The following is a 111,352-nucleotide window of genomic DNA, read 5'->3' as shown; positions in this document are numbered from 1 at the left end:
GAGCGTGTTGAAGGTGTGGAGGGGTGAAACCCAGTAGGCCACGCCCAGTGCGAGAGCAGCCAGCACGACGACGGCGAGAACCAGTTTCATGGCGGGTGGGACCGATCAGCTCTGCGGGGCGTGTCCGGCGCGCCAGGCGCTGGGTGTCACGCCGAACCGCTTGCGGAACAACCGGGTGAAATAGCCGGGATCGAGGAAGCCGTTGCGAAAGGCGATGTCGGCCACCGGCAGGCCCGCCGCGCGCGGATCGGCCAGCATGTCGCTCGCCCGGTCCAGCCGCATGGCGTTCAGCTCCTGCACGAAACTGGTGCCGCTGCCCGCCAGCAGGGTTTGCAGGTAGCGCTTGGAAATGCCGCAATCTTCCGCCACCCGCTCGGGCGAGAGGGACGAGTCCGCATAGTCGCTTTCGATCCGGCGCAGGATGCGCCGCGCCAGTTGCCCGCGGTGGCGGGTTCCGGCAGCCGCTTCCTCTACACCCGTCGCCAGTGACAGCAGCGTGCCGACCTGCTCTGCGATGAGGGGGCGGGGCAGGGGGGCATGGTCGATCCCGTCCAGCATGGTTTCCAGCAAGGCGCCCAGCGGCCTGCCCCAGCCTTCGCGGGTTTCTATCGGCCGCGCCAGCAGCGCGCCGGGATCGGGCAGGTGCTTCTCCAGCCAGCCCTGCGGCATCATCAGGTCCAGGCACTCGTGCTCGGTATCCATTTCCATCTGGTAGAAACGGGTGTTGTCCAGGAGCACGAACTGCCCCGGTTCGATGGTGAAGCTCTTGCCACCCATCAGCGTCTTCATCGCGCCCTGGCGTGAATAGACGAGCTGGATGGACGGTGCGGCACGGCCCGCGCTGCCTTCGGTGCCGGTGTGCGTCACGCGCTGCGCAGGGGCATAGAGGTGCAGCAGGCGAAGCTGGCCGATGCCGTGGCTGATCCACCTCGCGGCAAAGCTGTCCGCATCGAACACTTCCACCTCGATAGGGGCGATGGTGCTGGCGGCCCATTCGCGCCATTCGCGCAGCGCCTCTGGCCGGGCGAGACCGGCCGAGGTCCAGCTTTCAGGCTCGCTGGCGGCGTGATCGGATGGCTTGCGCGATGCCATGGAGACAATCCTGCGCGCAAAAATCCGATTTGGCAAACGTGACGAAATCCCTAGTCTTGCCCAAATCTTGATAGTTCAACGGGAGAGGAGAGACCCATGGGAAAGAAGTGCCGCCTAATCGCCTGCGAGGAAGCCTGGACGATTCCCGAGGTTGCCGATGAACTGAAGAAGGTGGCGCGCAGCCCCAGTCAGAGCCTCGACAAACTATTGGTGGCAGGCATCTACGATGCGGAGGAGGATACCAGCGGCTATGGCAAGATGAACTTCCTGCAGGGCCTGCTGGACGTGGAGGAGCAGCGCCTGCCACAGATGGACGAGCACGGCGTGGACATGCACCTCCTTACGCTGACAGCGCCGGGCGTGCAGATGTTCGATGCCGATACCGCCACCGACCTTGCGGCGCTCAGCAACGATCGCCTTGCCGAAATCTGCGCCAATCGCCCGGATCGCTTTGCCGGCCTCGGCAGCTTCGCCCCGCAAAGCCCCAAGCGGGCCGCGAAGGAGGTGGAGCGGGTGATGACCGAGTTGAAGCTCAATGGCCTCGTCGTCAACAGCCACACCAACGGCGACTATTTCGACGACTATCGCTTCTGGCCGATCCTGGAAGCGGCAGAGGCGCATGATGCGACGATCTACATCCATCCCCGCGCGCCGTCGGACAGCCTGAAGGGCCCTTTGCAAGACTACGCGATGGATTCGGCCATGTGGGGCTACGGCGTGGAAGTGGGCACGATGATGCTGCGCATGATGGCGAGCGGCGTGTTCGACAGGTTCCCGAACCTGAAGGTCTGCGTCGGCCACATGGGCGAAATGGTGCCGTTCTTCATCTGGCGCATCAATTTCATGAACAGCCGCGCGCAGAAGGTCGGCCGCGCCCCGAAGACGCAGCGCAGCATGGAAGAGTATTTCCGCGACAATTTCGTCTTCACCACCAGCGGCGTGGAGGACCACATGGCGCTGCGTTACGCGATTGATCGCATGGGTATCGATAACGTCATCTGGGCCATCGACTACCCCTACCAGCCGATGAAACCGGCGGTGGATTTCATCGAAAGCTTCGAATGCACCGAGGCGGAAATGCATGCGCTGTGCCACGGCAATGCGGAGCGCGTGTTCCATATTCCGCCGGAGAGCTGAGACGGGCGTTTACGTTGTTAGGGACTGCGCGTAGGCGGGGCGGATGAGCGAAACATCATCCAATGCCCCGCTGGCCGGTATCAAGGTCGTCGAACTCGCGCGCATCCTGGCGGGTCCGTGGGCGGGACAGGTGCTGGCAGACCTTGGTGCGGAAGTCATCAAGGTGGAAAGCCCCGAAGGCGACGATACGCGTCAGTGGGGCCCGCCCTTTATAGACCGGCCCGATGGCACGAAGGATGCTGCCTATTTCCACGCCGCCAATCGCGGCAAGGACAACCTGGTTGCCGATTTCAATCGCGCGGGCGACCTGAACAAGGTGAAGGCCCTGATCGCCGAAGCCGACGTGGTGATCGAGAACTTCAGGGTGGGCAGCCTCGCCAAGTTCGGGCTGGACTACAAGAGCCTCGTCGCGAACCATCCCGGCCTCGTCTACTGCTCGATCACCGGGTTCGGCCACGATGGCCCATACGCGGGCCGGGCGGGGTACGATTTCATCATCCAGGGCATGAGCGGTATCATGGACCTGACCGGTTTCCCCGACGGTGCGCCGACGAAGATCGGTGTGGCCTATGCCGACATCATGACCGGCCTTTACGCCGTGATCGGCATCCAGGCGGCGCTGCGCCAGCGCGAGGCGACCGGGCGCGGGCAGCTTGTCGACATGGCGCTGTTCGACGTGATGGTGGGCACGCTGGGCAACCAGGCGATGAACTACCTCGTCTCCGGCCGTAGTCCGAAGCGGATGGGCAACGCCCACCCCAATATCGCACCTTACGAAGCGTTCGAGGCCAAGGACGGCTGGCTGATCGTGGCCGTGGGCAACGACCGCCAGTACAGGCGTTTTGCCGAGGCGATAGACCTGCCCGCGCGCGAGGAGTGGACGACCAACGCCCGCCGCGTGAAGAACCGCACTTCGCTGTCCGCCGCCATCGCCATGCGCGTGAAGGAAATGAAGCGCGACGACCTGCTGCTGAAGCTGGAGAACAGGAGCATCCCCGCCGGCCCGATCAACAACGTGAAGCAGGCGCTGACCGATCCGCAGATCGTCGCCCGCGGCATGGTGGTGGACCTGGGCGAGACGGGCCTGAAGGGCCTGCGCACGCCCATCCGTTTCTCCGATGCGGACCTCGCGCTGGGCAAGCCGTCACCGGCGTTGCCCAGGCAGGAGGACTGAAGCGGCGATCAGGCGGCCATGTGCTGGTAGACGGCGCGGTGGTGGCTGAATTCCCTGAAGCCGAAGTAGCCGTGATAGCTGCCCATGCCGCTGCCGTTCACGCCGCCGAAGGGCAGCCGGTTTTCGAGGTAATGCGAGAACACGCCGTTCAGCGTGGTGCCGCCCGAACTGGTGCGCTTCAGCACCTTGTCCATGTTCTCCTCGCTGGGTGAGAACATGTAGAGCGCCAGCGGCTTGTCGCGCGCCTCGATGTAGTCGATCACCTGGTCGAGGCTGTCGTAGGTCATCACCGGCAGGACGGGCGCGAAGATTTCCTCCTGCAAGATCTTCATCTGCGGGGTGACGTCGGTGAGCATGGTGGGGTGGATGGTAAGGTCTTCTGCATCCATCTCGCCGCCCACGGCCACGGTCGCGCCTTTCTCGACGGCATCGTCCACCATGGACTTCACGCGCTTGAAGTTCGCCTCGTTCACGATCTGCGCGATGGCGGACTTGTCGATTTCGCCGCTGCCGTAGAGATTCTTCTGCACGTTTGCGCGGAAGCCCTCGACCAGTTCGTCCTGCTTGTCTTCCGGCACGAAGACATAGTCCGGACAGATGCACGCCTGCCCGCCGTTGAACTGCTTGGCTCCTGCCAGCGCGGCGGCGATGGGAGCAACGTCCGCGCCCTTGTCGATGATGACCGGGCTCTTGCCGCCCAGCTCCAGCGTGACGGTGGAAAGGTGCTTGGCAGCGGCGGCCATCACGATCTTGCCCACCCGCGTGGAGCCGGTGAAGAAGATGTGGTTGAACGGCAGTTCCAGCAGCGCCTCGGCCACCGAGACATCGCCTTCGAACACGGCGACCTCGTTCTCGTCGAAGCATTCCTCGACGATGGTCTTGGCGATCTTGGCAACGTTGGGGCACAGGTCCGTCAGCTTCACCATGCAGGTGTTGCCAGCAGCCACGGCAGCGGCGACCGGGCCGAAAGTGAGACCGAGCGGGAAGTTCCACGGGCCGAGGATAAGGCACACGCCGCGCGCTTCGGGCACGATCATGGCCTTGTCGTCCGGGTTGTTGGTGGGAGTGACCGCGGTGGGCTGCATCCATTCTTCGACATTGTCGATGTTGAGCTGGATATTGCCGACGATGTTCATCACCTCGGTCACGCGGATCTCGCCCTCGGGCTTGCGCGTATCCTTCAGCACGGCGGCGACGATATCGTCCGCGTGGCTTTCCACCGCGTCCTTCAGCTTCTGCAGCTTCGCCTTGCGCGTGGCGGCATCGCTGGCCTTCACGTTCCACTGGTTTGCCTGCTGCGCCTCGAAGACGCGCTTGATATCGGCGGACAGGTCGGCGGCGGTGGGTTGGTCGGTCATGTCAGGCTCCCCGGCTCATGTGCGTAGGCGTGTTTTCAACCGCTAGATCGTAACTCGCCCGGACATTGTCAATCAGAAGAGGACGGTGACTGGCTAGCTCTTGGTCTCGTAGACGACGTGCCCCACTGCGGTATTGCTGGCCGGCACGCGGTAGAAGCGGTGCTTCTCCTCCACGCCGTAACCCAGCGCGGCGCGCATGATCAGCCACATGATCAGCTCGATCCCCTCGGTGCCCGCTTCGCGCAGGTATTCGAGGCGGGTGATGTACTTCAGCTCCTCCGGCTCGTGCGCCAGCAGCTCCAGGAAGCGGCGGTCGAACTCCTCGTTGATCAGCCCTGCGCGCGTGCCCTGCAACTGGTGGCTCATGCCGCCCGTGCCCCAGACCTGCACGTTCAGGTCCTCGGGGAAGGTCTTCACCGCGTTACGGATCGCTTCGCCCAGCTTCCAGCAGCGTTCGCCGCTGGGGGTGGGGAACTGCGTGACGTTGACGGCGATGGGGATCACCTTGCACGGCCATTCCTCCACTTTCCCGAACACGAGGGAGAGCGGCACGGTGCAGCCGTGGTCCACGTCCATCTCGTTGATCAGCGTCAGGTCGAATTCGTCGATAACCAGCTGTTCCGCCACGTGGGCGGCCAGATCGAGGTGGTTCTTCACCACCGGCACCGGGCGGCGGCCCCACCCTTCGTCGGCGCTTTCGAATTCCTCGGCAAAGCCCATCGCGAAAGTCGGCACGATGTCCAGCATCAGCGAGCTTGCGTGATCGTTGTAGATCAGGATCACCACGTCGGGCGTGTTACCCTTGATCCATTCCTTCACGTACTCGTAGCCTTCGAAGATCGGCTTCCAGTAATCTTCCTCGGTCTTGCCGAGATCGAATGCCGCGCCGATCGCGGGCACGTGGCTGGTGGCGATACCGCCGGAAATTCGGGCCATCAGTTCTTGTTCCTTATCGAGCGCAGGCCTTCGGGCGAGCGGCCGCCCGCCAGCATCATCTGCGCATATTCCTCCGCGCTCATCCCGCTCATGGAACTGACCGCCTTCTGCGCGCTCCACCCATCGGTGCTGGCGATCTTCACGAGGAAGTACATGTTGCCGCCAAGCTGGATCAGCTTGGTCAGGTTGCGTTCCAGCACGGCTTCCTTCTGCTCTTCCGACATGTCGTACCGATCGAGGTATCCGCGCTCGTCTGCCTTGAACGCCTCGCGGTTCTCCGCCTTCATCAGGCTCATGCAGAACTTGTGCAGGTGATAGGCTTGGCGGCTTTCGCGCGCCCGGAACACCTTGGTTCCGGGAATGTCGTCAAGCTCGTCGAGCGAATAGAGGCGTGTGCGTGGCATTGTCGGGTCCTGTTGCTTGGCGCGGCGGGCGCACCGTTTCGATAGCTTTATTGATCGCCGTTATCCACGACCCATAGCGCATTGAGCGCAGGGAGAAGGTGGTCACGGTGCCGGGCGGGCACGCGAGAGAGCAGTTCGGCCTCGAACGTCTCTATCACGTGGAGCGCCTTGTCTCGCATTTTCCGGCCTTGCGCGGTCAGCACGAGGCCCTGCGATTTTCCGTCGATGGCATGGCGCTCGATCAAGCCTTCGCTCTCCAGCCGTTTCAGCAGGGGAACCATGTTGGCACGCTGGATATCCAGCTGTCGGCCAAGCGCGCTGGCGGTGATATCCGGGTGGGTGCCGATCAGCAGCATGGCGGAGGCATCGGCCTGTCGCAGCCCCAGTTCCGCCAGTCGCCCGGCGAGTTCGGCGCCGGTGGCATTGGCAGCCCGTCGCAGCGAATAGCCGGGAAAGCGGATCAACGGATCGTCCATGCAGGGCACCTTAGCGATTGTTGTTGCGTATAGCAATCCATATAGCTATTGGGGATAACAATTAATGCAACGGCGCGAGTCGCGCCACCAGAGGAGAGCCCCCATGGCAAAAGGCCCGTCGCAACCCGATCCCCGCCCGCAGGAAGAAACCGTCAAGTACGAGATCGTCGACGGCGTGGCATGGGTATCGTTCAACCGTCCGGACAAGCGCAACTGCATGAGCCCCAAGCTCAACAAGCAGATGCTGATCGTGCTGGAAGAACTGGAATTCCGGGACGACGTACAGGTGCTGGTGCTGACCGGGGAGGGCACGTCGTGGTCCGCCGGCATGGACCTGCTGGAATACTTCCGCGAGGCAGAAGTGCAGGGCCTGCACAAGGTCCGCGAACACCAGCGCCAGGCCTATGGCTGGTGGGAACGCCTGCGCTGGTACGAAAAGCCGACCGTCGCGATGATCAACGGCTGGTGCTTCGGCGGTGCCTACGGCCCGCTGTTCGCCTGCGACCTGGCTTTCTGCTCCGACGATGCGCAGTTCGGCCTGTCCGAAATCAACTGGGCCATCCTGCCCGGTGGCGGCGCTTCGAAGGTAGCGGCAGAGCTGCTCAACTTCCGCGATGCCATGTACCACGCGATGATGGGTGAGAACCTGACCGGCCCCGAAGCCGCGGCAAAGGGCATGGTCAACGAATCGCTGCCTGCCGACAAGCTGAAGGACCGGGTGCAGGAGGTGGTCGACGTGCTGAAGAAGAAGGACAGCCAGGCCCTTCGCGCCACCAAGTGGGCCGTGCGCCGCGTGCGCGAGATGACCTACGACAATGCCGAGGACTACCTGATCCGCGCGCAGGAAGCGCTGAACGACTTCGGCGGCTGGGAAACCCGCAAGGAAGCCACCAAGCAGTTCCTCGACGAGAAGACCTTCAAGCCCGGCCTTGGCGCATTCGACAAGACCAAGGTCAGCAAGGACTGATTTCAATATCGACGTATTCGCTCACCCCGGCCATTGGTCGGGGTGACGCTTATGGTGCTGCGAGCTAGGTACGCAGCAAGAATTGTCAGGGAAGAGGATCGCCCGATGAGCACCCGTCGCTTCACCAACGAACAGATCGATCGCCTTCTGCGCCCGAAATCGGTCGCCGTCGTCGGCGCATCCGACCGCCACGGTGCGCTCGGCTGCACACTGCTCAACAATCTCGTGCAGTACGAGTTCGATGGCGATGTCTACCCGGTGAACCCGAAGCGTGAGGAGTTGCAGGGCCTCAAGGTCTACAAGGATGTGAAGGAACTGCCCCACGGCGTCGACTGCGCGGTGCTGGCGATCCCACGCCCCTTCGTGGTGCAGACGGTGCGCGACCTGGCCGAAAACGGCTGCGGCGCGGTGGTGATCTACGCTGCCGGTTTCTCCGAAGCCGGTGAAGAGGGCGCGAAGGACCAGGCCGAACTGGCCGCTATTGCCGAGAAGCACGGCATCATCATCGAAGGCCCGAACTGCCTCGGCTGCACGAACTATGTCGAGCGTATCCCGCTCACCTTCGTGGAAACCAACATGCAGACGCCGCCCGAGGGCGCGCGCGCCGTGGGCGTTGCCAGCCAGTCGGGCGCACTTGCCGCCGTGCTGGCCACCACACTGCACCCGCGCGGCTGCTATGTTTCCACTTCGGTTTCCACCGGGAACGAGGCGGCATCGGGCGTCGAGGACTACGTGGAGTGGCTGGTGGACGATCCCGCCACGCACGTTATCGCCATGTATGTCGAGAATTTCCGCCGACCGCAGGCGTTCATCGCCGTCGCCCGCCGCGCGCGTGCTGCCGGCAAGCCCATTGTCCTGCTGCATCCGGGCAAGAGCGACAAGGCGCAGGAATCCGCCGCCACCCATACAGGCGCGATGGCCGGCAACTACGCGCTGATGAAGGCCAAGCTCACCCGCGAAGGCGTGATCTTCGCCGATACTCTGGAGGAGTTGGCCGATATCGCCACCATCGCCGTCACCTGCGAAAGCCTGCCGGGCGCGAACATGGTGGTGCTGGGCGAAAGCGGCGCGCTGCGCGGCCTCGCCTTCGACCTGGCCGAGGACATCGGGCTGGACCTGCTGCACCTCGACGATGAGAACAGCCCCAAGCTGCGCGAAGTGCTGCCCGATTTCGTGCCGGTATCGAACCCGACGGACATTACTGCCGTGGGCCTCAGCGAACCGGAGATCTACACCAACCTGCTGACCGCGCTGCTGGAAGACGACCGCGTCGGTTCCGTCGTGGCCAGCATCATCCAGTCCGACCCGATCACCAGCGAGATCAAGTTCCCGGCCATCCAGAAGGTGCTCGACGGGCGCGAGATGGACAAGCCGCTGGTCTTCGCAGGGGTCGACGAAGGCGCGAACGTGCCGCAGAAATACATCGACGGGCTGGCGGAAGTGGGTATCCCCTACTTCCCCTCCACCGAGCGCGCATACCGCGCGATTGCCCGCCTTGCGGACCTTGCCAAGCGCGACCTCGAAAGCCGTTCGGGCGAACCGCTGGCGATGCCGGGTATCGGAGATGAAAGCGGTGTCATTCCCGAATACCGCGCGAAGGAACTGCTGCGCCCGCTGGGCGTGCCGTTTCCCGAAAGCACCTTTGCCGCCTCCGCCGACGATGCCGCGAAGGCGGCCGATGCGTTGGGCTATCCGGTGGTAATGAAGGCGCAGGCCGCCGCGCTTGGTCACAAGAGCGATGCCGGCGGCGTGATCCTGGGTCTCAAGTCGGCAGACGAGGTGCGCAAGGCGTTCGACCGGATGCACGGCAACGTGGCGAACTACGATTCCTCCATCACGCTGGACGGCGTGCTGGTGGAAAAGATGGGCGCCATGGGCACCGAGATGATCGTGGGCGCCAAGCACGATCCGCAGTGGGGCCCGGTCGTGCTGGCGGGCTTCGGCGGCGTGACGGCAGAGATCCTGAAGGATGTGAAGCTGTTCACTCCCGACCTGGGCGTGGAGCAGGTCAAGGAAGGTCTGCTCAAGCTGAAACAGGCTCCGCTGCTGATGGGCTGGCGCGGTTCGCCCGCGCTGGACGTGGACGCGCTGGCCGAGATGATCGTGACCATGGGCCGCATCATGGAAGGCAACCCTTCGATCCGCGAAGTCGATCTCAATCCCGTGATTGTCTATCCGGAAGGGCAGGGCGTGATCGCGCTCGACGCCCTGATGCTGGTCGGATGACGGGGTGTCAGCCGCCGCGCCGCAGTGCGCTGGTGTAATTGATCCGGATCCTTACCCAGCTGCCGACCTGGTACTGCCCGCCAAGGCGCGGCGGGCGGACCTTGAATTGCCATGCGGCGGCCTGAACCGCTCGCGCGATGCCCGAATTCTGCGGATATTCGCTGACGATCTCGCAATCCTCGACGCGCCAGTCCTGCGCGGTACGGCAGGCGATCATGCCCCAGCCGGGGCCGCTGGCGGCCGAGAGGTAGCCTGAAAGCTGGTCCGGCTCCGGCTCCCTGTACCAGGCCGCGGCGTAAAGCGGGGAACCATCGGGCGCAGTGCCGACCCTTTCGCTGTCCGGCCCGCCGCGATTGCCGGTGTCTGCCGGCCCGAAATTCCGGTCCGACCTGACGACCGCGCCGATCCGCCCGCGCGGCGCGGCGGTAGGTGTAGGCGCCGGTTCGGGTGCGGGCTGCGGCGGGACGTTCACCGTCGGAACGGGCAGGGCAGAGGGCAGCGGCATGACGGACGGCGTCGCAGGCTGCGGTTCATCGCGTTGCTGCGGCGTGGTTTCGACCGGCGTGGCGGCGCTTTCCGGCTCGCTTGGCGCCGGCTCGTCCTGCGGAGCCTCGGCCTTGCTTACGTCGAAACTGGTAACGGGCACGAATTCGCGCTGTTCCTCCCGGCTGCCGAGGCCCAACGAGAGCAGCAGCAGCACGATCAGCAACTCGATGCCAAGTGCAAGGGCGAACCCGGCACCACGTCGCGAGGCATCGGCGCGCAGCCGGGCATAGGCGCTGCGCCACCACGGACCCTCGATGACTTCTGGCTCGTAGGCGTAAATGGAAGGGGTATCCCGCGAGTGTGAAAAGCCGCGCACTAGCCGCGCGTGACTGAACATGCACTGTCAGGGACGCTCGCCGTTTTCAACCGTTGGCGATGCGGGGCTTCAGATGCTCTCCGCTGTTAGGCCAAACAAAAAGGGCCGGGATTGCTCCCGGCCCTTTTCGTATGTGTCGGTGTGAAACCGCTTACATGCCCGAGCCCGGACCGTAAGTGATTTCCACGCGGCGGTTCTGCAGTTCGCGCACGCCGTCGGCGGTGGGCACGCGGGGCATGCTTTCGCCGAATGCTTCGCTGGAGATGCGACCGCCCGGGATGCCGCGACCGGTGAGGTATTCGCGGACGGAGGCGTTACGACGCTCTGCCAGACCCATGTTGTATTCCACCGAGCCGGAACGGTCGGTGTGGCCGGCCAGCATGATGGCTGCGGTGCCGCAATCGCCGTAGGCGGTGATGGCGGAGTTGAGCACGGTGGCTGCTTCCGGAGTGATGGTGGACTCGTCCCAATCGAAGAACACGATGTAGGGGCCCTGCTCGCAGACCGGAGCCGGCGGCGGAGGCGGCGGCGGCGGAGGCGGCGGGGGCGGAGGAGGCGGCGGCGGGGGCGGCGGCGGCGGGGGAGGCGGCGGCGGCGCTTCTTCGCCACCCAGCAGGAACCGCAGGCCCATCGTGCCCGTGTGCTGGTTGTAATCGGTCGTCATGTTGATCGGCAGCGTCGGAGCGAAGCGGTAGCTCGGCTCGTCGAAGAGGCCGCGATACTTGTATTCGGCAAACAGCTGCACGTTGTCGGACAGGTTGCCCGAGACACCGACGATGCCCTGGTAGGCGAAAGCTGCGTCCGAACCCTTCACTACCAGCGTGTCGCTGGGGATGTAGTTCAGGTCCGTGACAATCGCACCGGCGCCGACACCGAGGTAGGGTTCAACCGCACCAAGCTGGAAGTCGTACAGTGCGTTCAGGAAGAAGCTGTAGGTTTCCACGTCGCCCTGGCCGTCGGCCAGGAAAGCGCCGACCGAGGTGTTCGTCGGTTCGGTACGCAGAAGCGCACGGCCGAGGTCGCTGTCGTCGAGCAACGTGCCACCGACGACGAGACCCTTGTGATAGTCGATGTCCATCTTGGCGTAGCTGCCGTCGAGTTCGAGGCGGAAGCCGTTGTCGAATGCGTAACCAAGCTGCAGGCCGGCGGTCCAGCCAAGGTCGACATTCGTTTCGAATTCGTAGTTCGTGCCCGCAGGAACAGCGGGGAACGCACCGGACGGCGGGAGAGCATCGATGAACTCACCTTCGTTCTGGGCATTTTCATTGGTGACTACGCCACCACTGACACCGATATAGGCCTGCGCGTGGGCGGTTGCCGGAAGGGCAAGCGCGGCCACCGAGGCGCCGATCAATAGCTTCTTCATAGTTGTCCTCATTACGATCAACGAGATACGTCCCGTATCCCTTGGTCAATCGCAGGCTTACACCATTGTTCCACGCATGGGAACAAATCCATCAAAGCCCGCAAAACTGTTGCGCAAAATCCACATTTACCGAACCGACGGTTGCGCCCGCCATCGGAACGAATTCCTAGAAAGCCGAAAGCCCGGTGATCGCGCGCCCGAGAATGAGCGCGTGGACATCGTGCGTGCCCTCGTAAGTGTTGACCGTTTCCAGGTTCAGCATGTGACGCATGACCTTATATTCCTCGGAAATTCCGTTGCCGCCATGCATGTCGCGCGCGGCCCGCGCGATATCCAGCGCCTTGCCCACGTTGTTCCGCTTCACGATGGAGATCATTTCCGGCGCGAACCGGCCCTCGTCCATCAAGCGGCCGACGCGCAGGGAACCCTGCAGTCCAAGGGCGATCTCGGTCGCCATGTCGGCGAGCTTCAGCTGGTAGAGCTGCTTCGAAGCGAGAGGCACGCCGAACTGGTGGCGGTCGAGCCCGTACTGGCGCGCCGCGTGGTAGCAGAATTCGGCCGCACCCATGCTGCCCCACGAAATGCCGTAGCGGGCACGGTTGAGGCAGCCGAACGGCCCCTTGATGCCCTCGACATTCGGCAGGAGGGCGTCCGCGGACAGTTTCACCTCGTCCATCTGGATCATGCCGGTGGTGCTGGCGCGCAGCGAAAGCTTGCCCTGGATCTTGGGCGCTTCCAGCCCCTTCATGCCCTTTTCCAGAACAAATCCGCGCACCTTGTCGCCGTGCGCCTCGCTCTTGGCCCAGACCACGAACACGTCGGCGAAGGGCGAATTGGAAATCCAGGTCTTCGCGCCCGACAGCGAATAGCCGTCGCCGTCCTTCTTGGCGTAGGTCCGCATTCCTGCCGGATCGGAGCCTGCATCGGGTTCGGTAAGGCCGAAGCAGCCGATCAGTTCACCCGAGGCGAGGCCGGGCAAGTACTTCGCGTGCTGCTCTGCCGAGCCGTAGGCGTGGATCGGGTACATCACCAGCGAGGACTGCACGCTCGCCATGGAACGATAGCCGCTGTCCACCCGCTCTATCTCTCGCGCGACAAGCCCGTAGGCGACATAGCTGGCGCCCGCGCCGCCGAATTCTTCCGGAATGGTGACGCCCAGCATGCCGGCCTGGCCCATCAGCGGGAACAGCTCGCTGGCGTCTGCCTCTTTCGCGAAATCGTCGATCACGCGGGTCTGCAGCGTGCCTTGCGCGAAACCGTGGGCGGCGTCGCGCACCATGCGCTCGTCCTCGGTCAGCTGATCGTCGATGTTGAAGGGATCGGCCCAGTCGAAAGGCACCATATCGGCCATGGCAAATAGTCTCCTTTGAAACCGCCCTACTTAGTCGTGCGGAGCGGGGCAAGGAGCCTTGCGTTCAATGCGCCCTTTTGTTTGCTTCGGACATCATCTGGATCAGCTTGTCCGGCGGGCAGGGCTTGCACGCTGTCAGTGCGTTTGGATAGCGCTTGGCAATCTCGCATTCCGAGATGTGGCCGGAATGAAAGATGATCGGCACGCCTGCCTCGGTCAGCGCATCTGCCAGCGGGAAAACCTCGCCGTCGGCGGTCATCACGTCGAGGATGGCGAAATCCGGCATTTCCTGGTCTATCGCGATGAAGGCATGCCCCTTGTTGGCGTAGGGCCCTTCCACACGGTAGCCCATGTCGCGCACGGTTTCGGACAGATCGAGTGCGATAATCACCTCGTCTTCCACCACCAGTACGGTGGGCTGATCAGTTGCTGCCTGGCTCGCCATACACATAACCTTTCCCTCGCGTCAGATCGTGACGCGGCTTGGAAACTACGCGGCAAGGGAGCGGGGGTTCCCGTTCAGGACGTCGCGCCGAACCTCGCTTCGTAGGCGGCGATGTCGCCCGACTGGAGCAACTTTGCCTGTTCCACCCAGTTGTCGCGCCTGATCCGGCCCTGGAACCTGCCGAGTTTCGCATCGATCCGGTCGATATCGGCATCGGACCAGCCGGCGATCTGCGCAAAGCTGGTCACGCCGAGCTCGGCCAGCAGGTTGGCGAGCTTCGGGCCGACGCCCTTGATACGCCGAAGGTCGTCGCCCGAAGCGCGATCGGGCGCTGCGGACGGTGCGGGAGCGGGTGAGGGTGGCACCTCCTTCATGGCCTCGCGCATCGGCACCCCGTCGCCGGTTTCGGCATCTGTGCCCAGCGGCGCCGCCGCGGTCGTATCCGCGTTGGCGGCAGCCGAAGTCGGACCCGGAGAAGCATCGCTGCGGGCGGCTCCCACGTCCTGAACATCGCTGGCGGCGGGCGTGACGGACGGCTCGGGCGGACCGGTGTCGCGCTGTGCGGCGGGCGGCGCGTCGATCAGCGCCTGGTTGCGCCGTGCGGCCTTGCTCTCGCTTTCGTCCTTTTCCTCGATTTCCACCTTGGTGCGGCGGGAAGCGACGAAGATCCACCAGGCCACCAGCAGCCCGATCACCAGGGCGATGACGATCAGGATCCAGTTTGCCTGCAACAATTCAGCCATGTGCATTTCTCCGATTAATCACGTGTCCCGGCCCCAGACGGCCCAGCCAAGGCCCAGCCCGATCGCATAGGCGAACAGCATCAGCACCAGTACTTCCATCCAGATCGGCATGCGGTTCCTTTGCAGCAGGTGGGACGATTCGGGCAAATCACCCGGTCGTGGTTATCGTAAAAAGCCTAACGCGGACCGGGCGTATCGACCGGGGTGGGAAGCAGCGGCTGGGTGGAAACCACTGCGAATTCGATACGACGGTTGGCGGGGTCGGTCGGTTCCAGCCCCTCGACCGGAACGGCAGATCCTTCGCCCGTCACCCGCACCTCTTCCGCAGGGATGCCACGCCTCACCAGCGCCTGCTTCACCGCCTGGGCGCGCTCTCGCGAGAGCACGATGTTCCGTTCCTCCGGACCGGAACGGTCGGTGTGACCGCTCACTTCGATCACCGCGCCGAGACAGGGACGAAGGGCGCCGGCGACTTCGTCGATCAGGGACTGGCTGCCTGCATCGATCTGTGCCGAGCCTTCCTCGAACCGGATGGTGCGCGCGCGCAGCAGGGCTTGCACGTCCTCCTGGCAGTGGAGCGGGCTGAAGTGCTGTTCCACCATCACGTCCCCATCGGACCAGCTGATGCCGCCCACGCCGGGTAGCCCGGCGACGGCGTGAGCAATGTCGTTGCGCGTGGCCTCGTCGAGGCCCTCTGCGCCGGTGAGGACGACGTGGCGACTGGGAAAACCGTTGGGAGTGCGGAAATGCGCCTCCACCTTGCCGCCGCCGCCTGCCTCGGCGATGGCATCGGCGGCGGGTGCGGAAATCCGCTCCACCACGGTGGGCGCATTGGCGCTGCCGATGGTTACGGCGAGGACGAAGCAGGCCAGCAGGCCGATGGATATGGCAACGTAGGGCTTGCGCAGGAAATTCATGCGCAAGCCTTAGCGCGAGTTATCGGCGCGCGTCGAGGGCCTGAGCCAAACGTCGAGGACGCATCTGGATTGCGGGAAAACAAAGCCGGGCGCGCCGCTACGGGCTTCCTCGAGAGGAAATTTCCTAGAGCGGTGGCCTGTCGACCGGCGCCTCGTGCGCAGGAGTGGGCTTGGGGGCCTTGCTGAACAGCACGCGGTCTTCGGGTCCGAAACCACGTGTCCAGATGATGAAGCCATAGACGGCGAGGATCGCCGGGATACCGAAGGCCAGCTCTGCCCATTCGGGTAGCAGGATCGCCACCTGGCCCACCAGGACTGCTGCCGCCGCCGCCCAAACCAGCGCCCAGCGCCAGTTGTTGATCGAATGGCCCAGGATCCGGCTCAGCATGACGGCTTTAACGATGGAGGCCACGCCCAGCGACACCATCAGCGCACCGGCAGCCGCCGCTGCGCGATAGAAATCGGCGCGTTCGGGGCTGGAGAACTCGAGCGTATCGATCACCAGCATCGCCGCCACGGTAAGGAGTGCCTGCAAGGCAATCGTGCCGATGGAGACCCACAGGTTGCGGACCCGCGCCACATAGATCAGCGCCGCTTCGGAAACGACCGCAGTTGCCGCCACCACTTCCGCTGCCAGCAGGAAGGCGAGGGCAGCGGTGCCGGGAACGAATTCGCCGTCGTCGCCCATCAGGCCCATCAGCGCCTCTCCCGGAATGCCCAGCGCCAGCGCGATGCCCGCCTGCGCGGCGACGATCCAGAAGCCGACCTGGCAGACTTGCTTCGCAATGGCGGCGTAATCCTTCACTTTCAGCTTGGCGGTGATGACGGGGCCGAGGATCGGCTCGAAACTGGTCTTGAGCTTCTGCGGCAGGCTGGCGACCTGCTGCGCCATCCAGTAGATGCCCAGCGCCACAGGGCCGGCAAACCAGCCAAGGATCAGCAGGTCCACGCGCCGCGTGCCCCATTCGATCGCGTCCGTCACGGCCAGCGGCAGGGCGCGCGCCACCATGGGGCCGAGACGGGCAGGGTGGGGCGACCAGCCCCTGGGCAGGCCGTATGTGCGGAAGAACGGCACCAGCGCCGTTGCAAGCCCCGCAAAGATCGAGGCGAGATAGGCCAGCGTGAGGCCTGCATTCCCGATAGCGGGTACGAACCAGAACGCGCCTGCAAGAATGGAGATCGTCCACGGCTCCACCACGGCGCGGGCGCGCACGGTGGTGCCGATGTCGTACTTGTAGGCCTGGGCTGCCAGCACGATCTCCGTCAGCGCGTAGCCGGGGATGGCCAGCACGATCCAGCGGTCGAGATCGTTCGACATGCCGTTGGGAAACAGCGGCGTGGGCCAGACGAAGAAAACTGCGGCCATGATGCCGGAAAAGACCAGCGCCACCAGCATGGAATCGGCGATGAGGCCCGTTTCGCTTTCCTTGTCTTCCCCGTCACGCAGGCGCTGCGCCAAGCCGCGCTTTTCGCCGATGGAGCAGACCAGCGCGGTCAGTTCCACCACCAGCAAGGCGTAGGCATAGATGCCCAGCGCCTCCGCGCCGTAAAGCTGTCCGGCAATGAAAAGGAACGGCAGGCGCGCCAGCAGGCGCAGCACGAAGCCGAAGAAATTGGTGCGCCCGCCCTTGGCAAGCGCTGCAATATCGCCGCCCGGTTCCTCGGCCGCTTCGACTTTCGCTTTCGACGTGCTCAAGCGTCGTGCCCTTCGGCCTTCAGCGGCCGTGCGAGCAGCGCCTGCACCACGTCACGCGCCGCTTCGCCTTCCAGCAGGGCGTTGACTGCTTCGGTGATCGGCATGGACACGCCGTGCTTTTCGGCAAGATCGCGCAGTACCGGCGCGGTGTGCGCGCCTTCTGCCACGGTGCGCTTGTCGGCCAGCGCTTCGATAGCGCTCATCCCTTCGCCCAGCGCCTTGCCGAGAGAGAAATTGCGGCTGGAGGTGGACGAACAGGTGAGCACGAGGTCGCCGAGCCCGCACAGGCCATTCAGCGTTTCGGGCTTCCCGCCCAGAGCCACGCCGAAGCGCAGCATCTCGGCAAAACCGCGCGTGATCAGGGCGTTGCGGGCGTTCTGCCCGAGTTGCAGCCCTTCCACCACCCCGCAGGCGATGGCGAGCACGTTCTTTACCGCTCCGCCGATCTCGGCGCCGGTCACATCGTCCGAATAGTAAGGCCGGAAATTGGCCCGTGCGATTTGCGGGGAGAGGCGTTCCCACTGGGCATCGCCGCCGCCGCAGGCCAGCGTCACGGCTGCCGGAAGCCCGGCAGCAACCTCGTGCGCGAACGTGGGGCCGGACAGCACGGCGATCTCGGCCTCTGGCGCGGCTTCCTTCGCCACGTCGTTCATCATGCGGCCCGTGCTCTGCTCGATACCCTTGGAACACAGCACGAGATCGCGGGGGAAGGACTGCATCTTGCCCAGCACGCTGCCCAGGTGCTGCGCGGGTGTGACCATCAGCAGGGTGTCGCACTGTGCCATGTCGGCCAGATCGTTCGTTGCGCGGATCGAGTGCGCAAGTTCGGCAGAGGGCAGGAACAGCTCGTTGCGGTGCTGCGCGTTGATGGCATCGGCAAGGCCATCTTCCAGCGCCCAGAGCAGCACCTCGCGCCCGTCGCTGCCAAGCATCTGTGCAAGGGCCGTTCCCCACGCGCCTGCTCCGACCACACCAATCATGCTTTCACTCCTGCGCCTCTTGCGGGCTCTGCATCGGGATCAAGTGGCCAGCGCGGCCGGGCTTTCAAGTCAAGCGGATCGGCTTCGCCGCCGGTTGCAAGACGTTCCACGCCCGCCCAGGCGATCATCGCGGCATTGTCCGTACACAGGGCGAGTGGCGGGGCGGTAAACGGCAGGTCGAATTCGCCGGCCAGCCCTTCCAGACCGCTGCGGATCGTCTGGTTCGCGGCAACACCGCCTGCCACCACCAGCGCGTTGACCGGCTTCATCGCAGAAAGCGCGCGGCGCGTGCGGTCCAGGATACAATCGAGCGCGGCCTGCTGGAAGCTGGCAGCAATGTCGGCATCGGCATGCTCGCCAGCATCGTGGGCCCTCAGAACTGCGCTTTTCAGACCGGCGAAACTGAAGTGCGGTTCCTTGCTGTGGACCAGCGGGCGGGGGAGGGGCACGGCCTGCGGATTTCCTTCGCGCGCCAGCCTTTCGACGGCAGGACCGCCGGGATAGCCCAGGCCGAGGATCTTGGCCGTCTTGTCGAACGCCTCGCCAAGCGCATCGTCGATTGTGGTGGCCAGGCGCTGGTACTTGCCCACGCCTTCCACCCGCAGGATCTGGCAATGCCCGCCGCTCACCAGCAGCAGGGCATAGGGAAATTCGAGGCTCGCATCGGCGAGGCGCGGCGAGAGCGCGTGGCCTTCGAGGTGGTTGATCGCCAGCAGCGGCTTGTCGCTCGCCATGGCCAGTGCCTTTGCGGTGACAAGACCCACCATCACGCCGCCGATCAGGCCCGGCCCGGCGGTGGCGGCGATCGCAACGCAATCGTCCAGCGTCTTTCCGGCCTCGGCCAGTACCTTCTCGATCAGCGGGGCGAGCCGCTCCGCATGGGCACGCGCGGCGATTTCGGGCACCACCCCGCCATAAGGCGAATGCTCGGCTTCCTGGCTGGCGATGGCCTGCGCCAGGATAGCGCGATCACCCGTCACCAGCGCCGCTGCCGTTTCGTCGCAGCTGCTTTCGATCCCGAGAACCAGTGTCATCCCGCTTCCCCTTAGACTTTCGCGCCGCTAGGGCAAGCGAAGGCATGACACAGCAACCACTCCTAAAGCTCGGAACGCGGCGCTCTCCGCTGGCATTGGCACAGGCTGAAGAGGCGCGGGCACGATTGTGCGCGGCCCACGGCTGGGACAGCAACGCGGTGGAACTCGTGCCGGTGGAGGCCAGCGGCGACAAGGTGCAGGACCGCCCGCTTGCGGAGATCGGCGGCAAGGCGCTGTGGACGAAGGAACTCGACGTCTGGCTGGGCGAAGGCGATATCGATGCCTCGGTCCACTCGCTGAAAGACGTGGAGACGATCCGCCCCGATGCCTTCACGCTCATCGCCATCCTGCCGCGCGCGGACAAGCGGGACCGCCTGATCGGCGCCGCAAGCATGGCCGACCTGCCGAAAGGCGCGGTGATCGGCACCAGCGCCCCGCGCCGGGCGGCGCAGGCTTTGCACCAGCGGCCCGATTGCCGCGTCGTCACCTTTCGCGGCAATGTCGCCACGCGGCTGGGCAAGCTGGAAGCGGGCGAAGCCGATGCGACTTTCCTCGCCGCCGCCGGACTTTCGCGGCTGGGGCAGGACGATGTGGGCACGCCGCTCGATCCCGAGGACTGGCTGCCAGCACCCGCGCAAGGTGCCATCGCCATCGAATGCCGCGCCGATGACGGGCGGGCGCGCGAACTGCTGTCCGTGCTGAACCACGCGCCGAGCCAGGCCGAAGTCATGGCGGAGCGCGCGCTGCTGCTCGCGCTGGGCGGCACCTGCCATTCGCCCATCGCCGTTCGCTGCACCTACAACGCCGGCCAACTATCGATGCGCGCCGCGCTGTTCAGTCCTGCCGGGCAGGAACGCGTGGAGGGAGAGGCCACTTTCCCCGCAGGCGATGCCGACGCACCCGCGCGCCTTGCCGCCGAACTGCTTGGCAAGGCAACGTCCGGCATTACCGCCGTGTTCGACGGGCCGCCGGAATGATCGGCGCATGATTTTCGTCATCCGGCCCGAACCCGGCCTGCAATCCACCCTGCAATCCGCACGCGACATGGGCCTTGCCGCCATCGGCCTGCCCCTGTTTGAAGTCATGCCCCTGCAATGGGATGCGCCTTCGCTAGACGATTTCGATGCCTTGCTGATCGGCAGCGCCAACGCCATGCGCCACGCGGGCAAGGCGCTGGAGCAATACGTCGATCTCCCCGTTCACGCCGTTGGCAAGGCCACCGCCGACGCCGCCGAAGAGGCCGGCTTTTCCGTGGAGCGCGTGGGCGAGGGCGGGCTGCAATCGGTGCTCGATGGCAACGCCGAGGCAACGCGCTACCTGCGGCTTGGCGGAGTCGAGAAAGTCGCGCTGGACCCCGGCAAGCATACGATCACCGCCCGCAATGTTTACGAAGTGCGGCCCTTGCCCATCACCGGCAGCGCGCAGGTCGGCCTGCGCACGGGAAAGCCCTGCGTGCTCGTTCACAGTGCGGCCGCTGCCCGCCATTTCGGCAACGAAATCAACCGCATCGGGCTGGACCGGCAGGCGATCCATCTCGCCTGCATCGGCCCCCGGGTAGCCGTAGCGGCGGGCGAGGGGTGGGGCGCGGTCGAATCTGCTCCACAGCCCAATGACGACGCCCTGTTGGCCTTGGCGCGCGACATGTGCCATTAAGGCAACATCTCCGACAGGACGGGCCGTGCGAAGCCCGCGACGGGGCGCCAAAGGACACGATGGACCAAAGTTACGAATTGCCCGGCGCAGAGGCGCAGCGGCGCAGCATCCCCCTGCGACCGGCACTGATCGGTCTCGCGCTTGCCTTCCTGCTGGGCATCCTCATCACGCTATGGCTCGCCCGCGATGGCGATCTGGGCCTCGGCGGTATCCTCAGCGTCCGCAGTGAAGAGCCTTCGTCGCCTGCCGCGACGGACGATCCCGCGACACTTGCCGCTGAAGGCGTTGCCGCGCCGCAGCCTACGCCCAGCGCCTCCGCCAGCGCAGAGGCCGTGGCGGAAGAGGCGCGCGAGGCAGTGCAGCGGGTGGAGCAGGTGGTGGAGCAGCAAGGCGGGCTCGACAGCCGGGTTGCCGCGATGGAGCAGCGCCTGACGCGCCTCGATCTGCAGTCGCAGGCCGCCGCCGGCAATGCCGCGCGGGCGGAGGGGCTGCTGATCGCTTTCGCCAGTCGCCGCGCCATCGAACGCGGCGCGCCGCTCGGCTACCTCGCCGATCAGTTGCGCCTCCGTTTTGGCGAGGCGCGGCCCAATGCTGTGCAGACCGTGATCGACGCGGCGCAGGATCCCGTCACGCTGGACCGGCTGGTCGCCCGGCTGGAAGGTCTCGCCCCGATCCTGAACGATGCGCCCGCCGACGAAGGCGTCTTCACCCGCATTGGACGCGAACTGTCCTCGCTATTCGTCGTGCGACGGGAGAATACGCCATCGCCCGTAGCAGAGCGCCGTCTCGAACGCGCGCGCATGTTCCTCGATAGCGGACGCATCGAGGCTGCCGTGCAGGAAGTGCGCAGCCTGCCCAACGCGGTGGAGGCCGAGGGCTGGATCGCCGATGCGGAACGTTTCGCAGCCGCCCAGCGCGCGCTCGAAACGCTGGAAACCGCAGCCGTGCTGGACCCGCGCGGCCTGCGCGACAGCGAGGGCGAGACAGTGCAGCAATTAAGCCCGGTGCTGCCGGGGCGCGAGGGCGTGAACTAGCCTTTCAGCAGTTCGGGCCTAACCTTTGAGTAATTCGGGAAGGTCGCCGCTCATGCCGCGGGCTTCGTCCATGAACCAGTCCTTCAGCACCGGCGTTCGCTGCACGCCTGCCATGCCGAACCGGCGCACGGCGCTCGCCAACTTGCCGGGAATGCCGAACAGGCGGGTGAGTGTGTCTGTCGCACCCATCACCATCAGCGAATCCATCGCCCGCCATTTCTCGTACTTTGCCAGCATCTGCGCATCGCCCGGCTCCAGGCCGAGGCGCATTCCTTCGGTCAGCACGTCAACCAGCGCGCCGACGTCGCGCAGCCCGAGGTTGAGGCCCTGCCCGGCGATCGGGTGCATCCCGTGCGCCGCATCGCCCACCAGCGCGAGGCGATGATCGATGATTTTCGCGGTATGCTGAAAGCCCAGCGGGTAGGAGGAACGCTGGCCCACAATCTCGATCTCGCCGAAAATGCCGTGCATCCGCTTGGCGATCTCGTGCTTGAACGCCCGCTCGCCCAGCGCAAGCACACCGGCGGCGTCCTTCTCGTCCACGGTCCAGACCAGCGCGGAGCGGTGGCGACCCTGTTCGTCATCCAGCAGCGGCAGCAGGGCGAAGGGGCCGTCGGGATAGAAGATTTCCCACGCGACGCCGTCGTGCGGCTTCTCGTGCGTCAGCCCGATAATGATCGCGCGGTGGCTGTAATCCCACTGGGCCATCGTGAAGCCCGCTTCCTCGCGCGTTGGCGATCCGCGGCCTTCGGCGGCGCACATCAGGCTGGCATCCAGCACGGTGCCGTCTTCCAGCGTGGCGGAAACGCCATGTTCGCCGCGCTGGCGATCGACGACATTGGCTTTCGAGTGCCAGGCAATAAGCGGTTCGTCCTTCGCCGCCTCGAACAGCGACAGGCGCAGCTGGCGATTGGGGAACATGCGGCCCAGCGTGCCTTCGTGCGGCTCCGGCTGGAAATCGATGCGGCCCGGTTTCATTCCATCGGTCACGGCGATGGAGGCGATGGGGCAGCCGTAAGGCTCCAGCGCGTCGGCGATGCCGATGTTGGTGAACAGGTTCCAGCTCGCCGTGGAAATGGCCGAAGCGCGGCCGTCGAACCCTTCTGCCGTCAATTCCGCCGGGTCCGCCCGGTCCACCACGTGGCTGGAAATGCCCTTCTTCGCGGCTGCGAGCGCCAGCGTCATGCCGACAAGGCCGCCGCCGAGGATGAGGAGATCGCGCCTTGGATTCAACTTGTCGCTCATGCCTTCCGTCACTAGTTGTCGCGCACTATGCAGGCAAGCACGCCGTCCCCCTTCATGGCCTTTTTCCGGTATCTCGCCAGTCTCTGCGTCCTGATCGGCGCGCTGGTGGCGCTGCCCGTGGCGGCGCAGGAGACGCAGCGCGAGTGCCCGCGCGGGCCGGACCTGATGGACAGGGGAAGCGCGCGGCTGGTGGCGGGCGAGACAATCGCTCCGGGTGAAAGCGGCCAGCTTGCGCTCGATTTCCTGCCGAACGAGGGCTGGCACGGCTACTGGCGCAATCCGGGCGATGCCGGGCAGGGCATGTGCATCGATTGGGACCTGCCCGAAGACTGGCAGGCGGAAGAGCCGCTTTATCCCGTGCCGCAAACCTACATCACGCAGGGTCTGATGAACCACATATACGAGGGCGAGCACGCCGTGTTGCTCCCTTTGATGGTGCCTGAGGGGACTGCACCGGGGGCCTACGAAGTTGGCCTTTATGCCGACTGGCTGACGTGTAGCGACACCCTGTGCGTGCCGCAGCGGGCGAGCCTTTCGACGACGGTGCAGGTGGGCGAAGGCGGCGCGGTGCACCCACGCTTCGCCGAGTGGAGCGCCGCGATCCCTCCGCTGATCGATTCCACGGCCCGGTTCGAGCTGACAGGCAGCGCGCTGCGTATTGCGATCCCGCTGCCAGCCAGCCTCGAAATCGGTGATCCGCACGTCTTCATCGAGCAGCGGGACGTCGTCGGCTACGCCGAGGCACAAACCTTCTACCGCGACGGCGACATGCTTGTGGCCGAGATACCGCGCGGCGGCCTGCGGGCCGAGCCGGGGGAATTGCGCGGCCTGCTGGCGTTCAACGACGAAGGCGAGGGCGTCCAGTTCGAAGCGGTGCCGGGGAATGTGCCCACCGGCGGCACGCGTATCGGGCTGGGAGGTGTCGAGACGCCGCTCGCCCTGCTGCTGGGCGGGGCGCTGCTTGGCGGATTTTTGCTCAACTTGATGCCGTGCGTGTTCCCCATCCTCAGCCTGAAGGCGCTGACACTGGCGCGCGCCGGGGGCGAGGAGCGGCAGGCGAAGATCGAGGGGCTGGCCTACACCGCAGGTGTGGTAATTGCCTGCCTCGCGCTTGGCGGATTGATGCTGCTGCTGCGCGCGGGCGGGGCGCAGATCGGCTGGGCGTTCCAGTTGCAGGAACCGCTGGTGGTGGCCGCGCTGCTGGTGGTGGCGACGCTGATCACCGCCAATTTCCTTGGCCTGTTCGAGATACCCAGCCTGCCGATCCGCACCCGCGGAGAGGGCGGAGCGTTTGCGACTGGCCTGCTCGCCGCCGTAGTCGCGACGCCCTGCACAGGACCGTTCATGGCTGCCGCATTAGGCGCGGCGCTGCTGCTCCCCGCGCCGCAGGCCTTGCTGCTGTTCGCGGCGCTGGGTTTGGGGCTGGCGCTGCCGTTCCTGCTCTTGGGCTTCGTACCCGCGCTGCGCCGCATGTTGCCGAAACCGGGCGCTTGGATGCTGACCTTCCGCCGAGTGCTGGCCGTGCCGATGGGACTTACCGCGCTGGCGCTGGTGTGGCTGGCCTTCCGGCTGGGCGGCACCAGCTTCGCCTTTGCCGCGCTGGCGCTGGCGATCCTGCCGGTCGTCGCGCTGACTGCGAGGCGCAACGGCAACATGCTGGTTGCCCTGATCGCGGTGGTCGCGGCGCTGTATTTCGCGGTATCGCTGCCGTTCCGGGTGGAGGAGCAGGTCGCCAGCAGCGAAAGCGTGCTGGAGCCGGTCGCCTATTCCGAGGCCGCCCTGGCGGAAGCGCGCGCATCGGGCGCACCCGTGTTCCTGTGGTTTACCGCCGACTGGTGCCTCACCTGCAAAGTGAACGAACAAGTCGCCATCGAACGCGAAACCACGCGCGAGGCATTCGAGGAGGCAGGAGTTGTCGCCATGCGCGGCGACTGGACGCGGCGCGATCCCGAGATCACGCGATACCTGGAGCAATGGGAGGCGGCAGGCGTGCCGCTGTACGTCTGGTATCCGTCAGGCGGCGAAGGTGAACAGCTGCCGCAGGTGCTGACCCCTGCCATGCTGGCCGAGCTTGCCGAGGCGGACTAACCTTCGTCTTCGCTCTCTTCGGACGCCTCACCCTGGACGGCTTCGGGCCTTCCGCCAGCGCGGCACCATTCCAGGAACTCGCCCGTAATCCGGCCTCCGCCCATTTCCAGCATTCCGCGCCCCGGCAGGGTGGCGGTGATGTCCCGCGTGCCGGAGAACACGTCCAGCTTAGGATCGTCGGCGGGCAATCGCCCCTCCCAGTGCCATTCGCCATCGGACAATTCCGCATCGACGAGGAAGCGGCTGGACATGCCGTTGCCCAGTACCGGGAACAGCGCGCTCTGCCCTGGCCAGGCTCGGGCGTGGCGGATGATGACGAATTCGGGCGGCGCGGCCTCGACGTTGCAGGCCAGCGTCAGGAAAGGCGGCTCGCCCATGTTGCCGAACCGGATCGCCTGCCCGTCCTCGGATACGGTCCAGCCCGCGCGGCTGGTATCAGGTGAAGGCTCGGCCATGGCGGCGCGCTGGCCGGTGCCCTGCAGTTCCACGCGCTGCACGCTGCCCTGCGGAAGCGGCGCGGGCCTGTCGCAGGCCGACAGGGCGAGGGGAAGCAGGGCGAGGCCGACAGCGCGGTGCATGTTCGCGCGCTACTCCGCCGGCGGGGCGTGAGGCAAGCGGATCACCGCTTTGGATTGGGGATCACGCTATTTCTTGCCGAACTTGCGCTGGGTCTTGCCGTAGCGCAGCTTGCGCGTGCCGGGCTTGCCTTCGTTGCTGCGTCCCACGACCGGCGCCTTCTTGTCGGCATCGCCAAGGCCAAGCTCGTCGTTTTCCAGGCGGCGTATCTCGTCGCGCAGGCGGCCGGCTTCCTCGAATTCCAGATCGGCAGCAGCGTTGCGCATGCGCTTTTCCAGGTCCTCGATATAGGCGCGCAGGTTATGGCCGACGAGATTGTTCACCTCGTCATCGCCGGTATCGACGGTAACGCCATCGGCGGCAGCGGAATGCGCCACGATGTCGGCGATCTGGCGCTTGATCGTCTGCGGCGTGATGCCGTGTTCCTCGTTGTATTCGCGCTGCTTCTCGCGCCGGCGCTCGGTTTCCGCCATTGCGCGTTCCATGCTGCCCGTGATCCGGTCGGCATAGAGGATGACGCGTCCGTCCACGTTACGCGCGGCGCGGCCGATGGTCTGGATCAGCGAGGTTTCGCTGCGCAGGAAACCTTCCTTGTCGGCATCCAGAATGGCGACGAGGCCGCACTCAGGAATGTCCAGCCCCTCGCGCAGCAGGTTGATGCCGATCAGCACGTCGTAAACCCCGAGGCGCAGGTCGCGTATCAGCTCGATGCGCTCCAGCGTTTCCACGTCGGAGTGCATGTAGCGCACGCGCACGCCCTGTTCGTGCATGAACTCGGTCAGGTCCTCGGCCATGCGCTTGGTCAGCGTGGTGACGAGGGTGCGGTAGCCCTTTTGCGCAGTCGCCTTGGCCTCGGCAATGCAATCCTGCACCTGGTCCTCTACCGGCTTGATCTCCACCGGCGGGTCGATCAGGCCGGTGGGGCGGATCACCTGTTCGGCAAAGACGCCGCCTGTCTGCTCCAGCTCCCACGGGCCGGGGGTGGCGGAGACAGCTACGGTCTGCGGGCGCATCGCGTCCCATTCATTGAAGCGCAGCGGGCGGTTGTCGATGCAGCTTGGCAGGCGGAAGCCGTATTCGGCCAGCGTCAGCTTGCGGCGATGGTCGCCGCGCGCCATCGCGCCGATCTGCGGGATGGTCTGGTGGCTCTCGTCCACGAACAGCAGCGCGTTTTCGGGCAGGTATTCGAACAGCGTGGGCGGCGGCTCGCCCGGCAGGCGTCCGGTCAGGAAGCGGCTGTAGTTCTCGATGCCGTTGCAGCTGCCGGTGGCGGCGATCATCTCGAGGTCGAAATTGGTGCGCTGTTCCAGCCGCTGGGCTTCGAGCAGGCGGCCTTCGGCGTGCAGTTCTTTCAGCCGTTCCTCAAGCTCGAACTTGATGGCCTCGCTCGCCTGTTTCATCGTCGGGCCGGGCGTCACGTAGTGGCTGTTTGCATAGACGCGCACCTTGGACAGCGTCTGGCCCTTCTTGCCCGTCAGCGGGTCGAACTCGCTGATTTCCTCGATCTCGTCGCCGAAGAAGCTGACGCGCCAGGCGGTGTCCTCCAGGTGGCTGGGGAACAACTCCAGGTTGTCGCCGCGCACGCGGAAGCACCCGCGGGCAAAGGCCGTGTCGTTGCGCTTGTATTGCAGCGCGACGAGCTTGCGGATCAGCTCGCGCTGGTCGACGCTTTCACCCGTCTTGATGTCGAAGATCATGGCCGAATATGTCTCGACCGAACCGATACCGTAGAGACACGAGACCGAGGCGACGATCAGCACATCGTCCCGTTCCAGCAGGGCGCGCGTGGCGGAGTGGCGCATCCGGTCGATCGCCTCGTTCACCGAGCTTTCCTTCTCGATGTAGGTGTCCGACCGGGGCACGTAGGCCTCGGGCTGGTAATAGTCGTAGTAGCTGACGAAATACTCGACCGCGTTTTCGGGGAAGAAGCTCTTGAATTCGCCGTAAAGCTGCGCCGCCAGGATCTTGTTTGGTGCCAGCACAAGGGCGGGGCGCTGCAATTGCTCAACCACCTTGGCCATGGTGAAGGTCTTGCCCGATCCTGTCACGCCCAGCAGCACCTGCGTCTGCTCGTCGTCCTTTGCCGCTGCCACCAGTTCGGCAATCGCGGTGGGCTGGTCGCCCGCCGGTTCATAGTCCGAAACCAGCTTGAAGGGTTTCTGGGTTTCCGCCTTTTCGGGGCGGGCGGGCTTGTGCGGAGTGAAGTCACCGGTTGTGTCGGGCTCTTCCAGTCCGCGGCGGATAACGAGTTCTGCCATGGCGGGGGATATGGGTGACGGGGAACGGATTGGCAACGTGGCTTTGTGCCCAGTCTTGCCTTGCCTTGCATTGCATTGCCTTGGCCAAGCGCGTTGGCAGGCCGGGCCATAACCGTTACACCCCACTCCCGAAGAAACAGGGCAGCGCCACTCGCGGCCCGCCACGAAAGGAATTTCCATGCGCCTTATCCATACCCTGCCGCTGATTGCCGGCCTTGCCCTTGCTGCTTGCGGCGATTCCGGCACGGTGGAAGATCCCGCCAACAATCCCGAAGGCGTGGCCAACGCGATGGCCAACCTGCCCAAGCCAGAGGCGGGCGAATACCAGACGACTGGCGAGCTGGTGGAATTCGAAGTGCCCGGCATGGCCGAGGACGAGATCGAGATGGCGCGCACCTTCATGGCTGCCATGTTCACCGAGCCGCAGAGCCAGTGCATCACTGCCGAACAGGCCGAGGAAGGCTACGAGGGCATGATCGGCGACATGGGGCAAGATAACGAGGCCTGTGAAATGACCGCTTTCAACGCCACGTCCGACGGCTTCAACGCCACGATGAACTGCGATGATGGGCAGGGCAACGTCGGCTCCATGACCTATGAAGGCGAAGTGACGAGCACCAGCATGGATGCCACCATGACGGTCGATGGCAACGACCCCAACATGGGCTCGATGCGCATGGTGGTGCGGATGCAGACAGAGCGCGTGGGGGAGTGCGCGGCGTAAGCCGGGGGAAGACGGATCGCGACGGCTGCCTGACCTGAAATGGGACGGCAGCCCCTTTCCCGCCATGCCGCGATTGGCAGCATGCGGGGGCGTTGATATCCCCGGCTCCGTTGACGGCGGACTTTTCTGCCGCGTACTTGCCGGGGAATAGAATGCGCCTGATCCACACCCTGCCGTTGTTTGCCGCTACCTTGCTGGCCGCCTGCGGCAACGATCCGGACGAGGACCTGTCGGGCGAAGCGCTGTCGATGGACGAGGTGATAGCCGAGGTCCGCGACAACGGCATCATGCCGCAGCCGGGCGAATATTCCATCAGCTCCGAACTCGTTTCGATCGAAATGGAGAACGGCCAGGTCACGGACATGGCGGCGCTCGAAGCTGCCTTCCGCGAGGGTGCGGCCGAACAGAGCAGCTTCTGCGTGACCGAGGCGATGGACCGCGAAGCATGGATTTCCGCCATGCAGGACAACAGCTGCACCTTGGCGCGCCTGTCTGCCGAAGGAGAGTCGATCGACCTTGCCATGACGTGCGAGGCCGAGGACGGTCCGCAGGGTCTCATCACCATGACCGGCACGACCGGACAGACATCGTCCGACATGGAAATGACGTTTGCACAGCCGATCCCCGGCGCCGGCGATGCCAATATCGTCCTGAACGTTGCGACCGAGCGCATGGGCGATTGCGGCTGATCGCGCTATCCTCGCGGGCAGGAACCGCGTGAAATTTTCCAAAGGCCCGCTATGTCATTGGGACGATGCGGGCTTTGGCTTTCATGCCCGCTGCATCAGCTCGCGGGATGAACGATGAGTGCGGATGATACGCTGGAAGATGCCGATCGCAGGGGGCCGTTGCAACGGTTTCGCGACCTGCGCGATGCCGCGCGTTTCCGCTTGCAACTGCTGAAAGGCGAAGCCCCGCCCGATGCGCACAGGCCGCCATGGAAGCTCTTCGCAGCCGAACTGGCTCATGCCATTGCGCCGGTCACACGCCTGCTGAAGCCCAAGCTGCCGATCGAGAAGGCGGAAGATCCGCGCATCGTCATCCTCTTTCCCGGCTTTGCCGCCAATCCCGGCTCCATGCGCTACATGGCGCGCGAACTGGAGCGTGCGGGCCACAAGGCCAAGCGGTGGGGCCTTGGCACCAACTTCGGGCCGACGCCGGAAAACTTTGCCCTGCTGGCAGACCGGGTGCGCGCGGTGCACGATCGCTATGGCCAGAAGGTGGTGCTGATCGGCTGGAGCCTTGGCGGCGTGTTCGCGCGCGAAGTGGCCAAGGTTCACCCGGACTGCGTAGACAAGGTCATCACCATGGGCACGCCGTTCAGCCACACGCCCTATTCCAACAACCTGTGGCGGGTGTACCAGTTCACCGCCGGGCACCCGGTCGAGGAACTGCCGATCGAGGCGGAGCTGGCGGTGAAACCGCCTGTCGAGACAGTGGCGTTCTGGTCTCCGCGCGATGGCGCGATTTCCCGGCGCGCGGCCTGCGGCCAGCCGGGTGAGCGGGACCGGGCAGTCGCGCTGCGCTGTTCTCACATGGGGTTTTGCGACTCTCGCGAAGTGATCCTCGCGCTCGTTCAGGAACTGAAGCGCTAATCAGGCTTTGATTATTGAGACGATCTGGCGCATGCTGCATGTGCGAAATAGCTGATTCCAGCATAGCGAGGGGACCTGCGTGACCGCGTCCGAACAGGACAAATTCGACGAGATGCACATGCCGAATGGCAGCGTGCGCGAGGCCTATCAGGGCTACAACGAGTGGCTGGAGCAGCAGGACCAGGGCTGGATGCGCCGCAAGGCGTTTGAAGCCGAGAGCTTCTTCCGCAAGACCGGCATCACTTTCAACGTGTATGGAGAGGACGATGCCGAGGAGCGGCTGATCCCCTTCGACCAGGTGCCGCGCATCATCACCGGCGGCGAATGGCGCAAGCTTTCGCGTGGGATCGAGCAGCGGGTGAGGGCCTTGAACGCCTTCATGCACGACCTTTACCACCGCCAGGAAATCATCTGGTCGGGCCGCCTTCCGGAACGCTTGTTCCGCGACAATGCCGCGTGGCTGCCGCAAATGGTCGGCTTCACGCCGCCGGGCGGGGTCTACACCCATATCGTCGGCATCGACCTTGTTCGCACAGGTCCCGATGAATTCATGGTGCTGGAAGACAACGCCCGCACGCCCAGCGGCGTCTCCTACATGCTGGAGAACCGCGAGACGATGATGGCGATGTTCCCCGAGCTGTTCAGCAAGGTGAACGTCTGCGACGTTTCCGACTATCCGCGCAAGCTGGCGAAAAGTCTCGCCGCCTGTGCGCCGGAAGGCGTGGAAGGCAATCCCAGCATCGCCGTGCTGACTCCCGGCATCTACAATTCCGCCTATTACGAACACGCTTTCCTGGCAGACCAGATGGGTGCCGAACTGGTGGAAGGCAGCGACCTGCGCGTGATCGACGGCAAAGTACACATGCGCACGACCGTGGGTTTCAAGCCGGTCGACGTGATCTATCGCCGCGTGGACGATGAATTCCTCGATCCGCTAACGTTCAATCCCTCCAGCGTGCTGGGCGTGCCCGGCATCATGGACGTGTACCGGGCGGGCAATATCACCATCGCCAATGCGCCTGGCACCGGGGTGGCGGACGACAAGGCGATCTATTCCTTCATGCCCGAAATCGTCGAGTTCTACACCGGCGAGAAGCCGCTGTTGCCCAACGTTGAAACCTTCCGCTGCGCCGATCCCGATGCCCTGAAATACGTGCTCGACAATCTCGCCGACCTGGTGGTGAAGGAAGTCCACGGCTCGGGCGGCTACGGCATGCTGATCGGTCCGACCGCCTCGAAGAAGGAAATTGCCGAGTTCCGTCACAAGCTCGAAGCGCGGCCTGAGAACTACATCGCCCAGCCCACGCTGTCGCTTTCCACCTGTCCGATCTTCACCAAGAAGGGCCTCGCGCCGCGCCACGTGGACCTGCGGCCTTTCGTGCTGTGCTCGCCCGAAGGCGTCACCATCACGCCTGGCGGGCTGACCCGCGTGGCGCTGAAGAAGGGCTCGCTGGTGGTAAATTCCAGCCAGGGCGGCGGAACCAAGGACAGCTGGGTGCTGGACGACTGATGCGGATCGGAGAAAACCAACCATGCTAGGCCGCGTCGCCCACGGAATCTTCTGGATGTACCGCTATCTCGAGCGGGCCGAGAACACCGCTCGCCTGCTGGCGGCGGGGCAGCGCATGGCCCTGACCCGCGGTGACGAGATGGCCGACCAGGAATGGAAGTCCATCCTCACCACGCTGGGCCTGCGCCAGGCATACGAGGAGCATTACGACGATTTCGACGGCGCGCACGTGTGCGACTTCGTCCTGCGTTCGAAGCACAATCCGGAAAGCGTGCTCTCGATGGTGGAGCGCGCGCGCACCAATGCCCGCGCCTGCCGTTCGGCGATCACGGCGGAGGTGTGGGAAGCCGTGAACGAAGGTTGGATGACCCTGCGCGACCTGCTGGCGCGCCCTGTCCGCAATTCGAACCTCAATATGTCGCTGGGCGCGATCCGCCGCGAAAGCACGCTGGCGCGCGGGGCCTCTCACGGCTCCATGCTGCGCAACGAGACCTATTCCTTCGCCCGGCTCGGCACTTTTCTGGAGCGTGCGGACAACACGGCGCGTATCCTCGACGTGAAGTACTACCTGTTGTTGCCTTCGCTCTCCTACGTCGGCACCCCGCTCGATACAGGGCAATGGGACAACGTGCTGCGCGCGCTCGCGGCGGAGCGCGCCTATCGCTGGCTCAATGCCGGGCGGATGGACGCGCGCTCCATCGCCGACTTCCTGATCCTGGACGAGCGTTTTCCGCGCAGCCTCGCGTTCTGCTATACCGCCATGCGCGGCAATCTGGGAGAGCTGGCCAAGCTCCACGGCGCGGAAGGCAAGTCCCACGAAACCATGCGCGAGGCCGACTTTCGCCTTACGGGCAAGACGGTGGAGGACATTTTCGACCAGGGGCTGCACCAGTTCCTGCTGGAATTCATCGCCGGCAACCAGGCGCTGGCCGGCGCCATTGCCGAAGACTATCGCTTCGTCTCCTGACGGGAATAAATCATGCGCCTCTCTATCCGCCATACCACCCGATATCGTTTCGCCAGTCCCGTGGCGCACGGTATCCAGCGGCTGCGCCTGACGCCGAAAGAAACGCAGGGGCAGAAAATCCTCGAATGGAACATGGAGTTCGAGGGCGCGCACGAACAGCTTTCGTATGACGACCAGAACTACAACCACGTCACCCTGGTGGCGGTGGAGGAGGGCGCACGCGAAGTCGTCGTGACCTGCAGCGGCAAGGTCGACACGCAGGATCATGCGGGCGTGATCGGCCACCATGCCGGACACATGCCGCTGTGGGCGTTCCTCAGCCAGACGCCGCTGACGGAGCCCGGCCCGAAGATCAAGGCGCTGATCGCCAATGTCGAGCGCAGCGAGGAAGGCATGGTGGAAACCCTGCACAACCTTTCCAACATGATCCGGGAAAGCGTCGAATATGGTACCGGGAGCACCGGCGTCACCACCACCGCAGAAGAGGCGACGGTGGAGGGAAGGGGCGTTTGCCAGGATCACGCCCACATCTTCATCGCTGCCGCGCGCAGCCTGGATATTCCGGCGCGCTACGTCAGCGGCTACCTGATGATGAACGACCGGGTCGAACAGGAGGCCACCCATGCCTGGGCAGAAGCCTATGTCCAGGGGCTCGGCTGGGTAGGCTTCGACATTTCCAATGGCATCAGCCCCGATCCGCGCTATGTGCGCGTGGCGACCGGGCGCGACTATACCGATGCTGCGCCCATCACGGGAATCAGCTTTGGCGCTTTGACGGAGGATCTCTCGGTCAACCTCGCCGTGGAGCAGCAGACGGAAGAACAGCAGCAACAATGACTTATTGCGTGGGAATGGTGCTCGACAAGGGCCTCGTCCTGATGAGCGATACGCGCACCAACTCGGGCGTCGACAACATCTCGGTGTTTCGCAAGATGTTCAGCTGGTCCGTTCCGGGGGAGCGGATCATCACGCTGATGACGGCGGGCAACCTTGCCACCACCCAGGCCGTGATCAGTCGGCTGGAAGAACGCACGAAGCAGCCGTCCGAACGGCAGAATTCGCTGATGGAACTGCCGACCATGTTCCAGGTGGCGGCGGAAACCGGCAAGCTGCTGCGCGAAGTCATTTCGGAAACGCAGGACGATAACGGCCAGCAGGGCAAGGGGCGCTTCACCGCCTCCATCATTCTTGCAGGGCAGATCCAGGGCATGGAACCGCGCCTGTTCATGATCTACCCCGAAGGCAATTTTATCGAAGCCAGCTTCGACACCCCCTTCTTCCAGATCGGCGAGACCAAGTACGGGCGCCCCATTCTCATACGCGGCTACGATCGCGACATGAGCTTCGAGGATGCGGTGAAACTGCTCATGGTCAGCTTCGATTCCACGCTGAAGGCCAATCTTTCGGTAGGCTTGCCGCTGGACCTGATGGTGATCGAGCGCGATGGGTTCGAGGCCAAGCACGAGCGGCGCATCGAAAGCACCGATCCCTATTTCAATGCCATCAGCGACAGCTGGAGCGAAGCGCTGCGTTCGGCCTTTCATTCCCTGCCGGATTACAGCTTCTACCAGCGGGACGAGACCTCGTAGATTTTCAATCTGGCTAGGCAATCATACCTAGGTGGAAACCGTCGCTACGCGTTTGTGCGGGCGCCGGTGTAATCCCCTGTCTGCGGCAATTCCGAAGGATGCATCCATTCCGGATGTTCGCCAACCCGCGCAGATCCTGACTCATTGTTATACATCAATCCAATATCGGTTTGATTCCGAGGTAATACGGATTGGTGGATCGGGTTTCCTGCGCAAAATCGCGATCATGGAACAGCGTATCACCATTCACATCGTTGGCGGCAACAGCCGTTCCCGGGCGGAGCAATCGCGCCTGATCCTGGCCCTCGGCCACCATGCGGAGGTCTATTCCGACCTTATCGAATTGATCGACAGGCCGCCGCGATCGGGCGTCATCATCGCCAGCGACGATGTGCTGGAGCGAGGCATATCCACCCTACTGGACGATCTGGCCGATGCCGGTATCTGGACTCCGCTGGTGGCCGCAAAGCCGCATCCCGAGGTGGAGGAAGTTGTGAAGGCCATTCAGGCCGGAGCGCTCGATTTCCTCGAACTCCCTCTCTCGGAAGCGGAAGTGCAGCGCATGGTCGCCCACGTGCATTCTGACGGCGGTCGTCATGCAGAGGCGCGACGCCGGCTCATTGATGCGCGGCGCCGAATAAGCTCCCTGTCCCCGAGAGAGCGGGAAGTGCTCGATTGGCTTACCGAAGGTTGTTCAAACAAGGCCATAGCTCGCAATCTCGAAATCAGTCCGCGCACGGTGGAAATCCATCGTGCCAACATGATGGACAAATTGGGCGCCAACCATGCCGCCGATGCGGTCCGGCTCCGGCTCGATGCGCGAATGAAGCGCGCGAATGACGAGGAAAATCTGCCGGAGGAGTTTGATGCGCCCCGGGCGGGCGCTTCCACCAAACGATGATCTATTGCCGCTGAACAGGAGCCACAGACCGGCGACGTTCTGACTTCCTTTACCGGCAATAGGAATTGCCGTCGATCACGCCTTCAACATGGAAATGATCGTGGTGTGCGGCGTTGTAATCCGGCCCCAGCACGGTGCCGAAACGGCGACAGGCGCTGCGTTGCACGACGCGAAGGAACTGCCGTTCCCGGCTGTCGCCCTTCCATCCTTCCAGCACGCTGATCCGTCTTCCGTCGGCCAATACGAATCCACCGATATCTATGGCGTCGGCGCTGGCGTGGGCGCTGCGCCGGGACGAGCCCGCCACGTTACGGCAGGCGAAGCTGCCCATGGTCTGAATGCTGGCGAGGGGCGATCCGAAGATCTGCCGTGCCGCCCGGTCCACCCCGAAACGTGCCCAGGCGGCGAAGGCTGCGGAAACCGGACAGGTCACGGGGCCGATGTTGCTGACATCCAGTCGCCCGTCGTCTCCGGCCAGGGCGTGCATCTGGACGGTACCAAGCGTGCTGCATCCCTGTCCCAGGTATCGGTCAGGCAGGGGATCGAATCGCACGCCGGCATCGCCGAGTTCGGCAAGGCACATGTTGTCGGCAGAATTTCTCGCCACGGGCGCAGGAGAAGCGATGCGCGGCGAGGCATCTGTCGTGGTCGTCTGGCGCGTGGCTGGGCGGTCGTTCGAGTTTCCGGCAGACTGCGGCAGGACGGAACAAGCCGTGAGCGCAAGCGCGGCAATCGAGAGAACAACGGCCTGTTTCATAACGATCTCCATGCGCGGGTATGGTTAACCGGATATCCCTAACTTGTGGTTAACAGGTCGCTAATTTCTTTGGAAAGCAGGGAAAGCTGAGGCGCACCGATCGTTACACAGGAAACCGCAATTTTGTTTGACTCAATCGCCGCAATCTCTAGTTCGCGGCCCGGGCCACGCGGTCCCAACGCCGCGCGAGCTCTCTGAAAGGAGAGAATACAATTATGACTACGATGCCTACGCTCCGTCCGGAGCGCCCCTTCTTTTCGTCCGGTCCGACTGCAAAGCCTCCGGGCTGGTCGCCTGACAAGCTCGATCTCAAGAGCCTCGGACGTTCCCACCGCTCCAAATATGCCAAGGGTCGCCTCAAGTACGCGATCGACCTGACGCGCGAACTGCTCGGCATCCCCGACGATTACCTTGTCGGCATCATGCCCGGTTCCGATACCGGTGCGCTGGAGTGCGCGATGTGGACCATGCTCGGCGCGCGCCCCGCGACCGTCGCCGCGTGGGAAAGCTTTGGCAACGTATGGATCCAGGACGCGGTCAAGCAGCTCAAGCTGAAGGACCTGCAGGTGCTGGACGCCGACTACGGCGAAATCCCCGATCTTTCCGCGATCCCGCAGGAAAACGATGTCGTCTTCACCTGGAACGGCACCACCTCTGGCGCGAAGATCCCGAACACGGACTGGCTGGCGCCGGGCCGTGAAGGTCTCGCCATCAACGATGCCACCAGCGCCGTCTTCGCGATGGAGATGGACTGGGCGAAGCTCGATGCGACCACCTATTCCTGGCAGAAGGTTCTGGGCGGCGAAGCGCAGCACGGCATGCTGATCCTCAGCCCCAAGGCCGTGGAGCGGATCGAAAGCTACGATCCCGAATGGCCGCTGCCCAAGCTCTTCCGCCTGAAGAAGGGCGACAAGATCAACCGCGGCATCTTCGAAGGCGCCACGATCAACACCCCCTCGATGCTCGCGACGGAAGATTACATCGCCGCGCTGGAATGGGTGAAGTCGATCGGCGGCAAGGAAGAAATGTTCCGCCGCGCCGACGCCAACGCGAAGATCGTGAAGGACTGGATCGAAGCCACCCCGTGGCTGCGCAACATGGTCTCCGACCCGGCCAAGCAGACCAACACGGGCGTCTGCATGGTCTTCCAGGGTGACTACATCGACAGCCTGTCTGCCGAAGACGCAGCGGCCGTGCCGAAGAAGATCGCCACGAAGCTGGAAGAAATGGACATCGGCTACGATTTCAACGGCTACCGCGATGCCCCTCCGGGCCTGCGCATCTGGTGTGGCGGCTCGCTCGAGTCCGAAGACATCAAGCGCCTCCTGCCGTGGATCGAATGGGCTTACGAAGAGCTCAAGGCTGGCAACCTCTAGGGTTCGCCTGATAGCGTCGCCCCGCCATCTGGGTGGGGCGCGCAACCCACCTGCGATTTCTCCGATTTCATTCCCGGTCGACGCCCGAAAACCGCTGCGCGCACCGGCACAAGACAGAGACAGACCATGACCAAGCCAAAAGTCCTAATCTCCGACAAGATGGACCCGAACGCCGCCCGCATCTTCGAAGAACGCGGCTGCGACGTGGACGTCATCACCGGCAAGACGCCGGAAGAACTGAAAGCCATCATCGGCGAATACGATGGCCTCGCCATCCGTTCCTCCACCAAGGTGACGGCCGAGATCCTCGATGCTGCCACTAACCTGAAGGTCATCGGCCGCGCCGGGATCGGCGTGGACAACGTCGATATTCCCGCTGCTTCGTCCAAGGGCGTGGTGGTGATGAACACCCCGTTCGGCAACTCGATCACCACCGCCGAGCACGCCATCGCCCTGATGATGGCGCTGGCCCGCCAGATCCCCGAAGCCAACGCCCGCACCAAGGCCGGCGAATGGCCCAAGAGCGCCTTCATGGGCGTGGAAGTCACCGGCAAGACGCTGGGCCTGATCGGCGCTGGCAACATCGGCGCGATCGTTGCCAGCCGCGCGCTGGGTCTCAAGATGAAAGTGGCCGCCTACGATCCTTTCCTGACCCCGGAACGCGCTATCGAGATCGGCGTGGAGAAGGTGGACCTCGACACGCTGCTGGCACGCGCGGACTTCATCACGCTGCACACCCCGCTGACGGACGAGACGCGCAACATCCTCTCGCGCGAGCGTCTGCAGCAGGCCAAGGAAGGCGTGCGCATCATCAACTGTGCGCGTGGCGGCCTGATCGACGAGGCGGCGCTGAAGGACATGCTGGAAAGCGGCCACGTGGCAGGCGCGGCACTGGACGTGTTCAAGGAAGAACCGGCCAAGGAAAACCCGCTGTTCGACGCGCCCAACTTCATCTGCACGCCGCACCTCGGCGCTTCCACCACCGAAGCGCAGGTCAACGTGGCGCTGCAAGTGGCCGAGCAGATGTCCGACTACCTCGTCAACGGCGGCGTCACCAACGCGCTCAATATGCCCAGCCTTTCCGCCGAGGAAGCGCCGAAGCTGAAGCCCTACATGGCGCTGGCGGAAAACCTCGGCTCGCTGATCGGGCAGCTTGCCCATGGCGATCTCGACAAGATCAGCATCGAGACCGAGGGCCACGCGGCGGAACTCAACCAGAAGCCCATCGTGGGCGCCGTGCTGGCAGGCCTGATGAAGCGCTATTCGCAGAGCGTGAACATGGTCAACGCGCCCTTCATGGCGAAGGAACGCGGCATGGAAGTGCGCGAGATCCGCAACGAACGCGAAGGCACGTTCCAGACCCTTATCCGCGTGACCGTGGCCACCAGCCAGGGCAACCGTTCCGTGGCCGGCACGCTGTTCGGCAATTCCGACCCGCGCCTGGTCGAAATATTCGGCATCGGCATCGAGGCGGACCTGTCGGGCAAGATGCTCTATATCGTCAACCAGGATGCCCCCGGCTTCATCGGCCGCGTGGGTGCGCTGATGGGCGAATACGACATCAACATCGGCACCTTCCACCTCGGCCGCCGTGGAAACGGCGACGAAGCGATCATCCTGCTCAGCGTGGACCAGGAAATCCCGCAGGAAGTGATCGACAAGGCCTGCGCACTCGATGGCGTCAAGGTCGTCAGGGCACTTTCGTTTTGAGGGAACTGGCGTTCTGACGGAACTGCCCCTAGGGGAGCGGCATGACTGATCCGACGCAGGACCTGCTTCCCGAGGGGCTGGAAGACCGCCTGCCGCAATCTGCGGCAGCGGCGACCCGTATTGAACGCGCAATGCTGGGCGTGATGGGCGCACATGGTTACGACCGTGTGCGCCCGCCGCTCGTGGAGTTCGAGCAATCGATGGCGCGCCGCATGAACGGCGTGATGACGCGGCACATGATCCGCTTCGTCGATCCCGCAAGCTTGCGGACACTGGCCCTGCGCAGCGACATGACCGTGCAGGTCGGGCGCATCGCCGCCACCGGCCTCGCCGATGCGCCGCGCCCGCTTCGCCTGTGCTACGCCGGGCAGGTGGCGCGCATCACCGGCAGCAAGCTGGAACCCCGCCGGGAGAACCTGCAGATCGGTGCCGAGTTGATTGGCCGCGATACCGTGGCTGCCGCGGGCGAAATCCTGGAACTGGCCATCGCCGCGCTGGAGGCAGCGGGTGCCAAGGGCATTTCGGTCGACTTCACCCTTCCGGACCTGGTCGAGACGCTGGCCGATGGTCCGCTGCCTCTCGACGAAAAAGCGCGCGAGCGGGTCCGCCGGGAGCTCGATACCAAGGACGCGGGCGGCCTGGTGGAAGCAGGCGGCGCGGCCTACCTGCCGCTGATCCACGCGACAGGGCCTTTCCCCGAAGCCGCCGAGAAACTGGCGGCGCTCGACAGCACCGGCGTGCTAGACACGCGCATCGATGGCCTGCGCCAGATCGCAGAACGCGTGAAGGGCCGCGCCCGTCTGACGCTTGATCCCAGTGAACGCCACGGCTTCGAATACCAGAGCTGGTTTGGCTTCACGCTTTATGCAGAGGGCGTGCGCGGCGAACTGGGCAGGGGCGGAACCTATTGCATCGGCGGAAGCGATGAACCCGCTACCGGCTTCTCGCTGTATCCAGAAGAACTGGTGGAGGCGGTGAAGGCGGACGAGCCGCTGGGCGACAAGCTGTTTTTGCCTCTCGGCCATGATTGCGAAGCTGCCGCGGCCATGCGCGCCAAAGGCTGGCGCACCGTCGCCGCTCTGGACGAGGGCGACGATGCGCGCAGCCTTGGTTGCTCGCACAAGCTGGACGGCAGCGAGGCGAAAGCGCTTTAACGCCTAAGTTTTCAGCAGAAGCTGGCAGGGTCCGGACCCATCCGGCCATCGGGATCGTCCAGCGCGTCGATGGCGGCGATCTGATCGTCGGTCAGCGAAGTCTGCAAAGCCTGGAAATTTGCCTCGATATGGTCGCGGCTGCTCGATTTCGGGATCGGCGCCAGCCCCTTTGCCAGGTGCCATGCAATGACGACGGCGGAGGCAGGCTTGCCCGTTTCTTCCGCGATGCGCTGGATCGTCTCGTTCTCCAGCCCTTCGCCCTGGCCTAGCGGCGACCATGACTGCGTCACGATGCCCAGGTCCTCGTGCACGCGGCGCAGGTCGCGCTGCTGGAACGTGGGGTGAAGTTCGATCTGGTTAAGCGCGGGGACGACGCCGGTTTCATCGACGATACGCTTCAGGTCATCCTCGCGAAAATTGGACACGCCGATCGACTTGGCCTTGCCCGCATCGCGCAGTTCGATGAACGCCTTCCACGTGTCCACGAACTTGCCCTTGTCGGGGCAGGGCCAGTGGATCAGCAGCATGTCGACGTGTTCGCGGCCCAGGCGTTCTAGGCTTTCGTCAAACGCCTTCAGCGCCTCGTCGTAGCCCTGCCTGTCGTTCCACACCTTCGTCTGCAGGAAGATGTCGCTCCAGTCGCCGATGCCTTTGCCAACGCCGGTTTCGTTTTCGTAGACGGCGGCGGTGTCGATCAGCCAGTAGCCAACGTCGATGGCATCGCCGACGGACTTCGTCGCTTCGTCGTCGGACAGTTTGAACGTGCCGAAGCCAAGCTGGGGAATCTGGCGATCGTCGTTGAGAGTGAGGGTGGGATAGTCGGTCATCAAAGTCTCCTTTGACGAACCAACGGGCGTCGCGGTCTATCTTTCCTGCCGATTGCACATGCTTTGGGCCATGCCTGGCCGATCGGCGCACACCCTTGCAGTTGCCCTTTCCCGCAGCATTGCCTAGGGCGCGGCGGGTTTTCTCGAAAAGGATTCTATAGTGGCCAACGTCACCGTGATCGGCGCCCAGTGGGGCGATGAGGGCAAGGGCAAGATCGTGGACTGGCTGGCCGCGAGGGCCGATGCCGTCGTGCGTTTCCAGGGCGGGCACAACGCCGGCCACACGCTGGTGGTGGGAGACCAGACCTACAAGCTCTCGCTGCTGCCTAGCGGCATCGTCACCGGCACGCTTTCCCTGATCGGCAACGGCGTGGTGCTGGACCCGTGGGCACTGAAATCCGAGATCGAGAAGCTGGAAGGGCAGGGCGTTTCGATTACGCCCGACAACTTCGGCATTGCCGACAACTGCCCGCTGATCCTGCCGCTCCATCGCGACCTTGATGGCCTGCGCGAAAGCGCGGCGGGCAAGGGCAAGATCGGCACCACGGGGCGCGGTATAGGCCCCGCCTACGAGGACAAGGTCGGCCGCCGCGCGATCCGCGTGTGCGACCTTTCGCACCTTGATGATATCGGCCCGATGCTGGACCGTCTCTGCGCCCATCACGATGCACTGCGCGCCGGCTTCGGGCAGGGCGGTGTCGACCGCGAGAAGCTGCTTTTCGAACTGCGCGAGATCGCGCCCTTCGTGCAGCAATTCGCCCAGCCCGTGTGGAAGCGACTGAACGACGTTAAGAAGACGGGCGCGAAAATCCTGTTCGAAGGCGCGCAGGGCGTGCTGCTGGACGTGGACCACGGCACCTATCCCTTCGTCACCAGCTCCAACACGGTTTCCGGCACCGTCGCCAGCGGCACCGGCATGGGGCCGGGCGCGGCGGGTTTCGTGCTCGGCATCGTGAAGGCCTATACCACCCGCGTGGGCAGCGGACCGTTCCCCACCGAGCTGGAAGACGAGATCGGCCAGAAGCTGGGCGAGCGGGGCCATGAGTTCGGCACCGTCACCGCGCGCAAGCGGCGCTGCGGCTGGTTCGATGCCGTGCTGGTTCGCCAGACCTGCGCGCTGTCGGGCGTCACTGGGATCGCGCTTACCAAGATCGACGTGCTCGACGGCTTCGACACGATCAAGATCTGCACCGGCTACAAGTTGGGCGACAAGGTGCTCGACTACTTGCCATCCCACGCGGCGGAGCAGGCTGCCGTGGAGCCGATCTATGAAGAATTCGAAGGCTGGCAGGGAACCACGGTCGGCGCGCGCAGCTGGGCAGACCTTCCGGCGCAGGCGATCAAGTACATCCGCCGGATCGAGGAACTGATCGACTGCCCCGTCGCCAGCGTCTCTACCAGCCCGCAGCGCGAGGACACGATCCTGGTGCGCGACCCATTCGCGGATTGATCTTGCTGCATAATTCTTGACTTGATCCCATTTTGTTCTACCTGTGTTCTCGCTCGATTCGCAGGGGAGAAGAGGCGTGGGCCAGGTCGATTTTGCTTATGACATAGCCGCCGATCCGGCAGGCCTGCCGCTGGTGGTTTCCATTTTCGCCGATGGCGAGGACGTGCGGCTCCTGTTGCACGAAGACGTGGAAGCTGCCGGTTTTTCCATTCGCGAAAGCGGGTCGATGGACGAATTGCTGGCAGGTGACGCTCGCGCCTTGGGGGACCTGGTGCTGGTCGATTGCCCGCGCCCCGATGTCGCCTCGACGGCAGCGCTCGCCCGGCTCGACAGCCGCGTTGCCCATGCAGGCGGCAGGCTGATCGTCTCGACGGCGGTCGGCGGGCTTGAGGATATTTTCGGTGTCTGTGCCGAAAGCCAGCCGCAAATCCTCGTCGATCCCACGCGGGCGGAGCGAGTGATTGCGCTGGGCCGGATGCTGGCCGAGTTGCCGAACCTGCGACTGCGCGAGCTGTCGGAGACCGATCGCCTGTCCCTGCTTCGCCTGACGGAGCAGGTGGGCAAGATCGCCGAACGGCTCGACCGGATGGATCGCAAAGCCAGCAGCGGGCAGTGGGGGCAGGACGCGGATACGGACGATGACAGTGCCTTCCGCTTCGAAAGCCCCGTCGACAGCTATTGCGCGCCCGGCATGGAGCGGCAGCCTGCAAAGGCGCCGCAGCGGCAGAGCCGGCCTGCGCTGCCAAGTGCCACGCTGGTGCGCAAGATCATCACCGCGCGAAAGCTGCGCGCGCGCTTTCTCGATGCCGAACTGTTTGCCGATCCCGCGTGGGACATGCTGCTCGACCTGACGGCGGCCCGCGTCGAGCATCAGCGTGTGTCGGTGACATCGCTCTGCATTGCATCGGGCGTGCCCCCCACCACGGCGCTGCGCTGGATCGGGCAGATGACCGAGGCCGGCCTGTTCGAGCGGGTGGAGGACGACTGCGACCGCCGCCGTGCCTTCATCCGCCTTTCGGACAAGGCAGCCGACGGCATGGCGCGCTATTTCGCCGAACTGGGCAGCGACGCGAAGGCGCTGGTCTAGCGCCTGCCGAAAGCTTCCTGCACCCTGGCGGGATCGGTCACGCCATTCGCGATGAGAACCTGCAAGAGGATACGTGCCTTGGCGGGGCCAAGCGCGCGCGCAGCGACGAAGCCGTTGGCATCGTCTTCCGGTTCGCGGTCGACCAGCCCCTCGTTTGCACGCGTGGCGCGCACGACCACGATGCCTTGCTGCGCCGCATCGGTCAGCGCCTCGCGCACGCTGTCGGGCGCATTGCCATCGCCAAGGCCGGCCAGCACGATGCCCTCGGCGCCCGCTTCCACCAGTCGCCGGACGCTGTCGCCCGTCTGCCCGGCGTAGCAATGGAGGATGGGGACTTCGGGAAACTCGGCAGGAAACTGCCAGCGCGCAGGCTCGTCCTTGCGCCATTGCGGTTGCAGCCAGTCCAGCGAGGCAGGCGTTGCCAGCGCCACCGCACCGCGCGGAAAGCCTTCGAACGCGTTGGAACCGGTGGTGCGGGCCTTGCGCGCATCGCGGGCGGAAAGGACCTGATCCCCCATCACCAGCAGCACGCCGCGCCCTTTCGCTTCGGGATCGGCGGCAACGCGTACGGCATTGGCGAAATTGCGCAGCCCATCGCTGCCAACTGCATCGGCAGGGCGCATCGCGCCCACCAGTACGACCGGTTTCGTCGTCGGCAATGTCAGATCGAGAAGGAAAGCGGTTTCCTCAGCCGTGTCGGTTCCGTGAGTGATAATCACCCCCGCGCAGCCGGGATCGTCCATCGCTGCGCCGATTCCCTCGTGCAGGTCACACCAGATGGCAGGGCCGATATTGGCCGAATCGATGTTGGCGACCTGCCGCCCTTCCAGCCTCGCATCGACACCCAGCGCGGCAAAGTCATCCAGAAAAGTCGCAATATCGATCTGTCCGGGGCGATAGTCACGCCGCGTGGCAGATCCCGCCTGTCCGGCAATGGTGCCGCCGGTCGCCAGCACAAGGATGAAGGGTTCGCGCATGGTGAGGCGTTAGCTTCGCGATGATGGGAAAGCCAGTGGCGTCGGGTTTCTCGTCGCCCGCCTTTTCTGTCGCACGCAGCGGCCCGCGCCGCATCGCTCCCTTGACGAATATCTAGGTGTGACCGGCGCCTCTAAGTTCGATCGGGTTGGCGGCTACGCTCCGCGCGCTGCCACCTGACCACGCCAGATGCGATCACGAAACGACCGGGATTGTGGTTCAATAACCGATTTCCGGCAAGTTCGCGGTTGATCGAGTCCATTCCAGCTTACAAAAGGCAAACAAAATTGCGCCGGAATGCGCATGCGCGAGGATATTGATGGGCGAGTTTGATTACGTGGTAGTGGGGGCAGGCTCGTCGGGCTGCGTGCTGGCGGCGCGGCTGACGCAGGACCCGGCTGTTCGGGTACTCCTGCTCGAAGCCGGCAAGCGCGAGCGCGATCCCCTGCTTTCGATTCCGATCGCTTTCCCGATCGTGATGGGCAAGCCGCAGTACAACTGGAATTACGAGGGCGAGGAAGAACCCTTCGCCGACAACCGCCGTATCCGTCAGCCGCGCGGGAAGGCGTTGGGCGGCTCGTCCATGATCAACGGGATGCTGTATGCGCGCGGCCATCCGCGCGATTACGACGAATGGCGCCAGCTTGGCCTGGAGGGGTGGGGCTACGACGACGTGCTGCCCTACTTCAAGAAATCGGAAAATCACTGGGGTGATGCGGACGAGTACCACGCGAAAGGTGGCCCCCTGTCCGTCACGAAGCATGTTCCCGATGACGTTCTCTTTCCGCGCTTCATCAAGGCGGCGCAGAACCGGGGTTACAAGGTGCAGGACGATCATCACGGCCCGGACCAGGAAGGCTGGGGCTCGCCGGATATCTCGATCCACCAGGGACGGCGCGGATCGACGGCTGCTCGCTTCCTCTACCCGGCAATGAAGCGTCCAAATCTCACCGTGGCGTCCGGCGCCCATGCGACCCGGATCGAAGTGGCGCAAGGCCGCGCGGTCGCGGTGCATTACCGGCAGGACGGCGAGGACAAGCGGGTGGAGGCGCGGCGCGAGATCGTGCTGAGCGGCGGCACCTACAACTCCCCGCAACTGCTGATGCTATCGGGTATCGGTCCCGCCGAGGACATGCGCGAGCACGGCATCGATGTGGTGCACGACCTGCCCGGTGTGGGGCGCAACCTGCAGGACCATCCCTCGGTGGCGATGATCTGGAACGCGAAGCGAGAGGCGACGCTCAATCCCGATCTCAGGATGGATCGGATCGCCCTGCAGGGGCTCAAGTGGCTCCTTACGGGCAAGGGACGACTCGCCAACATGCCCGTCACGGCCAACGGCTGGATCAAGACGCGGCCCGATCTGGAACGTCCCGATGCGCAGTGCCTGTTCCAGCCGACCACGATCTTCGCACGCCCCTGGTTTCCCGGCATTCAGTCGCCCGCGCCGGACGTTGTGGCGATGGCCTGCGTCCTTCTCAGGCCCGAAGGGCGGGGCTGGGTGAAACTGCGCAGCGCGGACCCTTTCGATTCCCCGCGCATGCTGAACAACGTGCTGAAGGAGGAGAACGACCGCGCCTTCTTCCATCGCCTGATTCCGCAAATCCGCGAATTGCTCCAGACAGCGCCGTTGAGCGAAGTCATCACGGGTGAGGTGGCCCCTGGCCCGGACGTGCAGACCAAGGACGAGATCGATGGATGGCTGCGTCAGGCGACCAACACCGCGCTGCATCCCACCAGCACCTGCGCCATGGGTACAGGCCCCGATGCCGTGTGCGATGCACAGTTGCGGGTGCGCGGTATAGAGGGACTGCGCGTCGCCGATGCCTCGGTCATGCCGCGCATCGTGGGCGGCAACACCAATGCCGCGGCCATCATGATCGGGGAAAAGGCGGCAGACATGATCCTTGGGAAAGCAATCTCCGCATGACCTACGACTATATCATTGTGGGCGCTGGTTCCGCCGGGTGCGTACTGGCCAACCGCCTGACCGAGAACCCGGACAACAAGGTCCTGCTGGTCGAGGCGGGCGGGGACCACAGGCATTTCCTGCTCGATATGCCGCTCGGCATGATGCGCGCCCTTTTCAAGCCGGAATTTACCTGGCGCTACATGTCCATGCCCGAGCCGCATCTCAACGATCGGCGCATCATGCTGCCGCGCGGGCGGGTGCTGGGCGGATCTTCCAGCATCAACGGCATGTTCTACATGCGCGGTCATTCCACCGATTTCGACGGCTGGGCGCAGCAAGGCTGCTCTGGCTGGAGCTACGACGAGGTGCTTCCCTACTTCAAGCGGATGGAAACGCACTGGAGCGACGATACGCGCTGGCACGGCAAGGACGGCCCGCTGCATGTCGTCCCGGTGCAGACCGAAGGCCGCTTGCATCAGCCGTTGATGGAAACCGCAGAGGCCGCCGGTTTCTCCACCAGCGAGAACCTGAATGCCGAGCAGGAAGAGGGATTCGCGCGTGGAGAGCTGACGATCGACGCCAACGGTCGCCGGGCCAGCACCGCGCGCGCCTATCTCGATCCGGCCATGTCGCGCCCCAATCTCACGGTAGTGACAGGCGCGCTGACGCAGAAGGTTATCTTCGAGGGCAAGCGCGCGACCGGCATCGAATACCTGCGTGACGGCGAGCGCATTGGCGTGAGCGCCCGCAAGGAAGTGATCCTGAGCGGAGGCAGCTACAACTCGCCGCAGTTGCTGATGCTCTCCGGTGTCGGACCCGCTGCGCACTTGCAGGACAAGGGAATCTCTGTGCTGCATGACTTGCCTGGCGTGGGGCGCAATCTTTCGGAGCATCCGCGCGTGCCGGTGCACTTCGGATTGCAGAAGCCGGTCAGTTTCCTCAACGAACTGCGCGCCGACAAGGTGGCGAAATCGGTGCTGCAATGGCGTCTGTTCGGTACAGGGGCCTTCGCCAGCCAGCTCAATAGCTGCAACATCGTGATCCGCACCCGGCCCGAACTGGCGCGGCCCGATATCCAGCTGTGGTCCAACCCGGTCCGCATGGATGCGAAAGTGTGGTTCCCGTTCTTCCGGAAACGCCAGGAAGACAGGATCACCGCCGACGTCATCCTGCTGCACCCGCAAAGTCGCGGCTGGCTGGAACTGGCCTCGGCCGATCCGGCAGATTTCCCGCAGATCACCCTCAACAACTTCTCCGACCCCGCAGACCTGCGGACGGCGCGCGACGGTATCCGGCTGGCGCGAAAGATTTACCGAACACAGCCGCAAGCGAGTCTGACCGGAGAGGAAGTGCTGCCCGGCGAACACCTGCAAAGCGACGAGGAACTCGACAGCCACATCCGCGCAACGGCGGAAGTGACCCAGCATCCCGTCGGCACGTGCAGCATGGGCAGCGGGTCCAACAGCGTGGTCGATGCGCAACTGCGCGTACACGGCGTGGAGGGGCTGCGCGTCGTCGATGCCTCGATCATGCCGACCGTGCCGGGAGGAAACACCAATGCGCCCACGATCATGGTGGCGGAAAAGGCCGCCGACATGATCCTCGGCAAACCGGCCCTGCCGGCCGAACATCACCGAACCGAACAAGCAGCCTGAACAGGAAGAACAGCCATGTCACCGCCTCCCATGCCCGTCGATACGTCCATCCTGCCCGATTTGAAGCAGGATCTGGCCGCAAGACCGCGCGAGCTTTTCATCGGCGGGAAGTTCACCGCCGCCAAGTCCGGTGAGACTTTCGAGGTGGTCGATCCGGCCACCGGCAAGGTTTTTGCCCATGCCGCGTCGGGCGGAGCCGAGGATATTGACCTTGCCGTGCAAGCCGCGCGCAAGTGCTTTGACTCCGGCGCCTGGCCCGCCATGCCACCTGCACAGCGCGCCCGCATCATGATGAAGCTGGCCGAACTGATCGAGGCGAACGGCAGCCGCATCGCGCTGACCGAAACGCTCGACAACGGCATGCCGCTAATGATGGGCTATTTCGGCGCGGTCATGGCCGCGTCCGAGGCGTTGCGATACAACGCCGGGTGGGCGACGAAAATCAATGGCGAAACGTTCACGCCCTCCCACCCCGGCGAGTTCCACGCATTCACGCAGCGCGAACCGGTGGGCGTGGTCGGCGGGATCGTGCCGTGGAACTTCCCCTTCGTGATGAGCGTGGCCAAGATGGCGCAGGCGCTGGCGGCAGGTTGCACCATCGTTCTCAAGCCCGCGGAACAGACCCCGCTGAGCGCGGCGATCCTGGGTGAACTGGTGGCGGAAGCAGGCTTCCCCGATGGCGCGGTGAACATCGTGACCGGGTTCGGAAAAACTGCCGGGGCGGCCCTCGTGGAGCATCCCTTGGTCGACAAGATTTCCTTCACCGGCTCGACGGACACCGGCAAGCAGATCGTCAAGGCGTGCACCGGCAACCTGAAGCGCGTGACGCTGGAACTGGGGGGCAAGTCTCCCGTCATCATCTTCGACGATGCCGACCTTTCGAAGGCCATTCCCAGCGCGGCCATGGGTATCTTCGGCAACGCCGGGCAGGTGTGCGCTGCCGGATCGCGCCTGTTCGTGCACGAGAAGGTGCGGGACCAGGTTCTGGAAGGCGTGACCGCGATGGCCAAGTCGCTCAAGGTCGGCTCCGGCCTCGATCCCGAAACGCGAATGGGCCCGCTGGTCAGCGATACGCAGTTCGCGCGCGTCACTGGCTACATCGAAAGTGCGCTCAGTGAAGGAGCGAAGGTGTACACCGGCGGTGGCAAGGCAGACGTCGAGGGTGCGGAGGGCGGCTATTTCGTCCAGCCGACCGTGCTGACCGATACCGTTGCAGGCATGAAAGCGGTGGAGGAGGAAATCTTCGGCCCGGTGCTCGCAACGATGACATTCGGGGACGACGACCTGGAAACCATCGCGGCTGCAGCCAACAATACCCAGTACGGCCTCAACGCATCGGTCTTCACGCAGGACATTACCCGCGGCCTGAAGATGGCACGCCGGATCAAGTCCGGCATGGTCAACATCAATGGCGCAGGCGGCGGGCCGGACCCGGCGATGCCGCTGGGCGGTTTCAAGCAATCGGGCTGGGGCCGCGAGAACGGTCGTGCCGGGGTGGAAGCTTTCACCGAGATCAAATCGGTGACGGTCAAGCTTGGCTGACGGACAACACGGAGAGAGCGCATGACACAGACAGACGCGGTGCAATACGCCGCCGACAAGGCTGCGATCGAGGACCTGATGGCGCGTTACCTGTTCGCGCTGGACTGGAACGATTTCGACACCTTCGCCGCCACGCTCACCGAGGATGCCGTGTTCGAATACGCGCGCGGCACGTTGGTTGGACGCGACAACATCGTTGAGGCGATCAGGGGCTTCAAGGAGCGGATCGTGGAGATCTACTGCGACGTGGATGGCAACCCGGGCGTGCTGCGCCACGTGCTTGGGCAAACGGTGATCCGGGTCGAGGGGGACAGGGCCTGGACCCGTGCCTTCTGGTGGGAGGTGTCGAACGGCGGTCCGCGCAACGAGGCCGGTCGCCTGACGCCGGAGGTCGGCAGCTTCGGCATCTACGAAGACGAACTGGTGAGACAGGATGGCGAGTGGCTGTTTGCCAAGCGCTGCATTCTCAACGAATTCCTGCCGGGGCGCGAATCCAGTGCGGAGAATCCGGTTCTCGCAATGGACCGCGCAGCCAGGGACGCTGCGAAGAACTAGGAGGAGAAGCGGGGCGGCAAGACCGTCCCGCCCTTCGCGTTATTCCGGGATGATCGGTGCCAGCAGGTGCGAATCGTAGCGGCCGCCGGTATGGATCACGTGGTGTCCGCTATTGCGCAGGTTCTCGTGGCGCGCGAACGGCAGGTTCGGCTTGCTGTCCGTGTAGATGTCCGATCCCTGCACCACGATGCGAAGAGTCTCTCCGGCGCGGAACCGCGTGGACGAGGGCCAGAGTTCGATATCAACAGGGACCGCCTCTCCCGGCGTCAGCAAGTCCTCTTGCGTATGCGTGTGGACAGGGCGCCAGTCCTCGCTGCGCTGCGGGTCCAGCTGCCGGTGACTGGCGCGCAGCCAGCCCAATGCGACAGGCCCGTTTTCGTAGAAGGCGTAGAACGTGAAGCCGGTGTGCTGCCCGTCAGAATCCAGTTTCTGCGCCGCTACGAACAGGTCGGCGTCTTCGCCTTCCTCGATTTCTACCCAGAGACGCAGCTTCATGTGCCCGGTGATTTCCGTGTCTTCATCGAAGACGATGTCGAAGGTGGCGCGGCCACTTTCGGACTCGTAGCGGGCCTTGCTTTCACCTGAGGGTTTGTCGCGCGAGAGCGTGCCACTTCCCGCATCGAGCCAGAGCGGCGTGTACTCGGTCCGCTCCAGCGGCCAATTTCCTTCGGCACGCTCCGTCGCGCTGCCTGCCTGGTCGCGCACCTCGATGCGAACGGGCGGCCACTGGTTCACCTGTGTTGTCTTGCCCTTCAGGTAATGATCGAAAAAGGCGAGGCGCCGCTCCCGGCTTTGATCCATGTAGTAGTGCGCCCACTTCTTCTGGCCATGCACGTCGAGCCACTTCTCGGCCGAACCCATGCGCCGCCATGCCTCGATCGTGCCGCGCAGGTGCAGTCCTTGGTCAGACCAGCTCGCCACGACGTAAGCGGGGATATCGATTTCCTCGAGGGGAATGTCTTTCGACCGCCAGTAGTCGTCTATGAGCGGGTGCGCCTGCACATTTGCCCAGGTGTCCTCGGTGCGACCCAAAGAAAAGCGGATGTTGTCGCTGGCGCGCGGGATGAATCCGGTTTCGGGAATGCCGCCATGATAGGCGAACTCACGATACCAGTCCGAAAACGCTTCCCAGGGGTTGATCGCCACCAGCGCTGGCGGCTTGAGCGGAGCCACGTAATACTGGATTGCCGCGAGGTAGGAGACGCCCGTCATCCCGACCTTGCCGTTCGACCACGCCTGGTCGGCGAACCACTGGATCGTGTCGTAACAGTCTTCCGCTTCCTGCAGGCCGTTGTGATGGAAGTCGCCTTCCGATTGCCAGGCCCCCCGAGGATCGACCACGGCGACGGCGTATCCGCGAGAACCCCACCAGACAGGGTCCGGTCCTTCGAACGGCGTCAGCGTTGAAAGCCATTCGGGATTGACGCCGGACAGCGGCCAGAAAACCTGGTTCGTCAGCCCGTGCTTCCCGTACGGTCCCCAAGCCAGCAGCAGTGGAAGGTCCGCCTCTCCGGCAGCGCCCCGGGGTCTGTAAAGGTCGGCATAGATCGTGATGCCGTCGCGCAGGGGCACGCCGATATTTCGCTCGATGACAAGGTCTTGCTCTTCCCGCCGGTCATACCCCAGCGGGGGGAGGGGGGGCTTGTTCGGAGCGCTCGCCGGATCGACACCCGGACGCATGATCGGCTGGAAGGTCGTGAAACTGGCCATGCAATCTTGACTAATCAACTAATTTGCCCTTGGCAAGGTTCTGCGCCGAGGATAAATTTACTGACTGGCACAGGGAGGACAAGAAAATATCAAAGATTCCAGAGACTTGGCCTCTTCTCGGGCCGGATCACATCCCCTATCGGCTGGTACTGCTGTCTCGCTTCATCGACCGTCAGACAAGCCGCCAGTTGCGCGAAAGCACTGGCCTTACCGCCGCTGAGTGGAGAGTCCTCGCGCACATTGTCGTGCTCGGAGAGTCGAATTCCAGCAGGATCGCCGATGCCGCCGCATCGGACGCAGCTGAGGTCAGCCGTGCGGCCAAGGAACTCGAGCGCAAAGGGCTGATAACGCGGCGCAAGAACCCTGAGAACCGTACCAAGTTGATCCTTGCGATCACGAAAAAAGGACAGGCCCTGTACGACCGGGCACGAAGCTCCCGGCTGGAATATTTCCAGTGGCTCCTGCAGGATCTCGATTCCGCGGAAAAAGCGGCACTCGACGCAGCCTTGCTGAAACTCGTCCAGCGCGTCGACATCTCCTGAAACCCCGCTCTCGCAAGCAAAAAAACGCGAATGCGCCACGGTTCTTCGTCAGCTTCTTGACAAATCAAGAATAGCTACTGACAATCACGCCCAAGTTCAGTTGCTCCGGCATTGAGAGAGTGTCGGGGCGGAAAGAGCCAATCGCCCCCGCCAGCTCGAACCGGCCAGGGGAGCGCAGGGAGAATCTGCGGGAAGCAGATGGGAGAGGAAAGAATGAGAGCCAGTTTTACAAGCAAGTTCCGGCGCACGACCTGCATGAGCGCCATAGCGCTCGGCATCGTGCTGGGGGCGTCTCCTGCCTATGCGCAGGACGCGGATAACGATGACGGCGAGGAAATGACGCTGCCGGGCAACGCGGGCACCACCAACGACCTCAACACCGGCGGTGAGCCGATCGTCGTTACCGGCTCCCGGATCGCTCGCGACGGATTTGCCCAGCCCACGCCGGTAACGGTCGTCGGGAACGAGCAGATCGAACGCCAGGGCGTGAGCAATGTCGCCCAGGTGCTGAACGACATTCCTGCGTTCAGGCCGCAGAGCACCCCGGCCACCACCGCGATCTTCCAGAACAACATCGGTGCAAATACCGCCGACCTTCGCGGCCTGGGCGCGAACCGCACGCTGGTTCTGATCGACGGGCGCCGCGTGGTGCCGGCCACTGTGCAGGGTAGTTCGTTTGCCCCCGCAGGTGCGGTGGACCTGAACATGGTCCCGACTTCGCTGCTGGAGCGGGTGGAAGTCGTCACCGGGGGCGCTTCTGCCGCTTACGGTTCGGATGCCGTGGCCGGCGTCGTCAACCTCATTATCAACACGGACCTGGAAGGCATCCGCGCCAACGTCCAATATGGCATCGCCGACGCTGGCGATGACGAGGAACTGGTCTACTCGGTGGCTGGCGGGACGAGTTTCGCCGGCGGCCGCGGACATATCGTCGGCGGGATCGAGTACATCCACGACGAGGGAACCGGGGATTGCTACTCCCGGGACTGGTGCGCGCTCACCTACAACACCGTCAGCAACCCGCTTATCGACCCGTCCAATCCTTCGCTGGGGCGCGTGTCGCAGGGCGATCCCGCGGTTCTCGTCCTGCCCGACATCAGCGTCGCGCTGGGTACGTTCAACGGCATATTCATCGCCGGCCCATTCCGTGGACTGGAAGTGCTGCCTGGCGGCGAGACGCGCCAGCACGACTACGGCACCTATTTCGGGGCCGGTATTTTCCAGAGCGGGGGCGGAGCGAACCGGGACCAGGAACTGGCCTTCTATCAGAACTTCCCGATTTCCAGCCCCAGCGACCGGATCAATTCCTACGCCCATGTCGAGTATGACGTGACGGATGCCGTGACGGCCTTCCTCGAAGGCTCCTACGGCCGGGTCGAGGCAAGCACGATCGGGGCCCAGCGCCGCGATATCGCCACGATCGCGGGCCAACCGATCTTCCGCGACAACGCCTTCCTTCCCGACAGCGTGCGCGCGCGTTTCGACCAGTTCAATATCGCCGCGCTGCCCTATGGGCGCATGTGGAACGACATCGGGCCGCAAGTCGGCGAAGTCACGCGTGAGACCTATCGCATCGCTACTGGCTTTAGCGCCGATCTCGGCTCGAGCTGGACGCTTGACGCCTATTACCAGTACGGGCGGACCAACTATTCCCAGATCGGTCGGAATACCACGATCACGCCGCGCGTGGCCTTCGCCATCGATTCGGTGATCGATCCCGAAACCAACCTGCCGGTGTGCCGCGCGGTGTTGCAGGGCAATCCTGATGCCGCCGGCTGCGTACCGCTCAACCCGTTCGGGGAGGGCAGTCCGTCCCCGGCGGCGATCGACTACGTCACCGGCACCGTGATGCAGGACACCAAGCTTACCCAGCACGTAGCTTCCCTGGCGGCGCAGGGTGATCTTGTGGACCTGTGGGCGGGACCGTTGGCAGTGGCTACCGGCGTCGAATTCCGCCGGGACATTGCCAACGGAACCGCCGATCCGATTTCGCGGGCATTGCAGTTCTACACCGGACCGGGCTCCCCGATCGATGGCGAAGTCGATGTGTGGGAAGGCTTCGTCGAAGCAGCCTTGCCGCTTACCTCGACGGCGGAGCTCAACGGCGCTGTTCGCCTGACCGACTACAGCAATTCGGGCACGGTAACGACGTGGAAGGTTGGCGCAGATTGGGCGCCGCTGGAATGGGTTCGCCTGCGTGCAACCCGTTCGCGTGACATTCGCGCGCCCAACGTGTTCGAGCTCTTCGGACCCCTGCAATCCTCGTTCCAGTCGGTGAACGATCCGGAATTCGGCAACACCCAGTTCCTGTCTCCGGTGCTTTTGGGCGGCAACGCGATGCTGGACCCCGAAGTCGCCGACACGTGGACGGCAGGCATCGTGCTCCAGCCCGATATCGGCCTCGGATCGCTTCGGTTTGCCTTCGACTACTATGACATCAAGCTCGACAATGCCGTGTCCACGCTTGGCGCGCAGGTCATCGTTTCGGGCTGTTTCAACGATTCACCGGAATACTGCCAGTTCATCGATCGCGATCCCGATTCGAACGAGATCACGCAGATCCGGAACTTCAATCTCAACCTGAACACCTTCATCACGCGCGGTTTCGACATCGAGTTTCAGTATTCGGTGCCGACTTACGACATCTTCGGTTCGGGCGAGGGCGATGTTTCGCTGCGGGTGCTTAGCACGATCGTGGACGATCTGATCACGGAGGATGCCGGCGGTGTCGTGGATCGCGCGGGCATGAATGGCTCGCCCGTGTCGCAGCCTTCGGGCGTGCCGCGCTACATCATCAACGGCTATCTCAGCTACACCGGGACGCCGTTCGAAGCGCAGGTGCAGGTCCGGCATATTTCAGGCGGCGTCTACAACGCCTCTCTGGTCGGGCCTGGCCAGGACGGATACGATCCGCTCCTGAACAACTCGATCAGCGACAATTCCGTCGGCGCGTGGACCTATGTCAATCTCAACGCCAGTTATGATCTCTGGAGCGACGGCGACAGGAGCCTCGAGATATACGGCGTCGTCAACAACCTGTTCGACAAGGATCCGCCGGTCGATCTGCCATCCAGCTTCGGCCCGACGAACAACGTGCTGTATGATGTGGTTGGGCGAACCTATCGCGTGGGTGCGCGCTTGCGTTTCTAAGCGCGCCCGGTCCGACAGGTCGGAAACAAAATGGGCCGGTGCATCGCGCCGGCCCATCTATTTTTCAGTTCTGCCAAGCCGCGTGCCGGTCGATCAGCGCACGGCGTAGTAGCTGAAGATCGAATGATCTGGATCGGTGCACCGTCTTCCAGCGCCGACAAAAACGGTCCTTGCCAACCAGCCGAGCGGCCCTTCGGGGACAATGAAAGTCGGCGTGAACCGGAAATAGGCCGGCTGGCGAACACCGCCGATCACTTCGCCCCCGCCTTCTGCGGACGGTACCAGGTAACCGCGATTGTTGATGTAGATGTTGGTGCCGTCCTCGGCCCGAAGCAGGTAATGCGAATTGATCACCACCGTGCCATCGGGCCGGACGTCGGCATAGTCGGCTCCGCTATCCGGAACTATTTCACCCGTTAGCGCCGGCCCGGTGATCTCTCCGCCGATGCACGGTGTGTAACCCTGGTGATGGCCGCCGGGCACCGGACCGAAGACGCAGCGGTCGGCGCGGAAGAACACCTTCGTCTCGAATGCGAATTCCAGGTGAGCGGGCACTTGCCCCTGGGAGGCGCCCATCATAGCACCATGAAATAGTGAATGCGGTTCGCCTTCGGAATTTTCTCGGCCACGCCGATGAAGATATGCTTGGCAAGCCAGTCGTGCGGGCCTTCGGGCACGTCGAACTTCGGGCTTACGCGCATGTAGTACTCATGCGGCTCGACCGGCTCGTTGCGAGCCATCTTGTCCATCGCATCGCCCTCTGCCCAGCGATAGCCACGGCTTTGCAGGTAGATAGGCGTGCCATCGTCGGCCTCGAGAAAGTAGCGCGCGTCGAAATCGATCAAGCCGTTCGGACGCACGAGCGGGAAATCCCCGCCGCTCATCGGCACCACGCGTCCCTTGATGCGCGGTCCCTCGAATGTACCGCTGGCTGCCCAGACACCGGCGCGCGTCGCGCCCTGGCTGGAGGGCTCCACCCAGATGGGCGGCGTCAATTCTATCGCGACGGTGAAAGCGAACTCCAGCTTCGGGGTGAAAGGGTGGGGGTGGCTGTCATCGTGCGTCATGGTCTTGTCCTTCCCTCGAATTTGCCGGGCGTTCGCTGCCGACCGATCAATGGATTGGTGCCGTCCGGCCTTGCTTTCCTGCAACTTGTCCACGTTCCTCGTTGAGGAATCAAGGGCATTGCTTGATTAGTCAAGCTTCGTTAGCATTCTTAGACAAAGAGGGTGAGCCGCCCGGCAAGTCAGGCGGGCATCACCACGACTGTCGGGATGGGAGGAAGAATGGCAGACTGGACAATTACCTCGGAAGATCGCTGGGAGATTCAGGATCTTTACGCGCGCTATGCGTGGGGCATCGATCTGGCCGACGCGGACATGGCCCTTTCGGCTTTCTCCAGGGATGCGTTCTTCGACCACCTCTGGCAGGGGCGCGTGCAGGGGCATGATGCGATCCGGAAGAACCTGGAATCGCTGTGGTATGACCGGCAGAGCTGGTGGTACGGGCGCCAGCACACGATGAACACGCACCTGATGACGCCGCGCGATGACGGCAAGATCGATTGCAAGTGCTTCTTCCAGATCCTGCAGTTCAACGTGCAGTACAACACCAACTTCGTATTCGGCATCGGCACGCGGCAGGATGTCATCGTGAAAGAGGAAGGCAAGTGGCTGTTCGAGGAACTTCACGTCAACGCCTGGACCGACATGAACGAGGTGCCCTGGCAGGGCGAGCTTACGATGAAGACGAAAACCGGCAAACCAGCCCGCAAGGAGGCCGCACAGTGACGGCGGAGGCTGCGACCGGACACCGGTATAGCCAGATCGAGGCAGGGTAGGAGCCGTGGCGGCGATCAGCCAGGCCAGCGGCGGACGCGACAGCTTCGGGCCGCTTTACCGGGGGTGGTTGCTCATCCTGGTGCTGCTGACGGCCGCCTTCGGGTACATCGACCGCGTCATCGTGCAGACGCTGGCGCAGCCGATCAAGGAAGACCTCGGCCTATCCGACTTCCAGCTCGGCATGTTGTCGGGCCTTGGGTTCGCGATCCTCTATTCCACGCTGGGCCTTCCGATTGCGCGCCTGGCCGAACGGCGCAGCCGAGTGACCATCATTTCGGTCTCGGTAGCCCTGTTCTCGGGCTTCACCGTGCTGTGCGGGATGGCCGGCAACTTCGTCCAGTTGTTCCTCTGCCGCATCGGTGTGGGCATCGGGGAGGCCGGGGTCCAGTCGCCAAGCGTCTCTTTGCTCGCCGATCATTTCCCGGCCGAGAGGCGCGGCCGCGCCATGACGATCATGAAGCTCGGCTCGCCCGTAGGGTCTTTCTGCGGCGCACTGGCGGCGGGTTACATCGCGCAGGAATACGGTTGGCGCACGGCGATCATGGTCGTGGCCGGGCCCGGCATCCTGGTAGCCATCCTGTTCAAGCTCACCCTGCGGGAGCCGCAGCGCGGGATGTGCGACGAGACGCCGCCCGACGAGAACGAGACACCGCCGCCGCTTGGCGACGTCTTGCGGATGATGTGGGATCGGCCGGAATTCCGGCACATGATCATCGCACTCGCGCTGGTGACGATGGGCCTGTTCGGCGGCGGCGCGTTCGTAGCGCCGTTCTTCATGCGCGTTCACGGCCTCCCCCTCGATGAGGCGGCCGTTTACATCGCCATCCTCACCGGTATCGCCGCTTCCAGCGGGTTCGCCTTCGGCGGCTTCACGATCGATTTCATCGGGCGGCGATCGGCGCGCTGGTACGGCCTGCTCCCGGCAATTGGTGTCGCGCTGTCGGTGCCGTTCTACCTGCTGGGATACGGTCTGGGCGACCCACGCATCGGTCTCGCTTTCCAGATCTGCGGCGGAGCAAGCCTGTTCTTCCACCAGATTCCCACGCTGGTGGCATTCCAGAACATGGTGACGGCCCGCATGAGAGCGACGGCGGCCTTCGTGTTTTTCTTTGTCTCCTCGCTGCTGGGGATCGGGCTGGGCCCGCCGATCATGGGCTTCGTCAGCGACGTCTACGCGTCGATGGTGTTCGGCGGAGACTTCGGCGCGGCGTGTTCGGCAGAGGCGATGTCGCCCGAATGTGCGCGGGCCTCCGCCCAGGGGGTGCGATATGCGCTGATGTCGGGCACGGCGCTTTATGCCTGGGCGGCGATCCACTTCTATCTCGCATCACGCCGCATGGCATCGGCACAGAATTCGTGAGCCATCACAGGAGAGAAACTTGATGACGAAGGAAGAATGGCTCGAGAATTATATCGGTGCATTCAATCGCGGCGATTTCGATGCCTTCACTGCATTCTACGCCGAGGACGTGGAGTTCGACCTTGGTGGCAGGCATTTCATCAAGGGCAGGCAGGGTATCCGCGACTTCTACACCGAGGTTTTTGCGCGGGTGAAGGAAACGCTCACGGTGACCCAGGTCGTCCTCGACGAAGAGGGGCTCGCCTGCATAATCGAAACCGAGTTCGAAGCCTTGGAAGACTGGCCGGATTTCATGGTCGGGCCGATGGAAAAGGGGGACAAGGTCTTTATCGAGAGCTTCATTTTCTACACGATCGGCCCCGACGGGAAATTCACCCACATCCGCACGACACGTTCCAAGGGCTGAGCGCGCCGTTCGGTTCAGAGGCGGGCGAAACGAGCAGATCGGATGCGGGTGAAAAGGCCGTTCCCGATATCGTAGAAGGCGAAGTTGATGCTCTGCCTCCGATCGCCTTTCTCAAGGGGCCCTGTAGGAAAATCGGGCCAGTCCTCGCGGGCGACGAGGGTCGTCCTGATCTCGGCTGCAGCGAGCGAGGGTGAGCCGACGTAGCCCAAGAGGTCGATGTGTTCGTCCAGCCGGCGGTGGACGTCGCGATAGAAATTCATGACGGCATCGCGCCCGTCGAGGCTCGCGGCCTGACCCCGGAAGGCGACGTCCTGAGCATAGAAAGCGCCAAAGCCGTCGTAATCCCGGGCATTGAACGCATTCAGGTAACCTTCGAACCAGGGTCTGGAGCCGGGATCACTGATCGCGGTGCGGTTCATCCCGTCGCCGCAACCGGCGCCGTACGTTGCGCATAGCTCGTCTTGCCGAGCAGGAATACGAGTATCGCCACCACGAGGGGAACGATCGCGATGCAGCCGAGGGTGAACTCCAGCGAGTAGTTCTGTGCGATGGCCAGGCCGCCGAAAAGGGGCGAGATCACCCCGCCGATCCTGCCCGCGCCACCGGACCATCCCAGTGCGGTTGAGCGCATCCGCGGTGGGTAGACCTGGGTGATGAGCGTATTGAGGCCACCCTGGGCACCGGTCTGGGTAAAGCTCCAGAGCAACAGGACCACGATGAACAGCGGTGCTTCGAAGGGAATGCGAGCCATCAGCAGGATCGCGATGGAGAGACCCACGAAATAGATCGGGATCAGCGTTGTCGCGCGGATACGATCCATCAGCCAGCCAATCGTCAGGGTGCCGACCACGCCGCCGATATAGGCAATCATCGCGACAATGGCGAACTCCTGGATCGGTACGCCGGCCATCTCCTGGAAAAAGGTCGGCAGCCAGGCGGCGAGCAGGGCGATGTTGGCCATGCTCAGCATGCAGGCTGCCCAGATGATACCGGTCATCCAGGCGCGTCCGTCAAGGAACACGTCGAGCAGTTGTGCTTTCTTCGCCGTCGCCTCGTTCTCGCCGAGTACGAAAAGCTCGTCGTCCGACAGCGAGGCCGAGGGGTCCATCCGCATGATGGTATTGGCAATGCGCGGGTCGGTGGGATCGCGCTCCGTGCGGTACTTCAGCGACTCCGGAACAAGGAACATCAGCAAGGGAACGCAAAGCAAGGGGACGATACCGCCGATCCAGAAGCCGCTTTGCCAGCCGTAGATGTCGATAAGCCACGCCGCCACGGCACCGCTGGCCGCGCTGCCGCTGGAATATCCTGCCAGGGCGATCGCGATGAAGGTGGAGCGCCGCTTCTTCGGCGTCGCTTCCGAGATAAGCGCGAGCGCCATGGGCAGGCCGGCCGACATGAACACGCCAGCGATGCCGCGCATGATCGAGAGCTGGAACAGCGTTTGCGCATAGACGCTGGCCACGGTGATCAGACCGAAGGTCGCGCATGCGAAAACCAGCATGTTGCGCCTGCCGAACCTGTCTGCCAGCGGGGCGACCAGGAAGGCCCCCACGGCCAGACCGATTTGCTGGCAAAGGAACAGGAAGGTCATTGCCTCTGATGGCTCGCCGAAACCCTCCGCGATGGCGGGCGCGATCTTGCCGACCATGAAGATATCGAAGCCGTCGATGAAGCATACCAGCAGGCAGACCAGAAGGACGGTCATCTGCGGCCTTCCGATCGATTGCCGATCGATGAAAGCCTCAACGTCGAATCGCGGCATCGTGTCTCTCCATCCTGCCGTGCAATGAGCCGACATTCACCGGAAAGGAGCCTACCTGCAAATTCGTTGCGAAATCAAGGAATGCGGTGATGGAGGATTTGGGAGCGTCAGTTTCGACGTCAAACCGTGATTGAAATGCAGTTCGCAGGCGCGGGAACAGCCCACGCCTGCGAACTTGGGTGCAATGCCCCTATTGCTATTGGCGAGTGCTGTCGTCCTCGAAGCGAACGGCGACGACGATCCGTTCGCTGGTGTTGGAAGCCAGCGCTGTCATCGCGCCGTCCCTCGCCAGGTTCACGCAGTTGCGAATATCCATTGTCTCTTCGAGCGAAAGCCTCTTCGGTGCATCGCCGCACACGCGCCTTGCAGCAGCCCTGATCCGCGATTCCAGACGGCGCTGCCCGTCGGTACTCTGGACGTCGAGATCACCAAACCTCACTTCGATCGAATGCACCCCGTTCTCGCGGACGACGAGATCCTGTGCTGCTGCGGAAGTCGTCGCGCCGAGCGCAACGAAGGCAATTGTCGAGATGATACCAGTCTTGATGGTGAGCATTGTTTCCTCCTCGGATCTCTTCGCGGATTGGCCCGCGCAAAGTCTTAATCGGAGAATTCACACCGAAAATCCTGATAGCTGCCGAATTTTTGGCCGAAGAAAACCTGATGGAAACATGATGGACCAAGCGCGCTGTCGCGAACCTCATCGGTTTGGGGCGCTCCACGCTTTCTCGCACTCTGCAAGGATTTCGGCCGTGTCCATGCGCTCCCGGTAGAGTTCGGGAAATTTCCTCAGCAACGACTGCCAGTTCTGAAGCGAGTACATGGGACACACTTCCCGCGTACCTGCGATTGCGGCACGGGTTTCATCGAAGCGTTCGAGGAGAATGAAAGCCGTTGCCATCAGGATGTGCGGCAGATGGTAATTCGGGTTTCGATCGATGGCCTGCCGATAGGCCGTCACCGCTTCTTCGACGCGGTCTGCGGCAAGAAGACCGTTGCCGCGATACATCGCCCAGACCGAGTAGCGCGGGTGATGGGGTGCGCGCTTCTCAGCCGTGCGTACCATGTTGATTCCCGCGTCGTGGTCTCCGGCAATGCCGACCTGGAATCCAAGAGCGGCAAGCGTGTGGGGATTGTTCGGATTGCTTGCAAGAGAGCGCCGGAGGAATTGTAGTGCCAGCTCGTCCTCCCTTTTCATGAATGCAGCGATCCCCGCCGCTGCCTGAACATCGGGGTCGAGAGGCGCGAGATTGAGTGCGCGCTTCGTGTGGAGGGCCGCTTTTCCTACGTCTTCGGCGGGCGTTTCGCTCCACCCGCTCACGATGTTCTGGGTCAACTGCATGGCAAGGGATGCATGCGCGAACGCGTTTTCCGGTTCACGTTCGATCACGTGCTCGAGGTGGTCGATGATTTCGCGGGCGCGCTGGGAGGAATAGGCGGTGCGCAGCATCTCTGTCGAACAGACCGCGGCATAGGCGGACACTTCGTCCGGGTCGCGGGTGTGGGCCAGGGATGCCTCGGAGATCTGTATCTCGCTTATGATCGGCGTGGAGAGGTCGAGAATGAAACTGTCGAGGTTGGCCAGGAAGCGCGCGGTCTGCTCTTGCAGCTTCCAAGAGAGAATGTGCCGGTTGGCGATGGTATGGATAAGCTCGATCCTGAGTGTGAGTTGGTCGTCGCTGCGAAAGATTGAACCGGAGACCAGATAGTGGACATTCAGCAAGCGTCCCAGCTCTCTCGCGCCTGATTGATCCAATTGGTCTTTCGAACAGCCGGAATAGGCTGCAACCCGCAGATGCGGCGTGCGCGAAAGCATCTGGACGAGGTCGTGCCCCAGATCTTCCGCAAGCGCCTCTTCCACCGATCCGCCTGAGCTTCGCAGCGGAACGACCGCGACCGAATAGCCAAGCGGCAAAGGCTGCGCGGACTTTTCCGCGTCGTTCACCTCGGCGTGGTCTTTCTCGCCGAGAACTGTTTCGTTCTGGCGGTGTAGACCTCTCACCGGCTGCCGCAGCCGGTAGCCACGTTTGGGGATTGTCTCGATGTAGGGTTCCTCCGCACCAGCGGTCTTGAACGCCCTGCGCAGTTGGGAGATCGCCCGGGTCAGGCTCTCGTCGCCTCCGAACTGGTCTCCCCAATGCTGATCGATCAGTTCGACCCGGGAAACAACCTTGCCTTCACGCCGGGCCAGGGAGCAGAGCACATCCATGACCCTTGGCTCTACCCTGAAGCGGCCGGAACCATCCCTGATCAGATTTCGGGAAGGTTCGATCTGGAAAGTGCCGAGCCGGTAGGCCGAGCAATCGGTACCCCCGTTGTGTGCCACGTGCCCCCTCCGTTACTCCTAAAGTCCACCGTAATTTGGTTGCTATTTTCCGATCTATTCAGTCCTTTGAGTAATGCTTTGCAACAGCGGATAGATCGAAAGAATAATGGTTAACTTCTTATAACCAAAGAGCTTCTGAAGGACAAGTTTACTTGCTCTTTGGATTGCTTGCCGCGAATATTGCTTATGCCGTCCGCTTAGAACCGCCGGGCAAGTGCCAGTTCGACCGAACGCGGGGTGTTGAGGGCGCCGTTGGGAAGTCCGAAGAAGGCGGTGATCTGTGTAAAAGTACGGCTGTCGGTCAGATTGCGGCCCAGCAGGGCGACTTCCCATTCGGAATCGAGATGTTCAAGGGCCAGTCGCAAGTCGATCTCGTGCCAGGCGCCTCCACGAAATGTGGGGCTTTCCTGGTTCGTCTCCAGAAAATGCACGCTCCCCTGGTATCGTGCCGCAAGTCGCGCACTCGCCCGAAGATCGCCGACGGCCCATCGATACTCGCCGGAGGCGAAGACCTGCAGGTGTGGGGCGCGCGTCAGTTCGTTACCGCTGACGTCGACTTGCGTGACGGGTGGAGCGGTGCCGAGAGCGAAACTGTCCTCTCTAAGTGCGCTCAGAGTCCCTTCGCGGATTGAGGTGTCGAGCAGGGCGAGGCTCGCGTCGAATGACAGGCCGCTCAGCGGCACCGCTCTCAATTCGACTTCCAGCCCCTGCGATCTGGCGCGGGCGAGGGTTTCGATCCCTACGCCCCCGGTCGGCACGGGCGTGCGAACCTGCATGTTGCGATAGGCGTAGCGGAAGGCCGTGAGGTCGACCTGTAACCAGGGCGCAATTTCGGTCCTCAGTCCGATCTCGAAGGCATCGTTGTGCTCGGATGCGAACTCGGGATCGATCCCGCGAAAGGCGTTGAAACCGCCGGACTTGAAGCCGCTGTTGTAGCTCGCGAAGCCGCGAACTCCCTCGGCAAGCTCCCAGTCCAGGACAAGCCGGTGGGAGAGGTTGGTCTCGTCACGCGATCGATCGAGATCCGGCGCGCGGACAAGAAGCTGGCCTGCGGCGAAGACCGTGTCTCCCGGCGGGTCGAAGGCGTTGATCTGCGCTACCGTCAGACTATTCAGGAAATGCTTCCGCTCATTCGTGTACCTGAGCCCGCCCGAGAGACTGAGGGCCTCGGTAAGCCTGAATGTCAGATCGAAGAAACCGGCCAGGCTCCTGGTCTTCTGACTGGTGCGAAACGTAGCTACGGTTCCGCCGCCCCCCGGACCGGCCAACCTGTTGTTTATCGCCACCTCGGCGCGGTTGGTTTCCTGAAAATAGAAGCCTCCGATCATCCAGCTGAACCGGCCTGACAGGTCCGATGCGAGACGCAGTTCCTGGCTGTACTGGCTGTCCCGCAGCACTGCTGCATTGTCGCCGAGATTTCCGATCTCTCCCTGGACGAACATAGGCTCGGGCGGATCGATTGCCGTTCCATCGGAATCCTGCATGCCCGACAGTCGCCAGTCTCTGTAATTCGTTATCGAGACCAGGGTCTGGTCCCCCAGTTCCAGCTCGCCGCGAGCGGTGAGGCTGTTTCCCCGAAGCTCGGTAAAGGTGGGCCGGTTGAGGGCAAAACGACCGGCTTCCAGAATATCCTGCAAGCCCTGCCGCGGGACGAAAGGGTAGACCACGTTCCTGCCGGAAGCACCGGTATTTTCGTCGCTGACGTCGGAGAGATCAGCAATCGCTATGGTCCCCGGCTCGTTTCTGGAGCGACCGATTTCGCCTGTCAGATCCAGCCGGACACCGGCATCGGGCGCGAACCTGAGAGATATCCGGGCCCGAGCGTCTCGCCCCCCGTTCAGTCTTTCCCCGGCAACATTGCTGCCGAAGCCGTCGCGGAGCGATCCGCTCGCCGCCAGCCTGACAAGGATGCGGTCCTCGTCGTCGAAGGGGCCCGATACCGCACCCTGCAGGCGAAAGGACTCAAGGGAAGAAGCCGAGGCACGTACGAAGCCGGACAGATCCTCGGTCGGTGCTGCGGTGTGGATCATTACCGCGCCAGCCGTGGAGTTGCGACCGAACAACACACCCTGGGGGCCACGCAAGACTTCGATCCGATCGACATCGAACAGATCCAGAGTCGACATCCGGAGCCGGGCGACGAAGGCACCGTCCTGGTAGACCGCGACCGGCTCGTCCGCGAAGATGTTTCCGCCGCCGTTCGCTCCGCCCACGCCGCGAATGGAAAGTGGCGCGAAGCCATAATTGACTGAATTCGTAACAACCAGGCCAGGCGCGCGGGCACCAAGGTCCTGCAAGGTATGTACACCTGTCTGCGCCAGTTCGTCGCCACTCAGGACGCTCATCGCGATCGGCACGTCCTCCAGGCGTTGTTCGCGGTGCTGTGCGGTGACGATGATTTCCCGAAGGATCTCGTCGTCATGCACCTGGGCGGAGGATGGTACGGAGCATGCCAGAACGCTACCGCAGAGTGTCGTGGCGGAGCCAAGATCGCGCAGCCGCGATGTTGTTCGCTGCAGCACGTCCCTCAAATGGGAAGGTCCTCGGCATTACGACTTGCAGCGTGCCTGACGGCTCGCCGTGAAACCAATAATCGGGACGCGCAAACGAACATGGGCCTGCCTCGCGAAGAACTCAGCACGACAATTTCCGCACGGCTTCGCGAGAATCTTATACTGTTATTATATCGCGGCCTTCGCACAGGAAACTATCGGCAAGCTAAGCCGATCGGAATTGCGCGTCAACCGAACGGCCTCCTTGGCCCGCTAGCGCTTTATCCAACTCCTCGCTCCCTCCAGTTCGGCCATTACAAAACCTGGAGCGTGCATTGCATCAGTGGCGCGAAGATCTTACGACTTTGTCTGAAAGCCGGGGAAAGTGATGCGAGCCGTCAGGCCATCGCATCCGGAGATAAGCCGAAGTTCGCTGCCCATATCGGCGCAAAGGTCGCGCGCAATTGCCAGACCCAGGCCAGATCCAGGCACATTTTCATCGAACCAGGTGCCGATATCACAGGCCCGCCCGATTTGTTCTTGCGTCATCCCCGGTCCGTCATCCCGAACTTCGATCGCAAACTCCTCATCGCCAGCTATTTCCAAACTTACGCGAACCCTTGTCCGCGCCCACTTGCCGGCATTGTCCAGCAGGATGGAAAGAAGCTCCGTCAGATTGACCGGGTCGACCGAGACCAGGGCCGGAGCGTCCAGCGGCTCGAGATCGAACTGCTTGTCCGGATGGAGCCGACGCATCGCACTCAGGATCGGTACGATCAGTTCAGGTAGCATGGTCTTGCGGCCCGGCACGCGGGCCCCGATGGCAGAGCGGGTGCGCGCCAACTGATATTCGATCTGGTGCCGCATCGCTTCCGCCTGATGGAGCAGTGCCTGCCCGCTGGAAGCACAGGGTTCGCTTTCACTTAGCCGTTCGGCCTCGTCGGTAATCACTGCCAGCGGCGTGCGCAGGGAATGGGCAAGGTTGCCGGCCTGAACGCGTGAGCGGGCTACGATGGCGCTGTTTTGCGCAATGTATTCATTGAGATCGCCCACCAGCGGCGCAATCTCGCTCGGATAGCGCCCTTCCAGCCGATCGGCCTTGGCGGCTCGCAATCGGGCGATCCCTTCGCCTAAACGATGAAGCGGGCGCAAGCCGAACGAGATAATCGCAAGCCCCGTTGCCAGCAGCAACGCCGCAAGGCTTGCCATCCAGATCGTCAGGTCACGCGTGAAGTCCGCGATATCCTCATCCAGTTCGCTCTGGTCGGTGGCGATCACGATGTGCAGTTCTTCGCCGCCAGGAGCGATTTCCACCATCCCGTAGGTGATGGCGGGACCGGTAGGGCCGGTTTCCACGATATGGGCGATATCCGGCGAATGGGCGATGGTGTCATCCAGCCTGCCTTGCAGCATGCTGCCCGATTTCAGAACCGGGCGCCCCGGCACGCTCACTTGCCAGTAGAAACCGGAGAGCGGCTCTTCGTAGCGCGGGTCGGAAAGCGGACGGTCGAGGTACGGCACGCCGTCGGCACCCAGTTGCGCCAGGCGCGCCAGTTCGCGGACATGCACTTCCAGTTCCTCGTGGTACATGTCCTCGATGTGGGTCGCGAAGACGCGCGTTGCGGTAAACCAGATGCCGCCGATGCCGAGCGCCACCCACAGGGTAACCGCCAGCAGGAAGCGCAGTCTCAGGCTACCGGACGAAGGTGTGCTGGCCTCGCTCATGCCTCGAACCGGTAGCCCATGCCGCGCAGGGTCGTGATCCGCTGCTTCCCGATCTTTCGGCGCAGACGCCCCACCAGCACCTCGACGGTGTTGAGTTCGCGCTCGGCATCGAGATCGTAGAGATTTTCAAGTATGTCGCTTTGCGAAAGCACCTGGCCCGCACGTCGCATGAACAGGTGAAGCAGGCCGAACTCGCGCCGGCTGAGCGAGACGGGCACGCCGCCATCCTCTACCGTGCGTGCCAGCGGGTCGAGCATCAGGTTGCCCGCTTTGAGCGTATTGTCACGCTTGCCCATTTGCCGCCGGAAGAGCGCCTGGAGGCGCGCCTGCAATTCCTCGAACCGCACCGGTTTGACCACAAAATCGTCTGCGCCAAGGTTCAGGCCCTCCACCTTGTCCTGCCAACTGCCGCGCGCCGTGAGGATCAGGATCGGGCAGTCCACGCCCTGCGCGCGCCAGTGACGCAGCAGGTCCAGCCCGTCTCCGTCTGGCAGGCCCAGGTCGAGAATGATTGCGGCCATCGTATCCAGATCGGGCCAGTCCTCGCCTTCGGCGCGGTTGGTGGCCAGGTCCACCGCGTAATCGGCGGCACGCAGACGATCGCCCAGCCTCTGGCCGAGTTCGGGGTCGTCTTCTACAAGCAGCACGCGCATGGGCGGCCTTCGTGGTGCGGGCATTTCATACCCGATGGTCTAGGACGCGAAACTGACAGGAAGCTGGCAAACTGACAAGTTGTTGTCAGCTTGGGAGTGCACTGCTGCCTTCCATGAAACGCGCCGCTCGCTCACTCGTCCTGCCCGCGCTGCTGGCGCTTGGCCTGTCTTCCTGTTCGGAGTCCCCTCCCGACCCCGATGCTGCTTCGCTTGAGACGCAGCAGGGAACCGGCCTCGCGATAGAGACTGCCGCAGCCGAGGTTGCGAGTGGTGTACCCCTTGGCAGCGTCCCGGGGCGGATAGTGTTGCCCCCCGACGCACGTCACGCCGTGACATCCCCGTACCCGGGCGCTGCCATCAGGGTCTACGTGATCGAAGGGCAGCCGGTGCGCAGGGGAGACCCGCTGGCGCTGGTGCGCGCGACGGAGCCGGTGGCAATCAGCGGCGAGCTTGCCCGAACCCGTGCCGAATTGACCGTAGCAGAAGCGCAGGCGGACCGGATGCGGCAGCTTGCCGAGGAAGGTATCGTGGCGCAGGCCCGCGCGGACGAGGCCAATGCCCGGCTTGCCCAGGCCCGCGCCAGCGTGGCCGAGGCGCAGCGCCTCGTCGCGCTTACAGGCACCGGCCTCGATGGCAGCATGACCTTGCGCGCGCCCATTGCCGGGCGCGTATCGCATGTCGGCATCGATACCGGCGAGATGGTGGGCGATGGCCCCGCGCCGTTCATCGTGGAAGCGTCCGGCCCCTTGCGCATCGAACTTCAGTTGCCCGAGCGCCTGGCGCGGCAAGTGCGCCCCGGCATGGGCGTGGAAGTGCAACTGCCCGGCAGCGGGCCGGATGATGCGCCGGCAGGGGGGCGGATCCTATCGGTTGCACCGTCCATCGAAGTGGACACGCGCTCGGTCATGGCGGTGGCCAGCATTTCCTCCGCACCCGGGCTCGTCGCGGGGCAGAATGTGACGGTCGTCATCAGCGGGTCGGCGAACGGCGAGGGTGTTTCGGTGCCTTCTTCCGCCGTCAGCCGCATCGCCGGTCAAACGCACGTATTCGTGCGAGAGGGGGAAGAGTTCGTGCCGCGTGCCGTCGAGGTGGTGGCCAATGCCGGAGGCCGCGCGGTGATTGCCGAAGGGCTTGGTGCAGGCGAAGTGGTGGCAACTAGTTCCATCGCCGAACTCAAGGCCGCTTCGGCGGAATAGGGGGACCGGGCAATGCTGCGTTCCCTCATCGAAAAGGCGCTGTCGCTGCGCCTTGCCGTGCTCGCGCTGGCCCTGATCCTTGCAGGCATCGGCGCATGGTCGTTCAACCGCCTGCCGATCGATGCCTTCCCGGACATCAGCTCCACCCAGGTCAAGATCATCCTGCGCGCGCCCGGCATGACGCCCGAGGAGGTCGAAAGCCGCGTCATAACTCCCATCGAAATGGAAATGCTCGGCATTCCGGACCAGGCGGTGCTGCGTTCCGTCGCAAAGTACGCGATTGCCGACATCACGATCGATTTCGAGGACGGGACGGACATCTACTGGGCGCGCCAGCAGGTGTCCGAAAGGCTGAACTCGGTCATGGCCGAGCTGCCATCAACCGTGGAAGGGGGCATGGCACCGATCTCGACGCCGCTGTCGGACATGTACATGTTCACGCTGGAAGGTCCGCAAAGTCTGGCCGAAAAGCGCCGCGTTCTCGACTGGATCATCCGCCCCGCGCTGCGCACCGTGCCCGGTGTGGCGGATGTGAATGCGCTGGGCGGCTTCGTCGAGACTTTCGAGGTGGCCCCGGACAACGGCGCGCTGGCGGCCGTCGGGCTTTCAACCGCCGATGTCGCCGCAGCTATCGATACGGGCAATCGCAACGACGGGGCGGGGCGCCTCACCACTGGCGAAGAGGCGCTGATCGTTCGGTCCACCGGGGCGATCCGCACGCTGGACGATCTTGCCAACACCGTGCTGCGCACAGGCGATGGCGGCGGTGTCGTGCGTCTTGGCGACGTTGCCGAAGTGCGCACCGGCAGCCTGACGCGGTATGGTGCCGTTACCAGAGATGGCACGGGCGAGGCGGTGCAGGGCCTTGTCATCGGCCTGCGCGGTGCGGATGCGGCGCAGATCGTCTTCGGCGTGGAAGAACGGCTGGCGGAGATCGCACCGACTTTGCCTGATGGAATGGTGGTGGACGTTTTCTATGACCGTTCCGACCTGATCGAGCGCGCCGTGGGAACGGTGGAAAGCGCGCTGCTGGAAGCGACCGTGCTGGTCGTGTTGCTGCTGCTGCTCTTCCTCGGCGATTTCCGCGCTTCGGTGATCGTGGCGTTGGCTCTTCCCATGGCCGCCTTGCTCACGTTCATCTTCATGCGCGCGATCGGTCTCACGGCCAACCTGATGAGCCTTGGCGGCCTGGCGATTGCCGTGGGCATCCTGGTGGATGGGGCCGTGGTGGTGGTGGAGAATGTCGTCGAGCGCCTGGCCGATCCCAGGCACGCAAAGCAGGGCAAGGCCTACAACATTCTCGTCGCCACGGTGGAAGTGGCAAAGCCCGTTGCCTCGGGCCTTGCCATCATCGCCCTGGTCTTCCTGCCGCTGCTGACGCTGGAGGGGCTGGAGGGCAAGCTGTTCTCCCCCGTCGCTCTCACCATCGTGCTGGCGCTGGCCTCGGCACTGGTGCTTTCCCTGACGCTGATCCCGGTGATCGCCTTCTACATGCTGAAGGTGAAGGAAGGCGAGCACGAGCCCTGGCTGATGCGCAAGATCGCGCCGCGCTTCCACGCTCTGCTCGACAGCGCCTTTGCCCGCAAGAAGCTGGTCTATGGCATTGCCGGCGTCTCGCTGGCGTTGACGGGCGTAGCCTATACGATGACCGGCAAGACCTTCCTGCCGGTGATGGACGAAGGCTCCGTCGTGATGCAGCTGGCGAAGCTGCCGTCGATCTCGCTTGAGCACTCCGTCGAAGGCGATCTCGCCGTCGAGCGCGCGATCATGGAAGAGGTGCCCGAAGTGCAGGCGATCATCGCCCGCGTCGGCTCCGACGAAATCGGCCTCGATCCGATGGGCCTGAACGAGAGCGATGCCTTCCTTGAACTTGCTCCGCGCGAGGAATGGCGGGTGCCAGACAAGGAATGGCTGGTCGACCAGATCCGCACCGTGATGCACCGGTTCCCGGGTATCGAGCCGAGTTTCACCCAGCCGATCAACATGCGAACATCCGAAATGCTTACCGGCGCGCGCGGCGACCTGGCGATCAAGCTGTTCGGTCCTGATCTCGACGAACTCTCGCGCCTTTCAGGTGAAATCCAGGCACGTCTGGAGACCATCGACGGCACCAGCGAGGCGATGACCGTGGCCAATGACACGGTGGATTACATGCAGATCGATATCGATCGCGTTGCCGCAGGGCGGCTCGGGATGCCGGTGACGGACTTGCAGGACATGATGCGCGCGCAGGTGGAAGGCGTGCGCGCCGGCGTGGTGGCGGATGGCAACCGTCGCATCCCCATCGTGGTACGCGGCGAAGGACGCGGCGCCGATACGCCGCAGACCTTTGCCGACCAGTTGTACCAGGCCCCTTCCGGACCGCTGGTGCGCGCCAGCGATGTCGCGAATGTTACTCTTGCGGAAGGTCCGGTGAAGCTGGAGCACGAGAACGGATCGCGCTTTGCCATGGTGCAGGCATTCGTCACGGGGCGCGACCTCGTCGGCTATGTCGAAGAAGCGCGCGCCGATATCGCGCAGAACGTGGAGCTTCCGGCAGGCTATCGCCTCGAGTGGGGCGGCCAGTTCGAGAACCAGCAGCGTGCCAGCGCGCGTCTCGCGATCGTCTTGCCGATCTCTGTCCTGCTGATTTTCGGAATCCTGTACTTCACGCTGGGATCGCTGCGGGCATCGCTGCTGATCCTGCTCAATATCCCCTTCGCCATGGTCGGCGGGATGATCGCACTGGCAGCGTCCGGCGAATATCTCTCGGTGCCCGCCTCGGTCGGCTTCATCGCCCTGATGGGCATAGCCGTCCTGAACGGGCTGGTGATGGTCACATACTTCCGCCAGCTGCGGAGCGAGGGCGTTCCCTTGCACCGGGCCGTTCGACAGGGAGCGGAGCGCCGCCTGCGCCCGGTGCTGATGACGGCCAGCATTGCCGCCTTCGGCCTCGTTCCCCTGCTGTTCGCCAGCGGGCCGGGATCGGAAATCCAGAAGCCGCTGGCCATCGTCGTAATCGGCGGCCTGGTATCCGCGACGCTGCTCACGCTGGTGTTGCTGCCGATCCTTTACGAACGCTTCGGCGAAAGTGAGGGCGAGCACGAGGAAGAGCACATGGGTGAAGGAGAAGCAGCATGATGCGCCCGAAACACCTTGCCCTGATTCTGCCGCTGCTGGCGCTGGCCGCTCCCGCCAGTGCCGAACCCGGCCTGCCGAACGAAGAGCAGGTCTCCATCGCGCTGGATGCCTATCCGGCAGTGGAAGCCGCACGGCAGCGCGTCAGCGCGGCCCGCTCATCCGCCCGCGCGCGCGCAGCCAGCCCACACGATTTCACCGTCACCGGCAGCTACACGCGCCGCAGTATCGATTTGGAGGGCGACTTCGACGAGTTCGATGCCGAGCTGATGCGCGGCGTGCGTCTGCCGGGCAAGGCCCGGCTGGACCGCGAGATTGGCACACACCTCGTCGATGCGGCGCAAAACATGGCCGAGGATACGCGCCACCAGGCTGCCCTGGTCCTGGCGCAGCACTGGTGGGACTGGCTTTCTGCCTCTGCCGTGGCGCAGGTGGATCAGCGCCCAGTCGCCAATCTCGAAGCGGCCCTGGCCGCGGTACAGCGCAGGATGGATCTTGGCGATGCGGCGGCGCTGGATGCCGATCAGGCCGAAGCTGCGCTGGGCGCTGCCCGCGTGCGCGCAGCACAATCTGCCGGCGAGGCGGACCTTGCCCGCACTCGCCTGACCACGCATTTCCCGGCGCTCGCCGTACCTGCCGAAGCGCCAGAGATTCCCGTGCCCGAGATGGCTGCTGACGAATTGTCGCGCCTTTCCCGGCTGGTGGTGATGAACAGCCACGAAATTGCCGCCGCCGAAGCGCAGGCGCGGGCAGTGGAGGCTTCCGCCGCGCGCGCAAGGCTGGACCGTGTGGCCGACCCGTCGCTGGGCGTGCGGGTGTTCTCAGAGCGGGGCGGGGCGGAAACTGGTGCGGGCCTGGTGTTCTCCATGCCCTTTGGCGGCAGCCGCCGCGGCGCCATTGCAGACCAGGCCATAGCCGAGGCCGATGCCGCCCTGGCCGAGGCCCGCATGGCGCGCTTCGCCGTGCAGGAGACTTCCGCCGCAGACCTGGCGCAGGCGCGTTTCCGGATCGAGTCCTGGCAGCGGGCCCGCGAGGGACTGCGCGCGCAGATGGCCGTGCTCACCCGCATGCGGCGGGGGCATGAGCTGGGTGAGATCGATCTCGCCGATCTGCTGCTGACAGAACGCATGACGCACGATGCCTTCACCATGGAGGTGGATGCCCGCGCTCAGGCGCAGCGCGCTGTCACGCAGTTAAGGATCGATAGCCACGACCTGTGGCTGGCCGATTAGCGGTGCGACTGAATTGATTCGAAGTATCTGAAAACTGGTGGGCGATGACAGGCTCGAACTGCCGACCCTCTCGGTGTAAACGAGATGCTCTACCAACTGAGCTAATCGCCCCAACACCAGTCTTTGCTTGCGTCCATGTCGATCGCAGCGCGCGCCCCTTAGCGCAAGGTTTGCCTGCGAGGAAAGGGGAAAGATGGCTTCACGCGAAATTGTCTTTTTTGGCGGCTCCTGATTATGAATCGCTGGGCGATCCGCCATCCGCCAGCGCATCCAGCACTTCGGCACGCGCTTCCTCGGATCCCCAGTCATACGCACCGATCACGCGCCACAGCTCGTTGCCGTCGGCATCGTAGAGCACGGTGAGCGGCAGCACCGGGCCGCCGCCGAAGGTGAAGGCCAGTTCGTTGTCCGGGTCCAGCCACTGCGGCAGGTTCGGCAGGTCGCGCGCTTCGAAGAACGGCTCCACCACATCGGCCCCGCGCATGTCCTCGCTCACCGTCAGCACGCGCACCCGGCCTTCCAGATCGGCGGCAAGGCCGTCGAGCAGCGGCATTTCCACCACGCACGGCGCGCACCATGTCGCCCACAGGTTCAGCAGCACCGGCTCTCCCACCTCGGACAGCACCAGCTCCTCGCCCGCCGGGTCGACGACAGTCACCTCGGGAATGGTCTCTCCGGCGAAGCTGCGGTCCAGCGTGCCGGTCAGTTCGATAGTTTCGCTTGGGCCGGGCGCGGTCACGTTTTCTTGCGCCGCATCCTCCGTCCCGTTATCGCACGCGCCGAGAGTAAGGGCCGCACCGGCGGCTAGGCAGATCAGGAACAGGCGCGACTTGGCCAAGGATACATCCTCCAATGCAATGTGGGGCGGGCGGTTTGCCGAAGGCCCCTCTGCCATAATGCGCGAGATCAACGCGTCGATCCCGTTCGACAAGGCTTTGTGGCGACAGGATATAGCGGCAAGCAAGGCGCATGTCGCCATGCTGGCGGCCTGCGACATCGTGACGGACGAAGATGCCGAAACGATTATCGACGGTCTCGAGAAAGTTGCCGCCGAATACGAAGCCGACGGCGTGCCAGAGGACTGGGACCTCGAGGACATTCACATGACGACCGAGTCCCGCCTAGCCGAACTGATCGGCGCACCTGCGGGCCGCCTGCACACCGCGCGCAGCCGCAACGACCAGGTGGCAACCGACTTTCGCCTATGGGTGCGAGAAGCGATGGACGAGGCGATCGCCGGGCTGGAGGCTCTGCAACGCGCGCTCGTCACCCGCGCTGGCGAGCACGCCGCTTCGATCATGCCGGGCTTCACCCACCTGCAGACCGCACAGCCGGTGACGCTGGGCCATCACCTGATGGCTTATTACGAGATGGCCGCGCGCGATGTCAGCCGGTTCAAGGATGCGCGTGACCGGATGAACCTGTGCCCGCTGGGCAGCGCGGCGCTCGCCGGAACCGGCTTCCCGATCGACCGCGAGATGACGGCGCAGGCGCTGGGCTTCGCCGGGCCGACCGCGAACAGCCTCGATTCGGTGTCGGACCGTGACTTCGCCCTCGATTACCTGACGGCGGCCAGCCAGTGCGCGCTGCACCTCTCGCGGCTGGCAGAGGAGTTCGTGATCTGGGCCAGCCAGCCATTCGGCTTCGTGCGCATGCCCGATACGCTCTCCACCGGCTCTTCCATCATGCCGCAGAAGAAGAACCCCGACGCTGCGGAACTGGTGCGCGGCCATGCCGGACGCATCGTCGGCTGCCAGACGGCACTGATGGTGACGATGAAGGGCCTGCCGCTCGCCTATTCGAAGGACATGCAGGACGACAAGCCGCCGGTTTTCGAAGCCGCCGGCCTCCTGCGCCTGTCCATCGCCGCGATGGTCGGCATGGTGGCGGACGCGACCTTCAAGACAGACCGGATGCGCCAGGCCGCCGAACTGGGCTATGCCACCGCGACCGATCTTGCCGACTGGCTGGTGCGCGAGGCGGACATTCCCTTCCGCGAGGCGCACCATATCACCGGAGCGGCGGTGAAGCTGGCCGAAAGCCAGGGCAAGGCGCTGGACGAACTGTCTATGGACGAGCTGACGGATATCGACAGCCGCATCGACGAGCGCGTCTACAAGGCGCTCTCGGTCGAGGCATCGGTTGCCGCGCGCGATTCGCACGGCGGCACGGCTCCGGACGAAGTGCGAAAACGCGTGGCGCAGGCCCGCGAAGCGCTGGGTATGGAAGCATGAGGCGCGCTGTCCTGATCCTTCCCGCACTCACGCTGGCAGCCTGCGCCCAGACTGCCGATCTCGAGCCTGCGGCAGGCGACACCCTGCCGCCCGCGCCATACGGGGCGCAGGAACCGCTCGATGCCGAGGAATTGCTTGAGCTCGACCCGCAGGCTGCGCCCGAACGCAGCGTGGAACTGCGGCGGGAGAGCGAGGAGCGCGAGGACGATCCGTTCGACCTCCCGCCCGAGAGCTGACAGGAATTACGTAAAGTGGACCATTTTCAACTCAGGAACGGCGAACTCCACGCCGAAGACGTGCCCCTTTCGCGCATTGCGGAAGAAGTGGGCACACCCGTCTATGTCTATTCGCGCGCCACGCTGGAGCGCCACGCGCGCGTTTTCCGCGAAGGACTGGAGCCGGTGACACAGGCATCCGGCGAGGAGCCGCTGGTTGCCTTTGCCGTGAAGTCCAACCCCAATGTCGCCGTGTTGAAAGTGCTGAGCCGCGAAGGCTTCGGCGCCGATGTCGTTTCCGGCGGGGAGCTGGTGCGCGCCCTGACCGCGGGCATGCCGGCAGACAAGATCGTATTCTCGGGCGTAGGCAAGACGCGCGCCGAGCTGCAGCTGGGCCTGGAAAAGAAAATCGGCCAGTTCAACATCGAATCCTCCGAGGAAGGCCGTGAGCTTGCCGAACTCGCGGCGAGCCAAGGGCTGGAGGCGCAGGCGACCTTGCGCATCAATCCCGATGTCGACGCGAAGACGCACGAGAAAATTTCCACTGGCCGCGCCGAGAACAAGTTCGGCATCCCGTTGGTCCGCGCGCGCGAGGTGTTTGGCGAGTTGGCGAACCTGCCGGGCCTCAACCTGCGCGGCGTGGCTGTGCACATCGGCAGCCAGTTGCTCGACCTCGAGCCGCTCGAAACCGCCTTTGCGAAGGTCGGCAAGCTGGTGGCGGACCTGCGCGCCGATGGGCACACCATCACCCACGTCGATCTCGGCGGCGGGCTGGGCGTGCCCTACAAGGCCAGCGAGAACCCGCCGAGCCCTGCCGAATACGGCGCAATGGTGGCCCGCGCGACAGAAGGATGGGACGTTCACCTGACGTTCGAGCCGGGCCGCGTGATCGCGGGCAACGCCGGTGTGCTTCTCACCCGCGTCGTGCGCGTGAAGCGCGGCGGGAACGGTCCGCCGTTCGTGATCGTGGATGCCGCCATGAACGATCTGGCACGCCCGGCCATGTACGGCGCATGGCACGACTTCGATGCTGTCGTTCCCGGTGGAGACAAGATGATGGCCAACATCGTCGGCCCGATCTGCGAGACGGGCGATACCTTCGCCACCGACCGCGAGATCGACGCCTTGCAGTCGGGCGCGCTGGCCGTGTTCCGCACGGCTGGGGCATATGGCGCGACCATGGCCAGCAGCTACAACTCGCGCGGTTTCGTGCCCGAAGTGCTGGTGGACGGCGAACGGTTCGCCGTGGTGGCGGACCGAATCCCCGCCGATGCCATCATGGACGCGGAACGCGTGCCGGACTTCCTGCTCGACTGATGCGTTCGCTGCCCCTCTTCCACCGTATTGCCGGACAGCCGGTGATCGTGCTGGGGGAGGGGGCCATGGCCGAACCCAAGCGGCGACTGGTCGAGCGCGCCGGCGGTCGCGTAGTGGCGGACATGCAGGAGGGCATCGACGAGGGCGCGCGGCTGGCATTCGTCGCCCACGACGACGAGAAGATGTGCGAGGGCGATGCCATTCGCCTGCGCTGCGCCGGGCTGCTGGTCAACGTGGTCGACCGCCCGGACCTGTGCGATTTCACCACGCCCAGCCTGCTGGAGCGTGATCCGGTGCTGATTGCCGTTGGCACCAGCGGCGCGTCGGCTGGTCTTGCGAAGCAGTTGCGCCTGCGGCTGGAAAAGCTGCTGCCGTCCGACCTCGGCGATCTGGCCGAAAAGCTTTCCGCCATGCGCGCCGCGATCAAGGCGCGCTTTCCCGACATGGGCGAGCGCCGCCGCGCGCTGGACGAGGCGCTGGGCGCGGGCGGCCAGCTCGATCCGCTGGCGGAAGGCGGGGCTGAGCGCGTCGAAGACTGGCTCTCAAGCGCGGGCGATCAGCAGGCAAATGCAGTGCATCGCTTCACCCTTGCGAGCGACGATCCCGAAGACCTCACCATCCGCCAGGCGCGCCTCTTGGGCAGCGCCGACGCGGTGATCGCCGACCCCGCAATTCCCGAAGCCCTGCTGGACCGCGCGCGCGCCGATGCCGAGCGCCTGACGCTGCCCTACGATGGCCCGATGCCCGGCGGCCTGGTGGTATTCCTCGAACGCGCCTGATTGGCGATCATCAAGGATTACAGTCATTTAACTTAAAGAGCCGAGACTTACTCGTCACACCTCCCGCAGGAACGGCGCGGTGCCGTTTCGTTTGCAGGAGATGACAATGAAGCTTCCCAAGATCGATCTGGCGAGCCTGCCCGATCTCGACACCCTGACCGGCCTGTTCGGCTCAATCCGCACGCCCGGCCATGACGACACGATCATCGTGATCGCCACGGTCGTCTACGACACCAACCCTCCCGGCAGCGGCCTGATCTGAGGTCCGGGGCGATGCAGGTTCATCCCGACATCGCCGCGTTGCGGAGCGACCGCGCTCCGCAACGCGAGGCCCAGGCCGCCATGCTGGCAGCGGGCGAGGCATGGGCGAGGGAGCCCGGCGCAGCCGAGTTGCAGGCCGATCTGAGGGCGTTCGGCGAAGGCGCTCCGCTGGAAGCGTGCGCAATGCTGGAGGCCATGTTTACCGCCAGCGGCGAAGCGGAGCGGCTGATGGACCTGATGAGCCGCCATTACTGCCGCGCCATGGCCGCGCACCCCATCGGCCACCCGCCATTCCGGCAGGGGTTCGATGGAACCTCGACTTCCATCCTCCTCGCAAGTTCGGGGCGTGCGCAACTGATGTTGCAGGCAAAAGAGCCGGGGGCGATGGCGCATCCGGGATACATGTTCTGCGACGCGGTGCGCTTCGACGCCGTGCTGGGCGGTGCGGCCGATGCACGGATCGTGCGCCAGACAGGGCGGAATACCGGTCCGGCGCGGTTCTCCGAAGAGGCGCTTTCCCTGCGGTCCGGCCACCGCCTCGCTCTCGATCTCTCCACCGAAGCAATCGTTGTCGATGCGGTGCAGAGCCGCTTCGTCGTCCTGCGATTGCTGCGAACTGCGGCAGAGCCGCAGCCGGGTCGTGAATACGATGCCGCCAGCGGCAAATTGCTTCACCAGAGCGCAGGGCGCATCGGCACCAGTCGGCGCGAGGCAACCATCGCCCTGCTGGGCCGGATGGGCCGCGCCGATGCCGCCCCCGCCATGGTGCGCGTCGCGCTTGAGGAAGGGGATGTTTCGATGCGTTGGCAGGCCTTGCGCGAAGCGCTGGCGCTGGATACCGCGCAGGGGTTCTGCGCCCTCGTCAGCGTGGCCCGGCGAAAGGACGATCCCCTGGCGCGCGAAGCAGGTGCGCTGCGGGCGCAGTTGCTCGAAACCTATCCCATGCTTGCCGAACTGGAGGCCGAACGATGCCCCGCGTGATCCATTACGAAGACGCTGCCGCCTGCGATCTGGGCGACTGCATCGATGCCCTGGAGACGGAAGGCTTCAAGCCTTACGAGGAAGAGAGCCTGCTCCATGGCGCGAAATGGCTGCGCCGCCTCGCCAATAATCGCACGTTCCTGGGCGACATGATGCTGGAAGAGCTGAAAGCGGGCGTCGACGTGGCCGAAGACGCCAGCAGCTATGGCCCGCAGGTGGTCATGCTGTCGCCCCTGGGCCGTGAATACTACATGCGCGCCAATTTCTGGCCGAGCGCGGACGAGCATATGTTCCGCGCCAGCGGCCCGTCGGCCTTCAGCTACGAATTGCCGCACGACCACAATTTCGATTTCCTCACCGTGGGCTATTTCGGGCCTGGCTATTCAAGCGACTACTACGAATACGAATACGAGCAGGTCGCAGGATTCATCGGCGAGATGGCGAACCTGCGCTTCGTCGAACGCTCCACGCTCGATCCCGGCAAGCTGATGCACTACCGCGCACACCTGGACGTGCACTCCCAGCTACCGCCCGAAAGCCTCTCGGTCTCGATCAACATCATGCACGCCAGCGGCGCTCAGGGCCTGCTCGATCAGTATCGATTCGACGTTGAGAAGGACGAGATTGCGGGCGTCATCAGCCCCGGCGGCAGCGAGACATTCCTGCGCGTGGCCGTGGGGCTGGGCAGCGAGGACGCGCTGGACCTCGCGCACCATTTCGCACGCGCCCACCCCAGTGACCGCATGCGGCTTGTTGCGCTGGATGCGCAGGCCGGTGTTCTCGACCTGCGTGAACGTGACGAACTGTGGCGGCGCGCGGAGAGCAGTGGCAGCAGGTTGGTCGCTCGCGAGGCGATGCGCAGGAGAAGGGCCTTGGAGGAGGCGTGCTGAAGGCCCTCTCTCACAGGCTCCAGCTAATGCCGATCCGGCCGACTACATCGTACTGGTCGATGCCGCTGGAAACGTCGCTGTTGGGGATCCAGAGATCGACACCACCGCTCAGCGTCAGTCCGGGCAGGCTGTCTGGCGCGGGTTGCCCGGAGAAAAGCAGGCCAGTGCGAAAGAAGCCCAAGGTTTCCTTGCCGCCGTCGACCCCGTCATAATATTCGTCCGACAGGCCGATCATCACCGGCACGGCCACGTTGATCGGCGCGCCGCCTATGTTCGCATCGAAGGACGGTGTCAGCGATGGCTGGACATAGAGGGCGTCCTTTCGCCCAGGCCGTCCCGCCTCCTGCACCAGTCTTAACGAGGGAGACAGGCTGAAATTGTCCAGCGGCAGGCCATCCCATAGCCCGGAATCGTCATACCCGACGATCATTTCGAGATCGTTGTATCCTTCGAAGGAATCGCCAAGCGATTCATAGCGGTAGTAAGTGGCCGAAACGTTCCACCTATCGGCGAGTTGAACGGAAGCGCCGGCGTAGAGGTCGGTTTCGTAAAAGCGGGTGAGGCGTCCGGCGGGGCCGGGCGGCACCGATCCAAGCTTGATGCTCGCCCAGCTGCCGGCAAACACACTGGCATCGGTGACCAGCCCCCCGTCATCATCCGCCACGTCGAGCGACACGGTAACACTCGGCTGAAAGCTCACTTCCTCTGCAAACATCACGCCGCGCGAGATGTATTCGGTGACGATGCCCGAACCGATACTGACCGAAACGCGATCGCTGTCTTGCGGGGCTTCGTCTTCTGGCAGGACAACCGGAGCGGGTGGCTCTGTTTCGGGTGTCGGATCGGCTTCCTGGGCGAGAGCGGAAACGGGCAGGACAGGGGCGAGCGCAACGGTGCCAAGGAGCAGGATTCTCACGGTTTCCTCCGCGTTTCGGACAGGTTTGCATGAAACCAACCGGACGCGGGGCGTGGTTGTTCCGAAAAGTCGGACTCGCGACCGTCTGCTAGAGAATGCCGCCCGCCAACCGGTCTATCGCGCCTTGCAGGATGACGGCGGCAGCGTGGCTGTCGATCCGCTCGGCACGTTTGCGGCGGCTGGTGTCCTGCGCAATCATGTCGCGCTCCGCCGCCGTGGTGGACCAGCGCTCGTCCCACAGCAGCACGGGCAGGCCGAGGCCGTTCTGCGCGCTGGCGAGGTTGCGGGCGAAGGCGCGGCTGGCCTGCGCGCGCGGTCCGGCGCTGCCATCCATGTTCAGCGGCAGGCCGATGACGATGCCCGCCGCAGAGCGCGTCTCGCACAGCTCCTGCAAGGCGGCGCGGTCGCGGGTGAACTTGCCCTTGGGCAAGGTCTTGCCCGCCGTCGCAAAGGCCCACCCGGCATCGCAGATCGCAGTGCCGATGGTCTTGGTGCCAAGGTCCAGCCCCAGCAGCACACCGCCCAGCGGCAGCGCGCTGCGGAACTCGGCGGCGTCTTCGGTTACGAGGGCTGGGCTGGCTGCCATGCGCGCACCCGGTTGACGACGTCTGCCTGGAGGTTCCGCCAGAACAGCGGGATGTCGTAGACGTGGTAGTTGTTGCCCGGCAGCACGTACTGGCCAAGCTCGGGCGGATCACCGATCAGCAGGATGCCGCTTTCCGGATCGCACCGCGCGGGCACTGCGCCTGCCACCAGTTCGCCGTTCGAAAGGTCGCCTTCGGGCACCAGCGTGCCGAGATTGCGCTCCGCATCGGCACTGCCGTCGAGAGAGCCGGTCAGCGGGTTAACGCACAGGATCGGCGTGTCCGTTCGGCTCTCGCCGTCGATCCCCGGCGTTTCGTTGTAGAGCCGGAGGTACTGGCCTGGATCGGCAGGCTCGGCAAAGCTGGCCCAGCTTGCGACGCAGCCGGCCTGCTGCCCGCTGGCGCAGGCAGGCAGGCCAAGGGCGGGCAGGTCCGTCTCCAGCGAGATCGGCATGCCGATCGGGTAGGCGACGGCCAGCCGCTCCATCAGCGGGGTGCCTTTCAGCTTCTCGGTCAGCAGGCGTACGACGTGGTAGCCGCCCTGGCTGTGCCCGGCGAGAACGATAGGCGTGCCTTCGGGCACCGAGTCGATGAAGAAATCGAACGCCTGCTCGATATCGGCATAGGCGGCATCCAGCGCGCGTCCGGCCTCGGGGGAATCGGTGAGGAAAGTGCCGTAGGTCGCCTGCCGGTAGCGCGGTGCCCATATCTCGCTTGCACGATTGAAGGCGCTGGCCATGCCTCGCACCATCAGGCGCGCGCGAGTCTGCGATTCCTCGTGATCGAGCGGCGCGTTCCAGGCATCGTTTTCGAGGAAACTGGTGGGGTGGACGAAGAACACGGCAAAGTCCGGCGTGTCCCCGCTGTCCGCGGGTCCCGACGGGGGAGGCTGGGTGGAGAGTTCCTCACTGAAAGCAGGCTGCCAGCGCGCGGGATCGTTCACGCCCTTGCCGGGGCGGCTGAACCACATGGCCGGGTCCTGGTAGGCGTTCGCCTCCAGCGGGTCTTGCTCGACGAATTCGACATCGGGCACGAGCGCCATCTCGGTGAGTTCTTCGGCGTAGATTCGCAACACGAACAGCACGGCAATCGCCAGCACGATCAGGAAGGCGACAATATAGAGGAACTTACGCAGGATCGTTCTCCAGGGTGGTGGTGTTATCGGCGGTCTGCCGTGCGTCTTCATCCAGCAGGGTGCTGTCCTCCGCGTCCTTGGCGCGGGCGCGTTCTTCCAGCGCGACCTTGATCATGGCGAGCAGGGGATCGGCGAACAGCAGGCCGAGAATGCCGAACAGGATGCCCATGATCAGCTGCATGGCCAGCACCAGGGCAGGCGCCAGGTCCACCGTCTTGCGGGCGATCATGGGAATGACGAAGTAGCCGTCGATGTTCTGCACGGCCAGGTACACGACGATGGTGTAGATACCCATCTGCGCGCCGCCCGAGAAGCCCACCAGCACCATCAGCCCGCCCGATATGAGTGCGCCGATGTTGGGAATGAAAGCCAGCAGGCCGGTAAGGATGGCCAGCAGCGCCGCCATGGGAATCTCGTCCCCCGTCACCAGCCCGTATCCGAGCAGGGCGACGTAGGTGAAGCAGCCCTCGAACACCATGCCCACAAGCCTGCCGAACAGCAGGCGGCGCATGGTGTAACCCATCTGGCTGGCGGTGTGATAGAACTGGTCGCGCCGCCCCTTAGGCAACATCCAGGCGACGCCCCGCTCGTAAAGGCGGGGTTCGGCAGCGACGTAGATGCCGATGATGACGATCAGCAGTAGCGTGGTCAGTCCGCCCAGCAGGCCGGTGAGCGCGCGGGTGACGGTGCCGAAACCGCTGGCCGCCTGGCTGGCCATGGCCTGCACGGTGTCCATGCTGATCTGGAAGCCCTGTTCGCGCATCCAGCTGAAGATCGTGCGGGTCTGTTCCTCCACGATGGTGGGAAATTCGGCGGCCTGTTCGGATATCTGCGCCCCGGCGAACATCGACAGCCAGACCAGGAAACCGACTGCGGCCAGCAGCACCAGCGCGATCCGCCAGGGCCGGCCGATGGGCAGCCACCGGCCCAGCAGCCGCGCCCCGCCGTCCACCAGCGAGGCGAATACCATTGCGCCGAAAATCACCAGCAGGCTTTGCGAGATGTAGACGGCCAGCACCACCAGCCCGACCACCGTGGTCCAGGTCAGCGCGCGCCATGCCTCGAACCGCAGTTCCGGCGAGGATATGCGCGTCGGGCTTGCACCCATCGCGCCGTCGTCATTCGGTCCAGCCGGTTTGCCCACGGCGCCTATTCTCCCCTGATTTCAGGGCGCAGACTGGTCCACGCGCGGCCGCCGCGCAAGGCCTGTAACCATGTTATCGGGTTCCACGTGGCCTGCCCGTCGAGCGAGAAGGTGATGAATTCCGCGCGCCCGCCGACGTCTTCCAGCGGCACGGGGCCACCAAGGCCGCTGGCGAACACCGGCGCGCGGCTGTCTGCCGAATGATCGCGGTTGTCGCCCATCAGGAATACGTGCCCATCGGGAACGGTGATTTCGGCCATGTCGTCGAGCGCCTGGTCCATGTGATCGATGATCAGGTAACTCGCCCCGTTGGGAAGTGTTTCCCGGTAGGTGGGCGGCTCGTAGACCTGCGTGCCGTCCTCCAGCGTGACGAGATAGGGCGCGAAGACCGAGAGGCATTCGGTGCCGTAGCCGCAGATGTTGTCGTTCTCCACCGGCAGCCGCACGGGCGGTTCCATGTCCTGCGCCACGGGTTCGCCGTTGAGGATGATCTGCCCATCAACGAGCGCAATGGTATCGCCCGGCAAGGCGACGACGCGCTTGATGTAGTCTTCGTTTCGGTATGGCGGCACGGCGATCACGATGTCGCCGTACTCCGGCGTGGCAGGCGCAATCCGCCAGTCACCGCGCGGGGCGAGGTGGAAACTGGTGGAGACCCAGCTCCAGCCGTAGGGATACTTGCTCACCACCAGCCTGTCCCCCACCAGCAGGTTTGGCACCATGCTGGCGCTGGGGATATAGAACGGCTTCGCCACGAAGGTGTGGAACGCAAGCACGGCCAGCAGCATCAGCGCAAGGCCGCGCACTTCGGCGAACCAGTTGATCGGCTTCTTCGGCTTCTTGTCGCTCATGCGGGTGGCAATCAGGCTTTCGGATGGGCTTCGATGATCACGAAGGCCTGTGCCCATGGATGATCGTCAGTGAGGGTGACATGAATGGAAACGGTGTGCCCCGGCGGCGTCATTTCCTCCAGCCGCGCCGCCGCGCCGCCGGTAAGGGCGAGGGTGGGCGCACCCGAAGGTGCATTCACCACGCCGATATCCTTCATGTAGACGCCGCGCTTGAAGCCGGTGCCCACGGCCTTACTGAACGCCTCCTTGGCCGCAAAACGCTTGGCATAGGTGCCCGCCTGCGTGTGCGGACGGCGCGCGGCCTTGGCATTTTCCACGTCGGTGAAGCTGCGCTGCTTGAAACGCTCGCCCCAGCGGTCGAGCGAGTTCTGGATGCGCTCGATGTTGCACAGGTCGGAGCCGAGACCGATGATCACCGCGTCCCCCTCACCGTGCGTGATCCATCAGTTCGCGCATTTTCAGCACCGCAGGCTCCAGTCCGCAGAAGATCGCCTCGCCGATCAGGTAGTGCCCGATGTTGAGCTCCGCCAGTTGCGGAATTGCGGCGATGGGCTGGACGTTCTCGTAGGTGAGGCCGTGGCCCGCGTGCGGCTCGATACCGTTCTTGGCGGCGAGCGCGGCCATGTCGGCGATGCGCTTCAGTTCCTTCTCGACCCTGCCGGAGTCGCCATCGAGCCCGGCATGGGCATATTCGCCGGTGTGGAATTCCACCACTGGCGCACCGAGGCGCAGGGCGGCGTCGAGCTGGCGTTCCGACGCCTCGATGAACAGCGATACGCGGATGCCCGCATCCTGCAGGCGCGAGACGATCGGCGCGAGTTGGTTGTGCAAGCCGGCAGCATCGAGGCCGCCTTCGGTCGTGCGCTCCTCGCGCTTTTCGGGCACGATACAGGCGGCGTGCGGCTTGTGGGCAAGCGCGATGGCGAGCATCTCTTCGGTCGCGGCCATTTCCAGGTTCAGCGGCAGATCGGTCGCGTCCTGGATGCGCTTGAGATCCTCGTCGCGGATATGGCGGCGGTCTTCGCGCAGGTGCGCGGTGATGCCGTCGCCGCCGCAGGCCGCCACGATTTCCGCCGCGCGCACGGGATCGGGATGGTCCCCGCCGCGCGCGTTGCGGATGGTGGCCACGTGGTCGATGTTTACACCGAGACGGAGTTGCTTGGTCATGGTGGCAGGGCCTCTAGTCGAACGGGACGGGCAATTCCAGTTGCCCGACTACTTAACGGCCGCTTTGGCAGGCCAGTTCGGACAGCACGTCGTGCATGGGGCCGCTGCCCGTCCGGACCTCGCCGAACTCGAAATCCCCCTGATCGGTCGCCAGCGCAACGGCAATGCCGCGATCGGGAAGGATGATGTTGCGAGTCTGGAACTTGCCGATGCCGCCGCGCCGCTCGACGATGCGAACGGGCGCGTCGCAGCCGTCTAGCGAAGCCTGGAAGACCCACTGACCCAGCGCCAACGAACCCGATGCGGCATCGCTTTGCCATAGCCGTGCCAGTGCGCTGTCGCTCAGCAACCGGCCGCTCATCAGTGCCTGGTCGAATGCGAGGATATCGTCCAGCGGCCCGACCAGCGCACCCGATGCTCCGTAGCCCGCAATGCGCTTGGCCTCGGCATCCGTGCGCGCGGCGAAAGCCCGCTCGCTGCCGGGCTCCAGGAAACTGGTGTTGATCCAGCCGGCATCCAGGCCAATGCCCTGCGCCAGCAGCAGGTCGAGGCTGGTGCCGGTCGCCGCTTCCAGCACGGCGCCCAGCACGATGTAGTCGCAATTGTTGGATGCCCCGCCACCTACCGCCGGGGCTTCTCCCTGGCCCGTGCAGTAGGCGAGGGGATTGGCCTCGCTCGTATAGAATGAGGGGAAGCCGTCGTCGCCGGGAGCCGAATCGTCCGGGTTGGGCAAGTCGCTGCGATGGCGCAGAAGGTCTTCCACGGAGAGACCACGGCCACGCAGCGGACGAATCCACGTGCCGACGTCACTGCCAAGGGAAAACTGCCCGTCCTCCACTTCGCGCATGACCAGCACGGCGATCACCTGCTTGGTGACGGAGGCCCAGGGCCAACCCTCTATCGTACGGGTCGCGGCTTCCTCGGGCGCGCTGTCCCCGTAATATATGGTATCGGGCTTGCCGGGCACCGCGAAGGCGGCATCGCCGGTAAAACCGCTTTCCAGCAGCCGGGCATAGCCGCGTAGGTCCGCATCCTGCTCGGCGAAGGGGCGGTCCCCCGGCGTCGCGCAAGCGCCGAGGATCGCGCAGCCGAGCGCTCCTGCAAGAAGCCGCGCGACGAGAGTCACTTCCGGCTCCCCGGCTTGGTGATGGGCAGGGCGGCAAGTTCGGCGGGCACTTCGTCCTCCGCATAGGTGGGGAAGTCGATGTCGATCAGCGGGAAGAACGGCACCCCGAGGTCGACCGACCCGTTCGAACGGTCGACCAGCGCCACTTCGGCCAGCACTTCGCCGCCTTCGCGGGCCACGGCGGCAATCGCCTCGCGGCTGGAGAGGCCGGTGGTGACAACGTCCTCCACCATCAGCACCTTGGCACCCGGTTCCAGCGCGAAACCGCGGCGCAGGTGGAACTCGCCGTCGGGGCGTTCGAGGAACATGGCGTCGAGATTCAGCGCGCGGCCCATTTCATGGCCGATTATGATGCCGCCCATCGCCGGGCTTACCACGGCATCAAGCGAATCGAGGATCTCGCCGGGGATCTTCTCGCCCAGTGCCTCGGCCAGGCGCGCGGCGCGGTGCGGGTTCATCAGTACCCGCGCGCATTGCAGGTAATGGCCGCTGTGCCGCCCGCTGGACAGCTTGAAATGCCCTTCCAGCAGGGCACCGCTGGCGCGGAATTCATCGAGGACCTCGTCCTGTGTCATGGTGCTGGCCAGTCCTTTCGCTTCGGCAATCGCATGTAATCGGGCACCCTTGGACCAAGGTCCGGATAGGCGTCTGGGAAAAAAGTCCCTAGTTGCGCTTGAGGCATGGGGCAAGCGCGCGTATAGGCGCGGCGTTGGCGGCCCCTGTCGGGGTCTGGGGGCACTTGTGCCCGGGACGAAAAATGGAAAGCATTGAAACCATGAATTTCGGCGCATTCGCCCGCAAGAAACTAAACTTCCTCGCACTTTTCGTGTTGGCAGCCCTTTCGCTTGGTGCCCTGCAGCAGGGTGCCATGGCGCAGGAAGGCGCCGTTGATCCGGACGCTGTCGCCGTCGAGGAGTCGGCTGCCGAAGCGCCGGCGTTCGAATACTACGGCCCCGAAATGATCAAGGGCCAGCCGGTCAGTTCCGATGAAGACCTGATCGGTTCGATGACTTTCCAGCCGCAGTTTACCGATAACGGCGAGTACGCGCTGTGGATGCACGACGCGATCCTGATGCCGATCATCACCGTGATCAGCCTGTTTGTTCTCGCTCTGCTGCTGTGGGTCGTGCTCAAGTACAACAAACGCGCCAACACAGTGCCTTCCAAGACCAGCCACAACACCCTGATCGAAGTGATCTGGACGGTTATCCCCGTGCTGATCCTGGTGGTCATCGCCGTGCCTTCGATCACGCTGCTGGCGCGCCAGTACCAGTCGCCGCCCGAGGACGCGATCACGATCAAGACCAATGGCTACCAGTGGTACTGGGGCTACGAATACGTCGACAACGGCGGTTTCGAAGTCATCTCCAACATGCTGAGCGAAGAAGCTGCGCTGGAGTCTGGCGAGCCGCACCAGCTGGCCGTTGACAACCGCATGGTCGTGCCCGTCGGCGTGCCGCTGCGCATCCAGACCTTCGGTGCCGACGTGATCCATTCGTTCGGCATCCCGTCGCTGTGGTTCAAGCTGGACGCCGTTCCGGGTCGCATCAACGAGAAGATGCTCACCATCAACGAGCCCGGCATCTACTACGGCCAGTGCATGGAGCTGTGCGGGGCCCGCCACGGTTACATGCCGATCGCCATCGAGGCGCGGCCGCTGGACGAATTCAACGCCTGGGTGCAGACGCAGCCGGGCGGCATGACCCGCGCGCAGATCGAGGCGCAGAACGCCGCGCCTGCCGCTGAAGATGCCCAATCCGCAGAGGATGCCGCCGAAGCCGGTGACACCGAAGCTGCCGAGGAAGCCGAAGCCGCCGCACAGGCAGCGTAAGCTCTCTCGTATTTGATTTAACTGACGATTATAGCAGACAAGGTTCCATAGAAATGGCCACCACCGCTGAAGGTTTCGACGCCCACCACGAAGACCACGCCCACGATCATGCCGATCACAAGCCGGGTTTCTTCGCTCGCTGGTTCATGTCGACCAACCACAAGGACATCGGCACGCTGTACCTCATCTTCGCGATTATTGCGGGTGTGATCGGCGGTGCCATTTCCGGCGCGATGCGCGCCGAACTGGCGGCTCCCGGCCTGCAGTACATGGGCATGTTCGTCGACATGCTGGGCGGCGATGGCTCCAGCTTCGATCAGCAGGGCCACATGTGGAACGTGCTGATCACCGCGCACGGCCTCATCATGGTGTTCTTCATGGTCATGCCGGCCATGATCGGCGGTTTCGGCAACTGGTTCGTGCCGCTGATGATCGGCGCGCCGGACATGGCCTTCCCGCGCATGAACAACATCTCGTTCTGGCTGACCGTGGCAGGCTTCCTGTCGCTGCTGTTCTCGATGTTCGTGCCTGGCGGCATCGGCATGGGTGCCGGCGTTGGCTGGACGGTCTATGCGCCGCTCTCCACCTCCGGTTCCGTCGGCCCGGCGGTCGACTTCGCGATCTTCTCGCTGCACCTTGCCGGTGCCGGCTCGATCCTTGGCGCGACCAACTTCATCACCACCATCTTCAACATGCGCGCGCCTGGCATGACCCTGCACAAGATGCCGCTGTTCGTGTGGTCGGTGATGGTCACTGCATTCCTGCTGCTGCTGGCGCTGCCGGTGCTGGCCGCCGCCATCACCATGCTGCTGACGGACCGCAACTTCGGCACCACCTTCTTCGACCCGTCGGGCGGTGGTGACCCGGTTCTCTACCAGCACCTGTTCTGGTTCTTCGGCCACCCCGAAGTTTACATCATGATCCTGCCGGGCTTCGGCATGATCTCGCAGATCGTGGCGACCTTCTCCAAGAAGCCGGTGTTCGGTTACCTTGGCATGGCCTATGCCATGGTCGCCATCGGCGTGGTCGGCTTCATCGTGTGGGCGCACCACATGTATACCGTCGGCCTCGACGTGAACACGAAGATGTACTTCACGGCCGCCACCATGGTCATCGCGGTGCCCACCGGCATCAAGATTTTCAGCTGGATCGCCACGATGTGGGGCGGCTCGCTGGAATTCAAGTCGCCGATGGTCTGGGCCATGGGCTTCATCTTCCTGTTCACCGTGGGCGGTGTGACCGGCGTCGTGCTGGCCAACGGCGGCGTGGACGACAACCTGCACGACACCTACTACGTGGTTGCGCACTTCCACTACGTGCTGTCGCTGGGTGCCGTGACCTCGATGTTCGCGGGCTGGTACTACTGGTTCCCGAAGATGTTCGGCCGCTGGCACTCCGAGTTCCTGGCGCACCTCCACTTCTGGGTGTTCTTCGTCGGCGTGAACGTGATCTTCTTCCCGATGCACTTCCTGGGTCTCCAGGGCATGGCGCGTCGCTATCCGGATTACACCGCCGCCTTCGCCTACTGGAACGAGATCGCCACCATCGGCTACATGATCATGGCCGTGTCGATCGTGATCTTCTTCGTGAACATCCTGTACGCGATCTTCTTCGGCAAGAAGCCGGAAGCCAACTACTGGGGCGAAGGCGCGACGACGCTGGAATGGAGCCTTTCCAGCCCGCCGCCGTTCCACCAGTTCGAAACGCTGCCCGTGATCGAGGACCACCACAGCCACGACGATCACATCAGTGAAAAACCGGCGACCGCCTGATCGGCGCTCCTCGCCTGACGAAAAACGGGAGGGGGCGCGCCGGAGACGGGGCGCCCCCTTCGCTTGAGACAGATAACGTGACGACAACCGCAGCCCCTCTAGCGACACAGCTTCCCGCCGACTGGCGTGACTTCTTCGCGCTGACGAAGCCGAAGGTGATGCGCCTTGTCGTCTTCACCGCGCTTTGCGGAATGCTGGCAGCGCCCGGCACCATCCATCCGGTGATCGGCTTCACCGCGATCCTGTGCATCACGCTCGCCGCTGGCGGGGCGGGGGCGCTGAACCAGTGGTGGGAAGCCGATATCGACGCCAAGATGAAGCGCACCGCGCGCCGCCCGCTGCCGCTGGCCAAGATGCGGCGCGAGGACGCACGCGACTTCGGCATCCTCCTGTCGGGAACCTCGGTCGTCATCATGGGGCTGGCGGTCAACTGGCTGTCCGCCGCCGTCCTGGCGTTCAGCATATTCTTCTACGTGGTGATCTACACCATGTGGCTGAAACCCAGTACGCCGCAAAACATCGTCATCGGCGGAGCTGCCGGAGCCTTCCCGCCGCTGATCGGCTGGATCGCGGTGACGAACGAGATCACGGCAATGCCGCTGCTGCTGTTCGCCATCATCTTCATGTGGACTCCGCCGCACTTCTGGGCCCTCGCGCTGTGGGTGAAGATCGACTACGCCGAAGCCGGTATCCCGATGATGCCGGTCGCTCGCGGAGAGCGGACGACCCGGCGCCAGATCCTTGCCTATTCCGCGCTGCTGCTGCCGCTCAGCGTGACGCCGTGGGTGATCGGCGGGACCGGCGCCGCCTATGGCCTGTCCGCCATCGCCCTTTCCGCGGCCTTCCTCGCCCTGTCCGTTCCGGTGGGCCTGCGCACCAGCGGGGACGGCGACACGATGCGCGTTGAAAAGCGGCTGTTCGCCTACTCGATCATTTACCTGTTCGCCTTGTTCGGCGCGCTGGTGGCAGACCGGGTGATCTTCGCATGACGCCGGAAGAGAAGAAGGAATTCGAGCGCCGCCGCAAGCAGCGCAATCTCGTGGTCGGCCTGATCCTGGCCGGCTTCGTCGTGTTGTTCTACCTGATCACAATTGTGCAGATGAGTGACTGATATGGCCACTATGACCCTTGAAGATCGCAACAAGCGGACGATGTTCTTCGGCTTCGGTATGGCACTTGCCATGCTGGGCATGGGTTATGCTGCCGTCCCGCTCTACGATCTGTTCTGCCGGGTCACCGGCTTCGGAGGCACCACGCAGGTTGCCAGCGAAAGCGACGCTGCCCTGGCGGAGCGGCTTGGCGCCAGCGCGGGCGGAGTGACCTACTCGATCCGCTTCGATGCCAACACCTCGCGCAACATGCCATGGGAATTCAAGCCGGTGCAGGTGACCGACCGGGTCGCCATCGGCCAGCGCGACATGGCATTCTACACCGCGAAGAACAATTCCAGCGAGCCCATTACCGGCACCGCTACGTTCAATGTGGAGCCGGAGCAGGCCGGACGATATTTCAACAAGATCCAGTGCTTCTGCTTCACCGAGCAGACGCTTCAGCCGGGCGAGGAAATTCGCATGCCGGTGCTTTATTACGTCGATCCGGCCGCGCTGGACGACGACAACATGGAAGGGGTGGAGCAGATCACCTTGTCCTACACTTTCCACCGCGCGGACCAGAGCCCGAATTCGGGCGAAGAGAACCCCAGCTAGGCTCTGGACCCGAACGCAACCACGCATTACAGGCGCATCAAACCCAAGGATCAGGATCAACATCATGGCCGGTGCCAAGAACCACGATTATCACATTCTAGACCCTGACATCTGGCCGTTCGTCGGCTCGATGTCGGCGCTTACTTTCACCACCGGCATGGTGATGTTCATGCACGCTGACGAAGGCGCATTTCCCGAAGGCCTGTGGCGCATCGTTCTGGGCCTCGGCATCGCCGGCCTGATCGCCACCTTCTTCGGCTGGTTCTCCAAGATCGTGAACGAAGCGCAGCGCGGGGATCACACGCCCGTGGTGCAGCTGCACATGCGTTACGGCATGATCCTGTTCATTGCGTCCGAAGTGATGTTCTTCGTCGGCTGGTTCTGGTCGTGGTTCGACTTTGCCCTGTTCCCGGCGCCCATCGAAATGGTGGACGAAGGCCTGTGGCAGAGCGTGGTTGGCCAGGAAGGCGCCGCAATGCTGGCGAACTTCCCTCCCGACGGCATCGAGGTGCTCGACGCATTCGACCTGCCGCTGCTCAACACGCTGATCCTGTTGTGTTCGGGCACCACGGTCACGTGGGCGCACCACTGCCTGATCAACGGCGACCGTGATGGCCTGAAGAAGGGTCTTTGGCTCACCGTCGGCCTCGGCGTGCTGTTCAGCGCGATCCAGGCGTACGAATATGCCGCTGCCCCGTTCGGCTTTGGTGGCAACAACTATTCCAGCGCCTTCTACATGGCGACGGGCTTCCACGGCTTCCACGTTCTGATCGGGACGATTTTCCTGATCGTCTGCCTGCGCCGTGCTTACCTCGGGCACTTCACGCCGCGCCAGCACTTCGGCTTCGAGGCCGCTGCCTGGTACTGGCACTTCGTCGACGTCGTCTGGCTGTTCCTGTTCGTCACCGTCTACGTCTGGGGCGGCTGGGGCGCCGAAGTCCACTAAGCTTTCGTGACCGACGATTTGCAAACAACGAAGGGGCGGCCCGCGACGCGCGAGGCCGCCCTTTTCGGTTCCTGTCCGCGCTGCGGGGCGAGGACCATGTTCGACGGCTGGATCAAGTTCGCCGACACCTGCGACGAATGCGGCCTGGCTTACGGCAAGTTCAACGTGGGCGACGGCCCGGCGGCATTCCTGACTCTGGGCATCGGCACGATCATTGTCGTGCTGGCGCTGTGGCTGCAGCTCAGCGTCGAGCCGCCGTGGTGGGTCCACGTGATTCTGTGGGTGCCGCTGACCGTGATCGGTGTGATCGCTGGCCTGCGCCTCACCAAGGCATGGCTGCTTGTCGCCGAATACCAGCGCCGGGCCGAAGAACACCGCCATGACGGGAGCGACCTTTCGTGACCAGGGGGCGCGTTCCGCTGATCCCGACGATCATCGTGATCGCCGCCGCCGCCGTGATGGTGGCGCTTGGCATCTGGCAACTTGGCCGGATGGACGAGAAGGGAGCCCTGATCGCGCAATACGCGGCCAATGAAGACTTGCCGGTCCTGCGCGGCTTCGAACCTTTTTCACCGGGTGCATCGGAGGACACCGGGCACCTCGATGCGAACCTATTCCGCACGGTGGAGATCGCTTGTGACACCCCCCGTGACTGGAAGGGCGTGGCGGGTCGCAATGCGGACGATCAATCTGGCTACGTCCACATGTTCGCCTGCGACGAGGCGCTCATGGATGGCGCTCCGGGCAGCGTGCTCTACGCCACCATCGGCTGGTCACGCTCTCCGCAGCAGCCCGAGTGGCAGGGCGGCACAGTCTCCGGCATCCTTTCTACCGCCGGTGATGATTACGAGGTCGTCGCAAGCGAACCGCAGGCCGGCCTCGAACCGCTCGCGAAGCCCGATCCCGGCGACCTGCCCAACAACCACCTCGCCTACGCGGGCCAGTGGTTCTTCTTCGCGCTTACTGCATTGGTGATCTATTTCCTCGCGCTGCGCCGCCGGTGGCGGGACGATGGCGTCAAGCGCAAGTGACAGCGCGGCAATCACTGCTTGCTTGCCCAGCGCGGGCCATGGCTTTAACGCGCGCCTCACGATGAAATACATTTCCACCCGTGGCAGCGCACCGGCGCTCGATTTCGAAGGCGTAACGCTGGCAGGCCTCGCCAGCGACGGCGGTCTCTACGTGCCCGAGGCTTGGCCGCAATTCTCCGAACACGAGATCGCGGCAATGTCGGGCCTGTCCTATGTCGAGCTGGCGGTGCGGGTGATGACGCCGTTCGTCGAAGGCTCGCTTACGGTCGAGGAACTGCGCGACCTGTGCACGCGCGCTTATGGCCGATTCTCCCACGCGGCCGTCACGCCGCTGGTGCAACTTGATCAGCAGCAGTGGATCCTCGAGCTGTTCCACGGCCCGACGCTCGCCTTCAAGGACGTAGCGCTGCAACTGCTTGGCCGCCTGTTCGAACATTTCCTGAAGCAGAGCGACGATCATCTCACCATCGTGGGTGCCACCAGCGGCGACACCGGCAGCGCGGCTATCGATGCCGTGGCGGGGCGCGAGCGGGTCGATATCTTCATGCTGCACCCCAAAGGCCGCGTCAGCGACGTGCAGCGCCGCCAGATGACCACGGTGCGCGCGCCCAACGTTCACAACCTCGCCATCGAAGGCAGCTTCGACGATGCGCAGGCCATGGTGAAGCGCATGTTCAACGACGATGCCATGGCTGCCTCGCGCGGGGGGGAATATCGCATCAGCGCGGTCAACTCGATCAACTGGGCGCGGTTGATGGCGCAGGTGGTCTATTACTTCGCCGCAGCGCTGCAGATGGGCGCGCCGCGCCGCAAGGTCGCCTTCAGCGTGCCGACCGGCAACTTTGGCGATGTGTTCGCGGGCTATGTCGCCGCGCAGATGGGCCTGCCGATCGAGAAGTTGATCGTCGCCACCAACGTGAACGACATTCTCCACCGCGCGCTGGCAACGGGCGATTACTCGGCGGGCACCGTCACGCCCACGGCGGCGCCCAGCATGGATATCCAGGTCAGCTCCAACTTCGAGCGGTTGCTGTTCGATCTGGGTGGGCGCGACGGCGCGGCGATGGCCGAACAGATGCGCGGCTTCGAAGCGAGCAAGGCCATGCAACTCACCAACGCCCAGCGCGAAGGGGCAGCACGCCTGTTCGCCAGCGCCCGCGTGGACCAGGCCGGCATGGCCAATGCCATGACCTGGGCGAACGAGCAGTGCGGCTACGTGCTCGATCCGCACACAGCGATCGGCTTCCAGGCTGCGCGCGAGGCAGGGATCGCTGCATCGACCCCGGTTGTGACGCTGGCCACGGCGCACCCGGCGAAGTTCCCCGACGCGGTGGAGCGTGCCACCGGCATGCGGCCCTCGCTGCCGACCCGCGTGGGCGACCTGTTCGAGCGGACCGAGGCGTTCGAGGAACTACCCGGAGAATATGAAGCGGTGGCCGATTACGTATCCAAGCACGCCACTCCGAGCAGCTGATGGCCGAGCTTGTCCGTGATCCGGTAATCATGGTCGGCGAGGGCTGGCCGGACTACGGGCTTGTCGATTCGGGCCACGGCCGCAAGCTGGAACGCTATGGCGATCGCCGTTTCATCCGTCCCGAACCGCAGGCCATGTGGTCTCCGCGAATGGATGACTGGGAGGCCGACGGCGAGTTCGTGCCCGGCAGCGACGAGGACGGCGGCGGGCGCTGGCAGTTCGACCGCGAGGTGCCGCGCGATGGCTGGCCGCTGCACTGGGAAGAGGTGACGTTCACCGCCCAGTGCACGCCGTTCCGCCATCTCGGCTTCTTTCCTGACATGGCGCCCGTCTGGCACTGGATGCGCGCGCAGCTGGCCGGGCGCGAGGATGCGCAGACCTTGAACCTGTTCGGATACACCGGTGTCGGCTCGCTGGCATTGAGCAAGTGCGGGCCGGTGGCGCATGTCGATGCCAGCAAGAAATCCGTAGGCCAGGCGCGCGAAAATGCCGCGCTGTCCGGCATGGAGGATCGCCCGATCCGCTGGCTGATCGACGATGCGGTGAAGTTCACCGCGCGCGAAGTGCGGCGCGAGCGGCGCTACGACGGCATCATCCTCGACCCGCCCAAGTTCGGGCGCGGACCAAAGGGCGAGACCTGGCGAATCGAGGAGGGCTTGCCGGGCCTGATCGCCGATTGCCGTCAGTTGCTCGATGCCGACAGCAAGTTCCTGTTCCTCACCGTCTATGCCGTGCGGATGAGTTCGCTCGCCATCGGCGGCTTGCTGGCAGAGGCTTTCGCTGATCTGCCGGGCAAGGTCGAACACGGCGAGCTGGCCGTGCGCGAAGATGGCGATGAAGGCCGGTTGCTGCCCACCGCGATTTTCGCACGCTGGAGCAACGACTGATCGATCAGCCGACGGCGCGCAGGTCCGCCAGGAATTCCCTGATCCGCGCGGCGTTGTAGCCGACGTCGCTCACGCCCACCCGGCTGACGCTGCGCATGTCTACGCGGGTGGAGCCATCGGCCACCGGCGTCACTTCGAGGATCACATCGTCATAGAAGCGCACGTAGCCTGCCGTTGCGGTTGCCTCCAACGTGCCGGTTTCTGCATCGTAGGCAGCGATCTCCCAGCCGCGATCCTCCATCAGCGCCTGTGCATCGGCGAGAACCTCGGTGGGTGACTTGTCGATCACGATTGGCTGGATGTCGGCATAGGCGCCTTCATGGAAGGCGCGCCACTCCTCGACGCTGAAGGGGCCGGTGCTGACGGGATTATCGACATCCAGCGTCGTGAACTGCGGAATGTCGTTCAGGTCGGTGGTGACGTCGTGGATCGGCGGAACCTTGCCGGCAGGAATGACCAGCAGAATGTAGATCACCGCCGTCAGGGCACCAGCCAGGATGGTGCCCACGAACAGCTTCGCGACCTCCCCGGTGCTGCGCCAGAAAGCGAAGATAAGCCCGAGAATTCCGATGATGGTCAGAGCCCGCGCCGGATTGAGAGCCATGTAGAAGGGACCGAAGCCCGCCAGCTTCCCGATGATATCGTAACGCGCAAGAGTGGCGGCCACCAGCACGATGACGATTGCGATCAGCGCGCCGCCGAGAACGAAATTGCCGAGCCAGCGAACAGCCTTGGTTTCCTTCCTTGCGCCCGTTGCCGGTGCTGCACCCGTTTCCGCCATGATCCACGTCCCCTTGTTGTGTCCTGACACATGGCTTGCCCGCAAACAGGTGCCAGCGTCAACTGCGGCCAAAGGACCATGAGCCGGACCCGGGCACGAAATTGACTGTGTCTGTTTTCTTGTAAATCGCGCCACAGCCTGTAATCACGCGGGCCATCATGGCAGACAGCCTTCATCTCGAACTCGCCGATTACACCCATATGGTGCACACCGGAATCTATTCCGAGGAAACCGGCCAGCCACAACCGCTGCGTTTCACCGTCCGCGTGAAGCTGAAGGTGGAGCCGCATTACGATGCGGAAACGCCGCTGGATGCCAGCAAGAACTACATGGACCTGAAATTCGCCTGTTCCGAGGCGCTGGGAGATCGGCACTACAAGCTGATCGAGGCCGTGGCGGACCACGTGTGCGAGACGCTGTTCCTGCAGGACACCCGCGTCGAGGAAATCAGCGTCAAGATCGTCAAGCTGGCGCTGAGCGAGGCGGATGAGGAAATCGGCATCACCTTGGTGCGGGAGCGCAGGTGATGGCGCTGGTGCGCATCGAGGCACGCGAATTGCCCGATTCGCCGCTGGATGCCGCCGCTGCGTTCCACGCCCGCATCCTGCCGGAGGCGCGCCGCGCGTCTGGCAGCGATCTGGTGCTGCTGTTCGACCCGGCCGATCACACCCACCTGCACTGGCGCACGGCGGCAGTCGAGGAACTGGCCCGCGAGTCCGCGCCGTGCCGGGTGAACGGCGCTGTCGGCGGCTCCAGCGCGGATGTGAAGGCCGTGTGCGAATACCTCCAGGACGCGCCGGGCGTGACCGGGCAACTGTTCGCTATCCATGACAATTCGGGTGCGAGTGACTAGATAGGCAGGCACATGAGTTGCACAGAGCCCCTTGTCGACGCGTTCCAGCGCCGGATTTCCTACCTTCGCCTGTCGGTGACGGACCGCTGCGACCTGCGTTGTTCCTACTGCATGCCTGAACGCATGACCTTCCTGCCCAAGAAGGAAGTTTTGAGCCTGGAGGAACTGCACAAGCTCGGCCTCGCCTTCATCGAGCGCGGGATTACCAAGATCCGCCTGACAGGTGGCGAGCCGCTGGTGCGCCGCGACGTGATCGAACTCGTGCAGGCGCTGGGCCGCAAGCTTGGGGATGGGCTGAATGAATTGACGCTCACCACCAACGGCACCCGGCTGGAAGAATTTGCAGGCGACCTGTTCGAGGCAGGCGTGCGCCGCGTCAACGTCTCGCTCGATACGATGGACGGCGAGCTGTTCGAAACGCTCTCCCGCCGCGACCGACTGGTCCAGGTGCTGCGCGGCATCGCCGAGGCAAAGCGCGTTGGCCTCAACGTGAAGATCAACACGGTTGCGCTGAAAGGGATCAACGAGAGCGAAATTCCGTTCCTCGTCGAATGGGCCGGCACCCACGGCCACGACATGACCCTGATCGAGGTCATGCCGCTGGGCGAGGTGGATGGTGAGCGAGTCGACCATTACCTCCCTCTGCCCGCCGTGCGCGACGTGCTGGAAGAGCGCTTCACGCTGACCGATATTGCCGACAACACCGGCGGCCCGGCGCGCTATGTGCGGGTGGAGGAAACTGGCGGACGGCTGGGTTTCATCACCCCGCTCACCAACAATTTCTGCGCCACCTGCAACCGTATCCGCGTGACGGCGACGGGGCAGCTCTATGCTTGTCTTGGCGGAGCCGAGAAGGTGGACCTGCGCGCCGCGCTGCGCTCCGACGCGCCCGATGCCAACCTTGCCGCCGCGCTGGACGAGGCGATGCGGATCAAGCCGGAAAAGCACCATTTCCGGATCGAGAAGGGTGCCGAGCCGGCTCAGCCGCGACACATGTCGATGACGGGCGGCTGATGGCCGTTACCGTCGTATTCATAGGCAAGCTTGCCGACCTTGCAGGCGAGGGCGAGCGTGAAGTTGCCGCTCCCCTGACCTGGGCGGGCCTCGCCGATTCGCTCGGCGCGGAGATCGCCGCTGCGGTCTCCGACGATCGCACGAAGATCGCGATGAATGGCGAAGTGCTGGCCGACAAGGCCGCCCTTTCCGCCAGCGACGGGGACGAAGTGGCGCTGCTGCCTCCCGTGTCGGGCGGCTGACATGGGGCGCGACGTCCAGCTTCTCACCAGGGGTTTCTCGCCCGGCAAGGCGCTGGGCCTGTTCGCCAAGGCGCATCCGGACGCGGGCGGCATTGCCAGCTTCGTCGGCAAGGTGCGGCCAGACGGGGACGTGAAGGTCCTCGAACTCATCAGCTACGAACGCCTGACCCTTCCGGGCATGGATAAGCTGGCCGACGAGGTAGAAGGGCGCTGGCAGCTTGACGGACTGCTGATCCATCACCGCACCGGCCACATGCGCCCCGGCGCGCCGATCGTGCTGGTGGCAGCGGCCGCGCGGCACCGCCGCGATGCGTTCGAGGCGGTGGACTTCGCGATGGACCACCTCAAGTCGCGCAGTTGGTTCTGGAAGCGCGAGAAGCGCGCCGACGGCTGGCACTGGATAGAACCGCGCGAACAGGACCACGACGACGCAAAACGTTGGGACGTTTGATCGCGGTCAAAGCCTAATGGCGCAAACGGATGCATTGCCTTCCTCAAGACAGGAAGGAAACGCATCATGGTCGAACAACTTACCCGCGAGAAAATTGCCCAGCAGGCGGACATCCGCATTGAAGCGCCGCGCGTTACCGCGCCGACTGATCGCACTTTCGAGCTTCCCACCGGGCTCTATGCCACCACCGTGGCGCTGTTCCTCGGTTTCATCGGCACGCTCGCACTGGGCTTCGGCAATCCCGAGATGGTGATCCCCTTCGTCATCTTCGCGCTGTTCGTGGTGGCCGGCTTCGGCGTTCCGGCAATCTGGACGCGTCTCGCGCCCACGACGAAGAGTAAGCCCAAGACCTGGAGCCGTTTCCGGCAGGACGGGATCATGACCGCCTATGGCCGCACCAGCGCGCGCGATGCCACGGTGCAGGTGCTGATCCTGCCGAGCCTGATTTTCGCCTGGGGCCTTGTCTGCGTGACGATCGCCGCGCTGGTCTGAAAATCAGGAAAAGTTTTCGAGGCGTGCGGGGTCGAGGATATCGATCCCGCGCGCCCCTTTGCGCTCGATGATCCTCGCGCGCTCCAGCGCAGTCAGCACGCGGCTGACGGTTTCGATGGTCACGCCCAGCATGTTCGCCATTTCCCCGCGGGTCAGCGGCAATTCGAATTGCAGGCGCGGATGACAGGGCGAATCGCTGGCCGCCTGCGCAAGTGCCAGCAGGAGCTTGCTCACCTGCTCGTTCGCACCGAACCCCGATCCCAGCGCCAGCAGCTTGCGCGCAAGGTGCAGGTCTTCCTGTGATCGGCGCAGGAGGGCACGGGTGAGGGCAGGGTGCTGCTCCAGCGCGCGTGTCATGTCTGCCCTCGCAAACACGCACAGTTGCGAATCGGTCAGCGCCACGACGTCGTGCGCAGGGAAAGGGGCGAACATTTCGCCCACGAAACCGGTCGGGTGAATCAGCGCCAGGATGCGCTCGTTGCCGTCCTCGTCGTAAGCAGTGATCTTCAGCGCGCCGGAAACCAGCGTAGCGCAGGCCGTGTCCTCGTCTCCGGCGGTGAACAGGGTTTCACCGCGGGAAAGGTGACGGGTGCGCCCGGCGCGGGCCAGTTCGTTGCGTTCTTCCTCGGTCAGGACCGAACAGGCCGCGCTGTCGCGTACGGGGCAGGTTTCGCAGGTGAGGGACATCGCGCGCCCCTGCTATCCTGCCAGCCGGCCGAGCAAGGAGCGGATCGTCGCATCCTGCTGTTCGACGAGTGCATCGATCTGGCTGCGCACGTCGGAAATCGATTCGGTGGCGAGGGCAGAGGTGGCGGCGTCGACGTAGATACGGTCCAGATCGGCCAGGGCGATCATCGTCTGGCTGCGCTGCGCCTCGAGGTTCGCGATGGCCACCTGCGCTCGGGCCCAGGCCTCGGTTCCACGGGCCGCACCTGCGGCAGAGGCGATGACGGCGCGGGCATCGGGTTCGGCGGCGAGAAAACGCTGGTGCGCGGCAAGGGCGCTGGCCGCAAGCTCGTCCAGTGAAGCCAGCGTTGCGGCGGGCGGGGCCGGCGGCGGCGGTGCAGGCTCCACTTCCAGCGAACCGCTCACCCGTTCGACATCGCGGATGGCGAGCGAGGGGTAATCCCCCTCCGGCGCGGCACATGCGGCGAGCAGCGCAAAAGCAGCGACAGGGAAGAGGCGGTAGACTTGCACCATAGGCTGCTTTCCCTACATTCGGCACGGAAAGCTTTCCAGCACGCATTTCGGTCGGAGATTCGGCCACGCGAAGGTTGACAGCTATCGGCGCTTCGCCTAACGGCAGCGCTCTTTCCGGTGCCCTGTGGGCGCCTTTTTTGTCATTGCCGTGAAACGGCCCGAGGTTCTCTCAGGTCGGGGTGCGGCAGACGACACCAGATGAAACGGATTTAAGCACCATGTTCGCAGTAGTGCGCACGGGCGGCAAGCAGTACCGCGTCGCCGAAGGAGACAAGATCGCAGTCGAGAAGCTGGCGGGTGACGCTGGCGAGACGATTGTGCTGGACGATGTTCTGCTGGCCGGCGAAGGCGCCGACCTGGCCGATGCTTCGAAGGTCACGGTTTCGGCGGAAGTGATCGCCCAGGCCAAGAGCGAGAAGGTGACGGTTTTCAAGAAGCGTCGTCGTCACAACTACCGTCGCAAGAACGGCCACCGCCAGCAGATGACCCTGCTGCGCATCACGGCCGTGGGCGAAGGCAAGGCGGCGCCGAAGAAGGCTGCTGCCAAGAAGGCCGATGCTCCGGTGAAGGACACTTCGGAAGAGAAGGCCGCCGACAAGCCGAAGAAGGCCGCTCCCGTCAAGGAAGCCGCTGGCTCGGCGAAGAGGGAAACCGCCGCCAAGAAGCCCGCGGCGAAGAAGGCTGCGCCCAAGAAGGCTGCCGCCACCAAGAAGAGCGCCGACAAGTCGGCCGACAAGAAGTAAGGATCTCGGACCATGGCACATAAAAAAGCAGGCGGTTCATCGCGTAACGGTCGCGACTCAGCAGGTCGTCGTCTTGGTGTGAAGAAGTTCGGCGGTCAGGACGTGATCGGCGGCAACATTATCGTGCGCCAGCGCGGCACGAAGTTCTACCCCGGTGCCAACGTCGGCATGGGCAAGGACCACACGCTGTTCGCCCTCGGCGCAGGCAAGGTCCGCTTCCACGACGGCAAGCTCGGTCGCAAATACGTATCGGTAGACGCGATGGCGGAAGCCGCCGAATAACCGGATGATTCGATAATGGGGTCATCCACCGGGATGGCCCCTTTCGAGCCGCATCAGGACTCGAAAAATCGGAAGGAGATGGGGCCGCCCCGTCTCCTTTTTTGATTCTCCTTCCCCACTGGCCTGATCCGACTCGCGGTCAGACCCGAATTTGAAACACCGGTGGCTCACTGGAGGCGGGCACTCGGTTTGGGGAGAATAACAATGTTCATGCGCACCGAGCGGCTGTTCCTGCGGCCGATATTCCCTGAAGACTGGCGCGAGATCTATCGCGGCATCGCCGATTTCGGCGTTGTCAGCATGCTGGCGCGCGCCCCCTGGCCCTATACCGAGGCCGACGCGCAGGCCTATTGCCGCCGCCCGGTAGACACTGGCGCGATGAAATTCTCGGTAACGCTTCCCGAAATTACCGGCGCGCCCGTCATTGGCCAGATCGGCATCGAGCCGGACGAGGAAGGCTACGAGCTGGGCTACTGGATCGGTCGCAAGTGGCAAGGCCGGGGGTATGCCAGTGAAGCGGTGCGCGGCGTCCTGTCGATGGCCCGCGCATTCGGCATCGAGAGCGTAAACGCCGGGCACTTCCTCGAAAACGCGGCTAGCGGCAAGGTGCTGAAAGCGAACGGTTTCCTCGAGACCGGGGAAATTCGCCCGACGGCCTGCGCGGCGCGTGGCGGAGAGGCGTTTCTCGCCCGCCGCTATCGCTGCGATCTGACGCAAACGATGGAAATACCGGACGCCGAGGCCGCGTAAACGGCGGTCGTGCCCGTCGCTATTCGGCGGGTACGGCTCCCGGTTCGCTGTCGGTCTTGTTGGCGTCGTATGCGGCGATCAGGTCACGATCGTCGTGGTCCCACGGGTGGAAGCCGGGCCGGAAATAGCCGAGCCACGCGGGGAAAATCTTGCGCAGGATGCCGGGCTTGCCGAACAGGTAGAGGACAAGACCCCATTTCGCGCGCCAGCCCGTGATGCCGTCCTGCGCCATCAGCTCCAGCGCATCGGTGGAGCGATTGCGCAGGAAACGGAAGCTGACGATCAGCATCAGCAGGCTACGCACCCGCCAGCGCTTGAACGCGGGCCAGTTGCGCGTGGCATTCAGCCACGTATCGTAGGCGACGCCCTTGTGCTCGATTTCCTCCGCCGCATGCCACATCCACAGGTCGGGATCGCCCATACCTGCTGTTGCCAGCGCGCCGGGGTCCTTCAGGAACTGGTGCGCGAACATGGCGGTGAAGTGTTCCAGCGCGCAGGTGATCGCCAATTGGACGATCGGCGGCGTTGCCAGCGTCTGGTCCACCAGCCGGTTCACGCGCGCCGTGATGGCGGAGATATCGTATCCCGCCTCTTTAACCGCGCGATTGAACGCGATGTGCTCGCGCGTGTGATTCACTTCCTGCCGGATGAAATCGCGAATTTCGGCTGCCAGCTGCGGCGGCACATCGTCGCGGTGCGCCTTCACCGCTTCGATGAACATCGCTTCCCCGCGCGGGAAACTGCACGAGAGAGCGGCGAACCAGGCGGAGGCGACAGGGTCCACGCCGCGCTGACGCTTCTGGTCGCGTGCAAAGCGCTTGTCGCGAATGGTGAGCGAGTGCGCTTCGGATGGGGTTTCTTGCCAGTGCGGTTGCGCCGTCATATCACGGACCTCTTCGACGATGACTGGGCGAGAAATAAGGGATACTTACAAAGGTGTCAATAAGGAAGCGATTGAGCCCGGAGGAAAGCCGCGCGGCCGCGCTGGAGGCGGCGCGCGCTCTGCTGATCGAGGCCGGGCCGCAGAGCGTTACCCTGAAGGCCGTGGCCAGCCGTATTGGCCGCACCCACGCAAACCTGCTCCACCATTTCGGGTCGGCTTCCGGCTTGCAGAAGGAACTGGCCCGTCACCTGGCCCAGACCGTGTGCGACTCAATCGGCGATGCCGTGCGCGCCACGCGGGCCGGGATCGGCAGTCCCCGCGAAGTGGTGGACCTTACGTTCGACGCTTTCGGGCAGGAAGGCGGCGGGGCGCTGGCGAGCTGGATGCTGGCCTCGGGAAACGAGGACGCTCTCAACCCCATCATCGAGACCATTCACGCGCTGGTGGATGACCTGAATCCCGACGAGGTTGCCCACGATTCGCAGCGCTCGATGCACGAGACGACCTTCTCGCTGGTGCTGCTGGCACTTGGCGATGCGCTGCTGGGAGAGCAACTGGCCGAATCGCTGACGGTAGAGCGCACCACCGCGCGCGACCGGGCCGAGTCTATGATGATCGCTGCGTTCGAGAAGAACGGGATCGCGGTCTAGGCGCTGTCCGCTTCGCCGAGATCGAGCCAGCCGGGCACCAAATCCGCCGGGATGTCTGCCACGCGCAGGTGATCGACGGCGAGGCCGAGATCCTCGTGAACGGCCTTGCGCCGCTTTTCTTCCGAGCGATCGAGCGGAACCACCACGAGGCGGCGGTTGACCTTCTGCCGCCAGTTCATGCGCGCGGTATTCTCCTGCCCGATGTAGCAGCCCTTGTTGAAACTGACGCCCTTCAGTTCGACGGCGTTTGTCTCCAGCCACAGGATATCGCCCAGTTCCGCGCTCCCCTCGGATACGCGGAGGGCAAGGCGATGGGCGCGCCACGCCGCGTCTGCGCTTTCCTCGGCATCGTTAGCCGGGGCCAGCCAGCGCCAGCCCAGCGCGGGCAAGCGCGGATCGGGGGAGGCTCCGTCGCGCGCATCTGCCTGCCAATGGACCGCCAGCGCATCGTCCCGGCCGATCTCCAGCTTGCGGCGCAGGCGATAGAGCGAAAGGCGCTTGGCGAGGTCTTCGGCCACCTCGGCTTCGCAGTCGAGCAGGATGTCGTCGCCATCGCGCCATACGATCATGTCGAACATGGTCTTGCCCTGCGCCGTCAGCAGTGCGGCGTAGGTGGGCAAGTCGCCCGTCACGTCGTTCGTCAGCAGGCCTTGCAGGAAGGCGGCGGGGTCCTCGGCATCGTCTGTTGCGGAGATGCGCACCAGCGCACGGGATTTCAGGCGTGTTGCACTCATGGGTGACAGATAGGGCCGCGCGCGCCATAGGCAATGCAATGGCGCGCACATACGATCAGGTGGTGTTTTCCGGCGGCGGCATCCGCTGCTTCTGGCACGGCGGTTTCCTCAGCGAAGCCGGGAGTTTCGAGGCCCTGCAGCCCAAACGGATAAGCAGCGTTTCCGGTGGGGCACTGAGCGCCGCGTGCTGGATCAGCGGACGCGAGGAAGACTTGCTGGCGGTGATGGAGGAAGCCTTCGCCATCAACGATGCCAACATCGCTGCCGGGAAATCCAATTTTACCCCGCACCAGGAAATCTACCGCGACGTGGTGGACGTGACGCTCGACACCGAGGCGACCGAGCGGGTGGCCGACGGACCGGAATACGAGGTCGCGCTAAGTGTGCCGCCGGAGCAGCTTGCTCCTCACGTTTCAGCCATTCTCTACGGCTTGCTCTATCAACTCGACCAGGCCGTGCGCGCCACGCCGCACCTGCGCTGGCCGCGAGCCTCGGGCCTTGGAGAAATCCGTGTCGATGGCAGGCAGGCCGCGCGCGACGGCAAGCTGGTGGACCTGATCTGCGCCGCCGCCACCATCCCGCCGGTGTTCGACGTTCCCCGATGGCAGGATTGCCGTGTGCTCGATGGCGGCATGCTGGACAAGGCGCCGTTGCCGCTGGAGAGCGAGGGTGAAACAATTGTCCTGCTCACCTCGCGTTATCGGCAGTGTCCGCAGGTTGAGGGGCGCACCTACGTGATGCCCAGCAGCGAAGTGGCGGCGGACAAGATCGACTTCTCCGATGCCAGCAAAGTAACGCGAACCTGGGAACAGGGCGTGCGCGATGGAAAGGCGTGGCTGGCGGAGCAGGACGGAGGCGATTAAGGCGCAAGGCATGACCGATTCCCTGACGATCCGCCGCCCCGACGACTGGCATGTACACCTGCGCGATGGCGCGATGCTGGAGGCCGTTGTCGGCCACACCGCGCGCCAGTTCGCCCGCGCCATCGTGATGCCGAACCTCACCCCGCCGGTAACGACAGTTGCCGCGGCCGAGGCCTATCGCGAGCGGATCGTCGCGGCGCTGCCTAAGGGCGCGGATTTCACACCGCTGATGACCTGCTACCTCACGAACAATACCGATCCGGACGAAGTGCGGCGCGGGTTCGAGGCAGGCGTTTTCACCGCCTGCAAGCTGTATCCCGCAGGTGCGACGACGAACTCCGACAGCGGCGTGACCGACGTCGCCAACATTCTCGGCGTGCTGGAAGTGATGGCAGAGATCGGCATGGTCCTGTGCGTGCACGGTGAAGTGACCAGCGCGGACGTCGACATCTTCGACCGCGAGGCGGTTTTCATCGAGCGTACGCTTGCGCCGCTCCTGAAAGACCTGCCGAACCTCAAGGTCGTGTTCGAGCACCTCACCAGTGAGGAAGGCGTACAATTCGTGGAGAGCGCCGGTGCCAACGTCGCGGCCACGATCACGCCCCAGCACCTGCACATCAACCGCAATGCCATGCTGGTGGGCGGGATGCGTCCGCACGCCTATTGCCTGCCGGTCGCCAAGCGCGAGAAGCACCGGCTGGCCCTGCGCCGCGCGGCCACCAGCGGTTCGCCCAAGTTCTTCCTCGGCACCGACAGCGCGCCCCATGCGCGTGAGGCCAAGGAAAGCGCCTGCGGCTGCGCCGGTATCTTCAATGCGCCCTTCGCGCTGGAAAGCTATCTCACCGTGTTCGAGGACGAGGGCGCTATCGACCACTTCGAAGGCTTCGCCTCCGAGCATGGCCCGCGCTTCTATGGCCTGCCGCTGAACGAGGATCGCGTGACGCTGGAGCGCGTGGATTGCGAGGTTCCTGCCACGATCGAGGCCGATGGTACGCAGCTCGTCCCGTTCCATGCGGGCGAGAGGCTGCGCTGGCGCTTTATCGGCTGATCAGCGGGTTACGCCGCGCGCCAGCTTTGCTTGACGCTCTCGGCGGGCGTTGCGGAACATGTCCCAGCTGAACAGCGCGATCGCGGCCCAGATCAGGATGAAGCAGACGAGTTGCGCGGGCTTCATCTCCTGCCTGAACACGATCAGGCCGATTATGAAGACTATGGTGGGCGAGATAAACTGCAGGAAGCCGATCAAGCTGTAGGGCAGGGCGCGCGCGGCCGTGGCGAACAGCAGCAGCGGGATAGCGGTCATCGCCCCTCCGAACACGATTGCCGCCGTTTCCAGAGCGTCGCGGCCCAGTACCACGCCATCACCCGCTACTTCGGTCCAGCCGAGAAAAGCGACGACGAACGGCAGAAGGATGATGGATTCGCAGGTCAGCCCCAGCAGCGGACCTGCTTCCACCGTCTTTCGCAGCAGTCCGTAGACACCGAAAGTAGTAGCCACGGTTACGCTCAGCCAAAGCGTGGTGAGCGCGCCTGCAGACAAGGCCGCAACGCCTATTACTGCCAGCGCCACCGCGCCCGCCTGCGGTTTCGTGAGTCGTTCCTTCAGGAACGCAAAGCCCAGCAGCATCATCACCAGCGGCAGGATGTAGTAACCAACGCTTGCGGCGTAGACCTGGTGCTGCTGGATCGCCCAAACGTAGAGGAACCAGTTCACGGCAATCAGCGTGGAGCTGAAGGCGAGTGTGCGCATGGTGCGCCAGTTGCCCAGCACGCGCCCAAGGTTGCCCAGCATGCGCGAACGGACCACGAAGAACAGGCAGATGGGCAGGGTGAAGAACGTACGCCAGGCGACGTATTCCAGCGGCGGTACTTGATCGACCAGGATCAGGTAAAGCGGCATCGAACCCCAGATCGCATGGGTACAGAGCGCGAGAATCAGTGCGCGTTCCCTGCTGGTTTCCTGTTCGGCCATGGCCGGTCCCTAGGGCTGGAAATGGCAAATGGCCAAGCCATTCGTCGCCGGAAATTTCGCGAAATCGCGACATGGCGAACGATTTATACGTTGCTTGATATTAAGGGGCGGCCCGCTATCAGAGTGGCGAAACTCGAATAATTTGCATTTGAAACAATAAGATCGGTGCTGCCCTGCCCTGTTGGGCAGCAACCGAAGCGCGACCCTTCGGGTCGTGTTTAGGGGGGTCGCGCCAAGGCGTCCGGACTTACGGGTCCGGGCGCCTTGTTCGCGTTTACGAGCGGTTGCTCAACCCTCGGTAAAGCCAACGCCGACGCTGGCGCGCGGCTGGTCCACCTCGGTGCTGGTGACCGGATAGGCGCAATAATCCGCAGCGTAGTAGGCAGCCGGGCGGTGATTGCCGGACAGGCCGATGCCGCCGAAGGGCGCGGCGCTGGATGCGCCGTTGGTGGGGCGGTTCCAGTTGACGATGCCTGCGCGGATGTTCGCCCAGAAACGGTTGTACTGCTTGGGATCGCCACCGATCAGCGATGCCGAGAGGCCGAAACGGGTGTTGTTCGCCTCGGCAATCGCCTCGTCGAAATCGTCCACCTTGATCACTTGCAGCAGTGGGCCGAACAGTTCCACGTCGGGCCGTTCCTTCATGCCCGTTACGTCGATGATCGACGGCGAGAGGAAGGGCTTGTCGTCAACAGGGCGACGCATGTGGCTGATGGCCTTGCCGCCGTTGGAAAGCAGGTAGAGAAAGCTTTCGGTCAGCTGGTCGGCCGTATTGTTGTCGATCACACAGCCCATGAAGGGCTGCGGCTCGGCGAATGGCTCGTCCACGATGATGCGGCCAGCGAGTTTTTTCACCGCGCTCACCGCCTCGTCGTACATCGAGCTTTTCACGATCAGGCGTCGGCCTGCCGTGCAGCGTTGCCCGGCGGTGGTGAAAGCGGACTGGATGATGAGCGCGGCGGCGTCCTCCATCTTGGGCGTGTCCCACAGCACGATCGGGTTGTTGCCCCCCATTTCCAGCGCCACGATCTTGCCCGGATCGGTCGCCAGCTTGCGGTTGATGGCAATGCCCACCTGCGCGCTGCCGGTGAACAGCACGCCGTCGACGCCGGCATGGGCCACCAGCGCCTTGCCCTCGTCAGGTCCACCGACGAGGCACTGCACCAGGTCCGCCGGAATCCCGGCCTTCGCGAAATAGCCGACCAGCGCCTCGCCCACCGCGGGCGTCTTCTCCGACGGCTTGAATACGATGGCGTTGCCCGCGATCAGGGCCGGGATGATGTGTCCGTTGGGCAGGTGTGCGGGGAAATTGTAAGGGCCCAGCACCGCCATTACGCCGTGCGGCTTGTGGCGCAGCGCGGCAGAGCCTTGCAGCGCGCTGTCGAGTTTTCGCTGGCCGGTTCGCTCCGAATAGGCCTTTATCGAGATATCGACCTTAGCGATCACGGCGGACACTTCCGTGCGCGCTTCCCACAGCGGCTTGCCCGTTTCGCGCGCGATCAGCCGGGCAAAAGCCTCCTGGTCCTTTTCCACCTGGATTGCGAAGCGGCGCACCAGTTCGATACGCCTCGATAGCGGCTCGGACGCCCAGGCGGGCCATGCGCGCCGTGCGCGGTCGACCAGTTCGTCCACATCGCCGTGGGGTGCGCGCCACAGTTCGGCTCCGGTGGCAGGCTCGTACGAGATGAGTTCGGCGGTTTGGCTCAAGGCGGTCTGCCCTTCTTCAGGATGATCGTCCCGCGCGGCTTACAGAATTGCTGAGTGCGGGCAAAGTGGGGTTAACTCACGAGGGAAATCCCCGCGCAGCAAACCGGTTTCAATTTAAACCAGATTTATCGTGCAGGCCGGATTGTCAACTCCGGCCTCGCCCCGCCTCTCATCCACAAGCGCCAAGACGGCTACCGGTCACATCGAAAGTCATGGTCATCGGCCCCATGCCCATGTTCCCGCGCATCGTCATGGTCATGTCGTACGTGGACGCGGTGTAGGTGCCGTCCATGGTCATATCCATCGTGCCCTCGTCGCTCTCGCACTGGGCCACGGCATGGATTTCGCCGCCCGACATGTCGAACTCGGTGTAACGGCATTCGCCGTTGGTTTCCTCGAAGATGCGCTCGGGCGAATTGTCGATCTGGTCCTGCGTGATGCAGTTCTGCGCCGTCATGCCTTCGCCGCCCATGATCTGACGCATCATGTCAGCCGCTTGCGGCGGCATGTCTGCCGGCAGCTGTAGATCGGCGAGGCGGCTGTTGGTTTCCCAGTTGCCCGGTTCGATGGCCCAGGCCGAAGTGGCGATGGCGGCGGTTGCGATACCAACGATTGCTAGCTTGCGCATGGTTTTCCCCCTGATTGGATGCGGCAATTGCACGCCAGACT

The 111,352-nt window shown here is 64.1% G+C and carries 111 protein-coding genes and 1 tRNA gene (1 of these 112 running past the window's edge); 62 read left to right on the top strand and 50 right to left on the bottom strand.

Features of this window, described 5'->3' with window-relative positions; translation table 11 throughout:
* Positions 1-90: the beginning of an alpha/beta hydrolase gene (locus ABFX23_RS07435; RefSeq protein ID WP_346032451.1), read on the bottom strand. Its footprint begins 777 nt before the window's first position; only the first 90 of its 867 coding nucleotides appear in the window; its start codon is at positions 88-90; its stop codon lies beyond the left edge, outside the window.
* A gap of 15 nt (positions 91-105) precedes the next feature.
* Positions 106-1,092: a helix-turn-helix domain-containing protein gene (locus tag ABFX23_RS07430; protein ID WP_346032450.1), complete on the bottom strand. Its 987-nt coding sequence runs from the start codon at positions 1,090-1,092 to the stop codon at positions 106-108.
* A gap of 96 nt (positions 1,093-1,188) precedes the next feature.
* Here ABFX23_RS07430 and ABFX23_RS07425 point away from each other — a divergent pair, with 96 nt between their 5' ends.
* Together ABFX23_RS07425 and ABFX23_RS07420 are read left to right on the top strand one after the other, a co-directional pair.
* Positions 1,189-2,229, top strand: a complete 1,041-nt coding sequence (locus ABFX23_RS07425) for an amidohydrolase family protein (RefSeq protein ID WP_346032449.1) — start codon at positions 1,189-1,191, stop codon at positions 2,227-2,229.
* A 43-nt stretch (positions 2,230-2,272) separates the two neighbouring features.
* Positions 2,273-3,403: a CaiB/BaiF CoA transferase family protein gene (locus ABFX23_RS07420; protein WP_346032448.1), complete on the top strand. Its 1,131-nt coding sequence runs from the start codon at positions 2,273-2,275 to the stop codon at positions 3,401-3,403.
* 8 nt (positions 3,404-3,411) lie between these two features.
* Here ABFX23_RS07420 and ABFX23_RS07415 read toward each other — a convergent pair whose 3' ends face one another.
* The 4 genes from ABFX23_RS07415 to ABFX23_RS07400 all read right to left on the bottom strand — a co-directional run bounded on the left by ABFX23_RS07415 (position 3,412) and on the right by ABFX23_RS07400 (position 6,577).
* Entirely contained in the window at positions 3,412-4,761 is a 1,350-nt protein-coding gene (locus ABFX23_RS07415; RefSeq protein ID WP_346032447.1) for an aldehyde dehydrogenase family protein, read from the bottom strand.
* A gap of 93 nt (positions 4,762-4,854) precedes the next feature.
* Complete coding sequence (locus tag ABFX23_RS07410) at positions 4,855-5,697, bottom strand: class III extradiol dioxygenase subunit beta (RefSeq protein ID WP_346032446.1); 843 nt, start codon at positions 5,695-5,697, stop codon at positions 4,855-4,857.
* Complete coding sequence (gene ligA, locus ABFX23_RS07405; RefSeq protein WP_346032445.1) at positions 5,697-6,101, bottom strand: protocatechuate 4,5-dioxygenase subunit alpha; 405 nt, start codon at positions 6,099-6,101, stop codon at positions 5,697-5,699. The genes ABFX23_RS07410 and ligA overlap by 1 nt, the downstream gene beginning before the upstream one ends.
* Positions 6,102-6,148: 47 nt before the next feature.
* Positions 6,149-6,577 (bottom strand): MarR family winged helix-turn-helix transcriptional regulator, encoded by a 429-nt coding sequence (locus ABFX23_RS07400; protein ID WP_346032444.1) that lies wholly within the window; start codon positions 6,575-6,577, stop codon positions 6,149-6,151.
* 103 nt (positions 6,578-6,680) lie between these two features.
* Between ABFX23_RS07400 and ABFX23_RS07395 the strand changes: the two genes are divergently transcribed.
* Together ABFX23_RS07395 and ABFX23_RS07390 are read left to right on the top strand one after the other, a co-directional pair.
* Positions 6,681-7,544, top strand: coding sequence for a p-hydroxycinnamoyl CoA hydratase/lyase (locus tag ABFX23_RS07395; RefSeq protein ID WP_346032443.1), 864 nt, complete (start codon positions 6,681-6,683; stop codon positions 7,542-7,544).
* 105 nt (positions 7,545-7,649) lie between these two features.
* Positions 7,650-9,770 (top strand): acetate--CoA ligase family protein, encoded by a 2,121-nt coding sequence (locus ABFX23_RS07390; RefSeq protein WP_346032442.1) that lies wholly within the window; start codon positions 7,650-7,652, stop codon positions 9,768-9,770.
* A gap of 7 nt (positions 9,771-9,777) precedes the next feature.
* Here ABFX23_RS07390 and ABFX23_RS07385 read toward each other — a convergent pair whose 3' ends face one another.
* The 9 genes from ABFX23_RS07385 to tsaD all read right to left on the bottom strand — a co-directional run bounded on the left by ABFX23_RS07385 (position 9,778) and on the right by tsaD (position 19,164).
* The gene (locus ABFX23_RS07385) at positions 9,778-10,653 is read right to left on the bottom strand and encodes a hypothetical protein (protein WP_346032441.1); all 876 of its coding nucleotides are present in this window, start codon (positions 10,651-10,653) and stop codon (positions 9,778-9,780) included.
* 130 nt (positions 10,654-10,783) lie between these two features.
* Complete coding sequence (locus ABFX23_RS07380; protein WP_346032440.1) at positions 10,784-11,998, bottom strand: OmpA family protein; 1,215 nt, start codon at positions 11,996-11,998, stop codon at positions 10,784-10,786.
* 166 nt (positions 11,999-12,164) lie between these two features.
* Entirely contained in the window at positions 12,165-13,349 is a 1,185-nt protein-coding gene (locus ABFX23_RS07375) for an acyl-CoA dehydrogenase (RefSeq protein WP_346032439.1), read from the bottom strand.
* Positions 13,350-13,413: 64 nt separating this feature from the next.
* The gene (locus tag ABFX23_RS07370) at positions 13,414-13,794 is read right to left on the bottom strand and encodes a response regulator (RefSeq protein WP_346032438.1); all 381 of its coding nucleotides are present in this window, start codon (positions 13,792-13,794) and stop codon (positions 13,414-13,416) included.
* A gap of 74 nt (positions 13,795-13,868) precedes the next feature.
* Complete coding sequence (locus ABFX23_RS07365) at positions 13,869-14,537, bottom strand: hypothetical protein (protein ID WP_346032437.1); 669 nt, start codon at positions 14,535-14,537, stop codon at positions 13,869-13,871.
* Between the two features lie 176 nt (positions 14,538-14,713).
* The gene (locus ABFX23_RS07360; protein WP_346032436.1) at positions 14,714-15,454 is read right to left on the bottom strand and encodes an OmpA family protein; all 741 of its coding nucleotides are present in this window, start codon (positions 15,452-15,454) and stop codon (positions 14,714-14,716) included.
* A 124-nt stretch (positions 15,455-15,578) separates the two neighbouring features.
* On the bottom strand, positions 15,579-17,150 hold the full coding sequence (locus tag ABFX23_RS07355) for a lipopolysaccharide biosynthesis protein (protein WP_346032435.1): 1,572 nt from the start codon (positions 17,148-17,150) through the stop codon (positions 15,579-15,581).
* Entirely contained in the window at positions 17,147-18,130 is a 984-nt protein-coding gene (locus tag ABFX23_RS07350) for an NAD(P)H-dependent glycerol-3-phosphate dehydrogenase (RefSeq protein ID WP_346032434.1), read from the bottom strand. Before ABFX23_RS07350 ends, ABFX23_RS07355 begins: the two co-directional genes overlap by 4 nt.
* Complete coding sequence (gene tsaD, locus ABFX23_RS07345) at positions 18,127-19,164, bottom strand: tRNA (adenosine(37)-N6)-threonylcarbamoyltransferase complex transferase subunit TsaD (protein ID WP_346032433.1); 1,038 nt, start codon at positions 19,162-19,164, stop codon at positions 18,127-18,129. The genes ABFX23_RS07350 and tsaD overlap by 4 nt, the downstream gene beginning before the upstream one ends.
* Before the next feature lie 44 nt (positions 19,165-19,208).
* Here tsaD and hemC point away from each other — a divergent pair, with 44 nt between their 5' ends.
* From hemC to ABFX23_RS07330, 3 genes are read left to right on the top strand one after another with little or no spacing between them, the layout of a single operon-like run.
* Positions 19,209-20,141, top strand: coding sequence for a hydroxymethylbilane synthase (gene hemC, locus ABFX23_RS07340; protein ID WP_346032432.1), 933 nt, complete (start codon positions 19,209-19,211; stop codon positions 20,139-20,141).
* Between the two features lie 7 nt (positions 20,142-20,148).
* Positions 20,149-20,817 (top strand): uroporphyrinogen-III synthase, encoded by a 669-nt coding sequence (locus tag ABFX23_RS07335; protein ID WP_346032431.1) that lies wholly within the window; start codon positions 20,149-20,151, stop codon positions 20,815-20,817.
* Between the two features lie 59 nt (positions 20,818-20,876).
* Complete coding sequence (locus ABFX23_RS07330; RefSeq protein ID WP_346032430.1) at positions 20,877-21,851, top strand: hypothetical protein; 975 nt, start codon at positions 20,877-20,879, stop codon at positions 21,849-21,851.
* Between the two features lie 18 nt (positions 21,852-21,869).
* Here the strand turns inward: ABFX23_RS07330 and ABFX23_RS07325 are convergent, their stop codons facing one another.
* Complete coding sequence (locus tag ABFX23_RS07325; RefSeq protein WP_346032429.1) at positions 21,870-23,096, bottom strand: FAD-dependent monooxygenase; 1,227 nt, start codon at positions 23,094-23,096, stop codon at positions 21,870-21,872.
* Between the two features lie 54 nt (positions 23,097-23,150).
* Between ABFX23_RS07325 and ABFX23_RS07320 the strand changes: the two genes are divergently transcribed.
* Positions 23,151-25,184, top strand: a complete 2,034-nt coding sequence (locus ABFX23_RS07320) for a protein-disulfide reductase DsbD family protein (protein ID WP_346032428.1) — start codon at positions 23,151-23,153, stop codon at positions 25,182-25,184.
* Here the strand turns inward: ABFX23_RS07320 and ABFX23_RS07315 are convergent.
* Together ABFX23_RS07315 and uvrB are read right to left on the bottom strand one after the other, a co-directional pair.
* Positions 25,181-25,762, bottom strand: a complete 582-nt coding sequence (locus ABFX23_RS07315; RefSeq protein WP_346032427.1) for a hypothetical protein — start codon at positions 25,760-25,762, stop codon at positions 25,181-25,183. The two genes, ABFX23_RS07320 and ABFX23_RS07315, sit on opposite strands and share 4 nt — an antisense overlap.
* A gap of 66 nt (positions 25,763-25,828) precedes the next feature.
* Entirely contained in the window at positions 25,829-28,018 is a 2,190-nt protein-coding gene (gene uvrB / locus ABFX23_RS07310; protein WP_346032426.1) for an excinuclease ABC subunit UvrB, read from the bottom strand.
* Positions 28,019-28,196: 178 nt separating this feature from the next.
* On the opposite strand from uvrB, the gene ABFX23_RS07305 reads away from it, so the two are divergent.
* The 8 genes from ABFX23_RS07305 (at position 28,197) to ABFX23_RS07270 (ending at position 35,304) form a co-directional block, all read left to right on the top strand.
* The gene (locus ABFX23_RS07305; protein ID WP_346032425.1) at positions 28,197-28,742 is read left to right on the top strand and encodes a DUF3617 domain-containing protein; all 546 of its coding nucleotides are present in this window, start codon (positions 28,197-28,199) and stop codon (positions 28,740-28,742) included.
* A 152-nt stretch (positions 28,743-28,894) separates the two neighbouring features.
* Positions 28,895-29,431: a DUF3617 domain-containing protein gene (locus tag ABFX23_RS07300; RefSeq protein ID WP_346032424.1), complete on the top strand. Its 537-nt coding sequence runs from the start codon at positions 28,895-28,897 to the stop codon at positions 29,429-29,431.
* Between the two features lie 114 nt (positions 29,432-29,545).
* On the top strand, positions 29,546-30,337 hold the full coding sequence (locus tag ABFX23_RS07295; protein WP_346032423.1) for an esterase/lipase family protein: 792 nt from the start codon (positions 29,546-29,548) through the stop codon (positions 30,335-30,337).
* Positions 30,338-30,449: 112 nt separating this feature from the next.
* The gene (locus tag ABFX23_RS07290; protein WP_346032561.1) at positions 30,450-31,847 is read left to right on the top strand and encodes a circularly permuted type 2 ATP-grasp protein; all 1,398 of its coding nucleotides are present in this window, start codon (positions 30,450-30,452) and stop codon (positions 31,845-31,847) included.
* Positions 31,848-31,869: 22 nt separating this feature from the next.
* Positions 31,870-32,814 carry an alpha-E domain-containing protein gene (locus ABFX23_RS07285; RefSeq protein ID WP_346032422.1) on the top strand — a complete coding sequence of 315 codons (945 nt, stop codon included), beginning with the start codon at positions 31,870-31,872 and terminating at the stop codon, positions 32,812-32,814.
* A 12-nt stretch (positions 32,815-32,826) separates the two neighbouring features.
* Positions 32,827-33,651 carry a transglutaminase family protein gene (locus ABFX23_RS07280; RefSeq protein ID WP_346032421.1) on the top strand — a complete coding sequence of 275 codons (825 nt, stop codon included), beginning with the start codon at positions 32,827-32,829 and terminating at the stop codon, positions 33,649-33,651.
* The gene (locus ABFX23_RS07275; protein WP_346032420.1) at positions 33,648-34,403 is read left to right on the top strand and encodes a proteasome-type protease; all 756 of its coding nucleotides are present in this window, start codon (positions 33,648-33,650) and stop codon (positions 34,401-34,403) included. The genes ABFX23_RS07280 and ABFX23_RS07275 overlap by 4 nt, the downstream gene beginning before the upstream one ends.
* A 31-nt stretch (positions 34,404-34,434) precedes the next feature.
* The gene (locus tag ABFX23_RS07270) at positions 34,435-35,304 is read left to right on the top strand and encodes a response regulator transcription factor (RefSeq protein ID WP_346032419.1); all 870 of its coding nucleotides are present in this window, start codon (positions 34,435-34,437) and stop codon (positions 35,302-35,304) included.
* Between the two features lie 49 nt (positions 35,305-35,353).
* Here ABFX23_RS07270 and ABFX23_RS07265 read toward each other — a convergent pair whose 3' ends face one another.
* Entirely contained in the window at positions 35,354-36,061 is a 708-nt protein-coding gene (locus ABFX23_RS07265; protein WP_346032418.1) for an extensin-like domain-containing protein, read from the bottom strand.
* A gap of 215 nt (positions 36,062-36,276) precedes the next feature.
* Between ABFX23_RS07265 and ABFX23_RS07260 the strand changes: the two genes are divergently transcribed.
* The 3 genes from ABFX23_RS07260 to ABFX23_RS07250 all read left to right on the top strand — a co-directional run bounded on the left by ABFX23_RS07260 (position 36,277) and on the right by ABFX23_RS07250 (position 40,301).
* Positions 36,277-37,437: a phosphoserine transaminase gene (locus ABFX23_RS07260; RefSeq protein ID WP_346032417.1), complete on the top strand. Its 1,161-nt coding sequence runs from the start codon at positions 36,277-36,279 to the stop codon at positions 37,435-37,437.
* Positions 37,438-37,563: 126 nt separating this feature from the next.
* Positions 37,564-39,147 carry a phosphoglycerate dehydrogenase gene (gene serA / locus ABFX23_RS07255; protein ID WP_346032416.1) on the top strand — a complete coding sequence of 528 codons (1,584 nt, stop codon included), beginning with the start codon at positions 37,564-37,566 and terminating at the stop codon, positions 39,145-39,147.
* A 41-nt stretch (positions 39,148-39,188) separates the two neighbouring features.
* Entirely contained in the window at positions 39,189-40,301 is a 1,113-nt protein-coding gene (locus ABFX23_RS07250) for an ATP phosphoribosyltransferase regulatory subunit (RefSeq protein WP_346032415.1), read from the top strand.
* An 11-nt stretch (positions 40,302-40,312) separates the two neighbouring features.
* Here the strand turns inward: ABFX23_RS07250 and ABFX23_RS07245 are convergent, their stop codons facing one another.
* A complete protein-coding gene (locus ABFX23_RS07245; RefSeq protein ID WP_346032414.1) occupies positions 40,313-41,128 on the bottom strand; it encodes an aldo/keto reductase in 816 nt (271 codons plus the stop codon).
* A 160-nt stretch (positions 41,129-41,288) separates the two neighbouring features.
* On the opposite strand from ABFX23_RS07245, the gene ABFX23_RS07240 reads away from it, so the two are divergent.
* Together ABFX23_RS07240 and ABFX23_RS07235 are read left to right on the top strand one after the other, a co-directional pair.
* Entirely contained in the window at positions 41,289-42,578 is a 1,290-nt protein-coding gene (locus ABFX23_RS07240; protein WP_346032413.1) for an adenylosuccinate synthase, read from the top strand.
* Between the two features lie 76 nt (positions 42,579-42,654).
* Positions 42,655-43,665: a winged helix DNA-binding protein gene (locus ABFX23_RS07235; protein ID WP_346032412.1), complete on the top strand. Its 1,011-nt coding sequence runs from the start codon at positions 42,655-42,657 to the stop codon at positions 43,663-43,665.
* Here ABFX23_RS07235 and ABFX23_RS07230 read toward each other — a convergent pair.
* Complete coding sequence (locus ABFX23_RS07230) at positions 43,662-44,642, bottom strand: asparaginase (protein WP_346032411.1); 981 nt, start codon at positions 44,640-44,642, stop codon at positions 43,662-43,664. The genes ABFX23_RS07235 and ABFX23_RS07230 overlap by 4 nt on opposite strands.
* Before the next feature lie 317 nt (positions 44,643-44,959).
* Here ABFX23_RS07230 and ABFX23_RS07225 point away from each other — a divergent pair, with 317 nt between their 5' ends.
* The 4 genes from ABFX23_RS07225 to ABFX23_RS07210 are packed head-to-tail and all read left to right on the top strand — an operon-like array spanning position 44,960 to position 50,304.
* Positions 44,960-46,570 (top strand): GMC family oxidoreductase, encoded by a 1,611-nt coding sequence (locus tag ABFX23_RS07225; RefSeq protein WP_346032410.1) that lies wholly within the window; start codon positions 44,960-44,962, stop codon positions 46,568-46,570.
* The gene (locus ABFX23_RS07220; RefSeq protein WP_346032409.1) at positions 46,567-48,207 is read left to right on the top strand and encodes a GMC family oxidoreductase; all 1,641 of its coding nucleotides are present in this window, start codon (positions 46,567-46,569) and stop codon (positions 48,205-48,207) included. Before ABFX23_RS07225 ends, ABFX23_RS07220 begins: the two co-directional genes overlap by 4 nt.
* A 15-nt stretch (positions 48,208-48,222) precedes the next feature.
* Positions 48,223-49,749, top strand: coding sequence for an aldehyde dehydrogenase family protein (locus tag ABFX23_RS07215; RefSeq protein WP_346032408.1), 1,527 nt, complete (start codon positions 48,223-48,225; stop codon positions 49,747-49,749).
* A gap of 21 nt (positions 49,750-49,770) precedes the next feature.
* Positions 49,771-50,304 carry a nuclear transport factor 2 family protein gene (locus tag ABFX23_RS07210; protein ID WP_346032407.1) on the top strand — a complete coding sequence of 178 codons (534 nt, stop codon included), beginning with the start codon at positions 49,771-49,773 and terminating at the stop codon, positions 50,302-50,304.
* A gap of 39 nt (positions 50,305-50,343) precedes the next feature.
* Here the strand turns inward: ABFX23_RS07210 and ABFX23_RS07205 are convergent, their stop codons facing one another.
* Positions 50,344-52,014 (bottom strand): CocE/NonD family hydrolase, encoded by a 1,671-nt coding sequence (locus tag ABFX23_RS07205; RefSeq protein ID WP_346032406.1) that lies wholly within the window; start codon positions 52,012-52,014, stop codon positions 50,344-50,346.
* Positions 52,015-52,043: 29 nt separating this feature from the next.
* Between ABFX23_RS07205 and ABFX23_RS07200 the strand changes: the two genes are divergently transcribed.
* Together ABFX23_RS07200 and ABFX23_RS07195 are read left to right on the top strand one after the other, a co-directional pair.
* Positions 52,044-52,556 carry a MarR family winged helix-turn-helix transcriptional regulator gene (locus tag ABFX23_RS07200; protein ID WP_346032405.1) on the top strand — a complete coding sequence of 171 codons (513 nt, stop codon included), beginning with the start codon at positions 52,044-52,046 and terminating at the stop codon, positions 52,554-52,556.
* Between the two features lie 213 nt (positions 52,557-52,769).
* Positions 52,770-55,706, top strand: a complete 2,937-nt coding sequence (locus ABFX23_RS07195) for a TonB-dependent receptor domain-containing protein (RefSeq protein ID WP_346032404.1) — start codon at positions 52,770-52,772, stop codon at positions 55,704-55,706.
* A 93-nt stretch (positions 55,707-55,799) separates the two neighbouring features.
* Here the strand turns inward: ABFX23_RS07195 and ABFX23_RS07190 are convergent, their stop codons facing one another.
* Both ABFX23_RS07190 and ABFX23_RS07185 read right to left on the bottom strand, forming a co-directional pair.
* A complete protein-coding gene (locus ABFX23_RS07190) occupies positions 55,800-56,261 on the bottom strand; it encodes a DUF3237 domain-containing protein (RefSeq protein ID WP_346032403.1) in 462 nt (153 codons plus the stop codon).
* Between the two features lie 20 nt (positions 56,262-56,281).
* Complete coding sequence (locus tag ABFX23_RS07185) at positions 56,282-56,773, bottom strand: DUF3237 family protein (RefSeq protein WP_346032402.1); 492 nt, start codon at positions 56,771-56,773, stop codon at positions 56,282-56,284.
* Positions 56,774-56,992: 219 nt separating this feature from the next.
* Between ABFX23_RS07185 and ABFX23_RS07180 the strand changes: the two genes are divergently transcribed.
* From ABFX23_RS07180 to ABFX23_RS07170, 3 genes are read left to right on the top strand one after another with little or no spacing between them, the layout of a single operon-like run.
* On the top strand, positions 56,993-57,496 hold the full coding sequence (locus tag ABFX23_RS07180) for a nuclear transport factor 2 family protein (protein WP_346032401.1): 504 nt from the start codon (positions 56,993-56,995) through the stop codon (positions 57,494-57,496).
* A gap of 55 nt (positions 57,497-57,551) precedes the next feature.
* On the top strand, positions 57,552-58,907 hold the full coding sequence (locus ABFX23_RS07175; protein ID WP_346032400.1) for a spinster family MFS transporter: 1,356 nt from the start codon (positions 57,552-57,554) through the stop codon (positions 58,905-58,907).
* A 22-nt stretch (positions 58,908-58,929) separates the two neighbouring features.
* Complete coding sequence (locus tag ABFX23_RS07170; protein WP_346032399.1) at positions 58,930-59,313, top strand: YybH family protein; 384 nt, start codon at positions 58,930-58,932, stop codon at positions 59,311-59,313.
* 14 nt (positions 59,314-59,327) lie between these two features.
* Here ABFX23_RS07170 and ABFX23_RS07165 read toward each other — a convergent pair whose 3' ends face one another.
* The 7 genes from ABFX23_RS07165 to ABFX23_RS07135 form a co-directional block, all read right to left on the bottom strand.
* On the bottom strand, positions 59,328-59,732 hold the full coding sequence (locus ABFX23_RS07165; RefSeq protein ID WP_346032398.1) for a nuclear transport factor 2 family protein: 405 nt from the start codon (positions 59,730-59,732) through the stop codon (positions 59,328-59,330).
* Positions 59,729-61,078 (bottom strand): MFS transporter, encoded by a 1,350-nt coding sequence (locus ABFX23_RS07160; RefSeq protein WP_346032397.1) that lies wholly within the window; start codon positions 61,076-61,078, stop codon positions 59,729-59,731. Before ABFX23_RS07160 ends, ABFX23_RS07165 begins: the two co-directional genes overlap by 4 nt.
* A 196-nt stretch (positions 61,079-61,274) precedes the next feature.
* Positions 61,275-61,634 carry a UrcA family protein gene (locus ABFX23_RS07155; RefSeq protein WP_346032396.1) on the bottom strand — a complete coding sequence of 120 codons (360 nt, stop codon included), beginning with the start codon at positions 61,632-61,634 and terminating at the stop codon, positions 61,275-61,277.
* Positions 61,635-61,778: 144 nt separating this feature from the next.
* On the bottom strand, positions 61,779-63,404 hold the full coding sequence (locus tag ABFX23_RS07150; protein WP_346032395.1) for a winged helix-turn-helix domain-containing protein: 1,626 nt from the start codon (positions 63,402-63,404) through the stop codon (positions 61,779-61,781).
* 197 nt (positions 63,405-63,601) lie between these two features.
* Positions 63,602-65,926: a TonB-dependent receptor gene (locus tag ABFX23_RS07145; RefSeq protein ID WP_346032394.1), complete on the bottom strand. Its 2,325-nt coding sequence runs from the start codon at positions 65,924-65,926 to the stop codon at positions 63,602-63,604.
* Between the two features lie 327 nt (positions 65,927-66,253).
* On the bottom strand, positions 66,254-67,621 hold the full coding sequence (locus ABFX23_RS07140) for a sensor histidine kinase (protein ID WP_346032393.1): 1,368 nt from the start codon (positions 67,619-67,621) through the stop codon (positions 66,254-66,256).
* Complete coding sequence (locus ABFX23_RS07135; RefSeq protein ID WP_346032560.1) at positions 67,618-68,274, bottom strand: response regulator; 657 nt, start codon at positions 68,272-68,274, stop codon at positions 67,618-67,620. The genes ABFX23_RS07140 and ABFX23_RS07135 overlap by 4 nt, the downstream gene beginning before the upstream one ends.
* A gap of 113 nt (positions 68,275-68,387) precedes the next feature.
* On the opposite strand from ABFX23_RS07135, the gene ABFX23_RS07130 reads away from it, so the two are divergent.
* The 3 genes from ABFX23_RS07130 to ABFX23_RS07120 are packed head-to-tail and all read left to right on the top strand — an operon-like array spanning position 68,388 to position 73,819.
* Positions 68,388-69,470, top strand: a complete 1,083-nt coding sequence (locus tag ABFX23_RS07130) for an efflux RND transporter periplasmic adaptor subunit (protein ID WP_346032392.1) — start codon at positions 68,388-68,390, stop codon at positions 69,468-69,470.
* 12 nt (positions 69,471-69,482) lie between these two features.
* Entirely contained in the window at positions 69,483-72,590 is a 3,108-nt protein-coding gene (locus ABFX23_RS07125; protein ID WP_346032391.1) for an efflux RND transporter permease subunit, read from the top strand.
* Complete coding sequence (locus ABFX23_RS07120; RefSeq protein WP_346032390.1) at positions 72,587-73,819, top strand: TolC family protein; 1,233 nt, start codon at positions 72,587-72,589, stop codon at positions 73,817-73,819. The genes ABFX23_RS07125 and ABFX23_RS07120 overlap by 4 nt, the downstream gene beginning before the upstream one ends.
* Before the next feature lie 35 nt (positions 73,820-73,854).
* Here ABFX23_RS07120 and ABFX23_RS07115 read toward each other — a convergent pair.
* Both ABFX23_RS07115 and ABFX23_RS07110 read right to left on the bottom strand, forming a co-directional pair.
* Positions 73,855-73,930: transfer RNA gene (locus ABFX23_RS07115), tRNA-Val, on the bottom strand.
* Between the two features lie 121 nt (positions 73,931-74,051).
* Positions 74,052-74,657 carry a TlpA family protein disulfide reductase gene (locus ABFX23_RS07110; protein ID WP_346032389.1) on the bottom strand — a complete coding sequence of 202 codons (606 nt, stop codon included), beginning with the start codon at positions 74,655-74,657 and terminating at the stop codon, positions 74,052-74,054.
* A 19-nt stretch (positions 74,658-74,676) separates the two neighbouring features.
* Between ABFX23_RS07110 and argH the strand changes: the two genes are divergently transcribed.
* From argH to ABFX23_RS07075, 7 genes are all read left to right on the top strand, one after another.
* Positions 74,677-76,053, top strand: a complete 1,377-nt coding sequence (gene argH / locus ABFX23_RS07105; protein ID WP_346032559.1) for an argininosuccinate lyase — start codon at positions 74,677-74,679, stop codon at positions 76,051-76,053.
* A complete protein-coding gene (locus tag ABFX23_RS07100; RefSeq protein ID WP_346032388.1) occupies positions 76,050-76,289 on the top strand; it encodes a hypothetical protein in 240 nt (79 codons plus the stop codon). The genes argH and ABFX23_RS07100 overlap by 4 nt, the downstream gene beginning before the upstream one ends.
* A 15-nt stretch (positions 76,290-76,304) precedes the next feature.
* The gene (gene lysA, locus ABFX23_RS07095) at positions 76,305-77,585 is read left to right on the top strand and encodes a diaminopimelate decarboxylase (RefSeq protein ID WP_346032387.1); all 1,281 of its coding nucleotides are present in this window, start codon (positions 76,305-76,307) and stop codon (positions 77,583-77,585) included.
* On the top strand, positions 77,585-78,364 hold the full coding sequence (locus tag ABFX23_RS07090) for a precorrin-2 dehydrogenase/sirohydrochlorin ferrochelatase family protein (RefSeq protein ID WP_346032386.1): 780 nt from the start codon (positions 77,585-77,587) through the stop codon (positions 78,362-78,364). Before lysA ends, ABFX23_RS07090 begins: the two co-directional genes overlap by 1 nt.
* Positions 78,365-78,470: 106 nt before the next feature.
* The gene (locus ABFX23_RS07085; protein ID WP_162925312.1) at positions 78,471-78,626 is read left to right on the top strand and encodes a hypothetical protein; all 156 of its coding nucleotides are present in this window, start codon (positions 78,471-78,473) and stop codon (positions 78,624-78,626) included.
* A gap of 11 nt (positions 78,627-78,637) precedes the next feature.
* Positions 78,638-79,606, top strand: a complete 969-nt coding sequence (locus ABFX23_RS07080; RefSeq protein ID WP_346032385.1) for a hypothetical protein — start codon at positions 78,638-78,640, stop codon at positions 79,604-79,606.
* Positions 79,594-80,496, top strand: a complete 903-nt coding sequence (locus ABFX23_RS07075; protein ID WP_346032384.1) for a transposase — start codon at positions 79,594-79,596, stop codon at positions 80,494-80,496. Before ABFX23_RS07080 ends, ABFX23_RS07075 begins: the two co-directional genes overlap by 13 nt.
* Positions 80,497-80,506: 10 nt before the next feature.
* Here the strand turns inward: ABFX23_RS07075 and ABFX23_RS07070 are convergent, their stop codons facing one another.
* From ABFX23_RS07070 to pyrE, 9 genes are all read right to left on the bottom strand, one after another.
* Entirely contained in the window at positions 80,507-81,412 is a 906-nt protein-coding gene (locus ABFX23_RS07070) for a TorF family putative porin (RefSeq protein WP_346032383.1), read from the bottom strand.
* Between the two features lie 88 nt (positions 81,413-81,500).
* Positions 81,501-81,998 carry a Holliday junction resolvase RuvX gene (gene ruvX / locus ABFX23_RS07065; protein ID WP_346032382.1) on the bottom strand — a complete coding sequence of 166 codons (498 nt, stop codon included), beginning with the start codon at positions 81,996-81,998 and terminating at the stop codon, positions 81,501-81,503.
* The gene (locus ABFX23_RS07060) at positions 81,974-83,182 is read right to left on the bottom strand and encodes a DUF3089 domain-containing protein (protein WP_346032381.1); all 1,209 of its coding nucleotides are present in this window, start codon (positions 83,180-83,182) and stop codon (positions 81,974-81,976) included. Before ABFX23_RS07060 ends, ruvX begins: the two co-directional genes overlap by 25 nt.
* Positions 83,124-84,275 carry an AI-2E family transporter gene (locus ABFX23_RS07055; RefSeq protein ID WP_346032380.1) on the bottom strand — a complete coding sequence of 384 codons (1,152 nt, stop codon included), beginning with the start codon at positions 84,273-84,275 and terminating at the stop codon, positions 83,124-83,126. The genes ABFX23_RS07060 and ABFX23_RS07055 overlap by 59 nt, the downstream gene beginning before the upstream one ends.
* 5 nt (positions 84,276-84,280) lie before the next feature.
* A complete protein-coding gene (lepB, locus tag ABFX23_RS07050; protein ID WP_346032379.1) occupies positions 84,281-85,126 on the bottom strand; it encodes a signal peptidase I in 846 nt (281 codons plus the stop codon).
* Between the two features lie 11 nt (positions 85,127-85,137).
* Positions 85,138-85,542 (bottom strand): holo-ACP synthase, encoded by a 405-nt coding sequence (acpS, locus tag ABFX23_RS07045; protein WP_120078022.1) that lies wholly within the window; start codon positions 85,540-85,542, stop codon positions 85,138-85,140.
* A 10-nt stretch (positions 85,543-85,552) separates the two neighbouring features.
* Positions 85,553-86,293: a pyridoxine 5'-phosphate synthase gene (locus ABFX23_RS07040; RefSeq protein WP_346032378.1), complete on the bottom strand. Its 741-nt coding sequence runs from the start codon at positions 86,291-86,293 to the stop codon at positions 85,553-85,555.
* 52 nt (positions 86,294-86,345) lie between these two features.
* Positions 86,346-87,419, bottom strand: coding sequence for a serine hydrolase domain-containing protein (locus tag ABFX23_RS07035; RefSeq protein ID WP_346032377.1), 1,074 nt, complete (start codon positions 87,417-87,419; stop codon positions 86,346-86,348).
* Positions 87,416-87,994 carry an orotate phosphoribosyltransferase gene (gene pyrE, locus ABFX23_RS07030; protein ID WP_346032376.1) on the bottom strand — a complete coding sequence of 193 codons (579 nt, stop codon included), beginning with the start codon at positions 87,992-87,994 and terminating at the stop codon, positions 87,416-87,418. The genes ABFX23_RS07035 and pyrE overlap by 4 nt, the downstream gene beginning before the upstream one ends.
* 182 nt (positions 87,995-88,176) lie before the next feature.
* On the opposite strand from pyrE, the gene coxB reads away from it, so the two are divergent.
* The 10 genes from coxB (at position 88,177) to ABFX23_RS06980 (ending at position 97,066) form a co-directional block, all read left to right on the top strand.
* Positions 88,177-89,250 (top strand): cytochrome c oxidase subunit II, encoded by a 1,074-nt coding sequence (gene coxB, locus ABFX23_RS07025; protein WP_346032375.1) that lies wholly within the window; start codon positions 88,177-88,179, stop codon positions 89,248-89,250.
* Positions 89,251-89,303: 53 nt separating this feature from the next.
* The gene (gene ctaD, locus ABFX23_RS07020; protein ID WP_346032374.1) at positions 89,304-91,022 is read left to right on the top strand and encodes a cytochrome c oxidase subunit I; all 1,719 of its coding nucleotides are present in this window, start codon (positions 89,304-89,306) and stop codon (positions 91,020-91,022) included.
* A gap of 77 nt (positions 91,023-91,099) precedes the next feature.
* Entirely contained in the window at positions 91,100-92,011 is a 912-nt protein-coding gene (locus tag ABFX23_RS07015; protein WP_346032373.1) for a heme o synthase, read from the top strand.
* Positions 92,008-92,133 carry a hypothetical protein gene (locus ABFX23_RS07010; RefSeq protein ID WP_346032372.1) on the top strand — a complete coding sequence of 42 codons (126 nt, stop codon included), beginning with the start codon at positions 92,008-92,010 and terminating at the stop codon, positions 92,131-92,133. The genes ABFX23_RS07015 and ABFX23_RS07010 overlap by 4 nt, the downstream gene beginning before the upstream one ends.
* A 1-nt stretch (position 92,134) precedes the next feature.
* Positions 92,135-92,728: a cytochrome c oxidase assembly protein gene (locus tag ABFX23_RS07005; RefSeq protein WP_346032371.1), complete on the top strand. Its 594-nt coding sequence runs from the start codon at positions 92,135-92,137 to the stop codon at positions 92,726-92,728.
* Positions 92,729-92,792: 64 nt separating this feature from the next.
* Positions 92,793-93,674 carry a cytochrome c oxidase subunit 3 gene (locus ABFX23_RS07000; protein WP_346032370.1) on the top strand — a complete coding sequence of 294 codons (882 nt, stop codon included), beginning with the start codon at positions 92,793-92,795 and terminating at the stop codon, positions 93,672-93,674.
* A 96-nt stretch (positions 93,675-93,770) separates the two neighbouring features.
* Positions 93,771-94,076, top strand: a complete 306-nt coding sequence (locus ABFX23_RS06995; RefSeq protein WP_346032369.1) for a DUF983 domain-containing protein — start codon at positions 93,771-93,773, stop codon at positions 94,074-94,076.
* The gene (locus tag ABFX23_RS06990) at positions 94,073-94,705 is read left to right on the top strand and encodes an SURF1 family cytochrome oxidase biogenesis protein (protein ID WP_346032368.1); all 633 of its coding nucleotides are present in this window, start codon (positions 94,073-94,075) and stop codon (positions 94,703-94,705) included. Before ABFX23_RS06995 ends, ABFX23_RS06990 begins: the two co-directional genes overlap by 4 nt.
* A gap of 61 nt (positions 94,706-94,766) precedes the next feature.
* A complete protein-coding gene (gene thrC, locus ABFX23_RS06985) occupies positions 94,767-96,179 on the top strand; it encodes a threonine synthase (RefSeq protein WP_346032367.1) in 1,413 nt (470 codons plus the stop codon).
* Positions 96,179-97,066: a class I SAM-dependent methyltransferase gene (locus ABFX23_RS06980; RefSeq protein WP_346032366.1), complete on the top strand. Its 888-nt coding sequence runs from the start codon at positions 96,179-96,181 to the stop codon at positions 97,064-97,066. The genes thrC and ABFX23_RS06980 overlap by 1 nt, the downstream gene beginning before the upstream one ends.
* A 4-nt stretch (positions 97,067-97,070) precedes the next feature.
* Here the strand turns inward: ABFX23_RS06980 and ABFX23_RS06975 are convergent, their stop codons facing one another.
* On the bottom strand, positions 97,071-97,877 hold the full coding sequence (locus ABFX23_RS06975) for a DUF1499 domain-containing protein (RefSeq protein WP_346032365.1): 807 nt from the start codon (positions 97,875-97,877) through the stop codon (positions 97,071-97,073).
* A gap of 128 nt (positions 97,878-98,005) precedes the next feature.
* Between ABFX23_RS06975 and ABFX23_RS06970 the strand changes: the two genes are divergently transcribed.
* The 6 genes from ABFX23_RS06970 to ABFX23_RS06945 all read left to right on the top strand — a co-directional run bounded on the left by ABFX23_RS06970 (position 98,006) and on the right by ABFX23_RS06945 (position 100,899).
* A complete protein-coding gene (locus tag ABFX23_RS06970; protein ID WP_346032364.1) occupies positions 98,006-98,374 on the top strand; it encodes a dihydroneopterin aldolase in 369 nt (122 codons plus the stop codon).
* Entirely contained in the window at positions 98,374-98,700 is a 327-nt protein-coding gene (locus ABFX23_RS06965) for a Rossmann fold domain-containing protein (protein ID WP_346032363.1), read from the top strand. Before ABFX23_RS06970 ends, ABFX23_RS06965 begins: the two co-directional genes overlap by 1 nt.
* Positions 98,701-98,712: 12 nt before the next feature.
* The gene (gene moaA / locus ABFX23_RS06960; protein WP_346032362.1) at positions 98,713-99,714 is read left to right on the top strand and encodes a GTP 3',8-cyclase MoaA; all 1,002 of its coding nucleotides are present in this window, start codon (positions 98,713-98,715) and stop codon (positions 99,712-99,714) included.
* Entirely contained in the window at positions 99,714-99,956 is a 243-nt protein-coding gene (locus tag ABFX23_RS06955; protein WP_346032361.1) for a MoaD/ThiS family protein, read from the top strand. The genes moaA and ABFX23_RS06955 overlap by 1 nt, the downstream gene beginning before the upstream one ends.
* A 1-nt stretch (position 99,957) precedes the next feature.
* The gene (locus tag ABFX23_RS06950; protein WP_346032360.1) at positions 99,958-100,407 is read left to right on the top strand and encodes a molybdenum cofactor biosynthesis protein MoaE; all 450 of its coding nucleotides are present in this window, start codon (positions 99,958-99,960) and stop codon (positions 100,405-100,407) included.
* Positions 100,408-100,473: 66 nt separating this feature from the next.
* Entirely contained in the window at positions 100,474-100,899 is a 426-nt protein-coding gene (locus ABFX23_RS06945) for a hypothetical protein (RefSeq protein ID WP_346032359.1), read from the top strand.
* Between the two features lie 3 nt (positions 100,900-100,902).
* On the opposite strand, the gene ABFX23_RS06940 is transcribed toward ABFX23_RS06945, so the two are convergent.
* Complete coding sequence (locus ABFX23_RS06940; protein ID WP_346032358.1) at positions 100,903-101,586, bottom strand: Crp/Fnr family transcriptional regulator; 684 nt, start codon at positions 101,584-101,586, stop codon at positions 100,903-100,905.
* A 12-nt stretch (positions 101,587-101,598) separates the two neighbouring features.
* On the bottom strand, positions 101,599-102,099 hold the full coding sequence (locus ABFX23_RS06935; RefSeq protein ID WP_346032357.1) for a hypothetical protein: 501 nt from the start codon (positions 102,097-102,099) through the stop codon (positions 101,599-101,601).
* A 218-nt stretch (positions 102,100-102,317) separates the two neighbouring features.
* Here ABFX23_RS06935 and rplU point away from each other — a divergent pair, with 218 nt between their 5' ends.
* The 3 genes from rplU to ABFX23_RS06920 all read left to right on the top strand — a co-directional run bounded on the left by rplU (position 102,318) and on the right by ABFX23_RS06920 (position 103,874).
* Positions 102,318-102,842, top strand: a complete 525-nt coding sequence (rplU, locus tag ABFX23_RS06930) for a 50S ribosomal protein L21 (RefSeq protein WP_346032356.1) — start codon at positions 102,318-102,320, stop codon at positions 102,840-102,842.
* Between the two features lie 12 nt (positions 102,843-102,854).
* Positions 102,855-103,124 carry a 50S ribosomal protein L27 gene (gene rpmA / locus ABFX23_RS06925; RefSeq protein WP_120078042.1) on the top strand — a complete coding sequence of 90 codons (270 nt, stop codon included), beginning with the start codon at positions 102,855-102,857 and terminating at the stop codon, positions 103,122-103,124.
* Between the two features lie 204 nt (positions 103,125-103,328).
* Positions 103,329-103,874 carry a GNAT family N-acetyltransferase gene (locus tag ABFX23_RS06920; protein WP_346032355.1) on the top strand — a complete coding sequence of 182 codons (546 nt, stop codon included), beginning with the start codon at positions 103,329-103,331 and terminating at the stop codon, positions 103,872-103,874.
* 19 nt (positions 103,875-103,893) lie between these two features.
* Here the strand turns inward: ABFX23_RS06920 and ABFX23_RS06915 are convergent, their stop codons facing one another.
* Positions 103,894-104,757 (bottom strand): metal-dependent hydrolase, encoded by an 864-nt coding sequence (locus ABFX23_RS06915; RefSeq protein ID WP_346032354.1) that lies wholly within the window; start codon positions 104,755-104,757, stop codon positions 103,894-103,896.
* 53 nt (positions 104,758-104,810) lie between these two features.
* Here ABFX23_RS06915 and ABFX23_RS06910 point away from each other — a divergent pair, with 53 nt between their 5' ends.
* Positions 104,811-105,407 carry a TetR family transcriptional regulator gene (locus ABFX23_RS06910; protein ID WP_346032353.1) on the top strand — a complete coding sequence of 199 codons (597 nt, stop codon included), beginning with the start codon at positions 104,811-104,813 and terminating at the stop codon, positions 105,405-105,407.
* Here the strand turns inward: ABFX23_RS06910 and ygfZ are convergent.
* Positions 105,404-106,141 carry a CAF17-like 4Fe-4S cluster assembly/insertion protein YgfZ gene (gene ygfZ / locus ABFX23_RS06905; protein ID WP_346032352.1) on the bottom strand — a complete coding sequence of 246 codons (738 nt, stop codon included), beginning with the start codon at positions 106,139-106,141 and terminating at the stop codon, positions 105,404-105,406. The two genes, ABFX23_RS06910 and ygfZ, sit on opposite strands and share 4 nt — an antisense overlap.
* Before the next feature lie 38 nt (positions 106,142-106,179).
* Here ygfZ and ABFX23_RS06900 point away from each other — a divergent pair, with 38 nt between their 5' ends.
* Both ABFX23_RS06900 and pyrC read left to right on the top strand, forming a co-directional pair.
* A complete protein-coding gene (locus tag ABFX23_RS06900; protein ID WP_346032351.1) occupies positions 106,180-107,004 on the top strand; it encodes a patatin-like phospholipase family protein in 825 nt (274 codons plus the stop codon).
* A gap of 10 nt (positions 107,005-107,014) precedes the next feature.
* Positions 107,015-108,052, top strand: a complete 1,038-nt coding sequence (pyrC, locus tag ABFX23_RS06895; protein WP_346032350.1) for a dihydroorotase — start codon at positions 107,015-107,017, stop codon at positions 108,050-108,052.
* Here the strand turns inward: pyrC and rarD are convergent, their stop codons facing one another.
* The 3 genes from rarD to ABFX23_RS06880 form a co-directional block, all read right to left on the bottom strand.
* The gene (rarD, locus tag ABFX23_RS06890; protein ID WP_346032349.1) at positions 108,053-108,976 is read right to left on the bottom strand and encodes an EamA family transporter RarD; all 924 of its coding nucleotides are present in this window, start codon (positions 108,974-108,976) and stop codon (positions 108,053-108,055) included.
* A gap of 288 nt (positions 108,977-109,264) precedes the next feature.
* On the bottom strand, positions 109,265-110,683 hold the full coding sequence (astD, locus tag ABFX23_RS06885) for a succinylglutamate-semialdehyde dehydrogenase (protein ID WP_346032348.1): 1,419 nt from the start codon (positions 110,681-110,683) through the stop codon (positions 109,265-109,267).
* Positions 110,684-110,852: 169 nt separating this feature from the next.
* On the bottom strand, positions 110,853-111,311 hold the full coding sequence (locus tag ABFX23_RS06880) for a DUF3617 domain-containing protein (RefSeq protein WP_346032347.1): 459 nt from the start codon (positions 111,309-111,311) through the stop codon (positions 110,853-110,855).
* Positions 111,312-111,352 lie beyond the last annotated feature (41 nt).

Source organism: Erythrobacter westpacificensis, from assembly GCF_039542285.1.
GTDB lineage: Bacteria > Pseudomonadota > Alphaproteobacteria > Sphingomonadales > Sphingomonadaceae > Alteraurantiacibacter > Alteraurantiacibacter westpacificensis.
The sequence above is the reverse complement of the archived record's forward strand: the minus strand, read 5'-3'. Positions and strand labels throughout refer to the sequence as shown.

Coding starts and splice junctions, on each gene's coding strand:
- ABFX23_RS07430 (WP_346032450.1), bottom strand. CDS start 1,092: ATGGCATCGCGCAAGCCATCCGATCACGCCGCCAGCGAGCCTGAAAGC.
- ABFX23_RS07425 (WP_346032449.1), top strand. CDS start 1,189: ATGGGAAAGAAGTGCCGCCTAATCGCCTGCGAGGAAGCCTGGACGATT.
- ABFX23_RS07420 (WP_346032448.1), top strand. CDS start 2,273: ATGAGCGAAACATCATCCAATGCCCCGCTGGCCGGTATCAAGGTCGTC.
- ABFX23_RS07415 (WP_346032447.1), bottom strand. CDS start 4,761: ATGACCGACCAACCCACCGCCGCCGACCTGTCCGCCGATATCAAGCGC.
- ABFX23_RS07410 (WP_346032446.1), bottom strand. CDS start 5,697: ATGGCCCGAATTTCCGGCGGTATCGCCACCAGCCACGTGCCCGCGATC.
- ligA (WP_346032445.1), bottom strand. CDS start 6,101: ATGCCACGCACACGCCTCTATTCGCTCGACGAGCTTGACGACATTCCC.
- ABFX23_RS07400 (WP_346032444.1), bottom strand. CDS start 6,577: ATGGACGATCCGTTGATCCGCTTTCCCGGCTATTCGCTGCGACGGGCT.
- ABFX23_RS07395 (WP_346032443.1), top strand. CDS start 6,681: ATGGCAAAAGGCCCGTCGCAACCCGATCCCCGCCCGCAGGAAGAAACC.
- ABFX23_RS07390 (WP_346032442.1), top strand. CDS start 7,650: ATGAGCACCCGTCGCTTCACCAACGAACAGATCGATCGCCTTCTGCGC.
- ABFX23_RS07385 (WP_346032441.1), bottom strand. CDS start 10,653: ATGTTCAGTCACGCGCGGCTAGTGCGCGGCTTTTCACACTCGCGGGAT.
- ABFX23_RS07380 (WP_346032440.1), bottom strand. CDS start 11,998: ATGAAGAAGCTATTGATCGGCGCCTCGGTGGCCGCGCTTGCCCTTCCG.
- ABFX23_RS07375 (WP_346032439.1), bottom strand. CDS start 13,349: ATGGCCGATATGGTGCCTTTCGACTGGGCCGATCCCTTCAACATCGAC.
- ABFX23_RS07370 (WP_346032438.1), bottom strand. CDS start 13,794: ATGGCGAGCCAGGCAGCAACTGATCAGCCCACCGTACTGGTGGTGGAA.
- ABFX23_RS07365 (WP_346032437.1), bottom strand. CDS start 14,537: ATGGCTGAATTGTTGCAGGCAAACTGGATCCTGATCGTCATCGCCCTG.
- ABFX23_RS07360 (WP_346032436.1), bottom strand. CDS start 15,454: ATGAATTTCCTGCGCAAGCCCTACGTTGCCATATCCATCGGCCTGCTG.
- ABFX23_RS07350 (WP_346032434.1), bottom strand. CDS start 18,130: ATGATTGGTGTGGTCGGAGCAGGCGCGTGGGGAACGGCCCTTGCACAG.
- tsaD (WP_346032433.1), bottom strand. CDS start 19,164: ATGACACTGGTTCTCGGGATCGAAAGCAGCTGCGACGAAACGGCAGCG.
- hemC (WP_346032432.1), top strand. CDS start 19,209: ATGACACAGCAACCACTCCTAAAGCTCGGAACGCGGCGCTCTCCGCTG.
- ABFX23_RS07335 (WP_346032431.1), top strand. CDS start 20,149: ATGATTTTCGTCATCCGGCCCGAACCCGGCCTGCAATCCACCCTGCAA.
- ABFX23_RS07330 (WP_346032430.1), top strand. CDS start 20,877: ATGGACCAAAGTTACGAATTGCCCGGCGCAGAGGCGCAGCGGCGCAGC.
- ABFX23_RS07325 (WP_346032429.1), bottom strand. CDS start 23,096: ATGAGCGACAAGTTGAATCCAAGGCGCGATCTCCTCATCCTCGGCGGC.
- ABFX23_RS07320 (WP_346032428.1), top strand. CDS start 23,151: ATGGCCTTTTTCCGGTATCTCGCCAGTCTCTGCGTCCTGATCGGCGCG.
- ABFX23_RS07315 (WP_346032427.1), bottom strand. CDS start 25,762: ATGCACCGCGCTGTCGGCCTCGCCCTGCTTCCCCTCGCCCTGTCGGCC.
- uvrB (WP_346032426.1), bottom strand. CDS start 28,018: ATGGCAGAACTCGTTATCCGCCGCGGACTGGAAGAGCCCGACACAACC.
- ABFX23_RS07305 (WP_346032425.1), top strand. CDS start 28,197: ATGCGCCTTATCCATACCCTGCCGCTGATTGCCGGCCTTGCCCTTGCT.
- ABFX23_RS07300 (WP_346032424.1), top strand. CDS start 28,895: ATGCGCCTGATCCACACCCTGCCGTTGTTTGCCGCTACCTTGCTGGCC.
- ABFX23_RS07295 (WP_346032423.1), top strand. CDS start 29,546: ATGAGTGCGGATGATACGCTGGAAGATGCCGATCGCAGGGGGCCGTTG.
- ABFX23_RS07290 (WP_346032561.1), top strand. CDS start 30,450: ATGCACATGCCGAATGGCAGCGTGCGCGAGGCCTATCAGGGCTACAAC.
- ABFX23_RS07285 (WP_346032422.1), top strand. CDS start 31,870: ATGCTAGGCCGCGTCGCCCACGGAATCTTCTGGATGTACCGCTATCTC.
- ABFX23_RS07280 (WP_346032421.1), top strand. CDS start 32,827: ATGCGCCTCTCTATCCGCCATACCACCCGATATCGTTTCGCCAGTCCC.
- ABFX23_RS07275 (WP_346032420.1), top strand. CDS start 33,648: ATGACTTATTGCGTGGGAATGGTGCTCGACAAGGGCCTCGTCCTGATG.
- ABFX23_RS07265 (WP_346032418.1), bottom strand. CDS start 36,061: ATGAAACAGGCCGTTGTTCTCTCGATTGCCGCGCTTGCGCTCACGGCT.
- ABFX23_RS07260 (WP_346032417.1), top strand. CDS start 36,277: ATGACTACGATGCCTACGCTCCGTCCGGAGCGCCCCTTCTTTTCGTCC.
- serA (WP_346032416.1), top strand. CDS start 37,564: ATGACCAAGCCAAAAGTCCTAATCTCCGACAAGATGGACCCGAACGCC.
- ABFX23_RS07250 (WP_346032415.1), top strand. CDS start 39,189: ATGACTGATCCGACGCAGGACCTGCTTCCCGAGGGGCTGGAAGACCGC.
- ABFX23_RS07245 (WP_346032414.1), bottom strand. CDS start 41,128: ATGACCGACTATCCCACCCTCACTCTCAACGACGATCGCCAGATTCCC.
- ABFX23_RS07230 (WP_346032411.1), bottom strand. CDS start 44,642: ATGCGCGAACCCTTCATCCTTGTGCTGGCGACCGGCGGCACCATTGCC.
- ABFX23_RS07225 (WP_346032410.1), top strand. CDS start 44,960: ATGGGCGAGTTTGATTACGTGGTAGTGGGGGCAGGCTCGTCGGGCTGC.
- ABFX23_RS07220 (WP_346032409.1), top strand. CDS start 46,567: ATGACCTACGACTATATCATTGTGGGCGCTGGTTCCGCCGGGTGCGTA.
- ABFX23_RS07215 (WP_346032408.1), top strand. CDS start 48,223: ATGTCACCGCCTCCCATGCCCGTCGATACGTCCATCCTGCCCGATTTG.
- ABFX23_RS07210 (WP_346032407.1), top strand. CDS start 49,771: ATGACACAGACAGACGCGGTGCAATACGCCGCCGACAAGGCTGCGATC.
- ABFX23_RS07205 (WP_346032406.1), bottom strand. CDS start 52,014: ATGGCCAGTTTCACGACCTTCCAGCCGATCATGCGTCCGGGTGTCGAT.
- ABFX23_RS07195 (WP_346032404.1), top strand. CDS start 52,770: ATGAGAGCCAGTTTTACAAGCAAGTTCCGGCGCACGACCTGCATGAGC.
- ABFX23_RS07185 (WP_346032402.1), bottom strand. CDS start 56,773: ATGACGCACGATGACAGCCACCCCCACCCTTTCACCCCGAAGCTGGAG.
- ABFX23_RS07180 (WP_346032401.1), top strand. CDS start 56,993: ATGGCAGACTGGACAATTACCTCGGAAGATCGCTGGGAGATTCAGGAT.
- ABFX23_RS07170 (WP_346032399.1), top strand. CDS start 58,930: ATGACGAAGGAAGAATGGCTCGAGAATTATATCGGTGCATTCAATCGC.
- ABFX23_RS07165 (WP_346032398.1), bottom strand. CDS start 59,732: ATGAACCGCACCGCGATCAGTGATCCCGGCTCCAGACCCTGGTTCGAA.
- ABFX23_RS07160 (WP_346032397.1), bottom strand. CDS start 61,078: ATGCCGCGATTCGACGTTGAGGCTTTCATCGATCGGCAATCGATCGGA.
- ABFX23_RS07155 (WP_346032396.1), bottom strand. CDS start 61,634: ATGCTCACCATCAAGACTGGTATCATCTCGACAATTGCCTTCGTTGCG.
- ABFX23_RS07140 (WP_346032393.1), bottom strand. CDS start 67,621: ATGAGCGAGGCCAGCACACCTTCGTCCGGTAGCCTGAGACTGCGCTTC.
- ABFX23_RS07135 (WP_346032560.1), bottom strand. CDS start 68,274: ATGCGCGTGCTGCTTGTAGAAGACGACCCCGAACTCGGCCAGAGGCTG.
- ABFX23_RS07130 (WP_346032392.1), top strand. CDS start 68,388: ATGAAACGCGCCGCTCGCTCACTCGTCCTGCCCGCGCTGCTGGCGCTT.
- ABFX23_RS07125 (WP_346032391.1), top strand. CDS start 69,483: ATGCTGCGTTCCCTCATCGAAAAGGCGCTGTCGCTGCGCCTTGCCGTG.
- ABFX23_RS07120 (WP_346032390.1), top strand. CDS start 72,587: ATGATGCGCCCGAAACACCTTGCCCTGATTCTGCCGCTGCTGGCGCTG.
- argH (WP_346032559.1), top strand. CDS start 74,677: ATGTGGGGCGGGCGGTTTGCCGAAGGCCCCTCTGCCATAATGCGCGAG.
- ABFX23_RS07100 (WP_346032388.1), top strand. CDS start 76,050: ATGAGGCGCGCTGTCCTGATCCTTCCCGCACTCACGCTGGCAGCCTGC.
- ABFX23_RS07090 (WP_346032386.1), top strand. CDS start 77,585: ATGCGTTCGCTGCCCCTCTTCCACCGTATTGCCGGACAGCCGGTGATC.
- ABFX23_RS07085 (WP_162925312.1), top strand. CDS start 78,471: ATGAAGCTTCCCAAGATCGATCTGGCGAGCCTGCCCGATCTCGACACC.
- ABFX23_RS07080 (WP_346032385.1), top strand. CDS start 78,638: ATGCAGGTTCATCCCGACATCGCCGCGTTGCGGAGCGACCGCGCTCCG.
- ABFX23_RS07075 (WP_346032384.1), top strand. CDS start 79,594: ATGCCCCGCGTGATCCATTACGAAGACGCTGCCGCCTGCGATCTGGGC.
- ruvX (WP_346032382.1), bottom strand. CDS start 81,998: ATGGCAGCCAGCCCAGCCCTCGTAACCGAAGACGCCGCCGAGTTCCGC.
- ABFX23_RS07060 (WP_346032381.1), bottom strand. CDS start 83,182: ATGAAGACGCACGGCAGACCGCCGATAACACCACCACCCTGGAGAACG.
- lepB (WP_346032379.1), bottom strand. CDS start 85,126: ATGAGCGACAAGAAGCCGAAGAAGCCGATCAACTGGTTCGCCGAAGTG.
- ABFX23_RS07040 (WP_346032378.1), bottom strand. CDS start 86,293: ATGACCAAGCAACTCCGTCTCGGTGTAAACATCGACCACGTGGCCACC.
- pyrE (WP_346032376.1), bottom strand. CDS start 87,994: ATGACACAGGACGAGGTCCTCGATGAATTCCGCGCCAGCGGTGCCCTG.
- coxB (WP_346032375.1), top strand. CDS start 88,177: ATGGAAAGCATTGAAACCATGAATTTCGGCGCATTCGCCCGCAAGAAA.
- ctaD (WP_346032374.1), top strand. CDS start 89,304: ATGGCCACCACCGCTGAAGGTTTCGACGCCCACCACGAAGACCACGCC.
- ABFX23_RS07010 (WP_346032372.1), top strand. CDS start 92,008: ATGACGCCGGAAGAGAAGAAGGAATTCGAGCGCCGCCGCAAGCAGCGC.
- ABFX23_RS07005 (WP_346032371.1), top strand. CDS start 92,135: ATGGCCACTATGACCCTTGAAGATCGCAACAAGCGGACGATGTTCTTC.
- ABFX23_RS07000 (WP_346032370.1), top strand. CDS start 92,793: ATGGCCGGTGCCAAGAACCACGATTATCACATTCTAGACCCTGACATC.
- ABFX23_RS06995 (WP_346032369.1), top strand. CDS start 93,771: ATGTTCGACGGCTGGATCAAGTTCGCCGACACCTGCGACGAATGCGGC.
- thrC (WP_346032367.1), top strand. CDS start 94,767: ATGAAATACATTTCCACCCGTGGCAGCGCACCGGCGCTCGATTTCGAA.
- ABFX23_RS06980 (WP_346032366.1), top strand. CDS start 96,179: ATGGCCGAGCTTGTCCGTGATCCGGTAATCATGGTCGGCGAGGGCTGG.
- ABFX23_RS06970 (WP_346032364.1), top strand. CDS start 98,006: ATGGCAGACAGCCTTCATCTCGAACTCGCCGATTACACCCATATGGTG.
- ABFX23_RS06965 (WP_346032363.1), top strand. CDS start 98,374: ATGGCGCTGGTGCGCATCGAGGCACGCGAATTGCCCGATTCGCCGCTG.
- moaA (WP_346032362.1), top strand. CDS start 98,713: ATGAGTTGCACAGAGCCCCTTGTCGACGCGTTCCAGCGCCGGATTTCC.
- ABFX23_RS06955 (WP_346032361.1), top strand. CDS start 99,714: ATGGCCGTTACCGTCGTATTCATAGGCAAGCTTGCCGACCTTGCAGGC.
- ABFX23_RS06950 (WP_346032360.1), top strand. CDS start 99,958: ATGGGGCGCGACGTCCAGCTTCTCACCAGGGGTTTCTCGCCCGGCAAG.
- ABFX23_RS06945 (WP_346032359.1), top strand. CDS start 100,474: ATGGTCGAACAACTTACCCGCGAGAAAATTGCCCAGCAGGCGGACATC.
- ABFX23_RS06940 (WP_346032358.1), bottom strand. CDS start 101,586: ATGTCCCTCACCTGCGAAACCTGCCCCGTACGCGACAGCGCGGCCTGT.
- ABFX23_RS06935 (WP_346032357.1), bottom strand. CDS start 102,099: ATGGTGCAAGTCTACCGCCTCTTCCCTGTCGCTGCTTTTGCGCTGCTC.
- rplU (WP_346032356.1), top strand. CDS start 102,318: ATGTTCGCAGTAGTGCGCACGGGCGGCAAGCAGTACCGCGTCGCCGAA.
- rpmA (WP_120078042.1), top strand. CDS start 102,855: ATGGCACATAAAAAAGCAGGCGGTTCATCGCGTAACGGTCGCGACTCA.
- ABFX23_RS06920 (WP_346032355.1), top strand. CDS start 103,329: ATGTTCATGCGCACCGAGCGGCTGTTCCTGCGGCCGATATTCCCTGAA.
- ABFX23_RS06915 (WP_346032354.1), bottom strand. CDS start 104,757: ATGACGGCGCAACCGCACTGGCAAGAAACCCCATCCGAAGCGCACTCG.
- ygfZ (WP_346032352.1), bottom strand. CDS start 106,141: ATGAGTGCAACACGCCTGAAATCCCGTGCGCTGGTGCGCATCTCCGCA.
- ABFX23_RS06900 (WP_346032351.1), top strand. CDS start 106,180: ATGGCGCGCACATACGATCAGGTGGTGTTTTCCGGCGGCGGCATCCGC.
- pyrC (WP_346032350.1), top strand. CDS start 107,015: ATGACCGATTCCCTGACGATCCGCCGCCCCGACGACTGGCATGTACAC.
- rarD (WP_346032349.1), bottom strand. CDS start 108,976: ATGGCCGAACAGGAAACCAGCAGGGAACGCGCACTGATTCTCGCGCTC.
- ABFX23_RS06880 (WP_346032347.1), bottom strand. CDS start 111,311: ATGCGCAAGCTAGCAATCGTTGGTATCGCAACCGCCGCCATCGCCACT.